Genomic DNA, 115,343 nt, shown 5'->3' with positions numbered 1-115,343 from the left:
CGGCACACGGGTCAGGCAACAACTCCTGAGGAGGACCACGATGAAAGCACTCCAGTACGTCGCCATCGGCCAGCCGCCCGAAGTCCGTGAAGTCCCCACACCAGAGCCCGGGCCTGGTGAGGTCAGGCTGCGGATCACCGCCGCCGGCGCCTGCCATTCCGACAGCTTCGTCATGGGGCTGAGCGAGGAGCAGTACGCGAACTTCGGTTACCCGTTGCCCATGACGCTGGGCCATGAGGGGGTCGGCGTCGTCGATGCGCTGGGGGAGGGGACCACCGGGGTGGAGCTCGGTGACGCCGTCGCCGTCTACGGTCCGCTGGGCTGCGGCCGCTGTCACTCCTGCGCCCAGGGCTTCGAGAACTATTGCCCCCATGCAGCCGGAATGGGGATCACCCCTCCCGGTCTCGGCCGCGACGGAGCCATGGCGGAGTACCTGATCGTGAGCGACCCGCGCCTGCTGATCCCGATCAAGGACCTGGACCCGGTCAAGAGCGTGGCCCTGACCGACGCCGGACTCACGCCCTACCACGCGATCAAGGGCTCTCTGGACCTGCTGGTGCCGGGAAGCGTGGCCGTGGTCATCGGTGTCGGCGGCCTCGGGCACATCGCTGTGCAGCTGCTGCGCAGCCTCACCTCAGCCACCTTGGTGGCGCTGGACATCAGCCAGGACAAGCTCGAGTTCGCCCGCGAAGTGGGGGCCCACCACGCCTTCCTCTCCGACGACGGCGCCGCGGCGAACATCGCCGAGGCAGTGGGCCCGGGTCCGGTCACCGCGATCTTCGACTTCGTCACCAATGAACCGGTCATGAAGATCGCCCGGTCGCTCAGCGGCCCACGCACCGACCTGGTGCTCGTCGGAGCAGGAGCGGTGGAGACCAGCGTCGGCCTGCTAGGGCAGCCCTACGGTTCGCGGATCCGCGCCCCGTATTGGGGTGCACGCCCGGAGCTGATGGAGGTCGTCGAACTCGCCCGGACCGGCCACCTCGAGGTGGAGACCAAGCAGTTCAACATGGAACAGGCGCCGGAGGCGTACCGCAAGCTGCACGACGGTGAACTGCGCGGACGCGCCGTCGTGGTGCCGTAAGGCGTCGTGCCAGAAACGGCGCTGCCGAGGACGTAGCGCGCGCGAGCGCAATGGGTAAAGTGGTAGCTGACGGGGATGGCCCTCATTGCGGGGGCGCCACCCCCGTCGGCTGCCACGAGGCCCCCGCGGGAGCGTCCTCATGAGCCACGACAGCCACCACACCACCAGGCCGATCCCCTTCGAGCCCGCCCGGCGGGAGCTCGGTGTCATCGTCGGTTTCGACGGCTCCAAACAGGCGTTCCTGGCACTGCACTATGCGGCCCGCGCCTCTCGGCGAAGCGGACGCGTGCTGACCGTGATCACTGCCTTCACCGTCCCGACACCGCTGTACACGACCCTGGCAGCCGTCCCCGAGCAGTCCGAGGCCGAGGCCCATCTCGCCGCTGCCAGGAAGGTGCTCGAAGAGGCTCGCAGCTACCTCCAGGACTACCCCGGAAAGGTCATCTACCGGGCCGAACGCGGAGATGCGGCCGGGGTGCTGGTGGATCTCTCGAGCATCGCCGAACTGGCAGTCGTGGGCGCGCGCGGTCGCGGTGGTTTCCTCGGACGGGTCCTGGGATCCGTGTCTTCGGCCCTGCCAGCCCACGCTGACTGTCCCACCGTGGTGGTGCCTCGACAGTATCCGGTGGGGGAGGCCGAGGGCGAGGCGCGGTTCGAGCCGAGCGCGGACCAGCGTCCGGTCGTCGTAGGGATCGACGGATCGGCCCAGAGCCGAGTGGCGACGCTCCAGGCGGCACAGGCCGCGCAGAACCGCGGGGTCCAGCTGCACCTGCTGCTCGCCCTTCCCTCCCTGGAGGGATGGCTTCAATGGTATCCGGAGCTGAACGCCCCCGAGGAGGCGGTCACCGATCGCCGGAAGACTCAGCTGGAGAAGTCGCTGGAGGCAGAGGTGGAGTGGTTGAAGAGGCACTACCCTTCCCTGGAGGTCACGGCTCTGGTCAGGCCAGGGGATCCCACGGCCCTGTTGGTGAGAGAGACTGATCACGCGCAGCTGACGGTCCTCGGCACGCGTGGCCGAGGCGAGATCGCGGGCACGATGCTCGGTTCCGTGTCGCGCGGAGTACTTCACAAGGCGACAGGTCCGGTGATGGTCGTGCCCTATCTCAAGGACGATCGCTTGGCGGACCAGCCGGAGTTCATCCGGTGAGCCGCGCGACGGCGCGCATCATTCTGGTCCGCGCCGTGAACGTCGGGGGCACCGCGAAGCTGCCGATGGCGCAGTGGCGGTCGCTGGCCGAATCACTGGGCGCGACAGGAGTGGAGACGTATATCGCCTCCGGCAACATGGTGTGTACCCCGGTCGGTGACCCCGAGGTCTTTGACCGTGCGCTGGAGAACGCCGTGCAGCAGCAGCTCGGATTCTTCCGCGAGGTGATCAGCCGCTCGGTCCAGGAGGTCACCGCTGCGTTGGCGGCCCATCCCTTCGAGGAACTCGACCCCCGGTTCTCCTACATCACGTTCTTGGCCGGAGAGCCGACCGCCGAGGCGGTGGCGAAGGCGCAGAGCTTCGCAACCGGCGCAGACGAATGGAGGGTCATCGGCCGGGAGATGCACATCCGCTACGCCGAAGGTGCAGGCAGGGCCCAGATGAAGGACGCCGCAATCGGCAGGGCGCTGGGGGTGCCCGGGACAGCGCGAAACCTCAACACGGTGCGCCGGCTCATCAGCCTCACCTCCGACTAGCCCGAACTGCCTCGGCGATCGAAGTGGTTCCTCGGTTGAGCTCCAGGACCTGCGGCGCGAGCGCTGGGTTGTGGAGCATCTCCTCGGCGGGGAGGCGGCCCACGCCTCCGTTGGTCCCGAACACGAATATCTCCATATCAGAGCCATTCTCTGGAGCGCGCGTACCGCGCTGCCTCGCGGCGATTACGAGTCTGGGTCTTGTGCATGGCGTTCGAGAGGTAGTTCCGCACGGTTCCTTCGGCCAGGTACAGGCGAGCGGAGATCTCACCGACGGAGTAGCCCTCCAGCGTCTCGCGCAACACATCGAGCTCCCGGTCGGTCAGCGGTGAATCATCGACCACCGCCAGCGCGGAGATGTCCGGATCGATCCAGCGTCTGCCCGCGTGCAGGGTCTCGATCACTTCAGCGATCAGGCTCGGATGGGCAGATTTGCTGACGAAACCGCGAACGCCGAGTTTGAGCGCGCGGCGCAGTACTCCTGGCCGGGCGTGACGGGTGAGCATGAGCACCACCTGCTCGGGCCGCTGCCGAAGGATCATCTCCACGGCCGAGAGACCGTCGGTGCCCGGCATCTCGAGGTCGATGACCAGTACGTCGGGATGGTGCGCCATGACGACGTCGACCGCGGCGGTCCCGTCGGCGGCCTCGCCCACGATCGTGATGTCAGCCTTGAGCGGCAGCAGCGAGGACAGTGCTGAGCGCAGCAGGGCTTCGTCATCGACGAGCACGACATTGATCATGACAGGCTCGGTTCCTCGGGTGCGGTGGTCACTTGTGGAAAGTGCACCGCGGTGCGGAATTCTCCCTCAGACTGCGAGACGGCGAGCGCCCCGCCATCATTGGCCACGCGAGCGCGCAGTGTCTCCAGTCCGTTCAGGGCCGGCAGCGGTCCCGGGTCGGCGCCGTCGTTGATGATCTCGATCCCGGTGTTGGAGATCGTGATCATCACATGGCTCGAGTCGGCGTGGCGCAGTATGTTCGTGGTCGTCTCCCGCAGGACCTGTCCCAGCAGTTCGCTGTGACCGTCCGCGGCCTCGCCGTGTCGGGTGATCCGCACCGCCACTCCCGCGGCCTCGAAGAGATTCCGTGCGTTCTCCAGCTCCGCGCGCAGATTGAGCGTGCGCCGGGCGTAGGCAAGGTTCTTTGTCTCTCGAATGGTCTCCTCCACCTGGGCGTAGACCTCACGCAGTTCTGTCATCGCTCGTTCGGGGTCCCGCGTCACCAGTTCCTCAGCGAGTGCGATCTTGAGGTTGACCACGTGCAGCGTATGGCCCTGGATGTCGTGGAGGTCGCTGGCGAAGCGCATGCGTTCGCGCATGATGCCCAGCTCAGCCTCTGCTTCCTGCGCGCGCTCCAGGTCCCGCAGAATCCGCCAGTAGCTCTGCATCATGAGAATCACGGCGGCGACGAAGACGCTCAGCCCGCCAGGAATCAGCACATAGCGCACGACATTGACCCAGGTGACGGGCTCGTTGAGGAAGTAGAGCCCACCGAGGGCGGCGATCAGCAGACCCAGGCCGATGATCCAGGGCAGCGGCCGCCGCAGCAGCTGGGGCATCAGCACCCCGCTGAGCATCGCGGCGCCGAAGAACGCCACCGGGTTCAGTGCGAGCACCGCACAGATGGCCCACACCACGAAGGAGAACCCCAGTGCGAGCGCGGTGGAGCGTGGATGAGCCGCCGGCTCGAACTCCAGCAGCACCAGGAAGGTCAGCAGGATGCCGGCGCTGAAGCCGAGGCCCTCGCGCCATGTCTGCGAGGTCATGGCCACAATCGCCAGCGCCACCGGGGCGATGGCGACCACCGTGGTCAGAACTGTGGCGCGGTGCATGCGCCGCTGGGCCGCAATCGAGGTCGAGGACATCAACGGGCGCCCCGGAGCGCGAATCTGTTCATGGTCCCCATCTTCTCGGCTCCATCTCCGCGGCAGAAGTGACAAAACGTCATGCGCGCTGCTGACACCCTGTGACTGCCGCGCCAGACCCCCTTGGCGTGAAATGGAGGCATGAACTCAGAAACAGTCATTGACGTCGAACGTCTCAATGTCAGCTACGACGACTTCCACGCAGTCAAAGATCTCACGTTCAACGTGAGACGGGGAGAGCTCTACGCCCTGCTCGGCACCAACGGCGCAGGCAAGACGTCCACCCTGGAGGTCATCGAAGGCCACCGCGCGTCCACTTCCGGCAAGGTGTCGATCCTGGGGGAGGACCCCCGCAACCGGAAGGCGGTTCGCCCACGGATGGGCATCATGCTCCAGGAGAGCGGCTTTTCCGCAGACCTGAGCGCCATGGAGACTCTGACGCTGATCGGCGGGCTCACCGGTCGCGAGGATCAGCCGAGCAGAGTGCTCGACGTCGTCGGGCTCACCACCAAGTCCGAGACCCGCGTCTCGGCACTCTCCGGCGGTGAGAAGCGCCGGCTGGACTTCGCGACCGCGATCTATGGGTCACCGGAGCTGATCTTCCTCGACGAGCCCACCACCGGACTCGATGTCGCCTCCCGCGATGATCTCTGGGAGGTGGTGGACCGGCTCCGGGAAGACGGCGCGACGATCGTGCTGACCACCCACTACCTGGAGGAGGCCCAGCAGCGCGCCGACCGTATCGGTCTGATGCACGAGGGCACCTTCCGGATGCAGGGCACCGTCACCGAGCTGACCCAGACTCTGCCCGGGCACATCAGCTTCACCCTCAGTGAGGATGCCCCGGTCCTGCCGCTGGAGAGCTCCACAAGCGGCGGCAAGCTCCTGATCGAGACCCATGGGCTGCAGCAGGACCTCTACACGCTGCTGTCCTGGGCCGAGGCCAACCGCACCGAGCTGCGTGACCTTGATGCGGGGCCCACCCGGCTCGACGACGTCTTCCGCTCGATCACCCGCAACTGACCCCCCGCACCTCACCACAGCGTTAGGACCACATCATGCTCACCATTGCTCGTAGCGAGCTTCAACAGATCGTTCGCAATCGGATGGTCTTCTTCAGCGCCACCGTCATCCCCGTGGGCCTGAGCCTGCTGTTCATCGCTCAGAGGGAGACCTTCAGCCAGGTCCCCACCGGCATGGGATTCCTCGCCGGTGCCTTCATGATGATCCTGATCAGCATGGGCCTGTACTCCACCGCGGTGACCACCCTGGCCGCCCGTCGGCAGACGCTCTTCCTGAAGCGGCTGCGCTCCACGGCGGTCAGCGACGTCGCCGCACTGGCGGGGATTCTCGGGCCACCTGCCCTGATCGGGATCATCCAGGTCACCGCCGTGCTCACCGTACTCGCAGTGCTCACCGAGGCTCCTGCGGCGATTCCGCTGCTGATCGTCTCCGGACTGTCCCTGGTACTGATGATGCTCGGCCTGGCGCTGGCCACCGCTGGGATCACCACCTCCCCCGAGCACGCGCAGGTGACCACGCTGCCGGTGACCATGGGAACATCCGCCGTGGCGTTCTGGATCGGGTTCACCGGCACCGAGGAGCTCGGCATGCTCAAGCGCGCCCTGCCCGGTGGGGCCGCGACCGAGCTGACCATCAACGCCTGGAACGGCGGCGTGGAGCTGGCCGATAACCTGCTGCTGCTGCCACCCACCCTGGCCTGGATCGTCATCGGAGTGCTCCTGGCCAAGCGCTTCTTCCGCTGGGAGCCCCGGCGCTAGCCTCGGCGCTTAACCAGGCGTAGGCACTGGAGCCAGCACGGCTGCGGTGCCTACACTCGCGTCATGTCGGTGCGCAGCGCGTTCGCCATCCTGACCACTGACGATCTCGAACGGCTCGTCGGGTTCTATCGAGCTGCCTTCGATGCGGAGCCGACGTACCGGTTCCCTGACGATGAGGGACGCGATGTCTATGTCACGCTCAGCATCGGGGAGGCTTCCCTGGGCATCGGCCGAGAGAGCGGGCCGACCCGCGTGACCTCCAGGATGACGCTTTGGTTCTATGTTGACGATCTCGATCTCGTCTACCGCCGCGCTCTCGATGCCGGCGGAATCGCAGTGCGCGAACCCGCCGAGATGCCCTGGGGCGAGCGAGTTGCGCAGATCCTGGATCCCGACGGGTTCTCGATCCATCTCGGTGCGGTGGACTGAACGCGGACCGGTTCCCGAGCTGAGTCAAGTGGGGGTGAGCGGAGGGACTGCGGGAGTCCCAGAGCACGGAGATCCCTGGGATCAGCGGCGCCTGGCGCGGCCGGCGGCCTTCTCGTAGAGGTTCTCCACCACGCGCTGGAAGTCACGCATGACCTCGGCTCGCTTGATCTTCAGCGAGGGCGTGAGGTGGCCGGAATCGATGGTGAAGTCGTCCTCCAGCACCGTGAAGCTGCGAATGGACTCGGCCTGGGAGACCGAGGCGTTGGCTGAGTCGATCACCTGCTGCAGATGAGCCAGGACCTGCGGATGTTCGGTGAGCTCCTTCATGGGCGTCTCCGGATCCAGTCCCTTCCCGCGCAGCCAGCTCGGCGCCACATCACTGTCCAAGGTGATCATGGCACTGATGAACGGCTTGCCGTCCCCGACCACGACCGCCTGGGAGACCAGAAGATCAGCTCGTATGGCGTCTTCGAGCTGGGCGGGGGAGACGTTCTTGCCCCCCGCGGTGACGATGATCTCCTTCTTGCGTCCGGTGATGATCAGTCGGCCCAGATCATCGAGCCGCCCTAGATCTCCGGTGTAGAACCAACCGTCGGCGCTGAAGGACTCTGCGTTGAGATCCGGACGGTTGCGGTAGCCGCGGAAGAGCGAGCTGCCCCGCACCAGGACCTCGCCGTCCTCAGCAATGCGCACCGCGTTGCCGGGAAGGGGGCGACCGATCGTCCCGATCCGGTAGTGCGCCGGCAGATTTCCTGAGACAGGCGCGGTGGTCTCGGTGAGCCCATACCCCTCGATGATCTGGATCCCGACACCGTTGAAGAAGTGCGCGAGGCGATCACCCAGCGGAGAACCGCCGGAGAAGGCATGGGTGACGTGCCCACCCATGCGGGCACGAAGCTTGGAGTAGACCAGTCGGCTGAACAGTCGGTGCTTCAGGCGCAAAGTCCACGGAGTCTTGCCCTCGGCGCTGGTCTGGGACCAGCGCACTGCCGTGTCCACGGCCGCGTCGAATATCCGCTTTCTGCCGTCGCCGTCGGCCTTCAGCGCCGCGGAGTTGTAGATCTTCTCGAAGACCCGGGGCACGCCGAGCAGGAATGTCGGCTGGATGTCGCCGAGGTCGTCGATGAGCTGTTTGATGTCGGGCGTGTGCGCGACCCGCCCGCCGGCGGCGATGAAGATCACTGAGACGAAACGGGCGAAGACGTGGGCCATGGGCAGGAACAGGACGGTGGAGGAATGCTTGCCCACGACCCCTTCCAGCGCGGCGATGGTCTGCAGGCTGTGTTCAACGAAGTTTCCGTGGGTCAGCTCGCAGCCCTTGGGCCGTCCTGTGACTCCGGAGGTGTAGATGACCGTTGCGAGGTCGTTGGTGGTCGCGGAGGAGCGGCGAGACTCCACCTCCTGCGTGGGGACTTCGCGACCGGATTCCCGGAGCGCGGCGAGGTCTCCGCCCTCGATCTGCAGCACCGAGGGCCGGGACTTCAGTGCGGAGGCATCAAGTCCTTCCCGGATGGTCTGCGCGTGGCGGGGCGTCTCGGCGAACACCAGGCTGAGTTCGGCGTCTTCGGCGATCCAGGCGATCTGCGCGGCGGATGAAGTCTCGTAGATCGGTACCGAGACCGCACCTGCGTACCAGAGGGCGAAGTCCAGCAGACTCCACTCGAAGCGGGTGGCCGACATGATGCCCACTCGGTCGCCAGGCTGCGTGCCGCGGCGGATCAAGCCCTTCGCCAGCGACGTCACTTCGGCGTGGAACTGTGCCGCGGTGACATCCACCCACGCTCCGGTCGAATCCCTGCGGGTGAAGAGGACGTTGTCGGGGTCTTCGCTGCGCTGCTGCTCTAGGAAGTCGGTGGTGTTCATCTGTGCTGGCACATCGATCAGCGCCGGTGTCGCGGTGTCCTGCAAGGATGGCCTCCGTCTCGGTGACGCCCTCGTGGCGGGTGCTGCCGCTGAGGTCTCATGGCGACTGCTGCAGAGTAAAGAATATCCTGCCTGTCAGGGCGGGTGGGCGCGGACGTCATGTGCCGGATCGAGCTTAGACTGCTGTCATGGCGGATGAAGAAGAGAGCTCCACGAATTATCTGGCGCTCGGGATCGCCCTCGGACCGGCGTTCGGGGTGGTGTTCGGGCTGGTGTTCTTCGACAACGTCGGACTGGGCATCGCGATAGGCATGGGCCTTGGGGTCGCGCTCGGCGCGGGGCTGGAGTCTCAGCAGTCGAAGAAGGAAGACGACGACGGCGCCGCCTCACCCTAGGGGCGGGCGGGGCTCTCGGGAGCTCCGAGCGGGGGCAGCTCGACCTCTCTGACCTTGTCGCCGCGCAGCAGCAGGCGCACCTTCTGAGGGTGCGCGGCGCCGTGGATCTCGCGGTACTCAAGTGTGAATGGCTCGGCGGGCTCCAGGAAGAACGGGAGGCTGAGCGGTTCCCGCTTCAGGGTCTCGCCCAGGGCGTCGTCCTCGTTGGTCACGGAGAGGACCTCGATCCGTTCACCAGCGATGAGTGTGATCTGTCCCGGTCGGTGCTCTCCGGTGATGGAGACATCGGCGTGCACGTGTCCGCGCACGATCGCGGCGATCACAGCGGCCACCGCCACAACGCCGATAGCGAGGTAGGCGAGCGTGTCAGCAGTGATGGCGTCCATAGGAGCAAGACTACTCATCAATGTCTCTCGGGAGCGCCTCAGAGAGAAGAGTCATGCGGGCCGTTCGTCGCGAGATCATGACGCTGGTCTCGTCGATTCAGTGCTGCGGCGATGATGCTCTTTCGGTGGAAGAACCCGTGCCCCGTGGCCGCTGCCGCCAGCGCCACGGCGAGGTAGCCGATGACAATGCCCACAATGTCATCTATGACGTAGTGCCATCCGAAGTACAGCGTCGAGAGCACCGTCAGTCCGAAGAACGCCCAGGCGAAGATTCGCACGCCCAGATGCTGTCCAGTGCGATGCATGAAGTAGGCCGCGGCGAACGTGATCGAAGTGTGCAGCGAGGCGAAGGCCGCGACCCCGTGGATCGCCTCGCTCGCTTCAGGATTCGAGAGGAACTGCAGGCGGTTGTTCAGCAGAGACTCTTGAAGTTCGGCAACCCTCGTCTCGGGGAGGGTGTCGTAGAGGTCTGGCCGGGCGTAGATCGGACCTAGGGCCGGAAGCAGGTAGTAGCTGAGCGTGCCGATCACCCAGTTCAGACTCAGTGTGGTGGCGTACCAGGCACCGACCGCGAGGTTGCGGTTGAGCACCAGAAAGATGCCGAGCGTGAGCGGTATCAGTGGCAGGTAGGCCATGTAGATGAACGACAGCACCTGGGCGGTCAGCTCCACGCCCAAGATGTCGTGAAGAACGAGGGCGGGGTCAACGCCGCCGAACATCCATCGGTCCAGCTGCAGGAGTTCTCGATCAAAGAGGACCCCGTCGCGGTACACAGGCAGGACGTTCTTCAGGTTCCGGTACCCCACATAGCACACGTAGAAGGTTCCCAGCCCAGTGGCGATGTACAGCACGCGGCGCATGCTCCACTCATGCTGCAGCACTTCTTTGACCCCTACGCCGAGGTTCTTCCAGCCGGAGCGTCGCACGGCGGCGGGCAAGAGCCCGACGGCGAAGAGAAGCAGGGCCAGAAGCGGCAGGCGGATCCAAGCGGGACCGAGGAAACCCTCGGGGTCCTTCAGCGGCACTCCGACAGATATCGAAGCCACCACGGCGATGGTTCCCACCAAGAGAGAGACACACACCGCAAGGGTGTAAGGCCACCGAAGGGCAGTGTTCTGGCGCTGTGCAACCTGCGTTTGCGTACTGGACATGACATTACACCTGGAGTCTTGTGGACCGGCATGGTTGCGAACTGTCAGATTTACCGATCATTGTGATGCCTTGACGGAGCGCAGCCTTGAAAAAGGCCAAAATATCACGCGGACCACACCTTCGCCGTAGGCGCGCAGTCCAGCGTTGAACGGTTGGAGTGAGAACAACCAGGTAGTCATCATCGCCAGGAGCACACATGCCACAAGCATCGCGAGGGAGTGGGCATGCTCCAAGCTGTCATCCAAGGGTATATCGAGAAGTCTGATCACGAAGCCGTGGAGAAGATAGACCGCCAGAGAATTCCGGCCCACCTTGCACAGGTAGCCGTCCCTGTTCGACATGAAAGTGCAGAAGGCGACGGTGCTCAGCGCGGCACTGAGACCCACGATCAATCGAGTGGTTGCCCCTTCAGGGATGCCGACATCGTGCCAGTCGAAGTTTCTGACGCCGTAGAACCAGATTTTGCTGGGGTCGTAGAGATAGAACAGCAGCATCGGTGTTGCCGCTGCGAGGGCCAGCCCACTTTTCTGAAGGGGAGTCCGACCGCCGGCCCAACTCAGAATCTGTTGACCATAAAGCTTCCCGACCACGAAGAACGGCCAGAACACCAGTGTCCGGGAGAGCGAGAGCTCGTAGTCATAGGTCGGAATGATGCCCCCGAAGAGGGCTGCGAGCACCGAGACGGCCAGCAGGGTGCGAGGGAATCGCTCGATCAGCGGCGTGCTCAGGGTCCACCACACCATGGCGAGCAGGAACCAGGTGATCCAGTACGGCACCAGGGAGTCAAACTCCGGATTGAGCCCGATGAGGCTCATCCAGCCGTAATAGAGCGGCATGGCGGTGGCCAGCAGAACGAGGAAGAACGCGACGCGCTGGGGCAGCCTGTCGGATTTGGCGGTGATGCCTGCCAGGAACACGAAGGCGGGAATGTGGAAGGAGTAGATGGCTGTCTGCGGCACCCGCAGGACATCCGAATCCCAGGGGGAGACGGCCGCCAACATGTGTCCGAGCACGACGAGAAACACCAGCGCACCCTTCGCGCGATCAAGTCGATGGTTTCTCTGAGCCACAGTCTCACGCTATTCAGTGTTCTTCAGCACAGTCTTGACGCACGCTGTACGGAGACTGGGGGCAAGCCTCGCCATATGAGCGGAATCGGTTGCCTCGCCCATTCTTCTCAGCGAAGTGAACGGGGCACAAAAGAAGCACCCCGAACCAGACGGTTCGGGGTGCTTGCTGTCTCTTGAGACAGAACATGGGGTGAGCGACGGGGCTTGAACCCGCGACCCTCGCGACCACAACGCGATGCTCTACCAGCTGAGCTACGCCCACCATGTGAGCCGTCACCGGCTCGCTGACTTGCTGCCTATCAGTCCGAAACGGCCGAAAAGCAACGCATATCAGTCTACACAGAATCCCGTGCTTTCCTGAAATCCGCCCAACGGCGGATCAGTCCTGCTTGAACACCGTGCGCCGGTAGTGCCGCAGCTCCTCGATCGAATCCCGAATGTCGCCCAGTGCCCGGTGGTTTCCGGTCTTGGCAGGCGCTGTCTTCTTCGCCTCCGGGTACCAGCGGGAAGAGAGTTCCTTGATGGTGGAGACGTCGACGATCCGGTAGTGCAGATGCTTCATGAGCTCTGGCATGCCGATCCTCAGGAACGCCTTGTCGGCGTGCACAGAGTTCCCGGCAAGCGGCGCCACCCCGGCCTCAGGGATCCACGCCTTCACGTACTCGAGCACGCGCTGCTCGGCCACCTGCACCGAGACGCCATCCTTGAGGTCCTCGAGCAGGCCCGATGCCGTATGCATCTTCTGCACGATCGGCGCCATCGTCTCCAGCCGCTCGGCAGGGTCCGGAGCGATCACCACCTGAACACCCTCGCCGAGGATGTTCAACTCAGCGTCGGTGACGAGGGCGGCGATCTCCACGAGCACGTCATGGTCGGGATTCAGCCCCGTCATCTCGCAGTCGATCCAGACCATGCGCCCCGCCCAGGAGCCCCCCGGGCGCGCAGGCGTCTCTGGGGCGGATGCGTCATTGGTCTCAGTCATATGGGAACTCACGCTGACTACTCTACCGACGGGCGTCAGTGCGCGGGGGAGGCCGGGAACGGTGGTGATAAATTCAAAGGCAATGAGCGCTGAGGCCGGAGCCGCCGAGAACAGCCCCGCACCCCGAGGTGCCGAGGGCTTCACTGGGCTCGCCAACACCAGCTCCACACCCGAGGATGCACCCGGCCCACCCGGTGCCCGGCGTCGCGACCTCTGGTTGCACATCCTGCGCTCCTCCACTAGCCCCAAGCACCTCTGGTCGCCCCTGATCGAGGGGGTGCTCGGGTCGTTGCTGGTGCTGTTCGGCTCGCTGGGAGTGGGCTGGCTCGTCAGCTCATCCCCGCTGTCCCGGCACCCCTGGCTCATCGTGCTGCGCACCGAGCCAGCCGGCGTCGTCGCCTCCACGATCGCGCTGACGCTGGGCTGCTGGATCATGCTGCGTGCCTGGCTGCGGCTGAGCCGGGTGCTGGAGGACCCTGACCCGCGCCAGCATTGGCCGGCCCGCTCACTGCGAATGGTCAACTGGGCGGTGGTGCTCTGGTCCATTCCACAGCTGATCACCGTCCCGATCTTCTCTCGAGACGTCTTCGCCTACCTGAACCAGGGAAGGCTCGTGCTGGCAGGGCAGGATCCCTACACCACGGGAGTCTCGAGCCTGAACAACTGGTTCCATCTGGGCACCGACATCCTCTGGGCGGAGTCCGAGACTCCCTATGGTCCGCTCTTCCTCTGGATCGAGGCCGCGGTCATGCGCACCGCCGCTGAGAGCCCGGACCTGGCGCTGTTCCTGTTCCGCCTCGCCTGCGTGGGCGGGGTGGTCATGATGATGATCTTCGTCCCGAAGCTCGCCCGCCTGCACGGGATCGACCCGGCCCGCGCACAGTGGATCACGCTGGCCAACCCGCTGTTGATCATCAGCTTCATCTCCAGCGCGCACAACGACGCCATCATGGTCGGTTTCGCGCTGGCAGGGATCTACGCAGCGGCGCGGGGCAGGGGAGTGCTCGCCACGCTGCTCGTGGTGGTCTCCATCGGCATCAAGCCGATCACCATCGTGCTGCTGCCCTTCATCGGGCTGCTCTGGGCCGGCCAGGGGGCGTCCTGGGCGCGAAAGTTCCGCTACTGGTTCTTCACCGCCGGACTGGCCGCCGCCGCTATGATCACCATCGGTCTGGTGCAGGGCTACGGCTTCGGCTGGCTCGCCGTTCTGGCGGGAACCGGCACCGGCAGCGTCTACTGGTCCCCGATCGGCATCGCCGACGGCTGGCTGGGCACGCTGCTGCGCTCGGTCGGTCTGGACAGCGGATGGACGCTGGAGGTGTTCAAGGCAGCCGGCCGGATCGTCTCCGTCGCCGTGGTGCTGTGGCTGATGTTCCGCGGCAGCGACAGATTCATCGTCCAGCGCATGGTCTGGGCATTCACCGCCCTGGTGGTGCTCTCACCGATCATCCAGCCCTGGTACCTGCTCTGGCTGCTTCCGCTGTTCGCGATCACCGGGATCCGCAAGGACTGGCAGTTCAAGTGGGTCGTGTTCACCATCGTGTTCTTCCTCGCCTTCGGCGCCTCGGATCAGCTCTCGATCTACCAGTTCCTGCAGCTGGACCAACAGATGCTGGCGCTGTCCATCACCGTGTCCTGGTTCGCCATCGTCTGGCTGGCCCTGGTGGACCGACAGACACGCTGGGTGGTCTGGGACGACTGGGGTCTGCCCCCGATGCGCTGGGAATGGCCCCGACGACGACGGCGCGAGCCCCTCACATCCGTCGAGTCCGGCGCCCGTGCAGACCCCAGAGACCCCGCGGACCCCACCGGAGAGGAGCGCCCCTCCGGTGCACGCTAATCCCGTCTCGCGCAACGCCGAACGTGTGCGCACAGCCCTGGGCCAGTGGCCTCCGACAGCCTGGCTGATCGGTGGCGAGGAGGCCGCCGCCTCACACACCGCCCGGCAGGGCCTGCTCGCTGCGCTCATGATCATGGTGGGCTCCTGGGGGGTCGGGTGGTTGGCGATGACCCCGCAGTCGCTGCTGGCGCTGAACCCGCTGCTGCTGCCCCTGCGCACGACGACGGCCGGCGTCGTCGTCTGCACGGTGCTGCTGGTGCTGGGGGCGCTGCTGCTGCTGCGGTCCTGGCTCCGGCTCTCCCAGCGGGTGGGGTCGTGGTCACCGCGGGCCACCCCGGTGATGCACAGGACGCTGTTCATGTGGGCCGCTCCACTGATGTTCTCGCTGCCGATCTTCTCCCGCGACGTCTACTCCTACCTGGCGCAGGGCCGCGTGCTGCACGCGGGGCTGAACCCCTACGAGGACGGCGTCTCCGAGCTTCCCGGCTGGTTCATGGAGGGCGCCGACGGGCTCTGGGCGGAGTCACCATCTCCCTACGGGCCGTTGTTCCTGGTGCTCGCGCAGATCATCTGGTTCGTCTCCGGCGGAGTGCCGGAGATCGCCATCCTGCTGTTCCGCTGCCTCTCGCTGATCGGTATGGCGCTGATGCTCTACTGCATCCCGCGGCTGGCCCGCGCCTTCGGTTCCGAGCCTTCCTGGGCGCTGTGGCTGTGCCTGTTGAACCCGATGACGCTGCTGGTCTTCGTCGCCGCCGCGCATAATGATTCGCTCATGATCGGGCTGATGCTGGCCGGCACGCTCGCCGCGCTGCGCCGACGCCGGCTGCTCGGAGTGCTGCTGCTGGTCGCCGCGATCGCGGTGAAGCCCATCGCGCTGGTGGTGCTGCCCTTCATCCTGCTGCTGCCGCTGAAAGACACCGCAAGTCTCTGGCGGCGCGCGCGGGAATGGGCGCTCGGCGGAGCGGTCGCCGTCGTCCTTCTGGTGGCCGGGGGCGCCGCGCTGGGGATCGGTCTGGGCTGGGTCTCCGCGGCACTTGGCGCGGGCGCCGCGGTGCTGCAGGCGGCACCGGTGGGACTGCTGGGCATCGGTATCGGCGCATTGGTCGAGGTTCTCTCCGGAGTGGACGCCGCCCTGGTGACCCAAGCCGTCTATACCTTGGCGCGGGTTGTGGCCGGGGTGGTGGTCGCGACCTTGCTGCTGCGCCGCAGCGTGGGCAACCCGGTGCTGTGGGCCGCCTATGGTCTGACCGTGGTGGTGCTGACCTCCTCCATCATCCAGCCCTGGTATCTGCTGTGGCTGCTGCCCTTCTTCGCAGTGGTCCACGTGTATCGCGGGCGCGCCCTGGTGCTGGTCACGACCATCATCACCGTGATGGTCCTGCTCTCCATGGTCGGTCAGCTTTCGGTGGCGCAATGGATCGATGCAGCGGTCATCAATGGGATCGCCATCTCGGTGGTCTCGGTGTACCTGATCTACGTGGTCTTTCTGGATCCCAACACCACCGAGTTCTTCGACATGAGGCGCCGCTCACAACGCTGGAATGCCGAGCTCGGCTGGAAGCGCCTGCGAGAATTGACTCCGCCGCGCCGCTCCTGGGCGGCCGAGGACATCTATGACAAGGACTCCAGGTGAAGATCCCCGGCTCACGACTGTTCTGGCTGCTGCTCGCGGCCACGGTGCTGGGCGCGGCACTCTCCGTGCTGGCGGTCCAATGGTGCCGCGTCAACGGCTGGACCGACCCGGACCAGCACATCCACATGTGCTACTCCGACTTCGCCCTGCTGTTCAGTCAGCGCGGGCTGGGCGAGGGGCTCTTCCCCTTCGTCGATGACGTCCCGGCGGAGAAGGTGATGGAGTACCCGGTGCTGCTGACCATGGTGGCCGGGGTGCTCGCGCAGCTGGTTCCCGGAGAAGGCATCAGCGAGGCTCGGATCCTGGCCTTCTATGACCTCAACCATGTGGCGGTGATCCTCTGCTGGATCGGCGTGGTGCTCGCCACCGCCTATTCCACTGCCGGGTGGCGCCGCCAGGATGCGCTGCTGGTGGCGCTGGCACCGGGGATCATCCTCTCCCTGTCCATCAACTGGGACATGTGGGCCGTCTTCCTGGGCGGGCTCGCGCTGCTGCTGTGGGGACGTTCGCATCCGGTCTGGGCGGGGGTGCTGATCGGCCTCGGCGCCGCGATGAAGCTCTATCCGCTCTTCTTCCTCGGCGCGATCCTGGTGCTGTGCGTGCGCAGCGGAAGGCTGCGCTCCTTCGTGCTCACCACCGCCGCCGCGGTCGTGGCCTGGCTGGCCGTCAACGTTCCCTTCATGCTGCTGCAGTTCGACCAATGGGCGACCTTCTACCGGTTCTCCTCCGACCGCGATGTCAGCTTCTCTTCGGTCTGGCTCTTCTTCGGCTGGCTGCCGCTGGACGGGGCCGGATTCTCGCTGCTCTCCAACGGACTGTTCCTGGTGTGCTGCCTGGGCATCGCCTATTTGACCTGGGCCGCACCCACGCGGCCCCGGCTGGCGCAGATCTGCTTTCTGATCGTGGCGAGCTTCCTGCTGCTGGGCAAGGTCTACTCGCCGCAGTTCGTGATGTGGCTGATTCCGCTGCTGGTCCTGGCGCGCCCCCGCGTGCGCGGCTATCTGGTGTGGCAGGCGGCGGAGGTCTTCCACTGGGTCGCCGTCTGGATGATGAGCGCCAAGATCACCTCCGGAGGGGAGTTCGCCGGCGGCACCGAGCTGATCGACTGGGCCTACCACCTGGGAATCCTGGCGCATATGGCCACCCTGATCTACCTGATGGTGCAGGTGATCCGCGAGATCCTGGATCCCTCGCGGGACATCCTGCGCAGCGAGCAGGGCGCGCCCCCGCAGGACCTGGGTGCCACCGACCCGCAGGACCTGGGTGTCACCGACCCGCAGGACCTGGGTGCCACCGACCCGCTGGCGGGAGTCACGCAGGGCCGCGAGGACGTGTTCGCTCTGCCGGGGCTGGGCCGAAGAACATCCGTGAAGCTGCGCTGGTGATTCTCGACCGCCGGGCCGCGCCACGTCTCTTCGCCCGCCGGGCCTGGCCGCAGAGGCGACCGGCGCCGGGGACTGTCTCCGATGCTTGAGATGCTCGGGGTCGTCGGCCCGATGTTCCTGGTGATCGCCGTCGGCTTCGCCGCTGGCTTCATCCCGAGGTTCCGTGCCGGTCAGGACCACCTCAACGGCTTCCTCTTCTACTTCGCGCTGCCGACCTTCATCTATACCGCCATGGTCACCGCGCCGCCGACTGCAGGTTTCCCGGTCCTGGCGGTGGTGATCGTCGCTGTCATCACGCCGCTGGTGTCGGTGGGCCTGTACTACGCCACCTACCTGCTGGGCCCGCTCGCGCGGGACGGCGCAGCGGCGACCTCGCTGGCCGGCAGCTTCGGCAATGTCGGGTACTTCGGGATACCGGTGGCCATCAGCGTGCTGGGCCCGGAGGCCGGACTCGCCGCGGGCATCATCCACATGCTGCACAATCTGATCTACCTCAACGGCTACCCGCTGGTGCGCACGGTGGTGGCCGCCCGCGCAGCACCAGACCATGAGCGCGGGGGCGGTGTGGGGAGGCTGCTGCGGCGGCAGGTCGCGCCGATCATCAAGCGTGCGCTGCTGATGAACCCGGTGTTCATCTCGATGGCTCTGGCCCTGCTGGTGGTCTTCAGCCCGCTGCGGCTGCCCGCCGCCCTCGACGAGTCAGTGGGACTGCTGGGCCAGACGGCCGTCCCGCTGGCGCTGTTCTGCGTGGGTCTGGCGCTGCATCCGGCGATCGAGGGAATCCGCAGCGGGGGAGTTCCCAAACGGTCCATCGCGCTGGGCACCCTGGGCAAGATCCTGCTGCTGCCGGTGCTGACCTGGTTGGCGGTGCTGCCCTTCTATGACCAGCTCGGGCCTGTCTGGGCGGGCACATTGATCATCATTGCGGCGATGCCCTCCTCGACCACCGTCTACGTCTTCACCCAGCAGTATGAGGGCGACGGTCGGTTGGCGGCATCGATCCTGGTGACCAGCACGTTGGCCTGTCTGCTCACGCTCCCGCTGCTGGCCGAGCTGCTGCTCTGAGCTGGCCCTGGTCGATCTCGTAGACGGTGTCCACGTGGCGCAGCACGGCGCTGCGATGGGCGATCATGATCACTGTGGCACTGGTGGCCTCGGGCATCCTTCGCAGGATCTCCGCCTGGGTCAGGGGATCCTGGGCGGAGGTGATCTCATCCAAGATCAGCACCGGGCTGCCTCGCAGATACCCTCTGGCCAGCGCCAGGCGCTGAGCCTGTCCGCCAGAGAGCCGCGCCCCCTCGGCTCCGAGCTCGGTGTCCAGGCCTTCGGCCATCGCGGTGATATCGCCCTCCAGGCAGGCGGCGCGGCAGGCGGCGAGGATCTGCTCCTCGGTCGCGGCAGGACTTCCGAGCAGCAGGTTCTCACGGATGGTGCCGCTGACCAGCACCGGGCGCTGTTCGACCACGGTGATGTTCTCCCGCAGCGAACGCAGGGAGACTTCGCGGATATCCGTTTCGGCGAGCTGCACCTGACCCTGCTGCGGGTCCCATACCCGGGTCAGCAGGGACGCCAGTGTGGACTTGCCCGAACCGCTGACGCCGACGACGGCGGCCACCTCGCCCGGTTCGATGCGCAGGTCCACCTCGCTGAGCACCTCTCGGTCGGTGCCCGGATAGCCGAAGCTCACCCCGCGGAAGCAGACGGAGGCCGCGCCCGCATGCTCGGGACGGACCACGACGGGTTCGGTGGGCTCGGCGACGGCGGGCTGGCTCTCCTCGAGCTCACGGAGATTCGCCGCTGAGGCCAACGCTGCCGGCAGCGAGATGCCCAGCGCCTCGACCGCCGAGAGCGCCGGGGCGGTGCCAGGAACCAGGGCGAGCGCCACGAGGAGCTCGGTCCAGCTGATCTCACCGCCGCGCACCTGTGGCAGGCCCAGGAGCAGGATCGTGAACAGCGCCACCACCTGCCAGCCCTGTCCGGCTGCGGCCCGCAGCCCTTGCATCACCGAGGCCCCTCGGGCGCTGTATGCCAGCTGTGTGCCGATCTGGTCCACGCGCTCGGCGCGCTGTTCCTGAGCGCCGAATATGGTGATCTCGCTGCGTCCCCGCAGGTCATCGCTGACCTCCTGGGACAGCGAGCCACGGGTGCGGACCTGAGCGGTGCTGGTGCTGCGGCTGCTGCGTCTGCCGATGCCGATCAGCGCAGCCGCGGCAGCAAGGTAGATGATCAGCAGCGCGATCCCGATGCCCGCACCGGCGAGCGTGGAAGCCAGCCCCACGGCAGCCAGCGGCAGCAGCACCGCCGTGATGACCGGGGCAAGCGTGTGCGCGAAGAACACCTCCACCCGGTCCACATCGCGCGTCGCGCTCGAGAGCAGCCGACCGCTGCCTCGCGCAGCCGTCACTGCCGGAGCCAGCGGGATGAGCTTCTCGTAGAGCCTGACACGCAGCTGCTCCAGCAGTGCGAAGGCCGCAGTGTGTCCCGAAAGCTGCTCTGCGTAGCGGGTGAGGCCTTTTGCGAGCGCCAGGCCGATCATCACCGCGATCACGGTGCCCAGTCCGGGGATGCTCATGCCCTCGGCGAGCCGGCCAACGAGCCAGGCGGGAAACACGAGCAGCGCCGCGGCACAGAGCAGAGTCAGTGTGCGCGCCGCAGTGGAGAGCGCCAGCAGGCCGGCGGATCCTCGGGCCATGGACAGGAGATGACCGATCATCGGTGTTCACCCTCTCCTGCGGTGGCCTCGGCGTAGTAGCCCCTTTGTTGGAGCAGATCATCAGGCCTGCCCAGCGCCGCCGGGCGCCCCGAGTCCAGGACCAGCACCTGATCGGCCCAGCGCGTGGTGGCGAGGCGGTGGGCGATGATGACCAGCGTGTGCTTGCCGGCGAGCGCCTGCAGCGATTCGTCCACCAGGCGCTCGGCACGTCGGTCGAGATCCGCCGTCGGCTCGTCGAAGATCAGCAGCTGCGCGTGGGAGAGCAGCGCCCGGGCGATGGCCAGGCGACGGATCTGGCCCCCGGAGAGGGCGCCGCCGTCTTCTCCGACCTGGGTGGCAAGACCCTGCTGCTTGGCGGCGATCTCGGCGGCGAGGCGTGCCTTCTCCAGGGCCTCCCACAGTTCCTCGTCGCTGGCTTCCGGACGCGCGAGGCGCAGGTTCTCAGCCACCGTCCCGGAGAAGATGAAGGGCTTCTGCGCCACCGTGACCGCAGCCCGCTGAAGATCCCGAGGATCCGCCTCACGCCCTTCAAGGAGCAGACGACCCGAAGTCGCAGGGAGCAGTCCCTGGAGCAGCGACGCCACCGTGGACTTTCCTGCTCCCGAGGGTCCTACCACCGCGAGGGTGCTGCCGCGCGGGATCTCCAGCGTGATCCCGCTCAACACGCTGGAGCCCCCGCGATCCACGGCCAGGGATTCCAGCCGCAGCAGTGGATGGCCCGTAGCCCTCGGTTCGTGTGTCGGGGCAGTCTCCGTGGAGTCCCGGTCTGAGTTCTGCGCAGCGGCGCCTGCGGTGTGGGTGTCGGCGGCGCCCGGTGTCGTCAGGGTCTGGGTGAACAGTCCCTGCTGTGTGCGTCCGGCCATCGCGACGTAGAAGGAGCGACCAAGCTTGTCGATGGGCTCGTAGAGCAGTGTGGCCAGCAGGACGACAGCGAGGAGGTCTCCCTCCGAGATCACCCCGGCCTGGAAGCGCCACAGGGCCAGGGCCACGGTGGCGGTGATCATCACCAGCGAGAAGAGCGCATCGTTGACCAGGATCATCAGCTGACTGCGCCTCAGCAGCGCCACGGCCTGCACGCGCAGCGCCGCAGCCGCCTCGGCCACGGTCCTGCGTCCGGTGTCCTCCGCGCCGAGCAGCACCAGGCCGCCCAGGGAGCGCAGGACCTCCTGGAACCGGCCCGTGGCTGCCCCGGCGAGGCGACGGTACTGCGCCGTGGGCCCGCGGAAGCGCGCCAGGAAGAACCGGACGAGGAGCGGGACCATCAGCACTAGCGCCAGCAGCACGACGGCGATCACCGGGTCCACGATCAAGCCCATCAGCAGCAGCACCAGCGCGGGGGCCGTGAAGGCCGCCAGCGCGGGGCCGAGGAACTCGGCGCGATACTCCGCGATCCGCTCCACCCCGCCGGTGAGCAGCTCCGCCTCGCCGCCGCCGTGACCGCCGCTGTGAGCACTGCCGCCACCATGACCGCCGCTCTGACCACCACGCGGGGCACCACTCTGATGGCCGCGCTGAGCTCCAGAGAGCGCGGCACCCCGGGCCCCGGTCGGCTTCGGTGCGCTGCTCGCCGCAGGATCGCGGTGCAGCGCCGCTCTGATCCCGCTTCCTCGCCACAGCTGCTCTTCGGCCGCCCGAAGTCTGGGCGGCAGGGCCGCGGCGATGCCGGAGCACACCACCGCCACAGCACCCGCGGCGGCCCCGAGGATCATCTCCGCGGAGCTGTCGCTGCCTGCGACCGCGTTGTCGAGCACCCGCCCCAGCGCGAGGAAAAGGGTCGCCATCGCAACTGTCCGGATCCATTGCAGCACCGTGGCGATCCAGGCGCGTGAGGGCATGTCTTGCAGAAGCACGTCCCTGATCATTGCAGGTTCAGTGGACCCCCGCGGGCCAGTGCAACATTTGCGAAGCGTTGCCCGATGCGAAGGTGGGCTTCGCTGCCCGGGTGCAGCTGATCGCGCAGCGGGAGATCCGCCTCGTCGGCAGCGCCGAAGAGCTCAAGTCCGTCCAGGAAGTGCAGATGCGGATCGGTGGCCATGCGTTGATTCGCTATCTGCCGCAATGCGGTCCGCACCACCTGCAGGGTGAGCCTGCCCTGGCTCACATCGTCGGGATCTCCCAGGGGCGAGTAGCGGGGTCCCGAGTCGAGCTCTTCGAAGAGCAGCGGCCCCGGCGTGGTCTCCTGGATCCTGCAGTGCAGCGGCGAGACCAGCAGCAGCGGAGTCTGGGCGTGGCCGCCCTCGCGGATGGTGTCGAGGAATCCATGCACTGCCGGCACGAAGGTGCGCAGTCGCATGGCGTCCTCGTTCACGATGTTGATCCCCAGCTTCACACTGATGACGTCCGCCTCCGCTGAGCGGATCGTGCGGGCGGTGAAGGGGTCCAGCATGGCCTGGCCCGAGAGCGCCAGGTTGGTCAGTTCCACCCGGGCGGCCGCCGCAGCCACGGCCGGCCAGGTCCCGGTCGGGTGAGCGGCGTCGAAGCCGTGACTGATGGAGCTTCCGTGGTGCAGCCAGTGCGTCCCCGACACCGTCGGGCCCGGGTCGACCTCCGCGTCGGAGAACAGGCTGATCAGTTCGGTGGTCTCGTTGTGCGGCAACCAGATCTGGACGTGGTGCTCTCCGGCGGGAAGGTCGGGCACTCTCAGTCGTGCATCCACGCCCTTGATCCTGGTGACCTTCCCGGTGAAGCGATCGGTGCGCAGGGTGGTCCCAGCGTCCTCGCCGGGGGAGGGGAGGCGGGCGAAGAGCGCGCCGTCGACGATCACGTCATAGAAGGCTTGGGGCGCAGCTGCGTCTGAAGAGACTCGGCGGGTCGGGTGTGTGCGAAGCACCAGTGAGGTCGCCGCGGTGCGGAGGTCGAGGCGGACTCCCGTTGGTTCTCCAGCCACGCGTCCCACGGCGGGGTCGTAGCTCTGTTCGCGCGCCCAGCTGGGGAGCCGCCACGGCACCAGCCCGCGTGCGGTGGACTCGTAGTCCAGCGCGCCGCGCAACAGCGGAATCAGGTCGACGTCGTTGATCTCCATGCTGTCCCTCCGCAGACGCGCCCCTGCGGCGCGGCTCGAATTCAACTGTTGTTCACTTTGTTGCTCCAGGGTATGCGGTGATGACGCACCCGCCGCAGACCCCCTTCGACGACGCCGATGACGTCGACCCCTCGGACAAGCGCCACCCGGGGACAGTCGTCGAAGTCTTCCTGGTGTTCCTGCGCCTGGGCCTCACATCTTTCGGAGGGCCGGTGGCTCACCTCGCGTATTTCCGCGAAGCGTTCGTCACGCGCCGTCGGTGGCTCACCGAGAAGGCCTATGCGGACCTGGTGGCGCTGTGCCAGTTTCTGCCAGGACCCGCCTCCAGCCAGGTGGGCATGGCACTTGGGCTGCAGCGCGCAGGATACGCCGGCATGGCTGCGGCATGGTTCGCCTTCACCCTGCCCTCGGTGCTGCTCCTGGTCGCGTTCGCGTTCTGGGTCCAGAATGCCGGTGACCTGGCCGAGGCCGGCTGGATCCAGGGTCTCAAAGCGGCCGCCGTCGCCGTGGTGGCCCATGCCGTGATCGGCATGGCCCGCGCCCTCACGCCCGATGCCCCGCGAGCCAGCATCGCGGCCGGGGCCATGGTCTTCGTGCTGCTCGTGCCGCACCCCTTCATTCAGGTGGCCGCGATCCTCGCCGCCGGCCTGGCAGGGGCGCTCTGGCTGCGCGCGCCGGAGTCCGGTCCCGGGCACCAGGACGCATTCACCGTCCGGGTCTCGCGCCGTGTCTCGGTCACCGCGCTGATCCTGTTCATCGGACTGCTGCTCGGACTGCCCCTGTTGGCAGGTCTCAGCGGCAGTGCCTGGGCGTCGGCGCTTGACTCGTTCTACCGTGCCGGGGCCCTGGTCTTCGGTGGAGGCCACGTGGTGCTGCCGCTGCTGCAGTCCGAGACGGTCCCGCAGCTGGTCGACGCCGAGGTGTTCTTGGCTGGCTACGGGGCTGCTCAAGCAGTGCCGGGACCACTGTTCACCTTCGCCGGGTTCCTCGGAGCCTCTGGAGGAGCGGGCGTGTCAGGACTGGCCGGGGCAGGACTCGCCGGGGCAGGACTCGCCGTCGCCGCGATCTTCCTCCCCGCCGCGCTGCTGGTCCTCGCTGCCGTGCCGTTCTGGGAGCGCCTGCGCAGCAACGCCCGCGCTCGCCGGGTTCTTCTCGGTGTCAACGCGGGGGTGGTCGGCATCTTGGCGGCAGCCCTCTACACCCCAGTGTTCACGGTGGGCGTGCTCGAGGTGGGAACCCCGGCGCTGGTGCTCGCGGTGCTCGCTTTCGTGGCGCTGAACAGCTGGCGAGCCCCGGCCTGGGCCGTGGTCATCGCGGCTGGCCTGCTGGGCTGGGCGGTGCTCTGAACGACGCACGCCGCGCCGTCCGTACCGGGAGGGGGTACAGTTTTGAGGTACCTGATCGCCCGGGCTAGGAGGACCCTCCCGCATGCTGAGCTCCCAAGCTCGCGGACTGAGTCGCCTCTACGCCCTTGATGTGGCGAGGGCGCTTGCGATCTTCGGCATGATCATCGTCAATGTCGGTCCGTACAACACCGACGGCTGGGCGTCCTGGATCGTGCGGGGGCTCAACGGGCGGGCGTCCATCCTCTTCGTGGTGCTCGCCGGCATCGGAGTCACCTTCCTGGCGCGCCGATCCCTGACCAAGGGCATCACCCGGCGCAGCACGCTGCTCTGGCGGGGCCTGCTGCTCCTCGCGCTGGGCCTGGCGCTGCAGACGCTCGACCATGGGGTCAACGTCATCCTTCCCACGTACGCCGCATTGTTCTTCCTCGCGGCGTTCATGGTGAAGATGTCCACCCGATGGCTTTTCTGGTCCGCCACTGCCTCCGCGCTGCTCGGTCCGGTCCTCTGGATCCTCGCGCGGCAGTCCACTGACTTCCATATCGAACCCGCGCAGCTGGGCGACTCGCCGTTCCAGATCATGGCGGCGATCCTCGTCTCCGGTCCTTATCCGCTGGTCGTGTGGATCGCCCCGTTCTTTCTGGGGGTCTGGATAGGGCGGCAGCCGCTGGGCAACATCAAGGTCCAGCGACGACTGCTCTATGTCGGGGCGATCGCCGGGTTCGGAGCCTTCGGACTGTCCCAGCTGCTGGTGCGGGTGCTCGGCCAGCCGGACACCAGTGATGTGGACTTCGACCGGCTGATCTCCGCCGTCGGACATTCCCAGATGCCGCTGTGGCTGATCAGCGCCAGCGGCACCGCGGTGATGCTGCTCGGGATTTTGCTGATCGTGGTGCCGTACTTCAGCCAGCGCATCCGACTCCTCGTGGCCGTGGGTCAGATGCCGCTCACCGCCTACACCGCCCACCTGGTGATCATTGCCGTGCTGATCTACCCGGGCCCGCAGGACCCGCTCGAGGGGCTGCTGATCAGCTGTGCGATCATGCTGGGACTGGTCCTCTTCGCCGTCGTCTGGATCGCCAACCTCCGCTATGGTCCGCTGGAGGCCCTGCTGCGCAAGGCCCCGACCTTTTTACGAGTGCACTATCGACTGCCCGAACGCCACCGCCGACGGCAGCACGCCCGCGCCTACCCCCGGCGGGCCAAGCCCGGAACATCCATGGAGCAGAAGCCGACGCCTTCCTGAGGGAGACGAATCATGCAGCCACAGACCAGCAACCCCCGCATTCCAGAGAGCCTTCATGCTCCAGCCGGCAGAGGCCGTCTGGGACGCAGCCGCGCCGGACGCAGCGCCGCCCTGCTCGCCACCCTGGGACTTCTCGTCTCCTGCGCGGCAGAGGAGGAACCGCCACCGCCACCACCGACCGCCGAGCCCGAAGAGCCCAGCGTGGAACCGCCGGAGCCGAGCAGCTCCGCTCAGCCGGAGGAGGAAGCGGTGCTCTCGCAGCAAGGCGTCAGCGCCGGCAATGAGCTCGCGGTGCAGGCCGGCGAGGAGGTCCTGGCCGAGGGTGGGAACTCCGTGGACGCTGCGATCGCCACCGCCTTCGCCGTCTCCGTGGTGGAGCCCTACGCCTCCGGGCTCGGCGGCGGCGGCTCCGTGGTGATCGCCGGACAGGACGGCGACCCGCTGTTCTATGACTACCGCGAAGAGGTGGGGGTCGACGGAGAGATCCCGGAATCCGGTATCGGCGTCCCCGGATTCGTCGCCGGCATGGGGCGGCTCCACGAGGAGCACGGCAGCCTGGAGTGGGACCGGCTGGTCCAGCCGGCCCAGCAGCTGGCCTCCGAAGGCTTCGAGGTCTACGACTTCCTGGCCACTCGGATGACCGAAGATCTCGGACCTGAGGCGATCGACGGGGTGGAGCCCTTCGAAGTCGATGGTGAACCGCTTCAGACCGGCGAGCAGCTGGTCCAGACTGAGCTCGCTGAGACCCTGGGAACGGTCGCCGAAGAGGGCTGGGAAGCGTTCTACACCGGCAGTCTGGCCTCCGATCTCACCGCGGTCGAGGGCCTCGACGAACAGACCCTGGCCGACTACGAGCCCACCCTCTCGGCCCCGGTCTCCGGCGAGTTCGGAGACTATGGCGTGCTGGCTGCCGCACCCGCGCTCCCGGGTGTAGCCCTGGTGCAGATGCTCCAGGTCGCCGAGGCCGCGGGCATCGCCGAGATGGAGCCCGACTCGGCCGAGTACATCGAGACGCTCTCCGAAGCCTGGCTGGTCGCGGAGGAGACCGTGCTCACCGAGCTGGGCGACCCCGCCTTCGTGCAGGTCCCGGTGGAGGAGATCACCGACCAGCAGGCCAATGCGCAGATTGATCTCTCCGCCAACACCGCGCCCGATTCCGAGTCAGGACAGAACGCCGATCCAGGACAGACCGCCGAGCCAGGACAGAACGCAGCAGCTGGCCGTGCGCCCATCGACGCCAACACCACCCATATCTCTGTGGTGGACGAGGATGGTGTGATGGTCTCTATGACCAATACGCTCACCAACTTCTGGGGAGCGGGGGAGGTCACGAACGGCTTCTTCCTGAACAACCAGCTCAGCCGCTTCGACGCCGTGGACTCCCCGGCGAACCGCCCCGAACCCGGCCGCCGTTCGGTGACCTGGTCCATGCCGACCATCATCCTCGACCAGGAACAGCGTCCGGTGCTGGGCATCGGAACCCCCGGCGGCAACCAGATCCTCAACATCATGGGCACAGTGCTGACACAGTGGGGCCTGCAGGAAGCTTCGCTGCAGGACTCGTTCGACGGGCTGCGCTTCCGCTTCGACGACGAGTCCAGCACGCTGTTCCTCGATGACCAGCCCGGGGCACAGACCGTGAGCGGGCTCGAGGACCTGGGCTGGGAGCTGCAGGTCTGGCCCGATGAGTGGGGTGGCTTCGGCTCGGTGCAGGCGCTTGAGGTGGACTACGAGACGGGCGAGGTCACCGGCGCCACCGATGACCGCAGGGTCGGCACCTATTCGGTGCTGGAGTGACGATTAGCATGGGTCTATGAGCTCCACGTCCGCGCGCACGATCCCGAACATCCTCTCGATCGCTGGAACCGACCCCACGGGGGGAGCGGGCGTCCAGGCAGATCTCAAGAGCTTCGCCGCACATCGCGGGTACGGGATGTGCGTGGTCACAGCTCTGGTCGCGCAGAACACCCGGGGGGTCCGGGAGATCCACCTGCCCCCGGCCAGCTTCCTTCGTGCCCAGCTCGACGCCGTCTCCGAGGACGTAGCCATCGACGCGATCAAGATCGGCATGCTCGGAACAGCGGAGATCATCACCACCGTGGCTGACTGGCTCGACGCCACCTGGGCCGACGACGACTCGCGCCCACGGCTGGTCCTGGACCCCGTCATGGTCGCCACCTCGGGCGACCGGCTGCTCGACGCCGCTGCGGAGACTGCGCTGATCGCGTTTCTCCACCGTGCCGAGCTGATCACCCCGAACGTGCCCGAGCTCGCGCTGCTCGCCGGAGCCGCACAGGCGCAGGACCCCCAGGCGATGGTGCTCCAGGCGCGCACCGTGGCGGACGCTCACCAGGTGGTGGTCCTGGCCAAGGGCGGTCATCTGGAGGATGACACAGCGCAGCAGCAGGTGGTCGACACCCTGGTCTACCCGCTCCAGCACGGTGTGCGCCCGCGCGAGGAACAGTTCACCTCCCCGCGCATCCACACCCAGAACACTCACGGCACGGGATGCTCCGTCTCCGCGGCCCTGGCCACACTCACCGCCCGCGGCTACAGCTGGACCGAGGCCCTGCCGGTGGTCAAACAATGGATGACCCACGCGCTCGAGGCCTCCGAGACCCTCGAAGTGGGAACCGGCCACGGGCCCATCCAGCACTTCGCGGAGCTCTGGGACTGAGCAGAACCTGACCTACAGCAGAGCCGTTGGCCTGAGCGGAGCATCTCGACCCCGACTAGTCCTGGGGGCCCTCGTGGGGTCCGCCGGCATGCTTGGCGATGTCCTCCCACTGCCACGTCGTGCCCATGGAGTCGTCGGAGGGGAACCATGCGCCCGTCGTCCGATCGCTGGGAGTCGGTCCGGTGGCGCCCTGACCGGAGACCGGAGCCTGATCCTTCAACGCGGTCACCCGGTCCCGGATCGAGGCCATCTGCTTGTCCAGCGCCGCCGCCTGCACAGCCGCGTCGCGAAGCTCATCGAGGATGTCCCCGGGGACCTCGCCGTCGTAGGTGTAGTAGATCTTGTGCTCGAGCGAGGCCCAGAAGTCCATGGCCACGGTGCGGATCTGGACCTCCACATAGACGAACTCGGTGCGGTTGGACAAGAAGACCGGCACCTGGACGATCACATGAAGGCTCTGGTAGCCGTTGAGCTTGGGCCGCCGGATGTAGTCCTTGACCTCCACCACGCGCAGGTCGGGCTGGCTGCACAGCATCTCCGCCACCCAGTAGGCATCGGAGACGAAGGAACAGGTGATCCGAATCCCGGCGATGTCGCGAATGGAATGCTTGATGCTCTCCAGCGTGGGTTCACAGCCGTAGCGCTGGACCTTGTCCAGGATCCGATCCAGGGACTTGAGCCGGTAGTTCACGTGCTCGATCGGAGAGTAGTCGCGGGTGTGCTCGAACTCCTCACGCAGCACATTGATCTTGGTCAGCACCTCATCCATGCCGAACTTATAGTGCAGCTGAAATTCGGTGAGCTGGCGGCGGATATCGGCCATCCGGACGGCGACGTCCTCGCCCTGCGTCCCGGATGTCGTGTGCAGCTGAGACAGCAGCTGCTGATACACGTTGCTCTCGCTGCCCGAGACTCTTCCGCTGGCGCTGGCCGTCGGGGCCCCGGTCGAGCCGCTGCGACGCGCAGTGTTCTGCCGTGTCCGCGTCGTGGCCCGGTGGCGGTCCAGATCTCGGTTTCCCAGCCGTCGCCCGTCGGTGCCGATAGAGGCCAGATCGGGCGCCTCGGGGGGAAGAAACTGACTGTCAGTGTCAGGAGGGCGTCCAGCGGACATGGGGAAGATCTCCTCGGAGTTCAGGTACCCGCAACGTGGAGCTGCGAGGCGCCGGCCACAGGACCGGTGATTCGATTCTCGACCCTAGGTGCCCAGTCTGTGAAGTCCCTCGACGGTGTCTGTCCAAGCTCTCAGACCTCCCCAATCCGGAGACTCAGAACACCACATCTAGTGTCCTCTCGGCTGCGCGGACTCAACATCTTCTGCTGGAGCACCAGGACACGCCGAGACACGCCGTCTCCTCAGAAACTTCTTCTTGGGAGTTTCGTCCTCCCCAGCTGTGGAGGAAGGGGAAGCTCTCCCGTTGGTTCCGCGTCATTGCAGCGAAGTGATGATCCACAGGTCCTGTGGACTCGCGGTGGAGAACTACATGGGTGTGAGTACAGCATCTAGTGGCTAGTGATATCCCAGAACCCAAGATGTAGTATTGAAGCATCGTAAGAACACCACGGAGAAAATCGGGGAGCCACATGTCTGTCACTGTCTACACCAAGCCTGCCTGCGTCCAGTGCAACGCTACGTATCGCGCTCTGGACAAGAACGGCGTGACCTACGAGACCGTCGACATCACCCAGGATGCCGAGGCCCTCGAGCGGCTGCGCGCACTGGGATATATGCAGGCTCCCGTCGTGATCACCGACGCTGACCACTGGTCCGGATTCCGTCCCGACAAGATCTCCGAGCTGGCTGTCCAGCACGCTGCGGTCAGCTCGGTCGCCTGATGCAGCCGTGAACACCACGGCACGTCTGATCTACTTCTCCTCGGTGTCGAACAACACACACCGGTTCGTGGAGAAGCTGAAGCACGGGGCGGGGGAGATCGCCAGACTTCCGCTTCGGACCAAGGATGAGACCCTCGCGGCGGAGCAGCCCTTCGTCCTGGTCCTGCCCTCCTATGGCGCCGATGCCGGCGAAGGCTCGGTGCCGAAGCAGGTCATCAAGTTCCTCAATGTTGAATCCAACAGGAACCTCCTGCGCGGAGTGATCGGCGCGGGCAACACAAACTTTTATGAGAGTTATTGCATCGCAGGGGATATCGTCGCCGCCAAATGCGGAGTCCCTCATCTATACAGATTTGAACTGATGGGCACACCCGAAGACGTGGCCACAGTCGAAAAGGGATTGGAAGAGTTTTGGAAACAGCAACCAAGCCGCTGAATGCGGCGAGCACCGCCCCGACCCAGCACGGCCGGGACTCCATGGACGCACCGCTGGCCAAAGCGATGCCCGCCCAGTGGCAGGGCCTGAGCTATCACGAGCTCAACGCCATGCTCAACCTCTATGGACCCGAGGGTGAGATCCAGTTCGAGGCGGATCAGCTCGCAGCCCGCCAGTACTTCCTGGACCACGTGAACACCAACACGGTCTTCTTCCACAACCTCCAGGAGAAGCTTGGCTACCTGGTTGAAAACGACTACTACGAGTTCGAGACGCTCGAGCAGTACTCCGACGAGTTCATCACCGCCATCTTCGATCGTGCCTATGCTGCGAAGTTCCGCTTCCCAACCTTCTTGGGCGCCTTCAAGTTCTACACTTCCTACGCGCTGAAGACCTTCGACGGCGACCGTTACCTGGAGCGCTACGAGGACCGTGTCACCATGGTCGCCCTGCATCTGGCCCGCGGTGACGAGCAGCTGGCTTACCGGATGGTCGATGAGATGATCTCCGGCCGTTTCCAGCCTGCCACCCCGACCTTCCTGAACTCAGGCAAGAAGCAGCGCGGCGAACTCGTCTCGTGCTTCCTGCTGCGCATCGAAGACAACATGGAGTCCATCGCCCGCGCGATCAACTCCTCCCTGCAGCTTTCCAAGCGCGGGGGAGGCGTGGCGCTCTCGCTGACCAACATCCGCGAGAACGGCGCCCCGATCAAGCACATCCAGAACCAGTCCTCCGGTGTGATCCCGGTGATGAAGCTTCTGGAAGACTCCTTCTCCTATGCGAACCAGCTGGGCGCACGCCAGGGTGCCGGCGCGGTCTATCTCAACGCTCACCACCCGGACATCTTCCGCTTCCTGGACACCAAGCGTGAGAACGCCGACGAGAAGATCCGGATCAAGACCCTCTCGCTCGGCGTCGTGGTCCCGGACATCACATTCGAGCTCGCCAAGAAGAACGAGCCGATGTACCTGTTCAGCCCCTATGACGTGGAACGCGTCTACGGGAAGGCATTCAGCGAGATCTCGGTCACTGAGAAGTATCACGAGATGGTCGACGACGCGCGGATCCGCAAGACCAAGATCAACGCACGTGAGTTCTTCCAGACCCTGGCCGAGATCCAGTTCGAGTCCGGTTACCCGTATGTGATGTTCGAAGACACGGTGAACCGGGCCAACCCGATCGCCGGACGGATCTCCATGTCCAACCTGTGCTCGGAGATCCTTCAGGTCTCGGAGCCCAGCGAGTTCGCCGATGACCTGAGCTACTCCGAGATCGGCAAGGACATCTCCTGCAACCTGGGCTCGATGAACATCGCCAAGGCGATGGACTCCCCGGACTTCGGCCAGACCATCGAGACCGCGATCCGCACGCTGACCGCTGTCTCGGACATGTCCTACATCAACTCGGTGCCCTCGATCGCTGAGGGCAACCGCCGCTCGCACGCGATCGGCCTGGGCCAGATGAACCTGCACGGCTACCTGGCGCGGGAACGCGTGCACTATGGGTCCGAAGAGGGCATCGATTTCACCAACATCTACTTCTACACGGTGCTCTACCACGCGCTTCGCTCCTCGAACAAGCTCTCGATCGAGACGGGTCAGCGCTTCGACGGCTTCGAGAACTCGAAGTATGCCACCGGCGAGTTCTTCGACAAGTACACCGAGCAGCCCTGGGAGCCTGCCACCGAGAAGGTCCGCACCCTGTTCGGCCACGTGAACATCCCCACCCAGGCTGACTGGCTGGAGCTCAAGGCCTCGGTCATGGCCCACGGCATCTACAACCAGAACCTGCAGGCGGTGCCGCCGACCGGCTCCATCTCCTACATCAACAACTCGACCTCCTCGATCCACCCAGTGGCCTCGAAGATCGAGATCCGCAAAGAAGGCAAGCTCGGCCGCGTCTACTACCCCGCGCCCTACCTCACCAACGACAACCTGGAGTACTACCAGGATGCCTATGAGATCGGGTACGAGAAGATCATCGACACCTACGCCGCGGCGACTCAGCACGTGGACCAGGGCCTGTCACTGACATTGTTCTTCAAGGACACCGCCAGCACCCGCGACATCAACAAGGCCCAGATCTATGCATGGCGCAAGGGCATCAAGACGCTCTACTACATCCGTCTTCGCCAGCTCGCGCTTGAAGGCACCGAAGTCGACGGCTGCGTCTCCTGCATGTTGTGACCCCAGCAGCTGTCATGAACCGCGGTGCCCACCAGGCGTGATCACCGAGGCCACACCCGGAACCGCACGCTTTTCTGAGAAAGAGACCCCTGACGTTGACACCATCTAAAGCGCTCCTCGAGCACGTCGAGGCGATCAACTGGAACCGCCTCCAGGACGAGAAGGACAGCGAAGTCTGGAACAGGCTGGTCAACAACTTCTGGTTGCCCGAGAAGATCCCGCTCTCCAACGACGTCCAGTCCTGGGCGACGCTGACCCAGGAGGAGAAGACCCTCACCATGCGGGTCTTCACCGGGCTGACGCTGCTGGACACCATCCAGGGCACCGTGGGCGCCGTCGCGCTGATCCCGCACGCGCTGACCCAGCACGAAGAGGCGGTGCTGACCAACATCTCCTTCATGGAGTCGGTCCACGCCAAGTCCTACTCGCAGATCTTCTCCACGCTGTGCTCCACCAAGGAGATCGACGAGGCCTTCCGCTGGTCCAAGGAGAACGCGAACCTGCAGCGCAAGGCGCAGATCGTCATGGACTATTACCACGGCGATGACGGACTCAAGAAGCGGGTGGCCTCCACGATCCTGGAGTCCTTCCTCTTCTACTCCGGGTTCTACCTGCCGATGCACTGGTCCTCCCGCGCCAAGCTGACCAACACCGCCGACATCATCCGGCTGATCATCCGCGACGAAGCCGTGCACGGCTACTACATCGGCTATAAGTACCAGCGGGCGCTGGAGCGCGAGAGCCCGGAACGTCAGCAGGAGCTCAAGGACTATACCTACGAGCTGATGTACGAGCTCTACGAGAACGAGCTGCAGTACACCCACGATCTCTATGACGGGGTGGGCCTCAGCGAGGACGTCAAGAAGTTCCTGCATTACAACGCCAACAAGGCGCTGATGAACCTGGGCTACGAAGCGATGTTCCCCAAGGAGATCAGCGACGTGAACCCGGCCATCCTCTCCGCGCTGAGCCCCAATGCCGATGAGAATCACGACTTTTTCTCCGGCTCAGGCTCTTCCTACGTGATCGGCAAGGCCGAGGAGACCGAAGACGACGACTGGGACTTCTAGACCGAGCAGAGACGAAGAGATGACGCACGCGGGCCGGCTTGAGGTCTACCGACAGCAGACCAGCGATGGTGCTCACGGGGACCTCGAGCTGGCCCTCGCGCTGTTGCAGCGCACCAGGAACCAGGGCCGACGTTCCGCTGACCAGCCGGCCCCGCTGCTCAGGCTGTATCGACCGGAGCCCACAGTCGCCTTCGGACAGCGGGATCAGCGACTTCCAGGGTTCGACGACGCCGCGGCAGCCTGCCGGGACCAAGGCTTCACGCCGCTGGTGCGCCGGGCCGGCGGACGCGCTGCCGCCTACCACCAGGGCTCGCTGGTGATCGACCACATCGAACCGGACAGTGATCCGATCCGCGAGACCCAGGCGCGCTTCACCGCCTTCGGGGAGCTGCTCCAGGAGGCGCTTGGCCAGCTCGGCGTGGATGCCCGGCTCGGTCCGATCCCGGGTGAGTACTGCCTCGGGGATCATTCTGTCCACGGAATCTCCCTGGTGGACCCGGACCGGCGCATCAAGCTCGTCGGCACAGCTCAGCGGGTCATCAGCTCGGGGTGGCTGTTCTCCTCCTCCATCATTGTGGAGGGCGGCGCGGTCATTCGCCGGGTGCTCTCGGAGGCCTATGCGGCGCTGGAGATTCCATGGGATCCGCTGACAGCGGGTTCAGTCACCGAGCTCGGCCTGGATCTCACCGTGGATGAGGTGGAGCAGTCGGTGCTCGATGCCTACGCGCGGCACTGGGCGCTGGAGGAGATCGCGGAGAATCCGGCGACCTCCTCCAGCACTTCAGCGCTGCGCAGGTGATCACTCGCCGCGATCGATCCACTCCTGCAGATGCGGAGACTCCGCGCCGATCGAGGTCGAGGGGCCGTGCCCGGTGTTGACCAGCGTCTCCGTGGGAAGCTCCTGGAACAGCCGCGTCCTGATCGACTCGATGATCGTCTCAAAGCTGGAGAAGGATCGCCCCGTCGCTCCTGGGCCACCGGCGAAGAGCGTGTCCCCGGAGAAGAGCACGGGCTGGACCGTGCCGTCGGGCCCGGCGAGGGACGACGCGTAGAAGCACGTGGAGCCGGGGGAGTGCCCGGGAGTGTGGATCGCGACCAGCTGGGCGTCTCCCACTGTGAAGAGATCTCCGTCGGTGATGTCCACATCGGGCACAGTGCCCTCGTGGACGGCGTCCCAGAGCATCTGGTCCTCGGGGTTGAGATGGATCCGACCGCCCACGCGCTTCTGGACCTGAAGGGCCTGGCTGATGTGATCATCATGCCCGTGAGTGAGCAGGATGTCGGTGACCGCACGCGCGCCCACGGCTTCCACCACGGCGTCCGCGTCGTGAGCGGGGTCGATCAGGATGACCTCGTGCTCGTCACCGATGATCCAGACGTTGTTGTCCACCTCCCAGGTGCCGCCGTCGAGCGAAAAGGTGCCGGAGGTGACAAGGTTCTCAAAACTGGTGCTCATGGGGGTCCTCAATTCTTCGGGGCGGACTGCAGCTCCACGACAGAGCGCAGCACCTCACCGCGGTTCATCGTGTCAAAGGCTTCCTGGACCTGATCCAGCGCCACGCGTTCGGTGACGAAGGCATCCAGGTCGAGGTTTCCGTTGCGATAGTGACTGACCAGCATCGGGAAGTCCCGGGAGGGCAGGCAGTCGCCGTACCAGGAGGACTTCAATGAGCCGCCGCGACCGAAGACGTCGGCCAGCGGCAGTTCCAGGGTGTGGGAGGGATCGGGGACACCGACCAGCACGACGCGGCCGGCGAGGTCGCGGGCGTAGAAGGCCTGCTTATAGGTCTCAGGACGCCCGACCGCATCGATGACCAGGTCTGCACCGAATCCGCCGGTCAGTTCACGGATACGCTCCACGACGTCGGTCTCGCTGGGATTGACCATATGGGTGGCGCCGAGCTCGGCCGCCGTGGCCAGCTTTCGCTCGTCGAGGTCCACCGCGATGATGGTGGTCGCGCCGGCAAGCTTCGCGCCGAGCACTGCGGCGGTGCCGACACCGCCGACGCCGATCACTGCGACGGACTCGCCGCGCTTGACCTCACCGGTGTTGATGGCAGCGCCGATGCCCGCCATGATGCCGCAGCCGAGCAGACCGACGGCGGCGTTGGACTCTGCCGGAAGGTCTTCGACCACGGTGCACTGACCGGCTGCCACGAGGGTCTTCTCGGCGAAGGCGCCGATGCCCAGGGCAGCCTCGAGCTCGGTGCCATCGGTCAGCGTCATCTTCTGTTCTGCGTTATGCGTGTCGAAGCAGTACTGAGGCTCGCCTTTGCGGCACGCCCTGCATTCACCACAGACGGCGCGCCAGTTCAGGATGACGGTGTCACCGACCTTGACGTTGGTGACGCCCTCACCGATCTGTGAGACCCGGCCGGTGGCCTCATGGCCGAGCAGATAAGGGAAGTTATCGCCCACCTCACCCTGCTGGTAGTGCTGGTCGGTCTGGCACACGCCACAGGTCAGGACGTCGACGACGACCTCACCGGCGATCGGATCAGGAACCACGATCTGCTCGAGAACAGCCGGTCCGTTCTTCTCTTTGACGACGACGGCATTTACGGTCTGGGACATAGCCAGCCCTCCATATCAGCAGGTCTCAGGTGAAGCGGGAATTGCTTGCCCGATTCCACGATATCCCAGCGGCAGGAGGGGACTTCTCAGCCCGTGAAGGCGTTGGGGAACGCCACGATGATGCTGGCCACCACCACCAGATAGATCAGCACGATGGCGACCCACCACCAGTCGGCGGAGATTCGGCGCAGCCGCGGACCGGCCGGGATGACCCCGCTGCCGATGTTGCCCGCCGTCACGACGATGAACATCGGCACGACGGCGGCCCAGACGATCATGCAGTACGGGCACAGTGCGCCGATGGAATAGACCGCCTGTGACCAGAGCCAGATGCAGAACCCGAATGCGAAGGTGACTCCCGCCTGAAGTCCGAGCCAGTACCAGCGGGGAAGCTGCACCCGGCCCAAGATCGTGACGGCCACCAGGATCGCCAGCGGGAAGCCCACGACGCCCAGGAAGATGTTCGGGAATCCGAAGGTCGATGCCTGCCAGGAGTCCATCACCAGGCCGCAGGAGACCCACGGATTGATGTCGCAGGCGGTGGTGTAATCCGCGTCCTGCCACAGTGCGATGCGCTCACGCATCAGCGCAAGACTGGCCGCGGCGCCGATGATCGCCGTCACCAGCAGCCAGAGCCCGAGGGCCGGCGAGGACACGATGCGGGGCTGAGTGCGCTGGTCTGTGGGGTGAAGGGCCATGCGGGGATTCTACGCAGGATAGCTGGAGGGGTATGCGATACTGAGTGGCATCGGCGAGCGGACCACACCCGCAGACCGAGAAGGCTTACACGCCATCGCTTCAGCATTGGATGAATGACGCTGTGGATGAACACCCCGCAGCAGATGCTCAGGAGTGGTGAGTAGCCACTGGAAGGCCGCGCAGAGCGCGCTCCGCGAGAACGGGAGCAGCGCCCGGAAGGCCAGTGGAGCTTGAATATAGGTTTGAGACAACATCAATACGTGGAATGAGCAGGTCGCACCCGTCGTGAGAGCCAGGGGAAACGCGACCGGCTGAATCCACCCAAGCAGAGCCGCGGACGCGGTGAGTGTGGCACCGTGGGAGCGGTCAGGAGCAATTCCATAATGTCCCACAACGAGACACCCGCGGACGACACGGCGGGCAATAACGACATCTTCAATCCCTTCAGTGCCCCTCCGGCTCCGAAGAGCGGATCAGAGACCGACTCCAGCCAGTCCTCTGAGCCGGCCGAGTCGGCTCCCGTGGCGGACCCGGTCAATGTCCTGTTCCAGGCCCCAGACCTGACCACCGCCAAGCCGAAGACGAGCCGTCGCTCCAGCAAGGACGCTGATCCGCAGCCCGATTCGCAGGATCGCGACTACGAGGACGACCGCGGCAGCGGCCGCCAGACGCAGCAAGACTCCGCCGCGCAGGAGAACTCCCAGCGCAGCGATTCCGAGTACTCGCAGGATCGAGACTCCGAGGACGAGGACGGCTCGGGTCGCCGCTCACGGCGCAAGCGCCGCCGCGGAGGCCGGAACAAGAACCGCGGCTCCGATTCTGAATCGGGCGAGTCCACGAACGATTCAGAATCCCAGAACGCCGGCAAGAACTCCGGTCAGAACGCCGAACAGGGTTCCGAAGCCAGCGATTCGCGGGACAGCTCGGGATCACGGAACTTGAAGGGATCCTCGGCGTCGGACGCCGACACCGATTCCGCCAGCGACTCCGGTGACGAGTTCACCTCGCCGCGAAACGACTCGCAGGGCAAGGACGACGAAGGCCCGGTCATCCGCAAGCGCCGCCGTCGTCGTCGTGGCACCTCGGACCTCGAGGTGGAGTCCAACGAAGATGACGCCCACACCGTCACCCGCGTGCGGGCTCCCCGCGAGAGCGCCGAAGCACCCGCCTCGGACAAGGTGACCGGCCTGAAGGGCTCCACCAGGCTCGAGGCGAAGCGGCAGCGTCGTCGTTCATCCCGCGAAGGCGGTCGCCGACGCCAGGTCATCACCGAGGCGGAGTTCCTCGCGCGCCGTGAGTCAGTGGACCGCAAGATGATCGTGCGCCAGCGCGGAGAGCGCATCCAGATCGGCGTCCTGGAAGACGGCGTCCTGGCGGAGCACTACGTGTCCCACACCACCCAGGACTCGCTCATCGGCAACGTCTACCTCGGCAAGGTGCAGAACGTGCTGCCCTCCATGGAAGCGGCGTTCGTCGACATCGGCCGCGGACGCAATGCCGTGCTCTACGCCGGTGAGGTCGACTGGGCCGCATCACGGCTCAACGGCGGCCCCCGCAAGATCGAGAACGCACTGAAGTCCGGTGACTCGGTCCTGGTGCAGGTGACCAAGGACCCCGTGGGACATAAGGGAGCCCGGCTGACCAGTCAGATCTCCCTGCCAGGCCGGTATCTGGTCTTCGTCCCGGGCGGCTCCATGACCGGCATCTCCCGCAAGCTCCCCGACACCGAGCGGGCGAGGCTGAAGAAGGTCCTGAAGGACCATATGCCGGACAATGCCGGAGTCATCGTACGCACCGCGGCGGAAGGCGCCTCCGAGGAGGAGCTGACCAACGACATCAACCGGCTGCGAGCACTCTGGGAGCAGATCCAGAGCCAGACCGGGGAGAAGAAGGTGCTGGCCCCGGAGCTGTTCTACGCGGAGCCGGACCTGACCATCAAGGTGGTGCGCGATGTCTTCAACGAGGACTTCTCCTCCATGGAGGTCCAGGGCGAGCAGACCTGGGACAACATCGAGGCCTACGTCACCTATGTCGCGCCGCACCTGCTCGATCGACTGAAGCAGTGGATCCCCGAAGAGCAGAAGGCTGACGACATCTTCGCCCATCATCGGATCGATGAGCAGCTCAACAAGGCTCTGGAGCGCAAGGTCAACCTGCCCTCCGGCGGTTCGCTGGTCTTCGACCGCACCGAAGCGATGACCGTGGTCGACGTCAACACCGGCAAATTCACCGGGTCCGGCGGCAACCTCGAGGAGACCGTCACGAAGAACAACCTTGAGGCAGCCGAAGAGCTGGTGCGCCAGCTGCGCCTGCGCGACATCGGCGGCATCATCGTGATCGACTTCATCGATATGGTCCTCGAGGCCAACCGCGATCTGGTGCTGCGCCGCATGGTGGAGTGCCTGGGCCGCGATCGGACCAAGCACCAGGTCGCCGAGGTCACCTCGCTGGGTCTGGTCCAGATGACCCGCAAGCGGATGGGCACCGGGCTGCTGGAGGTCTTCTCCGAGGATTGCCAGCACTGCGCCGGACGCGGAGTCGTCACGCAGGCGGAGCCCATCGAGCACCGCGCCGCCTACACCTCACAGGGCGAGCAGCAGAACTCCAAGCCCGCCAAGAAGCGCCGCAAGGGCCGCAGCCGTCGTGATGACGAGCCCGAGACTCAGCAGTCGACTCCCGAGGTGGACCCGCAGGAGAAGGAGCGGCAGGAGAAGGCCCGTCAGGCTCTCGCCCAGGTGGCCGCCGCCACGGCGAGCAAGCACGCCGAGGAGGAGGAGCAGAGCGCCTCTGCAGAGAGCCAGGCGCAGCAGCCGCGCGGCTCGCGTCGCAGCGGACGCCGCAGTGCCAGTCAGCCGGCAGGCAGCACGAGCTCCACAGCCTCGGCAGCCAGCACCGGATCCGACGACGGCCAGGATGATTCCAGCTCAGCAGACTCCGCGCCCCAGCCCTCCAGCGCCGAGGTGCTGCGGATCGGTGGGGAAGAGGTGCCGCTGCCGCGCGCCGAGAAGGGCGAGGCAGCAGGTTCTGGAGCAAAGCCCACGGCGGCCGAGGAGAAGCAGGTCTCCCTGGACACCCTCGGGCAGGCGCTGGATTCGCGTGAACCGCGCACCCCGGCGCGGCCAGCGCGCCGTCGTCGCCGTGCTGCCGGTTCGGTCCAGGGCGCATCCGGGGAGGTGCAGCAGATCGCTGCCGCCGAGAAGCCCGCGAGCACCTCGTTCTCCTCAGCTGCCACGGAGCAGCCGGCTGCGCAGGCCCCCAAGAAGGCTGCAGCCGCTGAGCCGGTGATGCTCGGAGTGGGCGTCAAGGCCGAAGAGATCGCACGCCCCGAATAGGCAGCGGGCCGGGCCCGCTCGACGGGTCCGGCCAACTTGCTGTCACCGAGCACGTCGCGTAGGGTTGACCCTTGGTGTTATAGGCACCAACATGTCTTCCGCACAGCTCAGCGGTGAACTTCTCAGCAGAGGATTTCCCGCAGAGATGTGTGATTGGTTTAGTCCGAAATGATCATCGAGAGAAGTGAGTCCCAAGTGGTGTACGCGATTGTCCGCGCTGGCGGCCGCCAGGAAAAGGTTTCCGTTGGAGACCTCGTGACCGTTGACCGAGTTCCGGGCGCGGCAGGCAGCACCATTAAGCTGCCGGCAGTGATGCTGGTGGACGGGGACAAGGTCACTACCGCAGCAGATGAGCTCGCCAAGGTCTCAGTCGAGGCCGAGGTTCTGGAGAACATCCGCGGTAAGAAGATCGTCATTGAGAAGTTCAAGAACAAGACCGGCTACCGCAAGCGCCAGGGTCACCGTTCAGAACTCACCCGTATCAAGGTGACCTCGATCGCCTGAGGCGTTCAAGGTTCGCATATTCCCCGTTCTCCCCGAGAGGTAGGCAGACCCAATGGCACATAAAAAAGGTGCGAGCTCGACTCGCAACGGCCGCGATTCCAACGCACAGTACCTGGGCGTGAAGCGCTTCGGCGGTCAGACCGTCAACGCTGGTGAGATCCTCATCCGCCAGCGCGGCACCAAGTTCCACCCCGGCCTCAATGTCGGACGCGGTGGCGACGACACGCTTTTCGCGCTCTCGAACGGAGCTGTCGAGTTCGGCAGCCGCCGCGGGCGTAAGGTCGTGAACATCGTCCCAGCAGCCTGATCCAGGCCTGCACAGACGTTTCGTACGTACAGTCGAGGGTGGGCCCACTTGATGGGCCCACCCTCGACTTGTCTTAAGTCAGCATCTTCTTCAAGGAGTCTCCAGCCATGGCACATTTCGTCGACCGAGTGGTCCTCCACACCACAGGCGGTAACGGTGGCCACGGCTGCGTCTCCGTGCACCGCGAGAAGTTCAAGCCCCTCGGCGGCCCCGACGGCGGCAACGGCGGCGACGGCGGCTCAGTGGTGCTGGTGGTCGATCCGCAGACCACCACGCTGCTGGAGTACCACCACCGCCCCCACCGCCACGGACAGGACGGCGGCGTCGGCCAGGGCGACCTCAGGCACGGAACGCGTGGGCCGGTGCTGGAGCTTCCGGTGCCCGAGGGGACCGTGGTCAAGGACCGCGAGGGTCGCGTGCTCGCGGACCTCGTCGAGCCAGGTGCCCGGTTCACGATCGCTGAAGGCGGTCAGGGCGGTCTCGGCAATGCCGCCCTGTCCTCCAAGAAGCGCAAAGCTCCCGGTTTCGCTCTGCTGGGCACTCCCGGCGACGCTCAGGACGTGGTCCTGGAGCTGAAGTCCGTGGCTGACATCGCCCTGGTCGGCTTCCCTTCCGCCGGTAAATCCAGCTTGATCGCTGCGATGAGCGCAGCCCGCCCCAAGATTGCCGACTACCCGTTCACCACGCTGGTGCCGAACCTGGGCGTGGTCGAGGCCGGAGAGACCCGCTTCACCGTGGCGGACGTTCCGGGACTCATCCCCGGTGCCGCCGAGGGCAAGGGTCTGGGACATGAGTTCCTGCGCCATGTGGAGCGCTGCGCCGCTCTGGTCCACGTCCTCGACTGTGCCTCACTGGAGACTGACCGCGACCCGCTCGGCGACCTCGACGCCATCGAGGCCGAACTGGCGGCCTATGCTCCTGACGCAGTGGAGGGAGCCGGTGGCACGGCGGACAACTCCTCGAATGCCGTGCCGCTCAACGACCGGCCCCGGCTGGTGGCGCTGAACAAGACTGATCTTCCCGACGGTGCGGCCATGGCCGAGCTGGTCCGCGAGGAGCTGACTTCGCGCGGCTACCGCGTCTTCGACGTCTCCGCACTGAACCGCGACGGACTCCGAGACCTGGGCTTCGCCATGGCGGAACTGGTGCTCGAGGCTCGCGCCCAGCGGGAGATCGAACCCGCTCCCGTTCCGGTGACCGTGCGCCCCCGGGCGGTGAACCGCAAGCAGTTCACCGTCACTGCTGAGTCCAAGGGCGGGGAGCCGCTCTGGCGCGTCCGCGGCGACAAGCCCGAGCGCTGGATCGTGCAGACAGACTTCGGCAACGACGAAGCCGTCGGCTACCTCGCCGACCGGCTCGTCGCTGTGGGCATCGAAGATGAACTCTTCAAACAGGGCGCCAAGCCCGGCGATGCCGTGGTGATCGGCTCTGAGCTCGACGGCGTGGTCTTCGACTGGGAGCCCACGATGGCAGCCGGTGCCGAGCATCTGGGTGGCCCGCGTGGCACCGACCTGCGCTTCGACGATCATTCCCGGCCCACCCGTGCCGAGAAGAAGCAGGATCAGGCTGATCGTCGGGCCGCCAAGGCATCCACGCGTGCCGAGATGGAGGCCGACTATCGCGCTCAGGACGGCGCTCCGACCAAGCGCCGCGCCGAGGCGGCGACCGCCGAGCGTCGCGATGACGGTGCACCCACCAGCACCAAGGACGCCGACGGCGTGGAGATCCACTATCCGCACGGCAACCCGGACGACCTGCAGGACGAGGGCTTCGGCGCTGATGAGGTGGAGGCGGACACACGATGAGCACCCCGCGCCTGACCGAGTCCCTGGTCGCCTCCCGGGCAGACCTGCGCCAGGCGAGGCGCCTGGTGGTGAAGATCGGCTCCTCCTCGCTCACCACCATCGACGGAGGCATCTCCGTGGACGCGTTGAACCGGCTGGTCGCTGACCTGCAGGTGCTGCGCGATCGGGGGACCGAGGTCGTGCTGGTCTCCTCCGGCGCCATCGCGGCAGGACTGGCCCCGCTGGGTCTGGGGAGTCGTCCGCAGGATCTCGCCACCCAGCAGGCCGCCGCCGCCGTCGGCCAGGGTCTGCTCCTGGCGCATTACACGCGTGCCTTCACCCAGTACCAGACCACCGTCTCGCAGGTGCTGCTGACCGTAGAAGATCTCATGCGACGCACGCAGTACACCAACGCACTGCGCACCTTGGAGAAGCTGCTGAGCCTGGGGGCTGTGCCGGTGGTCAATGAGAACGATGCCGTGGCCACCCACGAGATTCGATTCGGCGACAACGATCGGCTTGCGGCGCTGACGGCGAACCTGCTCCGCGCCGATGCGCTGATCCTGCTCTCCGATGTCGATGCGCTCTACGACGGGCCCCCCGACGAGGGGGGCCATCAGGTGCCCTATGTCGCCGGTCCCGAAGACCTGCGCGGCGTCACCCTCGGACGACGCGGCAAGGCCGGCGTCGGCACCGGGGGAATGGTCACCAAGGTCGAGGCCGCGCAGATCGCCGCCTCCAACGGCATCCCCGCACTGCTGACCTCGGCACCCAACGCACGGCGCCTCTTCCAGGGCGAGGAGGTGGGAACCTTTTTCGGTGCTCGCGGCCGCAGGCGCGGGGCACGATCGGCCTGGATCGCTCACCTGGCCCATCCCAAGGGCCGGCTCACCATCGACGACGGCGCCATCGCCGCCGTCGTCGAAGGCCGCCGCTCGCTGCTGTGTGCGGGGATCATCGCCCTCAGCGGTGACTTCGAGGCTTCTGACCCGGTGGAGATCACCGACCGGGAAGGGACGGTGCGCGCCAGGGGACTGGTGGGGTATTCCTCCGCCGAACTTCCGCAGATGCTGGGCCGTTCCACCGCCGATCTGGGCGCGGACCTTGGCGCTGAATATGAACGGGCAGTGATTCACGCAGATGACATCGTCCGCATCGAGACTAGGCTGTGAACATGGCAGAGGAACAGCAGACCCAGCACACCGACGACGACACGGCCCGCGACGAAGAGCAGAACAGCGCTCAGAGCACTGCCGGTGACACCGACCAGGACGCTGGTCAGGCCACTGATCAGGACATCGAGTCAGGCATCCGCGAAGTCACCTCGCGGGCACGGGCCGCCTCGCGCGGCCTGGGCGCCATGGATCGTGAGCACAAGGACCGGACCCTGGCCGCCGTCGCCTCCGGACTGCGCGAATCGGCAGCCTCGCTGACCCAGGCCAACGACGAGGACCTGGAGCGCGGCCGTGAAGCCGGGCTCAGCCGCTCTCTCCTGGACAGGCTGGCCCTGAGCCCGGAGAGGATCGAGGCTCTCGCCGCCTCCGTGGAAGAGGTCATGGGACTCAGCGACCCTGTCGGGCGTGTGCTGCAGGGCCGCACCCTGCCGAACGGGCTTCGACTGACCCAGGTCAGCGTCCCGCTGGGTGTCATGGGCGTCATCTACGAGGCCAGGCCCAACGTGACCGTGGACATCGCGGCGCTGGGCCTGAAGTCAGGAAACGCCGTCATCCTGCGCGGCGGCTCCGCAGCCAAGAACACCAATGAGATGCTGCTCGCCATCATCCGCGAGGCGCTGCGCACCACCTCCGTGCCCGTGGACTCCGTACAGTCCATCGACGCCTACGGCAGAGCCGGCGCCACCGCCCTGATGACCCAGCGCGGCTCCGTGGACGTGCTCATCCCGCGCGGCGGCCACGAGCTCATCCAACACGTGGTGCAGAACTCCCGGGTTCCGGTCATCGAGACCGGCGAGGGCAACGTGCACATCTATGTGGACGCCAATGCGAATCCGGAGACCGCTCGGAACATCGTGGTGAACTCCAAGACTTCTCGTCCCAGCGTCTGCAATGCCGCTGAGACCCTCTTGCTGCACGCCCAGGCAGAGGACGCAGGCCGGGAGGTGCTTCGCGGACTGCTGCGCTCAGGAGTGAACCTGCGTGTGGACCCGCGAGTGCGTGAATGGCTCCCCGCCGAGGAGCCGGCGGACCTCTCGCAGGACCGTGCGCCCTTCGGCACCGTCAGCGAGGCCACCGAGGAAGACTTCGCCACGGAGTTCCATGACCTGGAGATGGCAGTGGGCGTGGTCGACTCCCTGGAGGAGGCGATCACCCACATCGGCCGGTGGACGACCGGGCACACCGAGGCCATCGTCACCGACTCTGTGGCCAACGCCGATCGTTTCGTCGCTGAGGTTGATGCGGCCGCGGTCATCGTCAACGCCTCCACGCGTTTCACCGATGGCGGGCAGTTCGGCCTGGGAGCCGAAGTGGGCATCTCCACTCAGAAGATGCACGCCCGAGGCCCGATGGGCATGGCCGAGCTGACCACCACCAAGTGGGTCGTGCGCGGCGAGGGTCAGGTCCGTCAATAGTTCCCGTACACTGGGGACCGATAAATCCGCGTTCACATCGTCGTTCATCCCATATGAGGGAGAAGCATGCTCAACCTGCACGTGCTCGCCACCGTCCTCGGCGCCGAGACTGAAGAACACCACGCGCTGCCTATCGAGGCCCACTGGTACGGCATCATCATGTTCGCCCTGCTGCTCCTGCTGCTGCTGGTGACGCTCGGCTTCGCCAACAAGGGCCGCGAGCTGCCGGCCCAGACCCACGGCGACCACTGACGCCGTTGGCTCAACGACACCCGCGGGCAGCCGCCACCTCTGAGCGGGCGCCCGGTCCGCTTCGGCTGGGGATCATGGGCGGAACCTTCGATCCGATCCACCACGGACACCTGGTGGCCGCCAGCGAGGTGGCGACGGAGTTCGAGCTCGACGAGGTCATCTTCGTCCCCACCGGCCAGCCCTGGCAGAAGGCCGGCCGGGAGGTCGCAGAAGCTGAACATCGCTATCTGCTCACCGTGGTCGCCACCGCTGCCAACCCGCGATTCACCGTCTCCCGTGTGGACATCGACCGGGGCGGGGCCACCTACACCATCGACACGCTCCGAGACTTCCGTGAGATGTACCCGGATGCCGAGCTGTTCTTCATCACCGGGGCAGACGCCATGGCACAGATCATGTCCTGGAAGAACGTAGATGAGCTGTGGGAGCTCGCGCACTTCGTCTCAGTGACGCGCCCCGGCTACGCCTCCGAGGATTTCGGACGCACCAAGGAGATCTCGCTGATGGAGATCCCAGCGATGGCCATCTCCTCGACGGACTGTCGAGAGCGTGTGCGGGCGGAGAAGCCTGTCTGGTACCTCGTCCCCGATGGGGTCGTGCAGTACATCGCCAAGCATCGGCTCTATCAGCCGGATTCCACCTCCTCCGCGCGTTGAGCGTGCCGCACCGCCGTGGCGCGGCATACGATGGACACTGGTGCTCCTTTGATGAGACCGATCAATTCGCAGGCAATGTTCTGGCTCGGGCAGCACAGCCTGACCAGGGCCTTCAGGAGGCTGGACGATGACCGCAGAGAACACCGAGTCGACTGGCGCCTCGGGCGGAGACGACCTGCGCGCCAGGTATCTCCCGGTCTCACGCAAAGAACTGCGCCGCCGCCGCGAGGCTGAACTGGCTGCCGAACGCGCCGCCACGAGCTCCAGCGAGGACAACGCGGACATCCCGACTCCGGGCGTGGCCGATCCGGATGATACGCAGGACGCGGATCAGCCGCTTCCGCCGGCGGTCTCAGCCGAGACTCCCGGGGAGGCCCTCGAGTCGGACGACCCCGAAGACCCGTCCGAAGCCCCCGCCGCAGACGGTGCTCCCGAGCCCGAGCCCGAGCCCGAGCCCGAGCCCGAGCCCGAGCCTTGGGGCTTCACCTCACCCATCCCGACAGCCCCCGCGGCATCCGCGTCGCCGACGCCGGAAGATCAGGACCTCCTGGACGACGCGCATGATGTCGACGAGGAGCACGAGGGTGACCACGGCGAAGTCGACGCCGAGCAGGATGAGCCGGGGAACAGCGCCGCCGTGGATGAGGCATCGGGCGTCCATGGGGTCGACCTGGCGGATGTCGCAACCGACGCTGACATTGAAGACGAAGACACTGAAGACGAAGACACTGAAGACGAAGACATCGCTGACGATGACGCGGGTGATGACGGTGCGGACGCCGAGGAAGCCCAGCTAGACGAGGATGAGGTCTCCGGCGCCGAAGATGCCGGTCTGCCCGAGGATCGTGCAGAAGCCGAGCCCGAAGAGTTCGACGACGTCGAGGCGAGTCACGATGTCGATGCGACTGACTCTGAGCTGGACCCGGGTGCAGAGACCGACGAGGACCCGCTGAGCCTGCCTGAGCCCCCGCGAACCGACACCTCATCCGGGCGTCCCCAGGACCTGCCCGGCACGGAGATCGAGGACGAGGACGACGCTCCGGTTCCCGCCTCCAGGAAATCCCGTCGCAGCCTGCGCCTGACCGGCAGCATGTCCGTGCTCTCGGAGGACAAGCTGGCGGAGCTCCATGAGATCCACCAGGCAGTGATCGCCTCCGATGACCCGAACCGCGTCGACCCCGAGCTGCTGAAGAAGCAGCAGGCACTGGCCGCCCGCGCCATGCAGGCGAACCAGGAACGGCGCCGCGCGGAACAGGTCGAGGCCGAGCGTGACGAGCGCATGCGCCGTCGTCGGCTTCTTCCGGAATCCGAAGTGATCACGCGCAAGGCGCTGCGCGCGCATATGGAGTCGGACGAGGCCGCGGAGCACACCGACTACGCCACGGGGTCCATCGAACCGATCCAGGCTCGAGGGGCTCATGGTCTCGAGATCGACGCCATGGTTGAGCACAGCACCCGCCAAGGTGCACGTCAGTCCATGATGGGCTGGCTTGTGATCATTCTCGCCGTGCTGTTGGTGATCGCTGTCGGCGTCGTTCTCTCATTCATCCTCTAAGCTTGGACGTCTATGGCTATCACCGAACTTGTGCTCACCGAACTCCGCACCGCCGCAGCAGCGGCCGCGGACAAACTCGCCACGAACATCGTTGGGCTGGACGTGGGGGAGCGGCTGGGTATCACCGACGCCTTCCTGGTCTGCTCCGCACCGTCTGAACGGCAGATCGGCGCCATCGTCGACGAAGTCGAGCGTCAGCTCAAAGAGACCCACGGCTCATCCCCGCTGCGCCGCGAGGGACGCGGAACCGGCACCTGGGTCCTGTTGGACTATGGGCACATGGTCATCCATGTTCAGCACGAGGAAGAGCGTGCTGTCTACGGTCTGGATCGGCTCTACGCCGACGTCGACAAAGTGGATCTGCAGCTCCCCGAGACCGCCTAGGTTCACGGTTAAGCCCCAGGTCAGCGCCGGGGCCACGGTGACTTCCGGACACTGAGCGTCGATTTGCACAGCACTTCGGATTCACAGTAGAGTAGGGGAGTTGCCGCGGCCCGGACGCTGATCCGGGAGGGCAGATGTTCAATATCATGGGGGTATGGCGCAGCTGGTAGCGCGTCCGCATGGCATGCGGAAGGTCAGGGGTTCGAATCCCCTTACCTCCACCACGACGATCAGGCCCGAAGTCCGCCCGGACTTCGGGCCTGATGTGTATCCGGACACTCTTCGAGTCGAATCAGCTCAGGATTCTACAACCCTGTGACACCTGACTCGGGCGATGACTGCTGATCCAGGAGTAGGGTGGGAAGCAACGTCGCAGTCTACCCAGGAGGTTCTCCTATGCAGCATCGTGTCCTCGGCCGCACCGGTCGCGAAGTGTCCACCATCGGTCTTGGAACCTGGCAGTTCGGCGGCGACTTCGGCCGCGTCGAAGAGTCCGATGCCTATGCCGTCATGGACGCCGCAGCCGAGCATGACGTCACCCTGTTCGACACCGCCGATGTCTACGGCGATGGACTCAGCGAACAGCTGATCGGCAAGTGGCTGGCCAAGAACCCCTCCTGGACGGGAATGGTCGCCACGAAGATGATCCGCCGCGCTGAGGAGCCCAGCCTCGCCTACGCCACGGCGGAGAACTTCCAGGCCTGGATTGATCGCTCCCGGAAGAACCTCGGGATGGACACACTGGACCTGGTGCAGCTGCACTGCCCCACAGATGATGTCTACAGCTCCGACGCCGTGTTCGATCGTCTCGACGCCTTGGTGGAATCCGGCGCCATCGCCCACTACGGGGTGAGCGTAGAGACCGTGGACCAGGCACTCGCCGCCATCGCCCGGCCCAACGTCGCCTCGGTGCAGATCATCCTCAATGCCTTCCGGCAGAAGCCTCTCGAGGCTGTGCTGCCGGCGGCCCGTGAGGCAGGCGTTGGCATCATCGCCCGTGTGCCCCTGGCCAGCGGTCTGCTCAGTGGACGCTATACCAAGGACACCACCTTTGAAGAGACCGATCACCGAAGCTACAACCGCTCCGGTGACGCCTTCGACATCGGGGAGACCTTCTCCGGAGTCGACTTCGCGACCGGTGTCGACGCCGCCGCCGAGTTCTCCGAACTTGCGCAGCAGGAGGGCCTGAAACCGACGACGGCGGCACTTGCCTGGATCACCCAGTCCTCCGGCGTCAGCACCGTCATCCCGGGAGCGCGCAATCCCGAGCAGGCACGTCAGAACGCGGAGGCCGGGTCCACCCCGCAGCTCTCCGATTCCTTCCAGCAGGGCGTCAAGGCCCTCTACGACGAGCGGATCGCGCCAGCAGTGCACGGCCGCTGGTGACACCGTCCGAGAATCTCCAGGAGTTCACATGCGCATCGCCGTCATAGGAGCCACCGGCAACGTCGGGACAGCCGTGCTCGATAACCTGAGCAGCCGCCCCGAGGTGGATTCCATCCTGGGAGTCGCCCGTCGACTTCCGGACACGGATGCCGCGCCGTATGCCGCAGCACAGTGGCACCAGGCGGATATCCAGTACAGCGAGGTCGTCCCGGAGCTTGCCCAGGCGCTGCAGGGCTGCGACGCGGTCATTCATCTGGCCTGGCTCATCCAGCCCAACAGCGAGCGCAGCCTGCTGCGCCGGGTGAACGTGGACGGCACCCGCCACGTCCTGCAGGCGGCCGCCCTCGCTGGCATCCGTCAGGCCGTGGTGGCCTCCTCGGTCGGGGTCTATTCTCCGGCCGAGGACGCTGCGCCGCGAGATGAGAACTGGCCCACCGAGGGGATCCCTGGTTCGCACTACAGCGTGGACAAGGTCGCTCAAGAACGTGTCATGGACGAGTTCCTCCAGGAGCATCCCGACTTCTCGTTGGCACGGCTGCGGCCGGGTCTCGTCTTCCAACGCGGCGCCGGATCGGAGATCCAGCGCTACTTCGCTGGGGAGCTCGCCCCGGTTCAGCTGCTGCAGCTCCTGAGGCCGCCGGTGGTTCCGCTGCCTGCCGGGGTCCGGACACAGGCAGTGCACGCCGAGGACCTGGCTGCCGCCTACGCGCAGGCTGCCCTGCTGGGTGCGCACGGTGCGTTCAACATCTGCGCAGACGATCTGCTCGATGGCAAGGCCATTGCCCGGGTCACCTCAGGAGCAAGCCCCGTGGCCCTTCAGCTTCCGCTCCCGGCGAAGGCGGTGCGGGCGCTGATCAAGGCGGCGCATCGCGCACGGGTGCTGCCTATGGATGAGGGATGGCTGGACCTGGCCCGACATGTCCCGGTGATGGACGTGACCAAGGCCCGCGACCAGCTCGACTGGACTCCCCGATACACCGCGGCCGAAGCCCTGGAAGAACTGATCCAGGGCATGGCGGCGGGGGAGGGGAGACCCTCGGTGCCGCTTCGTCCGCGCGAACTGAACGCTCAGGACCGGTCTGAGCTCCCCGCGAAGAGCCACCACCTGGACGATCAGGTGGACCCCGTGCTGCTCCGCCACTACATGGCGGATCACCTGGCCGGTGCCACCGTGGGGGTCAATCGCATCAAACGGATGGCCGCCGACTACGTGGACACCCCCGTCTTCCCGGAGATCTCCGAGGCCGCCGAAGCGATCCGGCGGGAACGGGCCTTCCTCCTCGAGCTGATGAGGCGACAGGGCTTTCCCCGCGCCATGGGCTCCGCCGCCGTGGCGTGGGCAGGGGAGCGGGTCGGACGACTCAAGCCCAACGGACGGCTCCCACTGGACCGTTCACCCTCGACCCTCGTGCTGGAGGCTGAGATGATGCTCTCCGCCGTGACCGGCAAGCTGCACGGCTGGTCCACGATGAAGGAACACGCCGATGCCCTCGGCGTCGATCCGGAGGTCTTCCAGTCCCTGATCGACGACGCCGAAGTCCAGCGTGGCCAGCTGGAGACCGTGCATCGCTATGCCCGGCGCCGAGCGTTCCGGACCGAGCGTGAGACCTTCGAGAAGACACGATGACGGCGTTGTTCTGAACTACTCGTAATAAGAGGGTGAGCTTGCTAAGCTCGGGAGAGTCCACCCCATCAGCCTGCCCATCGTGTGGCGGGCCGGTCCGATCCCCGTGAGTCGTTGAGATTCCGGCACCGGACTGCAGCGAAAGGAGACCGAATTGGCACAGACCGATCCGATCCTGACCACTCGACAGGGCCACCCTGTCACCAACAACCAGAACCAGCGCACCGTGGGCAACCGCGGACCTGCCACGCTGGAGAACTACCAGTTCCTCGAGAAGATCAGCCACTTCGACCGTGAGCGGATCCCCGAGCGCGTCGTCCACGCGCGCGGCTTCGTCGCCTACGGCGAGTTCGAAGCCACCGGCATGATCGGCGACGAGCCGGCGTCGAAGTACACCCGCGCCAAGCTCTTTCAGGAGGCGGGCAAGAAGACCGACCTGGCCATCCGCTTCTCCACCGTCATCGGCGGCCGGGATTCCTCGGAGTCGGCCCGGGACCCCCGCGGCTTCGCCGTGAAGTTCTACACCGAGGACGGCAACTGGGACCTCGTGGGCAACAACCTCTCGGTCTTCTTCATCCGTGACGCGATCAAGTTCCCTGACGTGATCCACTCGCTGAAGCCGGACCCGATCACCTTCCGCCAGGAGCCCAACCGCATCCTGGACTTCATGGGTCAGACTCCCGAGTCCATGCACATGCTGACCCACCTCTTCAGCCCTCGTGGAATCCCGGCGACCTACCGCCACATGGAGGGCTTCGGCGTCAACACCTACAAGATGGTCAATGCCGACGGCGAGACCGTCCTGGTGAAGTACCACTTCCACCCGCGCGCCGGCGTCGCCTCGATGACCGAGGCCGAAGCTGCCAAGGTGCAGGGGCAGGACCTGGGCCACGCCTCCAAGGACCTCTACGAGGCCATCGAACGCGGCGACTTCCCTCAGTGGGACGTCTATGTGCAGATCATGGAGGATCACGAGCACCCCGAGCTCGGTTGGGACCCCCTGGATGACACCAAGATCTGGCCCGAGGATCAGTTCCCGCTGCGCGAGATCGGTGTCATGACGCTGAACCGCAATGTCGAGGACTTCCACAACGAGAACGAGCAGATCGCAATGGGCACCGGTGTCCTGGTCGACGGACTGGACTTCTCGGATGACAAGATGCTGGTCGGCCGAACGTTCTCCTACTCCGATACCCAGCGCTATCGCGTGGGCCCGAACTACCTGCAGCTTCCGGTCAACCAGCCCAAGGGCCGCAACGGGAAGGTCTACACGAACCAGCGCGGGGGACTGATGTCCTTCGGCAACGATGTCCACCCGGAGCAGAACCCGCATGTGAACTACGAGCCCTCCATCCACAACGGTCTGAACGAGTCGCCGGAGCCACAGCCCAACAACGCTCCTGCCGTGGGTGGCCAGGTCGTGCAGGCGAATCTGGACCGGCGCAACGACTACCTCCACGCACGCGGTCGCTACAACACCATGATGGACTGGGAGCGCGACGAGCTGATCAACGTCCTCACCGGGATGCTGGAGCAGTCCGAGCGCGACGTCCAGGAGCGTATCGTCTGGCACTTCTTCATGATCCACGATGACTACGGTCAGCGGATCGCGAAGAACATCGGTCTGACGGTGGAGGACGTGTCGCACCTCAAGCCACTGGCTGTGCAGAACTTCACCGAGGAGGAAGAGCAGCGTCTCGCGAACCTCGGAAACAACGGGGACACCATTGATCCCGAGGCATGGGGGACCTGGACCTCCTCGGTGGTCAACCACCAGGTGACTGCCGAAGACGTCCTCTCCGGCAAGCTGGGAAGCCTCAGCTACAGCGAGTGAACTGTGCTCACTCGGTGACTCCTGAGTGGAGACGCCGAGCGCAGCTCAGCCACTGAGAATACAGAGATGGCCGGGCCCCAGCAGGGGTCCGGCCATCTCTGTATCTGAGCTGTCTGCTTCAGTGATTGCGAAGCATGTCGATCAACTCATCCTTCTTCTTGTCTGAGTATCCGCTGAGGCCAAGTTCCTTGGCCCGATCCTGCAGCTCAGCCACGGTCCGGTCCTCATAGTTCGAGGCTTCGCCGCCCTTCTCGCCTTCCGTGCTGCGGCCCTCGTTTGCGGCTGCATTGGCGATACGAGCGGACTTCTCCTTGGAGTTGCCCTCCTCACGAAGGCGTTCGTAGAGCTCTTCGTCCTTGATCGGGGACCCTGCCATGGGGACCTCCTTTCTGAGTTCGCGTGCTGATCTTCACTGGGACTGTCTCAGAAGCCCTTGCCACCAGTGACCGGAAGGACCGACCCGGAGACATAGGAGGCTTCCTCGCTGGCGAGATAGACGTAGGCACCCGCGAGTTCTGCGGGCTGTCCTGGTCGGCCCAGGGGAGTGTCCTGGCCGAACTCAGCGACGCCGTCGAACCCTGTCGCGGGAATCAGCGGGGTCCAGATCGGTCCGGGAGCCACGCCGTTGACGCGTATCCCCTTCTCCGCCAGTTCCGTCGCCATGGATTCGATGAACGCCACCTGGGCTGCCTTGGACATCGCATAGTCGAACAGCACCGGCTTCGGCTCTGCGGCCTGGATCGAGGTGGTCACGATGATGGAGGCCCCAGGGTTCATGTGTGGCACCGCTTCACGGGTGGTGACGATCTGCGCAATGAGGTTCGTCTCGAACACCTTGCGCACCTCTTCCGTGGGCACCGAGTCAATCCCCGTCCGAGCCCGCTGGTACGCGGCGTTGAGGATCAGGACATCGATGCCACCGAGATCCTCCACCGTGCGACGGACGATCTCCGTGGCTTCTGACTCGACCGTGATGTCCACCGGGTAGGTCACACAGGTCCGGCCGGCCTCGCGCACCAGGGCTGCCGTGTCTTGAGCGTCCTGCTCCTCTTCGGGCAGATGGGCGATCGCGACATCGGAACCTTCACGAGCGAAGGCGATCGCTGTCGCGCGACCAATCCCGGAGTCCCCACCGGTGATCAACGTCCGTCTGCCGTGCAGGCGGCCGCGTCCAACCCAGCTCTGTTCACCGTGATCGGGGGAGGGATCCGTGGCTCCGGTGAGGCCCGGCTGAGCTGACTGCTCCTGCTCCGGCAGAGCATCATTCCGGTACTTGGTGCGTGGATCCTGCATAGAAGTTGGATCAGTGGTCATATCTGTCTCCCTTCGGGAAACCTCAGGGCGGACTCTGCCGCACAGAAACTGGCTGGGAGGTTCAGGCTGACGCCAAAGTGGGGTCCAGCACGACCTTGATGCAGCCGTCTTCCTTCTTCTGGAACATGTCGTAGGCACCCGGGGCTCCGGTGAGCGGCAGAGTGTGCGTGATGAAGTCGTCGACACCCAGCGGGTCCTTCGGGTCTTCGACCAGAGGAAGAATCTTGTCGACCCAGTTCTTCACGTTGGCCTGGCCCATCTTCACGGTGATCTGCTTGTCGAACATCGTGATCAGCGGGAGCGGGCTGGCCGCTCCGCCGTATACGCCGCTCAGCGAGATGGTGCCTCCGCGACGTACGAGCTCGATGGCCGAGTACAGGGCTGCAAGCCGGTCGACCCCGACCGTCTGCATCATCGCCTTGCCGACGGCATCGGGCACGAACTGCGCCGAGATCTGCGCGGCCTTGGCGATGGGGGAGCCGTGGGCTTCCATTCCGACCGCGTCGACGACGCCGTCGGGTCCGCGACCGTCGGTGGCCTCACGGATCTGCTCAATGGACTCCTCGCCCGTGTCGAAGACCATCACGCCGTGGCGGGCAGCCATCTCGCGACGCTCGGCCACGGGATCGATCGCATAGACCTTCATGCCGTGGTGCTTGGCGATGCGGGCAGCGAACTGGCCGATCGGTCCGAGCCCGATGATCGCGATGCTGTCCCCGCTCTTCAAGCCGGTGTACGCGACACCCTGCCAGGCGGTGGGGATGACATCAGAGAGGAAGAGGTAACGGTGATCGGGGAGCTCGTTGCCCACCTTGATCGGGCTGTAGTCGGCATGGGGCACGCGCAGGTACTCGGCCTGACCGCCCGGCACGGCACCGTACATGGCGGAGAAGCCGTAGAGTGCGGCGCCCATGCCCTGATCGCGGACCTGGGTGACCTCACACTGGGTCTGCAGGCCGCGCTGACACATGAAGCAGCTGCCGCAGGAGATCTGGAAGGGGATGACGACGCGGTCCCCGGCGGTCAGGTTCGACTCCGGGCCTGCCTCGACCACGCGGCCCATGGGCTCGTGGCCGAGAATGTCACCAGGTGTCATGAACGGACCAAGCACCTCATAGAGATGAAGATCCGAGCCGCAGATGGCGGTGGAGGTGACTTCGATGATCGCGTCGTTGGCCTGCTGGATCTGCGGATCCGGGACCTCGTCAACGCTGACTTTGTGATGGCCCTGCCATGTCACTGCTTTCACGATGTGTCTCCTCTTGACGGCTTTCGAAGGCAGACCGGGGAGCGCTGTCATTCCTCACTCCGCCAGTTACCCTTACAGACACCACGGTATCGACTTCTACCTTGGCGTTGCCTGGATATCACCGCGCGTTTAGCCTCTAATGGGCTTGTTCCCTAAGGTCACGAGCCGTGAACTGACGATTCTCCTGACCAGCAGCAGCACGCCCAGCACGCCCGATGCCACCAGAACAAAGGTCCACTGGGCTCCGCCTGTGCCGCTGAGGACCCGAAGGGCCATACCCAGCGCGACAGTGCCGAGGATCACCACGGCGGCATCGGGCCACAGCCTCGAGGGACGGCGCCAGAAACGCACCGCGAGAGAACTGACCAGCAGACCGAGGAGAAACGGGGTCGCAGTCTGCAGCACATCGGTCACCGCCAGGCCCGTGGCGTGATTGCGGTTTCCCATCGCGGCGAAGCCGATCACCAGCAGACCGTCGATTGCCAGCAGCGCCCAGGGGAGGACCTCGCGAGGCGAGCCGAGGCGAACAGTGGATGGAGCAGCTGGTGAGGACATGGACGTAGTCTAGGCCGCATGAGCGTAAGTTGACATAATGTAGATTATCGGCGCTTTACAGTCAGCGTGAAAATGAGCTCGGGGTTGATCCGCGCGTACCGGCACCCGGCGTGAGGCATCGTCCGTGCTAACTGCACCAGCCGCTCGCCACACCGAGACCACTGGGCCGATAACGTAGACACGGTGAACACCTCCTGGCCGTTGAGCTGCCCCCACTGCGCCATGCCCTTGGAACTTTGTTCTAGGTCCTGGGATCCTCGATCCGCACGGCTGGACACTCAGTCTGCAGGATCTGAGGACTCTGAGTCGGCTCACGGGATTGCCCCTCGGCGGCAAGACCGAGCACTCGCGGGCCTCACCTGCGCCAACGGCCACAGCTTCGACGCGGCACGACAGGGTTATGTCAACCTTTTGGCAGGACGTGGGACCCGCTTCACCCCGGACACCGCACAGATGATCATGGCCCGAGAACGCGTGCAGTCCGCTGGCGTGTTCGCCGCACTCAGCGCCCTGCTGACCCATGTCGAGCTGCCGGAATCGGCCCCCTTGATCCTGGACTGCGGCGCCGGCACCGGGCACTATCTCCACCAGCTGCTCGACGCCCACCCGGACAGCCGCGGCATCGCACTGGACCTTTCTACGGCTGGCCTCAAACGAGCGGCCCGCCACCCGCGGGCCCTCGCGCTTGCCTGGGACCTCTGGGAACCCCTCCCCCTCCTCGAGGACAGTGTGGACCTGCTGATCGACGTCTTCGCACCGCGAAACGTCAGCGAGTATGCGCGGGTTCTCCGGCCGGGCGGGACGGCGGTGGTCGTCACGCCCCGGCAGGGCCACCTCGCCGAGCTGCGCGAGACCGGACTGTTGGGCATGCAGGGCGAGAAGCTGGATCAGCTTCTGTCCCAGATGGCGCCGGGGTTCGGTCTCCCGGAGTCAACCCAGCGCGTCGTCTCGGCGATCCCCGTGGAGACGGACCTGGTCGCTGACCTGGTCTTCATGGGGCCGGCGGGACATCATCGAGAGCATGCGGAGCTGCGCGCACATGCCGAAAGCGGTGGAGTGTCACACATCACCGTCGATCTCGACGTGAGCCTCTGGCGCGGATAGGCTGATGTCAGGGAATCAAGGGCTGACGAGGAGCTGAGATGATCGAGTGGTTCGGCGATAACCTCTGGGCGCCGTGGCTCGCACTTGCCCTGGGACTGCTGCTGCTCGAAGCCATCACGCTTGATCTGCTGTTCCTCATGCTCGCGGTCGGCGCAGGTGCCGCCACCACCGTCGCACTCGCCGGTGGTGAACCCTGGCTCCAGGTGATCGTGGGCTGCGCGACGGCGCTGCTGATGCTCGGCGCGGTTCGTCCGGTGGCGCTCAAACACTTGAAGAAGGGCCCAGAGGACCAGCTCACCAACATCGATCGGATGGCTGGGATGGAAGCTCGTCCGCTGGAGGCCATCACCGCAGACTCCGGCCTCGCCGAAGTCGACGGAGACACCTGGACTGCCCGCACCTCGGGCGACTCCAGAATTGAACCTGGCATGTCCGCCGTCGTCGAGTCCGTGGACGGGGCAACGCTGTACCTGCGAGCAACGCGGGAGATCGAATGGGATGAGAACCGGCCCGACACTCTGGGGCCTGACAGTCCCCGACCGGAAGGGGCCTGAGAGATCCTCAGGTGCCCACACGTATAGATCGGAACGCAATGGAATTCACCGCACTGATAGTTCTCGTGGTCCTGGTGGCGCTCGTGGTGATCATCATCGCCCGGAGCGTGCGCATCATTCCCCAGGCTCGCGCCGGCCTGATCGAGCGCCTCGGCAAGTACCAGCGCACCCAGGGACCGGGTCTGACCCTGCTCGTCCCCTTCATCGACCGGCTGCTGCCGATGCTCGACATGCGTGAGCAGGTCGTGTCCTTTCCGCCCCAGCCCGTGATCACCGAGGACAACCTCGTGGTCTCCATTGACACTGTGGTGTACTTCCAGATCACCGACCCCAAAGCCGCGACCTATGAGATCCAGAACTACATCATCGCGGTGGAGCAGCTGACCACCACCACGCTGCGCAACGTGGTGGGCGGATTGAACCTGGAAGAGGCGCTGACCTCACGTGACCGGATCAATGGCCAGCTCCGCGGCGAGCTGGACAAGGTGACCGGTCGCTGGGGCATCCGCGTCGCCCGAGTGGAGCTCAAGGCCATCGAGCCGCCACACTCCATCCAGGACTCCATGGAGAAGCAGATGCGCGCGGAGCGGGAACGCCGCGCCGCCATCCTCACGGCCGAGGGCACCAAGCAGGCAGCGATCCTCACCGCCGAAGGTGAGCGACAGGCCTCGATCCTGGCGGCCGAAGGTGATGCGCAGGCTCGAATCCTGGGCGCCAACGCCGAGGCGCAGGCCATCGAGACCGTGTTCAACGCCGTTCACGATTCTGAGCCAGGACCGGAGCTGCTCTCCTACCAGTACCTGCAGATCCTTCCCGAGATCGCCAAGTCGGAGTCCAACACCATGTGGATGATTCCCGGCGAGTTCGGCGACGCACTGAAGAACCTCGCCGGCGCTTTCGGCGGACCTGAGTCGACCCAGCCGGGCGTGAGCCTGGAAGACCGCGAAGCCGAACGTGCGGCCCGCACCGAGCGGCTGAAGCAGCGCCGCCTGGAGAAGGAGCAGGACGCCAAGCAGAACCGAGGCAAGCCTGCCATCTCATCGGCCATCGCTGACCTCGCGGAATCGGCCCGGAGCACCTCCGTGACCGACGAGAACCCGCACTACACCAGTCGTGAGGAGATCGAAGACGAGGCCAAAAAGGCGCAGGTGGGCAACGCTGCCGTGGCAGAGCAGCGCACCGCTTCCCCCGCCCAGACGGGTTCAGACATCGAATCGCAGCCGACGTTCACGCAGCCGGAGCCCGAACCGATGGGTGAAGAGCAGCGCTGAGCCGAGCACGCTCTCCCGGCGAGGCGTTCAGCCGCCGTGCCGAACGGCTTCTTCCCCGCTAGGGGAATAACTCGGCCGTGCTCTAGAGTTGTACACCGAGAATGAGTCTGCCCATCACACTGGAGGAATATCGATGAGCGATCGCAGCCTGCGTGGCATGCGCCTCGGCGCACAGTCCATGGAAACCGAGCAGGGTGTCGAGCCGGCACCCCGCCAGGAGATCGAGTACCGCACCGAAGACGGTGAGATCATGCGGGTGATGTTCTCCGCCGAGGCAGAGGTGCCCGCCACCTGGGTCTCCCCCACGGGTAAGGAAGGTCTGCGCGTCGATGTGGACCGTCCCGATGCCGAGCCGGAGAAGGCCGTACGAACTCACTGGGACATGCTGCTGGAACGGCGTTCCACTGAGGACCTTGAAGTGATTCTGGAGGATCGGCTCAAGCTGCTCCGGGAGCGCCGCGGCGAGGCCGCCTGACCCACCGACGTCCAGAGGTACAGACAGCGACGGCGTCCACCCCGAACGTGCGGGTGGACGCCGTCGCTGTCTGCGTCAGTGCCGACTCAGCTGCCGCTCAGCCGGGACTTCAAGGTCCTGGCCCGCGCGGCGAGCCCCCATCGGGTCACATTGACCATGGCCTCGGCGATGATGTCTGAGCTCATCTTGGAGACTCCCTGAGTGCGCTCGACGAACGTGATCGGCACCTCGGTGATGGTCTTGCCCATGCTGGCCACGCGAAAGGTCATGTCCACCTGGAAGCCATAGCCGACCGATTCGATGCTGGTGAGATCGATCTCCTCGAGCACTGAGCGTCGGAAGACTCGGAACCCTGCTGTGATGTCGCGGACCTTCAGGCCCAGCAGGGTGCGCGAGTAGAGGCTGCCTGCACGCGAGATGGCTACGCGATGCAGCGGCCAGTTCACCACGGACCCGCCGGGGACCCAGCGCGAACCGATCACGAGGTCGGCCTCATCGATCTTTGCCAGCAGGCTCGGCAGCTGCTCGGGCTGATGAGACCCATCCGCATCGAGCTCGACGAGCACGTCGTACCCCGCCTCGAGCCCCCAGCCGAACCCCGCGATATAGGCCCCGCCCAGTCCGTTCTTGGAGGTGCGGTGCAAAACGTTGATCTGGTCATCCTGCCGGCTCAGCTCGTCTGCGAAATCACCGGTTCCATCGGGGCTGTTGTCGTCGACGATGAGCACATCCGACTCCGGCACCGCAGCGCGAAGCCGCTGCACCGTGCCGGGCAGTGCGTCGATCTCGTTGTAGGTGGGGATGATCGTCAGGATCTTCACGTGGGCCTCAAGTCCTTTTCGAGGTAGATGGGACCGGTCCGTTCCAGTCTATGGGAGGTGCGGCGGAGCCTTCAGCTGGTGCGCGGGTGCACCTGGTCACCATCGATCACCGTTGCGCGGAGCGCAGGCAGCGTCTCGCCATCGAGGTATGGCAGCAGAGGCGTGCGCGCGCGCACATCGGTGCTCCATGCCGCGGTCCGGGAGTCAGGCGTCTGCACGGCCAGGGAATCCACTTCCCAGACTCCGTAGGTCGCCCGGGCCCCGGGGTCCAGCTGGGCGGCGGTGGCGGCAGTGCCGCTGGCCTCCGGCAGGGACCTGTACGCCCCGCGGGTCTGGGCGTTGAAGCCAGCCCGCACCGAGACGGGATCCTGCTCATGGTGGACGTGACGCGTCACCACCGCCCATGGGTTCTCGTCCGGCGAACCGACCGCACTGACCGGCACCCCTACGCTCAGCGCCGTGGCCAGGTGGCCACGGCCGCGGATCAGCACCTGCACCCCGGTGTTGAGCAGCGCCTCCCAGTCCTGACGCTCTGCGGAGTCGAAGCCCACGAGGACGGTGGGCAGTCCGCCCGGAGTGCTTCGACGCTGGGCGCGCATCGCCGAGGTGGAGTCCACCAGCGCCGCCACCAGCTCAGCAGGAGCTGGGGCCTGGTTGCTCGTAGCGCTCTCACCTTCGTCGGCCACGCGCAGGAGAAGCTGACGCTTGGCCTGGGCTGCGACCAACCGGACCTCCAGGAGCTGATCCACGACCTCACCGACGAGGAGCTGGACGGCCGCGGGCCGGTCCAGCAGCAGATCCACCGGCCCCAGCATGGAGACGGCCCTCTCCAGGGCTTCCATCCGATCGCCGGTGTCGAGCAGACTCAGCCCGGTGAGTGTGACCACCGGGTAGGCGCGCACCGCGTGCGCTGCCGCAGCGGAGAAGACCGCCTCCAGCGTCTCTGACGCAGACGGCTCACTCAGGCCTGTGGCGCTGAGCTCCACGTTGAGCCGGACGGCCCCACAGCCCTGGGCCGCCGCAGCGTCGAGTGCCTGCACCGCGGCAGCGGCGAGTCCCTGGACTCCCGCGCTGTCCGGCCCGGACGAGCCGCCCCCGGCGACATCCGCCCAACCGACGAAGGCCGGCGCGACCAGGGCCCGGTCAAGGTCCTCCACCTCCAGAGTGGAGGCATCGAAGGTCTCCGCCGTCTCCGCGGAACCGACCCAGGCGATCAACCCATCTTCGACGAGCATGGCGTCCGCATAGGGCTCGGTAGGCGAATGGATCGTGCCGTTGGTCAGCACGCGCGCGCGGCGTGCGGCACCATTGTCAGTCATCTGTGGGCTCCTCCAGGTTCTGATAGGCCACGGAGGAGTATGCCACCACTCCCCGGCCGATGAGCTCCACTGCTTCGTGGCAGCGGGCGGCGAGCTTCGCCGGGGTATGCGGGATCTTTGCGAGCTGATCCAAGGTGTCGATGCACTGCTTGGTCCACCGCACGAAGTCCCCGGCGGCCAGCGGTGAATCGTTCAGCGCATTGCGCAGACTCTGACCGCCGGCCCAGGCGTACATGGGCAGGACCAGTCCGAGTTCCGGAGCAGCGGTGGGCTCGAGATGGTGGCGCTTCTCCAGGGTCTCAAGTTCAGCATGAACCTCAAGGCCGGTCTGGGCGGCCTGCCCGAGACGTTTGGTGGGCATGACGGGCATCGAACCCTCGTCCTCACGCTTGGCCTGATAGACCAGAACGGTGGCGAACGCTGCAAGCTCCTGGGCGGAGAGGGCTGAGAGCACGCCACGCTCCATGAGCAGTCCGGTGAAGAGGTCGCGCTCCCCGTAGATCCGTCGCAGCTGCTGCCCCCGGTCGGTCACCGCGAATTCTGCCGCGTACCATTCGTCGTCGGAGGATCCGGCGCTCTGCGGACCCGGCGCTGCGCTGGCGTCCTGGAGCAGCTCGGGTGGGCCGACTTGTGGCATGAGTTCGGGGTCCACCACTTCCATATGACCGAGCTCATGCAGGACCCCGCAGACGCGGTCAAAGATCTTCGCGATGGAGCCGGTGCGCCGATCGATCTTGACCTTCAACTGATCTATCTCTCGCTGGAGCTTCCATCCGCGCTCGGCCCAGCGCGCATGATCCTCCCGCTCGCTGCACCCGTGGCAGGGGTGGCGCCTCAGCTGCGCCAGCAGGTCTTCGAGCGACTCAGAGTCGGGCTCCTCCTCGACGAAGCCGAAACCGGCACTCGGGGCGCTGCTGCGGGCCGGAACCCGTTCATGCAGCGCAGCTCTCATTGAGGCGGCAAGATCACGACGAATCTTCGGAACCTTCACCTGCGGTTTGCGCGGGAGCCGGATGCTGGAGATGACCTCGGGGGGCTGTCCGAAGTCCTCCGCCGTGACATTGCGGAACTTGCCATCGGTGGTGATGACTCCAGGTCTGGGGTCATGTTCGGGGGCGCTGTGCACCACGAGGGACTCCCCGAAGCCACGCTTGCCGGCCACCTCGATGATGTCCCCGGGCTGCAGCGCGGCCAATACTCGGATGATCTCTCGTCGCCGCTGCCGGTGACGCGACTTGGCCTGGTCCTTCTCCGCCTCGTTGAGGCGACGGCGCAGCGCGGCATACTCCCGGAAATCGCCGAGGTGACACGTCATCGCCTCCTCGTATCCGGCGAGGGAGGACTCGCGCTTGGCCACGTCCCGGGCGATGCCGACCACGGACCGGTCGGCCTGGAACTGGGCGAAGGAGGACTCGAGGATCGTACGGGCTCGACGTCGGCCGAACTGGGCGGTCAGGTTCACCGCCATGTTGTAGGAGGGCTTGAAGCTCGAATTCAGCGGGTAGGTCCGCTTCGACGCCAATCCTGCGACCTGGCGCGGGTCCATGCCCGGCTGCCAGACGACGACGGCGTGGCCCTCCACATCGATTCCGCGCCGACCGGCGCGACCGGTCAGCTGGGTGTACTCCCCCGGGGTGATGTCCACATGGGACTCGCCGTTGAATTTGTCCAGCTTCTCCAGCACCACGGTGCGCGCCGGCATGTTGATTCCCAGGGCGAGCGTCTCGGTGGCGAAGACGACCTTGAGCAGGCCCTCGGCGTACATGTCCTCGACGAGTTCCTTGAACGGAGGAAGCATGCCGGCATGGTGGGCGGCTACGCCGTTGATCAGGGCTTCGCGAAAGCTGTCAAACCCGAGGACCGAGAGATCCTCGGCCGGCAGCTCCCAGCCCATCTGCTCCACCCGGGAGGTGATCTCGGCAGCTTCTTCACGCGTGGTCAGCACGATCCCGGCATTGAGGCACTGTTCGACCGCCGCCTCACATCCCACGCGGGAGAAGATGAACCCGATGCATGGCAGCAGACCCTCGCGGTCCAGCGCGCGGATCATCTTGGGACGGTTCAGCCGGGGGCGGCCCGCGGCCGAACCGGAGATGCCCGAGACCTCCCCTCCCCCACGCTTGCCGGCCGGGCTGCTGCTCGTCTGGCGACGCGGGTCTCCATCACGGGAGCGGTCTCCGGCTCCGCGGCCCGGCCCTCGGTTCGGCCCCCGGTTCGGACCCCGGTGGGGTCCGCGGCCACGACCATTGCCCCGGGAGCGGTTTCCGCCGCTGCGCCGAGACATCGGTGCCTGGGAGTGATGGGCCAGCCGCTGAAGCTCGGGGTTGACCAGAGTGCCGGGGGCGCCGTCGTCCTCCGAGATGAAGAGATCATGGAGCTGATGGTCCACCAGCATGTGCTGGGTCAGCGGAACGGGGCGGTGCTCGGAGACGACCACCGAGGTCTCCCCACGCACCGTGTCCAACCACGCACCGAACTCCTCGGCGTTGGAGACGGTCGCCGAGAGGGCCGCCACCTGCACATGTTCGGGAAGATGGATGATGACCTCCTCCCAAACGGCGCCGCGGAATCGATCCGCCAGATAGTGCACCTCATCCATCACCACGTACCCGAGATCACGGAGGGTGGCAGAGTCCTGGTAGAGCATGTTGCGCAGCACCTCGGTGGTCATCACCACGATCTGCGCCTCGGAGTTGATGGATGTGTCACCGGTCAGCAGCCCCACACGCTCAGAGCCGTGGTCCTCCACCAGCTCCTGATATTTCTGGTTCGACAGCGCCTTGATCGGCGTGGTGTAGAAGGTCTTGGTGCCGTGGGCGAGGCCCAGGTGGACCGCGAACTCACCCACGATGGTCTTGCCTGCCCCGGTGGGAGCCGCGACGAGCACGGCTCGACCCGCCTCGAGATGGCGGCACGCCTGAAGCTGGAAGTCATCCAGGTCGAATGCCTGGGACGCGCGGAAGACGCCGAGCTGAGACTTGGCCTCTGCTGCTCGTCGACGTGACTCTGCATAGCGCTCGGCCGGTGAACTCATGCGTCCAGCCTATGACATCGTCACCGGGTGCAGATCCCGTCCACACAGGGCGGCCTGCTCCATTCGGGCTCGCCCCCGAGCTGGTTAGACTGCAGCGATGACCACTGGCGGCTCCACGCGACGACAGATCCTTCTGGGGGCTCTGCTCCCCGCGTTCATCTTCAGCATCGGCGTGGGGGCCATGATTCCGGTGCTGGCGCCTTTCGCGGTTCAGCGTGGCGCCACCCTGGCTGTGGCAGGGATCATCGCCGCCATGCTTCCGGTGGGACAGATCCTCGCGGATCTGCCGGCAGGAGCACTGGCGGCGCGAGTGGGCGATCGGCGCGCCATGCTGCTCGCCTCCTGCGCGGCCGCACTCGGGTTCCTGGCAGCGGGCCTCGCGCCCTCGCTGCTCACGCTGGGAATCGCCATTCTGCTGGTCGGGGCGGCCAATGCGGTGTTCCAGCTGGCCCGGCACTCCTACCTGACGCAGGTCACACCGGTCCACCAGCGCGCCAGGGTCCTCTCCACCCTCGGCGGCGTGCACCGGATCGGACAGTTCATCGGTCCCTTCCTCGGGGCGGGCGTGATCGCTCTCGGCGACCTGCGCGCAGTGTTCCTCCTGGCCCTGCTCACCGCTCTCGCGGCGGGAGTCACCGTCGTGCTGGCCCCGGAGATGGATACCCGGCCGGTCCGCGCGCCAGGCCAGGCGCGCAAGGGATTCAGCGCCGTCATCACCGCACACCGGGAGCTGCTGCTCACCCTGGGCACCGCTTCAATGCTGGTCGGAGCCGTCCGCGGCGCCCGGCAGCAGGTCATCCCGCTGTGGGGAGAGCACATCGGACTGGATCCGACCACGATCTCGCTGATCTACGGGCTCGCCGGTGGTATCGACATGCTGCTGTTCTATCCTGCGGGCAAGATCATGGACCAGCTCGGCCGTCTCTGGATCGGGGTCCCCTCCATGGTCGGTCTCGGCCTGGCGATGGCCCTGGTGCCGCTCAGCGCCTCGGCGACCGGCCTCGCTCTGGTGGCGGTGCTGTTGGGCATCAGCAATGGCCTGGGCTCGGGCGTGATGATGACCATCGCCTCGGACATCGCCCCGCCCGAGGACCGGCCGCAGTTCCTCGGCGCCTGGAGGCTGCTTCAGGACCTGGGCATCGCAGCTGGTCCGCTCACACTGGCAGCCGGCGCGGCGCTCGGCACACTTGCCGGCGGCGTGTGGGTGGCGGCGGCCATGGGCCCGCTGGCCAGCGCGGGTCTGCTGCGTTGGCTGCCGCGATACTCCGTGCATGCCAGCAGGCGAACCCGGCGCGACGCAGGGCTGACCTAGCGCGGGAGTCCGGGGCGAGAGCCCGTGTGATCCGCCGAGATGGGTGAACTAGGGTGAAAAGCATGAGTCCCAGCACTGAACGCATAGAAGCCGTATACAACCAGGTCGTAGCCCGCAACCCAGGCGAGGTCGAATTCCATCAGGCAGTCAGCGAGGTCTTCGAATCTCTGCATCGGGTGCTGAACAAGTACCCAGAGTATGTGGAGGAGTCGATCCTCGAGCGCATCTGTGAACCAGAGCGCCAGATCATCTTCCGGGTCCCCTGGACCGACGACGGCGGCCGGGTGCGCATCAATCGAGGTTTCCGCGTGCAGTTCAACTCCGCACTGGGGCCGTATAAGGGCGGGCTGCGCTTCGATCCCCAGGTCATGCTGGGGACGGTGAAGTTTCTCGGCTTTGAGCAGATCTTCAAGAATGCACTGACCGGACTGCCGATCGGAGGAGGAAAAGGCGGAAGCGACTTCGATCCCAAGGGCCGCAGCGACGGCGAGATCATGCGCTTCTGCCAGTCCTTCATGACCGAGGCCTACCGGCATATCGGCTCCAAGGTCGATGTCCCTGCCGGAGACATGGGCGTGGGGCGGCGTGAGATCGGCTATCTGTTCGGTCAGTACAAGCGCATCGCCAACCGCTATGAGGCGGGAGTGATCACTGGAAAGGGCATCAGCTGGGGTGGATCTCTGGTGCGCACCGAGGCCACGGGGTACGGGGTCGCGTTCTTCACGGAGCACATGCTGGCCGCCACCGGTCGTTGCCTGGACGGCACGCGGGTCCTGGTGTCGGGTTCGGGAAATGTCGCGTTCTACGCGATCGAGAAGGTCCACGCCCTCGGAGGGCTCGTCGTGGGGGCCTCGGACTCCTCCGGCGCTGTCCACGATCCACAGGGCATCGACCTGGACCTGCTGCGCGAGGTCAAGCAGGTCCAGCGCGGGCGCATCAGTGACTACGCCGAGAAGCGCGGCAGCGCGGAGTTCATCGAAGGCCTCCCCGTGTGGGCCATCGCCGAGAAGCACCCGATCGACGTGGCGATTCCCTGTGCCACGCAGAACGAGCTCGCCGAGTCAGACGCGGGGACGCTGATCAAGGCAGGCGTCACAGCGGTGGTGGAAGGAGCCAATATGCCCACCACCCCCGCCGCGATCGACCGGCTCCGTGAGGCCGAGGTGCTCTTCGGCCCCGGCAAGGCCGCCAACGCCGGCGGTGTGGCGACCTCGGCCCTGGAGATGCAGCAGAACGCGATCCGGGATTCCTGGGGGTTCGAGTACACAGAGGACCGGCTGGCGGAGATCATGGAGGGGATCCACACGCGGTGCGCCCAGACCGCAGAGGAGTTCGGAGTCCCCGGCGACTACGCCTCGGGAGCGAACATCGCCGGTTTCACCCGCGTGGCCGACGCCATGATCGCCCAAGGCGTGATCTGAGCCGACCGCGCGGACCGCTAGCCTGCAGAGACCGGCTCCAGGTCCTGGGACTCTTCGTCCGTGAATATCCTGGACCGAATGATGAAGCGCATCCCGGTTGGACCCTCGATGCTGAAGCCTGCCCCTCGTCCCGGGGTCACATCGATGGTGATATGCGTATGGGACCAGTACTGGAACTGGGCCTGTGAGATCCAGACCGGGACGGGTTCTGGGGTCCCAGGCTCCAGCCGGCCCAGCAGCACATCTGCTGGGCCGGTGAGGAACGTGCCTTGAGTGAAGCACATCGGCGCCGACCCGTCGCAACACCCTCCAGACTGGTGAAACATCAGTGGCTTGCCGTGGCTCTCCCGCAGCTTCCGCAGCAGCTCAGCCGCGGCGTCGGTGACGGCGATGCGTGCAACACTCATGGTCCCTCCTAGAAGAAGCCCAGCTTGTCTTCGCTGTAGCTGACCAGCATGTTCTTGGTCTGCTGGTAGTGCGAGAGCATCATCAGGTGATTCTCCCGACCGATCCCGGAGTTCTTGTAGCCGCCGAAGGCTGCGTGGGCCGGATATTGGTGATAGCAGTTGGTCCAGACGCGCCCGGCCTGGATGTCCCGCCCGGCCCGGTAGGCGATGTTGGCCTCCCGGGACCAGACACCCGCGCCGAGTCCGTAGAGGGTGTCGTTGGCGATCTGGATGCCTTCGGCGTAGTCCTTGAATTCGGTCACCGAGACCACGGGGCCGAAGATCTCCTCCTGGAAGATCCGCATGGAGTTCGAACCCTTGAAGATCGTGGGCTCCACATAGTAGCCCTCCGCGAGGTCCCCGCCCAGATCGGCGCGACTGCCGCCGGTGAGGACCTCCGCACCCTCCTGCTGACCGATGTCGATGTAGCTGAGGATCTTCTCCAGCTGATCATTGCTGGCCTGGGCGCCGACCTGCGTCTCGGTGTCCAGAGGGTTCCCCTGCTTGACCAGCTTGGTGCGCTCGACGGCGTCTCCCAGGAACTGCTCGTAGATGCTGGACTGGATCAGCGCCCTGGAGGGACAGGTGCAGACCTCTCCCTGGTTCAGCGCGAACATGGTGAACCCCTCCAGCGCCTTGTCGTAGAAGGCGTCGTCTTCGCGTGCGACGTCGGCGAAGAAGAGGTTCGGGCTCTTGCCACCGAGCTCCAGCGTCATCGGAATCAGGTTCTGCGAGGCGTACTGCATGATCAGGCGGCCGGTGGTGGTCTCCCCCGTGAACGCGATCTTGCGGATCCTGGGGCTCGAGGCCAGAGGAGCGCCGGCCTCAGCGCCGAAGCCGTTGACCACGTTCAGCACACCCGCCGGCAGCAGGTCACCGATCAGCTCCATGAGCACGAGGATCGACGCCGGGGTCTGTTCCGCAGGCTTGAGGACGACGGCGTTGCCCGCCGAGATGGCCGGGGCAAGCTTCCAGGTCGCCATCAGGATGGGGAAGTTCCACGGAATGATCTGGCCGACCACGCCGAGGGGCTCATGGAAGTGATACGCCACCGTGTCGCCGTCGATCTCGCTGATGCCACCCTCCTGCGCTCTGATGGCCCCGGCGAAGTAGCGGAAATGGTCCACTGCAAGCGGAAGGTCTGCAGCGAGAGTCTCCCGCACGGGCTTGCCGTTCTCCCAGGTCTCGGCCACCGCAAGCATCTCGAGGTTGGATTCGATCCGATCCGCGATCTTGTTCAGCACCACCGCACGCTCGGCCACCGAGGTCTTTCCCCAGGCAGGAGCTGCGCGGTGGGCTGCGTCTAGCGCAAGCTCGATGTCCTCTGCTGTGGAGCGCGGCACTTCGGTGAAGGTCTTCCCCGTGACCGGCGATGGATTCTCGAAGTACTCACCCTTCACCGGTGGGACCCACTCACCCCCGATGTAGTTCTCGTAGCGCGGTTTGTAGCTCAGCAGACCACCCTCGGTCCCGGGCTGTGCATAGATGCTCATGAGTCTTCCCTTCCTCTCGACACTGCTCGCGGGACCCGCATGAGAATGTGATGTGGGTCACCTGATGGTCAGCGTAGACCCAGGGAGGTTGCATGAAGGTTGCAGGATTAGACTGTGATCCTTACCACAATCCACGATCATCAGGAGCTGCGATGCAGGCTCTCCCTACGGAGCCGAACACCTGGTCCAGCCTGCCCCCTGCACTGCGGGAGTCTTGGCGCCGGTCGGCGCAGAAGGTGGATGACCCGATCCGTGCGCTGCCGCCGATCGAACTCGACGGCGCAGAGCTGGCAAGCCACCGCCGGGCTCACCCATTGAGCCTCGTGCTGCCGGTGCTGCGTCGACTGCTGGTGCAGCCGGCCACCGAAGCCGGCCTGATCGTAGCGATCGGGGATGCAAGAGGCACTCTGCTCTGGGTCGATGGGGCCCGGGAGACGCTGCGTCAGGGGGAGCTCTCCGGCTTCCAGCCTGGAGCCAACTGGTCCGAGCGGGCGATCGGTACCTCAGCGCCCGGACTCGCACTTGCCACCGGGCGCGGCGCACAGGTGCATCGCGAACAGCACTTCGCCTACACCGCCCACCGCTTCTCCTGCTCGGCGGCCCCCGTGCACCACCCCGGCACCGGTGAGCTCCTCGGGGTGGTCGATCTGACCGGAGGCGACCACGCCGTGGCGGTGCACTCGCTGCCGTTGCTCTGGGCGGCGATCTCTGCGGCAGAGGCACAACTCCGACTGCTTCCGATGGAGCGCTCCCCCACCCGCTTGGACACCTTGGGCCGACGCGCTGCGACGCTGAGCACCTCCGGCTCGGAGCAGCGGTTGGGCCTGCGCCACGCCGAGATCCTGTTCCTGCTCAGTTGGCACGGACAGCAACGCACAGGACACGGGCTCTCAGCGGAGGAGCTGGCAGAGCTGCTCTATGGCGAACCTGCTCATGAGGTCGCCGTGCGGGCCGAGCTCGTGAGGCTGCGTCGGCTGCTGCTGAGTCGAGGTCCGGGCCCGTTCGAGCTGCTCTCGCGTCCCTATCGGCTCAGCCCGCCGCTGCAGCTGGATGCCCAGGAGGTCAAGGCTGCGCTCACCGCGGGCGATCGGCAGCACGCGCTGGAGATCTACTCGGGAGAGCTGCTGCCCGGAAGTGAGGCTCCCGGGGTCCTCCGCGTGCGCCGCGAGCTCTCCACCCAGCTGCGCGAGAGCATCCTCTCCGACGGAACCACCGAGGAACTTTGGCGGTACCTCCAGCTGCCTGAGGCATCGGAGGACCAGGAGGCGATCAGGCTGGCCCTTCGGCTGCTTCCTGCTTCGGCACCCGAGCGCGCCGCACTCATTGCTGGGGTGGAGAGCGGTGCGGCATCGTAGACTTCCCGCTATGCCCGAGCACGCTGAGTCCTACACCGTCCTGAGACGCGGCGCGCAGGTCCATCAAGAGATCGTGCGGAGGCGCTCCCGATTCGAGACGGTGCTCCGCCGCGTCGAGACGCCCGAGGAGGCGCAGCGCGTGCTGTCCGGGCTGCGCCAGGCCAATCCCACGGCCAGGCACCACTGCAGCGCGTGGGTCATGGGCCCCGAACGCTCGATCCATCGCGGACAGGACGACGGCGAACCCTCCGGCACCGCGGGCGCCCCGATGCTGGCAGCACTGCTGAAGTCCGACATGCCCAGCGGGGCAGCTGACCTCAGTGACATCCTTGCCGTGGTGACCCGCTGGTTCGGGGGCACCCTGCTCGGCGCCGGCGGGCTGGTGAGCGCCTATTCTGACTCTGTACTCGACGCACTTCACAGAAGTGCTGATCAGGGCGACCTCATCACACGGGTGAGGATGCGGCGCTTCGAGGTTGCCTCCCCCATCGTCGAGTCGGGACGGTGGGAGAATGAACTCCGAGCATTCGGCGTGGACGTGATGGGCACCGACTACAGTCTGGACGGCTCCGCAGCACAGCTGCTGCTTGCGGTGCGGGACAGCACGTCGCAGATCGCCGAGCTGCACAGGCACGTGGCAAGACTCAGCTCAGGAGCAGTCGTCCCGGAGCCGGCGGGGCATCACTGGGTGGACCTGAGCGGCGACTGAGCACGGTCTAGGTGTCGAAACTCGTGGTGGGGGTCGCACGTCCCACAGAGGACACCAGTTCCTCAGCGAGCACCCGCAGCTTCACATTGCGGTGGCTGGAGGCCTGGCGAAGAATCCCGAAGGCCTCGTCCTGGCTGCAGCGGTTCTGCGCCATGACGACCCCTACAGCGATGTCAATCGCGGTGCGCGACTGCATCGCCGCCTGAAGGTGCTCCACGTTCTCGGAGTACGCGGCCAGACGCAGGGCGATGACGCCGACCTTGGACGCGAGGTCCGCGTAGCGGCGGGCAGCCGCGATCTCCGCCGGTCCGAAGGCCTCTGGTGTGCTCGTGTAGAGGTTCATGGCTGCGTGGGCCTCTGACTGCAGTGTGAGCGGCATGGCGAGGACGCTGCGCATGCCGAACTTCCGCACCGCTGCCATATATCCCGGCCACCGCTGCTCCGAGCGCACGTCTGCCACGCTGATCACCGTGTTCGTGCGCTGAGCCTCCAGGCAGGGTCCCTCGTCGAAGCCGGCCTGGACCTCGTCCAGCCGTTCCGCCTCTGGGCTGCTCGCGGCCACCACCACATTGCGCTTGGATCGATCGAGGATGATGCCGCAGAGCACCGGCTGAGTCCCGCTGAATCGCTCCGCGGTGGCTTCGGCCAGACCGCGGAGGAAACTCGAGATGTCACTGTCACCCTGAATGAGCACCTGCAGGTCGGCTGAGACGTTGAGTTCTGCAGCTTCGGTGTTGATGGCATCCAAGACAGCATCATCGACGGTATCGGTGTTCAGAGCAGCCTCGCTCAGCTTCGGCTCTGTGCTCATCGCGACTCCGATCCGCTAGGGCCGCGGTCATGGAGACCGCTTCGTCCGGTCCAAGTTTACTCGACGATCAGGTCCGCGCACTGCGCTCGAAGAGTGAGGCCTCACCACTTCTCCCGCGGAGAAGCACTGGCTAGACTGACGATGGAGTTCAGCAGTGGGCTCGGATCATCACTCTCAGGAGCAGCTATGACACGACCACTGCAGGGCGAACCACGCGGCGTCGCAGCCTCACTTCGCAAGGACCTCAGATCACCGGGCGGAGCCGCTGCGAAGGCGGCACGCCACTACCCATCGAGGAGAGTGGACATGTTCGAGATGGACGAGATCATGGCCCCGCTGGGCGCCACCATCTTGGGGACCCGCTCACTGGCGGATGCGGCCCGGGTGCTGGAACACTCCGAGACCGCCGTCGTGCTGAATCTCTCCTACCGTGCGATCGGTCTGATCACCCGCGCGGATCTCTCTCGGCTGCAGGAGCAGGACCCTGACGGCTGGTCGAGGAGACGCTGCGCGGGGGTCATTCGCTCCGGCGATCAGCCCATTCAGCGGAGCACCTCGATCCGGGAGCTTCTGCTGAACTCTACGCTGGACTCCACGCGGCCGTTGCTGGTCCTTGACCATGAGGAGCCTGCTGGGATCGTCCATCCCGAGGCCATCGGCGCCTGGCGGGCGAAGGCTCAACCCATCAGCGGCGAGCCGATGAAGGGGTCCACCCACAGTCCGATGAACAGCAGGGTGAGATAGAGGATCGACAGGTGGAAGACCTTCATGGCCTTCTTGTCGGTGAGGCTGCCGTCTCCTGCCTGACGATGCAGGGCGTGGGCCTCGAAGATGAACCAGGCGCCGGCCACCAGGGCGAAGGCGGAGTAGGTGATGCCGGCCCAGCCCATGGGGATCAGCAGCAACGAGCACATCACGGTGGCCCACGCGTAGAGCACCACCTGCACCGAGACTGTCTGCGCGGTCGCGATGGCGCCCAGCATGGGCACATGGGCGGTCTGGTAGTCCGTGCGGTACTTCATCGACAGTGGCCAGTAGTGCGGGGGCGTCCACAGGAAGATGACCACGAACAGCACCACTGCGGGCCATTCCAACGTCTCCCTGACAGCGGCCCAGGCGATCACCACCGGGAAGCATCCAGCGATGCCGCCCCAGATGATGTTCTGCTCGGTCCGTCGCTTCAGAATCATGGTGTAGACGACCACGTAGAAGAAGATCGCGGCGGCGCCGAGACCTGCGGCCAGCGGGTTGGTGCCGAACCACAGCACCGCGATCGCAGCCAGGCCCAGCGCTGAAGCGAAGATGAGTGCCTCGCGAGGACTCAGCTCCCCGGTCACCAGTGGGCGCTTCTTGGTGCGGTTCATCAACTTGTCCATATCGCGGTCGATATAGCAGTTGAATGCTCCCGCCGATCCGGCAGCCATCGCACCGCCCACCAATGTGGCCAGGGCCAGCCAGAAGCTCGGAACGCCCTGCTCGGCGAAGAACATCGTGGGCAGGGTGGTGACCAGAAGCAGCTCGATGACGCGCGGTTTGGTCAGCGACCAGTAGGCAGCCACCTTGCGTCGCCATCGAGGCTGCTCGACCACCGCGCCGTCGGCTGCGGAGGCGGCATCGCCGGTCGGGGCGACAGAAGTCTGTTGGGTCACGTCTCAGCTCACATTGGGGTCAAGGTGCACTCGTCGTCGTCGTTCAGTGTACCGGTCGCGGAGGTGGTCATCAGGGCCAACCAGCCTATTGCACGAATTATTTCTACACGCGGTAGAACTATACGCGTCGGAGGGTCCTCCTGGGACAGAGAGCCGAAGCCGGCGCAGCCTCAGGCGTCGATCCGCTCGCGATCCAAGGCCTGCGACCCTTCAATGATGAAGTCCTTTCGAGGTGCGACCACGGAACCCATGAGCAGGTCGAAGACCCGTTCTGCGGCTTCGGCGTCCTGGACCCTGATACGACGCAGCGCCCGATGCTCCGGGTCCATCGTGGTCTCGGAGAGCTGATCGGCGTCCATCTCCCCCAGCCCTTTATAGCGCTGGATCGGCTCCTTGTAGTTCAGCTTCTGCTCTTCCAGCTCCGCCAGCAGACGGTTCAGCTCCGCCTCGGAGTAGGTGTACTTGACCTCGTTCGCGCGGCGGCCGGGATGGATGACCTCCACCCGATGCAGCGGCGGGACTGCGGCGAAGACCCGCCCGGCCTCGATCATGGGTCGCATGTAGCGGAAGAAGAGGGTCAGGAGCAGCGTGCGGATGTGGGCACCATCGACATCGGCATCGGTCATCAGCACCACCTTGCCGTAGCGTGCAGCCTCGATATCGAAGCTGCGTCCCGAGCCCGCGCCGATGACCTGCAGCAGCGCCGCGCATTCGGTGTTCGAGAGCATGTCCGCCACGGAGGCCTTCTGGACATTGAGGATCTTGCCGCGGATGGGCAGCAGCGCCTGGAAGTCTGAGGATCGCGCCAGCTTCGCGGTGCCCAGAGCGGAGTCGCCCTCGACGATGAACAGCTCGGTCTCCGCGACACCCTTGGAGCGGCACTCGACGAGCTTCGCCGGCATCGAGGAGGTCTCCAGCGCGTTCTTCCGGCGCTGGGTCTCCTTGTGCATCCTGGCCGAGATGCGGGACTTCATCTCGGCGACGACCTTCTCCAGCACGGCAGAGGCCTGCTGCTTGTCTCCGCGCTTCGTGGAGGCGAGCCGCGATTCCAGCTCCTTGCTGACCACCCGGGAGACGATCTGGCGGGCGGCCGGCGTGCCAAGAATCTCCTTGGTCTGGCCCTCGAACTGAGGCTCGGCGATCCGCACGGTCACCACGGCAGTGAGACCGGCGAGGACGTCGTCCTTCTCCAGCTTGTCGGTGCCGGCCTTGAGCCGACGCGCGTTCGCGTCCACGGTCTTGCGCAGGCTCTTCAGCAGGGCCTGTTCGAAACCGGTCAGGTGGGTGCCGCCCTTGGGCGTGGCGATGATGTTGACGAAGCTGCGCACGGTGGTCTCGTAACCGATGCCCCAGCGCAGGGCGATGTCCACCTCGCAGTCGCGCTCCACGTCCTCCATGTGGCTCCGGCCGTCGGCGGCGAGCACCGGGATCCGTTCGTGGAACTTGCCGTGACCCTGGATCCGCCAGATATCGGTCACCGAGGCATCACTGGCGAGGTGTTCAGCAAACTCGCTGATCCCACCGTCGTACTGGAAGACCTCCTCCAGCGGCTCGGCACCACGCTCATCGCGGACGGTGATGCGCAGTCCCGGCACCAGGAAGGCGGTCTGGCGCGCCCGGTTGGCGATCTCGGTATCGTCGAAACCGGCGTCCGAGGTGAAGATCTGTCGGTCCGACCAGTAGCGGATGGTGGTGCCGGTGACGCCACGCTTGGCCTTGCCGACCACGTCCAGCGGGGAACCCTCCGCGGCAGGCGTGAACTCCGCCTCCGGATCTGGTTTCGCGCCAGCAAAGACACCGGGCTCGCCCCGGCGGAACGAGAGCTGGTGGATCTTCCCGCCGCGGGTGACCTGGGCGTCCAGTCGGGCCGAGAGGGCGTTGACCACCGAGGCGCCCACACCGTGCAGGCCTCCGACGGCGTTGTACGAGCCCCCGCCGAACTTTCCTCCGGCGTGGAGCTTGGTGAAGACCACTTCCAGTCCGGAGAGCCCCGTGCGCGGTTCGATGTCCACGGGGATGCCGCGGCCGTCGTCGCTGACCTCGACGGAGTCGTCCGGGTGCAGGGTGATCGATATCGTGGAGGCGTGGCCGGCCAGCGCTTCATCCACTGAGTTGTCGATGATCTCCCAGAGGCAGTGCATCAGGCCGCGCGAGTCCGTGGAGCCGATGTACATGCCGGGACGCTTGCGGACGGCCTCTAGGCCTTCCAGCACCGATAGGTGCCGGGCGTCATACTCGGAGCGCTTGGCCACGCAGTGTCCTCCTGTGGTGGGGGTGAATCTCTCATATCGTAGTGGCGTGCCGAGGCCTGGCGGCGCAGGAGCGCCGCAGCCGCTACGCGCACAGCGAAAGCTCGCCGCATCTGGGGTCTTCCTGCGAATGAAACGTCGCTCTTCGTGGTTCTATGGAACACCAAGAGATCCTGAAGCGGGACATCCCGCTCAGCGGACCTCTGGAGTATTCACCCTGAGGAGGCGAAGAGCATGACCGGAACAACTGGCACCCTGGAAAATCAGCCGACAACCCTGACTGCCCTTGACCGTTGCGATCGCTGCGGGGCACAGGCCTATGTGCGAGCGGCCCTGCCGTCCGGCGTTCTGCTCTTCTGCAACCACCATGCACGGCAGGTCGAGGATTCGCTGCGGCCGAAGACCGTCGAGTGGATCGACGAGTCGGATCGACTGGTGACCGCCAAGTAGGTCGAGACACACCCCGGGCGGCGCTGTGACGCAGCGCCGCCCGGGGGTCTTCAGAGACAGAGGGGGGGGCGGCCCGGAGATTCTCCGGGCCGCCCCCCCTCTGTCATCTGGACGTGCTGCTCAGTCCAGGTAGTCCCGCAGCACCTGGGACCGGCTGGGGTGGCGCAGCTTGGACATGGTCTTGGACTCTATCTGCCTTATACGTTCGCGGGTCACACCGTAGACCTTGCCGATTTCGTCCAAGGTCTTGGGCTGCCCGTCGGTGAGTCCGAATCGCATGGCGACGACGCCGGCCTCACGCTCGGCCAGAGTGTCCAGCACCGAGTGGAGCTGCTCCTGGAGCAGCGTGAAGCTCACCGCATCCGAGGGGACCACGGCTTCCGAGTCCTCGATCAGATCACCGAACTCCGAGTCGCCATCCTCACCGAGCGGGGTGTGCAGCGAGATCGGCTCGCGACCGTACTTCTGCACCTCCACGACCTTCTCCGGGGTCATGTCCAGCTCCTGAGCCAACTCCTCGGGAGTCGGCTCACGGCCCAGATCTTGAAGCATCTGCCGCTGCACACGGGCAAGCTTGTTGATGACCTCGACCATGTGCACCGGGATGCGGATCGTGCGTGCCTGATCAGCCATGGCGCGGGTGATCGCCTGGCGGATCCACCAGGTGGCGTAGGTGGAGAACTTGAAGCCCTTGGTGTAGTCGAACTTCTCCACCGCGCGGATCAGGCCGAGGTTTCCCTCCTGGATCAGGTCGAGGAAGAGCATTCCTCGACCGGTGTAGCGCTTGGCCAGCGAGACCACCAGGCGGAGGTTCGCCTCGAGCAGGTGGTTCTTGGCCCGTTTGCCGTCCGCGACGACGAGCTCAAGGTCACGGCGCAGCCGTTTGTCCTTGATGTCTTCACGGGCCAGCTTGTGATCTGCAAAGAGACCGGCCTCGATGCGCAGAGCGAGATCGACCTCCTGCTCCGCGTTGAGCAGCGCGACTTTACCGATCTGCTTGAGATAGTCCTTGACCGGATCAGCCGTGGCACCGGCAGAGACGACCTGGATCGCGGGGGCATCATCTTCATCCGCATTCGAGATGACGAATCCGCGGCCTTTGGACTCTTCCTCGTCATTGTCTTTGGGCTTCTGGCCATCTTCGGCAATCGCCTCCGGGTCCTCCCCGTCAGCGACCGCCTTCGCGACTGCCTTCTCCAGGGCTGCGGTCGGTGCCGCCTGCTCCTCGGCGTCTACTTCGGCCAGCACCTCATCGACCGGGTCTGCGGCCTTCTTTCGTCCGCCGGTCTTCTTCGCCGGAGGCTTGGTCGCCGCGGCAGTCGGCGCCTTCTTGGCGGCGCCACCTTTGGCGGGGGCGGCCTTTGCCGGAGCCGTCTTGGCGGCAGCGGTCTTCTTCGTTGCAGCACCGGCGGTGCTCTTCTTCGCCGCAGTGGACGTGGCGCTGCCGGCACCGCGTGCAGCGGTGCCCTTCTTGGCAGGCGCCTTCTTCTCCGCTTCGGCAGCGGCCGCGTTCTCTTCAGTGGACTTGGACGCAGTAGTGGGCACGGTGACCTTCCGACTTAGACATATGAAGCAGATGCGCTGGACTTGATGGTCAACACACCTATGACCCTGTCAAGGCCATTATTGAAGTCACAACCTCTGGGGAGCTGTCAACAGCCCCCACACTCGGCGTGATCCCAACAATGGTTGCAGGGTCTCAGCAGTTGACAACATAGCGTGTTCGGCTCGCATTCCCAATCTGAGAAAAAATCTCAGCTGCGCGATTGAGCTTGGTTCTGCGCCCACGACCAGCTGTGCCTCTTCACTCGGGCCCAGAGACAGACGCCCTTCAGCTGCATGAGCTGATCGATCAGCCGGCTGAACTGATTGTCTGGAAATTCAGCGAGACATTGGTCGATGAAGGAACCTGCGGCGGTGCCCCGGCCGCGGGCCCATTCGATCCATGCCATCACGCAGAGGAGGTTCTCTCGCTCAGACCCCGCCGCATAGGGCACCAGCTCACCGAGAACCTGCTCCAGAGCGTCGACACGCTCCCAGTCCGGGCGTCGACCAGTTTCGCCGAGGAAGGAAGACGCGTAGTCGGCCAACAGCCGCTCCTGGGCCGGGCCCTGCGGTGCTCGTCCATCGCCGTGCTCTGCCTGCAGCCCTATCAGCGTGGCTGGCAGCCCGACTGTGGCCAGCGGAATGAGCAGGTCCCTGGAGGAGGCGCTCTGCAGCTGCTTCAACAGCTCTGGAGCGTGTTCAACAGCCCCGGTCCCGATGCCTCGGGTGAGCGCCTCCAGCACGACGTCCCAACGGTGGAGCAGTCGCTGAGCCGCTGCCGGATCCAACCCCTGTTCTGGGCTGCGACGATTTCGCTGGACGCGATCCAGCACGGTCGGATCCGGAGCCTGGGCCTGACGCAGAAAGAGCTCTGCGGCGTCACGCAGGGGGCGGGGCCTGCGCACTGCGGGCTCAGACTGCTCAGTCGAAGGACCGAGCAGCTCATCGACCGGCTGCCCCGGAAGCTCACAGCAGCTGTGTTCCGTGCAGGCCGGGTCGCGGATATGCCCCGCGGCCAGGAACCAGCACTGCACGATGCGCACACAGTATTCAGCTTCCAGAATCAGCCCCAGGGCCTCGAGGCAGCTGCTCCACGCGGCATCCTGTTCGATCGACGCGGGCCCCTCGCCGATGAGCATGACCATCGCCGCCTCGGGTGCGGGTTCAGCGCCGGGACCCGCGAGGCAGTCAGCGATCATCCGGGCCGACGCGAACGGGTCGGCCAGGGCGGGGCTGAGGTCGATCCGCATATGTCCGCCAGTGAAGCCGTCCAGCAGCCCGATGACGATGAGCGAGTCGCGCGGGAGACCGCCGAAGGTGTGCTCCACGAGTCGCGCTGAATCCCCGGGTCGCTGGATGTCCAGCCGTGAGGTGCTGTCTCGCTCGGTCGGCGCGGCGGCCGGAGCATGGGGCCCGTCGAAGGGGTGTGCCGCAGGTGTCGCTGAGTCCATGGACCAAGACTGCAGGCAGCGGGACCGGGGCGACCTTGAACCTGCCCGATCTGTGGAGGAGCTGGGCGCCTGCGGAGCCGGGGCCGCCGCTGGGGAAAACCTGCTCGCGGGTCAGCGGTCCTGCTGGGGATCCTCGTCCGTCTCCGGATCCGCGGGGTCCGCACCTGGTTCCTGCGGTGTCCCAGAACCCTCCGGTGTCCCAGAATCTTCCAATGACTCGGGGGAGCCGAGGCCCGCAGGACTGTCCGGCGCCTCATCCTCGGCGGCGGCGGCCGCGTCCTCGGCCGGGTCATGGTGACGCAGGTAGGCCTCCACGGCCGCGCCGAGCTCTTCGGCGTCCGGGACGGCGTCGTCGTCCTTGACCAGAAGAGACCGCTGCTGCGGCGTCGCATACTCGTCGAAGTTGCGCTCCAGGCGTTCGACCATGCCCTCGATCTCGGAGTTCTGCCGGACTTGGCGCGAGATGTCGTGCTCCACCAGCCGGGAGGCCTCACGGAGCTCCTCTGTGGGGAGCATGAGCTCCAGCGCTGCGCCTGCGTACTCCATCGCCGCCACGGCGACATGGGGGAACTTTCCGCCGGCGAGATAGTGCGGCACGTGCAGGGTGTAGCCGACGACGTCGCGCTCCGCCTCGGTCATGCGCAGCTCCAGGAACTGGCTCAGGCCCGCCTCGATCTGGGCACTCGGTCCCCAGGTGGAGATCCCCTCGATGAGGTCTTGCCGGTTGCCGTGGGCGGTCACGCCGATGGGACGGGTGTGCGGAGTGGGCAGCCCCAGGGCGTCCACCAGCACGACCAGCTTCACGTCGAGACGGTCCACGAGCTGCAGCACCGCGGTGGAGACGCGTTCCCACTGGTAGTCCGGTTCGTCTCCGGTGAGGAAGAGGAATGGGTGGCCCAGTGCATCGCGCACCTCGTAGAGCTCCAGTGCAGGACTCTTATAGTCGCTGAACTGATTGTCGGTGAACGTGATCTGCGGACGTCGTGATCGGTAGTCGAAGAGTTCGTCCACGTCGAAGCTGGCGAGCAGGTGGTGCGGAAGCGAGCTGAGCAGCGACTCGGAGAGCTGTTCGCTCAGGCTGCCCGCATCGGTGTGCCCGGACCAGGAGACCAGCATGCTCAGGCTCCGAGCGGGCACCTGGTCTTCGCGCAACACCAGCGCACCCCCCTCGGCACTGACCGTGGACTCGGGTGTCGCCAGGCTGCCGAGGTTCACGGAGGAGTCGGGCTCGTCGTTCGCATCGGCTGCGGGGTGGACATGCAGCAGATCCAGGGGGTCCTTCACCTGACGGCTCCTCTTCAATGTCGGGGCTGGGTGGGCACGACCGGAGAGTGTCCAGCCGCCGACCCAGAGAGTCATAGGTACAACAGGATGCCAGCTGCAGGCATTCCCGCGCGGATTGTGGTTAGGATCGATGGTCGAGAACCACCATGACGACTTTGCAGATTCCGTCACCCTCGGAATCAGATGGGATAGATGTGATCAACGATTTTCAGCCCAGCCTCTCCACCGTATCGACCTCGGTCGAGAAGACCGCGACCGACGCCCTCGTGCTCGGCGTCGCGAAGAGCCCCCAGGGCCCGATCCTGCTTCCCAACCCGCTGGCCGATGAGGCCGCCAAGGGAGTGGCCGACTCGCTGAAGGCGCTGGGAGCCACCGGCGCTCCGGATCAGCTGCTTCGGCTGCCCGGCATGGACGGTTTCAGCTCCGAGACCCTGGTTCTGATCGGCGTGGGATCGCTGACCGGCGAAGCCTCCGGCGGCATCACCCTGGAGGCCCTGCGCCGCGCCGCCGGCTCCGCGGTGCGCCAGCTGGGCAGCGTCGAATCCGTGGCCATCGCCCTGCCCGCCTCCACGGTCGAGCAGGTCGGAGCCATCGCCGAAGGTGCCGCGATCGGCGCCTACTCCTTCAACCACTTCCGCAGCTCCGAGGAGGCCCGCACCTCGACCCCGGTGCGCGACATCCAGATCCTGACCGAGCTCAAGGACAAGCAGACCCGTGCGGCGCTTGACCGCGCGGCCGTCGTCGGATCCGCCGTCCGGGCGACCCGCGACCTGGTCAACACTCCCCCCAGCCACCTGTTCCCAGAGAGCTTCGCGGATATCGTCACTGAGCTCGCCGATCGCACGAAGGCCCCGGCACATGCCGGCGGCTCAGCGCGTGCTGCCAAGGTCAAGACCAAGGTCTGGGGCGAGAAGGAACTGGCCCGCGACGGCTTCGGCGGAATCCTCGGCGTGGGCAGCGGCTCCTCCCGCAAGCCCCGACTGGTCCGCATGGAGCACTCCCCCGCGAAGCCGGTCGCGCACATCGCGCTGGTCGGCAAGGGCATCACCTTCGACTCCGGCGGGCTCTCGCTGAAGCCTGCAGCCGCAATGACCACGATGAAGCTGGACATGGGAGGCGCGGCCACGGTGGCCGCCGTCGTGCGCGCCGTCGCCGACCTCAACCTGCCGGTCAAGGTCACCGGCTGGCTCTGCCTGGCTGAGAACATGCCCTCAGACACCGCGCAGCGCCCAGAAGATGTGATCACCATCCACGGCGGCAAGACCGTCGAGGTGCTGAACACCGACGCCGAGGGCCGTCTGGTTCTCGCCGACGGTCTGGTGGCCGCGTCGGCGGAACAGCCCGACGCGATCATCGACGTCGCGACGCTCACCGGCGCTCAGATGATCGCTCTGGGCGTCCGGACCTCCGGCGTCATGGGCAACGAGGATCTGCGCGAGGCCCTCGTGATGGCGGCCGAGGATGCAGGCGAGAGCCTGTGGCCCATGCCGATCCCCGAGGAGGCGCGCTCCGGCTTCGACTCCGAGGTCGCTGACCTGACCAACCTGGGTGACCGCTTCGGCGGCATGATGAATGCCGCGGCCTTCCTGCGCGAGTTCGTGGGCAATCGTGCCGGAGCCTCGGCCGAGGCTCTGGACCCGGAATCCAGCCGGATCCCGTGGGCGCATGTGGACATCGCCGGCCCCGCGTTCAATGAGAAGGGCGCCTACGGATACACCCACAAGTCAGGCACCGGCGTGATGGTGCGCACATTGATCAGCTACCTCGAGGGCCTGAGCCGCTGATCCAGTGGCTGATGCCTCCGCACAAGCGATAGGCTGAATGCAGTGAACACCTGTGACGCGCCGAGGGCGGGTCGAACGTCCCGCCCTCGGCGCTTCACAGGCGAAATCAAGAAACTTCACGTCTCACTCGATGCAAGGGAGCAATGACAGTGGCCGACCAGCCTCAGGAATTCGACGTACTCGTTCTCGGCGGAGGCAGCGCAGGCTATGCTGCGGCGCTGCGCTCGGTCCAGCACGGCCTCACCGTGGGCCTCATCGAGAAGGACAAGCTCGGCGGAACGTGTCTGCACTGGGGCTGCATCCCCACCAAGGCCTACCTGCATGCCGCTGAGCTCGCCGACGAGGCCCGCTCCTCCGAGAAGTACGGCGTCAAGACCACATTCGAGGGCGTGGACATGGCCAAGGTCCGCGAGTACAAGGACGGCATCGTCGCCGGAAAGTACAAGGGCCTCACGGGCCTGCTGAAGATGCGCAAGGTCACCGTCATCTCCGGCGAAGGAAAGCTCGTGTCGCAGAACGAGATCGAAGTGGACGGCACCCGGTACACCGGCAAGAACATCGTGCTCGCCACCGGCTCCACCTCCAAGACGTTCGGCCTTCCGCTGAGCAAGAAGATCATCACCTCCACCGAGGCGCTGGAGATGGACTCCACCCCGAAGTCCGCCATCGTGCTCGGCGGCGGCGTCATCGGCTGCGAATTCGCCTCCGCGTGGACCTCCTACGGCACCGAAGTCACCATCATCGAGGGCCTGCCCTCGCTGGTGCCCAATGAAGATCCCTCCATCGTCAAGCAGCTTGAGCGCACCTTCAAGAAGCGTGGCATCACCTTCAACACCGGCACCTTCTTCAACGAGGTCAAAGAGACCGACGACGGCGTCAAGGTCACCCTCGAAGACGGCAAGACCTTCGAGGCCGAGATCTGCCTGGTCGCGGTCGGCCGCGGCCCCGTCACCGAGGGCTTCGGCTTCGAAGATGTCGGCATCACTCTGGATCGCGGCTTCGTGATCACCGACGATCGGCTGCACACCGGCGTCGGCAACATCTATGCGATCGGGGACATCGTCCCGGGTCTGCAGCTTGCCCATCGCGGGTACCAGCAGGGGATCTTCGTCGCCGAAGAGATCGCCGGGAACAACCCGATGATCGTCGAGGACATCAACATCCCCAAGGTCACCTACTGTGACCCCGAGATCATGTCGGTGGGCTACACCCAGCCCGCGGCTGAAGAGAAGTACGGCAAGGATCAGATCGAGATCACCGAGTACAACCTCGCAGGCAACGGCAAGTCCTCCATCCTGGGCACCGGCGGTCTGATCAAGATGGTCGGCGTCAAGGGCGGTCCGATCGTCGGAGTCCACGGCATCGGCACCCGCATCAGCGAGCAGGTCGGCGAGGCTCAGCTGATCGTGAACTGGGAAGCGTACCCCGAAGACGTCGCCTCCCTGGTCCACGCCCACCCCACGCAGAACGAAGCCATGGGCGAGGCTGCGATGGCGCTCTTCGGTCACCCGCTCCACGGCTGATCCACACCTCCCGGACCGCCGGGGCCCTTCCAGTACCGCCCGTTGAGACAACGCTCCAGCCGTGAGGCTGCGTCGAACTTTGAGAGTAGGAGTCGGACACCATGTCTGAAACCGTGAACCTTCCAGCCCTTGGTGAATCAGTCACCGAAGGCACCGTGACCCGCTGGCTCGTAGAGGTCGGTGACACCGTCGAGGTCGACCAGCCGCTGCTGGAGGTCTCCACCGACAAGGTGGACACCGAGGTGCCCTCCCCCGCCGCCGGCACCATCGAAGAGCTCCTCGTGGCCGAGGACGAGACCGTGGAAGTGGGTGCTCCGCTGGTCAAGATCGGTGACGGCTCCGGCTCCGGCGATGACTCCTCCGACGAGGCCGAGGCATCCGCGGAGAGCGACTCCGGTGAGGGTCAGGACCAGGATGACGACGCTTCCGAGGCTGATGCTGAAGAGGCCGAGGACGCCGCCACCGAGGCTGAGCAGCCAGAGGCCACCGAGCAGGCCGCCGAGGAGAAGGCGCCCCAGCAGGACGCGGGCGGCTCCGACGCCGGCGACTCGGACGGTGAATCTCAAGAGGTGACGCTCCCCCAGCTGGGTGAATCCGTGACTGAGGGCACGGTGACCCGCTGGCTCGTCGAGGTCGGTGACACGGTCGAGGTCGACCAGCCCCTGCTGGAGGTCTCCACCGACAAGGTCGACACCGAGGTTCCCTCCCCCGTGGCAGGAACCATCCAGGAGATCAAGGTCTCCGAGGACGAGACCGTCGAGGTCGGGGCGGTCCTCGCACTCGTCGGCTCCGGCAGTGGCGGATCCTCCTCGCCTGCGCAGAGCGAACCGGATCAGGAGTCCGAATCCTCCAGCGATGAAGGTTCCTCCGAGGACGAGTCCGCTGAGTCGGAGCAGGCCGGCAAGGAGAAGTCGGAACCTGCCGAGGAACCCGCTCCCGAGGAGCGCACCGAAGATTCCTCGTCGAAGTCCGAGAAGACCGAGGCCCCTGCGAAGTCTGAGAAGCCCAGTGATTCCGGTTCTTCGGAAGCGAAGTCCGATTCTTCCGACTCTTCGGCGGAGGGCTATGTGACTCCCCTGGTGCGTCGACTCGCCAAGAAAGAAGGCGTCGACCTCTCAGACGTCAAGGGGACCGGTGTTGGTGGTCGCATCCGTAAGCAGGACGTCGTCGATGCCGCTGAGGCGAAGAAGTCTCAGTCCACATCCTCCGGCGAGGCTCCGACGGCGGGCGCAGCAGAGAAGTCCGCCCCCAAGGTCGAGGCAGACACCACCAAGCGTGGGTCCACCGAGAAGGCTCCCCGCATCCGACAGGTCATTGCCCAGCGGATGAACGAGTCGCTGGACATCTCAGCTCAGCTGACCCAGGTCCACGAGATCGACATGACACGCATCGTGAACCTGCGGGCCAAGGCCAAGGCTTCCTTCCGCGAGCAGAACGGCGTGAACCTCACCTACCTGCCCTTCATCGGGACCGCAGTCACCGAGGCGCTCAAGCAGCACCCCAAGCTGAACGCCGAGTATGACGAGACGAACCAGCAGATCACCTACCACGACAGCGAGCACCTCGGCCTGGCGGTGGACACCGAAAAGGGCCTGCTGGTCCCTGTCATCAACGACGCCGGAGACCTGAGCATGGCCGGGCTGGCCAAGAAGATCGTCGATGTGGCCGACCGGACGCGCAAGTCCAAGATCGGTCCCGGGGAGCTCTCCGGCGGCACCTTCACCATCACCAACTTCGGTTCCGTGGGGGCGCTGTTCGACACCCCGATCATCAACCAGCCGCAGGTCGCGATCCTGGGCACCGGAGCGATCGTGAAGCGTCCCATGATCGTCGAGGACGGGGATGGCAATGAGACCATCGGCATCCGGCACATGATGTACCTGTCCCTGACCTACGATCACCGTCTGGTGGACGGGGCCGACGCCGGACGGTTCATGCAGACGCTGAAGGCGCGGTTGGAAGGCGGAAACTTCGAGGCTCAGCTGGGTCTCGAGAGCTGACCGTCAACACTGTGTGATTCCACGAAAAGAGGGCTCGTCCACCACGGCGGGCCCTCTTTTCGCGTCCGGCCCCCGGGATCAATCGGGTTCATCCACGCTGTTCAGCAGCCACACGCCGCCGTGCCGCTTCAGTCCCAGCTCCACCTGTTGGGTCTGGGCTGGGCCGCCCTGCAGCCCCGCGGCAGTGACCCTGACCCGCAGTCGACGTTCGCCGGGAGCATGTCCCGAGGCCTCCCGGGCGGACTGCACCGCGATCTCCAGTGCCCGACCCTCGTAGCTCAGTCCCCGAGCACGGAGACTCCGGATCAATTCCTCATCGGCAAGCCTCGCCGGCGATGATTCCACGGTATATCGCTGCACCAGGCCAGGGTCGGCGCGCCGCAGCGCCTGTGTTCTGAGCAAGGCGATCCCTTCCAGAGCCGCCGCCGGGTCCTCGCGTCGCAGCATGTTCTCCGCGTCAGGGGTCTCCTGCAGCTCGGCCCGGGCTCCGGGGCCGAGCCGATCCTCAGCGCGCGTCCCTCTCGCCGTCTCGGGGCGTTCCACAGCCTCTGTTCTCTCCGCTGCCTCTGTGCTCCCCGGTGACTCTGTACCTTCGGGTGACTCTGCACCCTCCGGTGCCTCTGTGCTCCCCGGTGCGACTGGCATCTGAGCCGCCGAGGCTGCGCCAGGATCGCCGCCGTCGTTCTGTGGGGCGAGCACTATGGCCCCGATGCCCGATCCCAGCAGCGTCAGGGTGACGGCGAGGGCGGCGCCACGTCGAAGGTGAGGCGACCTGTGATTCACCGAGGGAAGCTCCGGCACCACTTCCTCATTCACGTAGGGAGTCAGGTCCAGCGGCGTGGGCACCGCCGCTCGAAAGAGCGCCACCGCGAAGTCCCCGGCACCGGGCCGCAGCCGCGGATTCTCCTGCAGCGCGGACTCCAGCAGCACGACCAGGCCATCGGGAACCTCGGGGCGCAGGGCCTGCAGCGGCGCCCGGTACTGGGTCCGCGCGGGCACCGCGCCACACAGCGCGAACCAGGCCACAGCGGCGAGTGAAAACACATCGGACTCGACTCGCAGCAACGGTGCTCGGTGTCGCGTCCCGACTGCGCCGGGACTGCGCCACCGGTTCGCCAGCGCCTCCGGGGCGATGAACCCTTCGGTCCCGGTGTGGGCCCCCGGCAGGCCGAGCGCCTGGGCATCGGCGAGATCGCCCAGGGCTGGCTTCCCGTCCGGAGCCAGCAGTATGTTCCCCGGAGAAACATCACCATGGACCACACCTTGCTGATGGAGACTCTCCAGCGCGGTGGCGATGGGGGTGAGCACGGTGACGAGTTCGCCTGTGCTGAGTCGCCCCGCCCGGCGGAGCACCGATCCCAGAGAACCGGCGCAGTATGGTTCCAGCATGAGTCCGAGACCGTGAGAGGTCTCGACCGCCCCGTACGCTCGCACGAGATGCTCGTGGCGCAGCCAGTCCAGCGCCCGGAGCTCCTTGGCCGCCGTCGCCGCGGCGGGGCGTCGCAGACCCTCCAAGTGAGGCAGCTTCAGGGCGAACCGCGACGGAGGCACCGCATCGACCAGGTGCCAGGGAGGCACTGCTGAGCCATCCCAGCTTGCCAGCCACACGGTGCAGGAGCCTCCCGCGCCGAGCATCCGCTCCACCGTGATCCCCGCGGCTCGTGGACCTTCGGAGCGCCGCCCGGCGGCGGGTGACGACGTGTCTCCGCTCGCGGGAACCGCATCATCTCTGACCAGCTGCATAGACATCATTGTGAACCCGGCACCTGCCTGGCACCCGAGTTATCCACAGGACTGGTCCGACACGTTCCCGTTCGAAGACCCATGTGGGTCTAGGCTGGTGTCATGGAGCTCGCATTCACGCGGCTGGGTTTCGACCCCCAGCTTCTCGACTACTCCGAGACGCATGCCGTCCAGCAGCGGCTGCACGCTGCTGTACAGGAGGGCACAGCCCCCTCGACGGTGCTGCTGCTCGAGCATGCAGACGTCTACACCGCCGGACGACGCACCGAGCCACAGGATCGCCCCAAAGACGGGACGCCGGTCCTCGACGTCGACCGAGGGGGGAAGATCACCTGGCACGGCCGCGGCCAACTCGTGGGGTACCCGATCCTGCATCTCCGTGACCCCTCCCTGGTGAGGGATTATGTCTGCGTTCTGGAAAAGATGCTGATCAGCCTGCTCTCCGAGGACTTCGGAATCCACGGGACCCAGGTCGAGGGTCGCTCCGGGGTATGGCTGATCGATGGCGAGGGCCAGCGCAAGATCGCGGCGATCGGTCTGCGTGTCCATCATTCCGTGACCATGCATGGATTCGCGCTGAACTGCTCGAATGATCTCGCTCCCTTTGCGAACATCATTCCCTGTGGAATCAGCGACGCCGGCACCACGAGCATCAGCGCAGAGCTGGGGCGCCGGGTCACACCCGAAGAGGTCGCCGGCAGCGTGACCGCCCGACTCCAGTCCGTCCTGCCTCAGCTGCTCAGGAGCACACCCTCGCCCGCTCTCCAGGCTGCTCCTCAAGGTGCAGCAGGCTCTGCCGGCTCCCACAACCCACGTGTCAGCCAGCGCGGCTGCGACATCTCTCGAACAACAGAAGGAGTCCCACAGTGACTGTGGCACCTGAAGGTCGACGCATGCTGCGCGTCGAAGCACGAAACGCCTCGATTCCAGTGGAGCGCAAACCTGAATGGATGCGCACCAAGGTCAAGATGGGCGATGAATTCGCCGCGATGAAGAAGCGGGTCGGCGAGAAGGGGCTGCACACGGTCTGCGAAGAGGCCGGCTGCCCCAACATCTTCGAGTGCTGGGAGGACCGCGAGGCCACCTTCCTCATCGGCGGCTCCGCCTGCACCCGACGCTGTGACTTCTGTGAGATCGACACCGGTCGGCCGGGTGCCATCGACGAGTCCGAGCCGCTGCAGGTGGCCCAGTCCGTGCAGGAGATGCAGCTGCGCTATGCCACCGTCACCGGGGTCGCGCGCGATGACCTCCCGGATGAGGGCGTGTGGCTCTACGCCGAGACGATCCGCAAGATCCACGAGCTGAATCCCGGCACCGGCGTCGAGATCCTCATCCCGGACTTCTCGGGTCGCGAGGAGAACATCGCTGGGATCTGTGAGGCAGCTCCCGAGGTCTTCGCCCACAACGTCGAGACGGTCCCGCGCATCTTCCGCCGCATCCGTCCGGCGTTCCGCTACGAGCGGTCCCTGGACGTGCTCACCCAGGGCCGGGCGCACGGCATGATCACCAAGTCCAACCTCATCCTGGGCATGGGCGAGACCCGCGAAGAGGTCTCCGAGGCCCTGCAGGACCTGCACGACGCCGGATGTGATCTGCTGACCATCACCCAGTACCTGCGTCCCACGCCACGGCACCTTCCGGTGGATCGCTGGGTCAAGCCCCAGGAGTTCCTGGACATCTCCCAAGAGGCCGAAGAGATCGGTTTCCTCGGTGTCATGTCGGGACCGCTGGTCCGTTCCTCTTACCGGGCTGGCTCGCTCTGGGCCAAGGCGATGCAGAAGAAGGGCTGGGAGATCCCGGCCGCCCTGGCCCACATCGAACCCTCGGGAGCCACCAAGCAGGAGGCCTCCACTCTGGTCGCGGCGGGCTTCTGAGCCTGCGGTAGACTGGGGTCACTATGGCACCAGCTGACACCACTCCCCCGGTCTCCTCCAAGGCGGAGGCGAAGACCGCGCTCAAGAACCTCCGGGCCCAGCAGAAGGCAGAGAAGCGGGACCGCAAAGCCCGTAAGAAGGCCAATAAGCAGGACGGCTTCTTCGCCCGGATCAAACAGGTCTTCTCGATGACCCGCTCCTATGACCCGAACATCGGGTGGTGGATGGCGCTGGCGTTCTTCGCCACGTTCGCGGTGATCTTCCTGATCGTCACCCTGCTGCTGAACTGGGTCACCGGGCTTCTGATCGCTCTGCCCCTGGCCCTGCTTGCCGCGATGATTCTGATGAATCGACGCGCCGAGAAAGCGGCCTTCTCCCGGATCGAGGGCCGTCCAGGTGCGGCAGCCGCAGCGCTGAGCACGCTCAAGCGCGGTTGGATCGTCACTGAAGAGCCTGTGGCCATGGACCCCAAGACCCAGGACGCGATCTTCCGAGTCGTGGGCAAGCCCGGGCTGATCCTGGTCACCGAGGGCCCCTCGCACCGGGTGAGCAAGCTGGTGCAGAAGACGCGCAAGCGCTTCAGCCCCATCCTGCGCGACACCGGAGTTCCGATCCACATCATCCAGGCCGGCCGCGGAGACCAGCAGGTCCCGCTGCAGAAGCTGAACCGGGCGATCAAGAAGCTGGACAAGAAGCTCACGAAGCACGAGGTCAACGCCGTCGAGCGTCGCCTTGCGGCGCTGCCGATCTCCCGGCCCCCGATCCCCAAGGGCGTCGATCCCTATCGCACCCGCCCTGACCGCAAGGCGTTGCGCGGCTAGCCTCCCCAGCATCTCAGCCGGCAATTCACAGCTGCCAGAACCCCGATCATCCTGGTGATGATTGGGGTTCTGTCGTCCCCGATGCTAGGCTGTTGTGCTGTCTGGCAGGCCTCGCATGTCAAGAGATGATCCTGCATTCGGACATCCCCCTCAGAACGTGGATGGGTTTCCGTGTGCCGATGCGAGGTCGCAGTGAAGTGAGCTTTCGGCAGCTCACGCTCTCCGGTTCTGGGATCCCGGAGGCCAGGTACCTGATCGTTTGTCGCGATCAGGGCTAAACATCAATCGCCGACACGACAGAAAGGCAGTCAATGCCCACATCACCATTGCGCAGTCGTCGGACTGTGAAGGCATCGCGTGCCCTTGGCATCGCGCTGACCCCCAAGGCTCAGAAGTACCTGGACCGCCGCCCCTACGGCCCCGGCCAGCATGGACGTACGCGTCGTCGTCAGGATTCCGACTACGCCGTGCGTCTGAAGGAGAAGCAGCGTCTGCGCGCGCAGTACGGCATCCGTGAGGCGCAGATGACGCGCTACTACGAAGAGGCCAAGCGCATGCACGAGGGCCTGACCGGTGAGAACCTCATCGAGCTGCTCGAGTCACGGCTTGATGCCTTGGTTCTGCGTTCGGGCTTCGCCCGCACCATCGCCCAGGCTCGCCAGTTCGTGGTTCATCGCCACATCACGGTCAACGGCAAGCGCGTGGACCGTCCGTCCTTCCGCGTGAAGCCGGGCCAGATGATCGCCGTGCACGAGCGCTCCGAGAGCTTCGAGCCCTTCCAGGTGGCTGCCGCTGGCACCCACCAGGACGCGCTCCCGGCAGTTCCCGGATACCTCACCGTGGAGATCGAGAAGCTGCAGGCGACTCTGTCCCGCAAGCCCAAGCGCGAAGAGGTCCCCGTCACCTGTGAAGAGCAGCTCGTGGTCGAGTACTACGCACGCTGATCTTCCACAGATCGCTCAGAACAAACACGTTCTGAAATCCACAGAGCCCGCTGCGCTCCCCAACAGGGAGACCGCAGCGGGCTCTGTGTTTGAACTAAGCTGGTCCCGGCGCAGATCCACCCAGGTCACAACACCAGGGCGGCCGACTCGCAGCGACCATCAGCAGGAGGATCCCAGAATCTCATGAAGACCGAGGACATCGCCCGGACGTGGTACGACTACTTCGCCGCCCAGGGGCATGAGCGCGTACCCAGCGCATCGCTGATCTCACCGGACCCCTCGGTGCTGTTCACCATCGCCGGGATGGTGCCGTTCATCCCGTACTTCATGGGAACCGAGACTCCGCCGTATTCACGCGCGGTGTCCGTGCAGAAGTGCATCCGCACCGCGGACATCGAGGAGGTCGGCAAGACCGCCCGCCACGGCACGTTCTTCCAGATGTGCGGCAACTTCTCCTTCGGCGACTACTTCAAGGAGAAGGCCATCCCGATGGCTTGGGAGTTGCTGACGAACCCGACCGCGGGCGACCCCGAGACGGGCCTGCGCGGCTACGGACTGGACCCTGAGCGGCTCTGGGTCACGGTCTACCAGGACGACGACGAGGCGTACGCCATCTGGCGCGATGATGTGGGTGTGCCCGAGGCGCGGATCCAGCGTTTCGGCCCCGAGGACAACTATTGGAACACCGGTCAGGCCGGCCCGGGTGGGCCCTGCTCCGAGATCTACTACGACCGGGGCCCCGCCTACGGCATCGAGGGCGGCCCGGCGGTCGATGAGACCCGGTATGTCGAGATCTGGAACCTGGTCTTCATGCAGTATCGGCTCTCCGCCGTGCATTCCAAGACCGAGTTCGAGGTCGCCGGCCCGCTGCAGAACAAGAACATCGACACCGGTCTCGGCCTCGAACGCCTGGCCATGGTGCTCCAGGGCGTGGAGAACATGTACGAGACCGACCAGGTCCGTCCCGTGCTGGACCGAGCATCCGCCCTCGCCGGAATCAGCTACACCTCCACCGAGGACCCGGCCGATCCCGCCCACGCCAATGACGTGCGCCTGCGCATGATCGCCGACCATGTGCGCAGTTCGCTCATGCTGATCTCCGACGGCGTGCGCCCCTCCAATGAGGGCGGCGGCTTCGTGCTGCGGCGCCTCATTCGACGGGTCATTCTGGCGATGCGGCTCATGGGCGTGGAGGAGCCGGTCTTCGGTGACCTGATCTCCGTGTCCAAGGAGGCCATGAAGGGCGTCTACCCGGAGGTGGAGACCGGCTTCGAGAAGATCCACGCCACCGCGGTGAAGGAGGAACAGGCCTTTCTGCGGACCATCTCCGCGGGGACTGCCAAGCTGCAGTCAGCCGTGTCCTCGGCGCAGACCGCCGGGTCTGCCGTCACTGGTGCGGACGCCTTCGCCCTGCACGACACCTACGGCTTCCCCATCGACCTCACTCTGGAGATGGCAGCAGAGGCGGGAGTCAGCGTGGACGAGACGAGCTTCCGCGCCCTGATGACCGAACAGCGTGAACGCGCTCGGGCCGACGCCAAGGGCAAGAAGTCCGGCCACGCGGACACCGGACTGTATCAGCAGCTGCGTGCGGACTCCCCGACCCGCTTCACCGGGTACACCGAGCACACCACGGAGTCCACGGTGCGTGGGCTCCTCGTAGACGGCGAGTCCCGGCGCAGCGCATCCGCCGGTGAGGACATCGAGCTGGTCCTCGACGCCACACCCTTCTACGCCGAATCCGGAGGGCAGGCACCGGACACCGGACGGGTCACCGGCGACGGTTTCGAACTCGAAGTCCTCGATGTGCAGTCCCCCATCAAGGGACTCTCGGTGCACCGAGCACGAGTCATCGCCGGTGAGGTACCGGTGGGCGCTGCGGCTCTGGGCGCGATCGACGTACGGCGCCGATTGGACGCCCAGAAGGCACACACCGGCACCCACCTGATCCACGCCGCACTGCATGACGTGCTGGGTCCCGAAGCCGTGCAGGCAGGATCCTTCAACAAGGAGGGCTACCTCCGCTTCGACTTCACCGCTGAGGAGGCGATGAGCTCCGGTGCACGCCAGGAGCTCGAGGAAGCCGCGAACGTCGCCATTCGGGACAACTACGAGGTGATGACCCGTGTGACCTCATTGGAAGAGGCCCAGGCCATGGGCGCGATGATGCTCTTCGGAGAGAAGTACGGTGAGGAGGTCCGCATGGTGGAGATCAACGGCGCCTGGTCGCGCGAACTCTGCGGCGGCACCCACGTCGATGCCACGGCTGAGATCGGGACGCTGGCACTGATGTCGGAGGCCTCGGTCGGTTCAGGCAACCGTCGTGTCGAAGCCCTTGTCGGTCTCGACGCCTTCAGCCACTTCGCAGCAGAGCGCACGCTGGTGAACCAGCTCACGGAGATGCTCAAGGTCCCGGCAGACCAGGTGCAGGACCGGATCGCCTCGACGCTGACCAAGCTCAAGGAGGTCGAGCGTGAGCTGGAGAAGCTGCGCAGCGCCCAGCTGCGGGCCAAGGCTTCAGAGCTGCTCTCCCAGACCGTGGATGCTGGCGGGATCGACGTGCTGGCCCACGACGCCGGAGCGGTGGCCAGTGCCGATGATCTGCGCGGCCTCGCGCTGGACCTGAGGGGCCGACTGGGCTCCCGCGCGGCAGTGGCGGCAGTCGCCGGCGTGGCCAAAGGACGTCCAGTGATCGTGGTCGCCACCACCGAGGCGGCTCGGCAGCAGAACGTCTCCGCCGGAGACCTGGTCAAGCTCGCCTGCGGCGTGCTTGGCGGCGGCGGCGGCGGCAAGGCCGACCTCGCCCAGGGTGGCGGGCAGGACACCACCAAGATCGCCGAAGCGCTCAATGTCGTCCTCGCTGCGGTCGGACAGCGTGGCTGAGCCGACTCCCGAGTCCCCTGCAGCGCCTCGGGCAGGTGTCCGCCTCGGCGTCGACGTCGGCGAGGCGAGGGTGGGGCTGGCAGCCTCGGACCCAGACGCGCTGGTCGCCACGCCGGTGATGACGCTTCGCCGGGACCACAATCGGGGCTCCGATCTGAAGATGCTGCTCAAGATCATCCGTGAGCGGAAGGTCAGCGCGATCTACGTGGGCCTTCCGCTCTCACTCTCCGGGGCCGAGACGCTGTCCACGCAGAAGGCTCGCGATTACGCCCAGCAGCTGGTCCAGCTTCTGAAGGAGGCCGAGATCGCGGCCGGGGTCTACCTCGTGGATGAACGGCTCTCCACCGTCTCGGCCGCTGAGAAGATGCGGGCCTCCGGGGTGACCTCACGGGATCAGCGCGACCGCATCGATCAGGCGGCCGCCGTCGAGATCCTCACGCACGCGATGGACCTGCGACAGGCCTGGGGCCGCGAACCCGGCGCCGCCGTCTCCGCAGACTGAGCCACCGCCCGCTGGCCGGGTCTCGTGCTGCAGCAGCGCCCGCAACGGGGGCTGTTGAGCTTCTCCACAGCCGACCGCGTCGGCATCGGACCCTGCCGAATCTCCACAGCCGGTGTCCGCCTCGGCGCGGTGAGATCGCGACTGCCTCATGCTTGGCTCATGACACCACGAACCGCGGCTCCCCTGCCCCAGGGGCTCTACCGAGCGGGTCCGCAGTTCAGCGCTGCCGAGCTGCAGGTCCTCGTCCACGAGGGAGCGCTCCGCCCCCTGGTCGCAGATGTCTATGCGTCGGCGCGGCTGCCGGACTCACCCGGCCTCCGTGCCCTGGGCTGCCATGAGCTGCTTGCTCCGGGGCTGCGTGCGGGCTCCGTGCTCTGTGGCGAGACGGCAGCCTGGGTCCACCTGGGAGGCACGCGCCGGCCCGAGAAGGTCTCGGTGATCACCGATGGTGTCTTCCGCCGCACGACCGCGGCGGTGACCGGTTGGCAGGTTCACCAGATGCCGCTGGAGCCGGGGCACGTGGTGCATCTGCAGGGGATCCCCGTGACCTCGCCGGTGCGCACCGCTGCCGACGTCTTTCTCGGCATCGGCACCTCAGCCAGCAGAAGCGCCCTGGACCAGCCGGCTCCCCAGGCGTACGCCACGGACCAGCAGGATGCCCGAGCCTCCACTCGTCGGTGGGAGCTGATCCGGCGCCTGGCAGACGCAGATCCCGAGGCGGTCTCAGTTCAAGGTCTCACCGCTCAGATCCGCCACCAGCTGCGCGGCAGAACCGAGCTGCAGCGCCGGCAGGAGCAGATCTCCGCCTTGCTGAAGGCACGGGTCTTCGGCGTCCGTCAATGAGCCGGCGGTGCTCAATGTTCGCGGCGTTTGCCCACGGTTCGGTAGACGTCGTAGACCCCGTCGATGCGCCGGACCGAGTTCAAGACGTGGTTCAGGTAGCGGGGGTCGCCCATTTCGAAGGAGAAGCGTGACAGCGCCACCCGGTCTCGGGAGGTCTGCACACTCGCAGAGAGAATGTTCACCTGGGACTCGGCGAGGATCCGTGTGACGTCCGAGAGCAGCGACTTGCGGTCCAGCGCCTCGACCTGAATCTCGACCAGAAACACCGAGGACTTCGTCGGCGCCCATTCCACCTCGACGAGCCGACCAGGCTGGTCCCGCAGCTGCTCGACGTTGCGGCAGTCTGCACGGTGGACCGAGACACCCTGTCCGCGGGTCACGAACCCTTCGATCTCATCGGGGGGAACCGGCGTGCAGCAGCGCGCCAGCTTCACCAGGACATTGCCGGCGCCTTTGACGATGACTCCGGCGTCGGAGTACTGGTTCGCAGGCGTCACCGGGGAGGTGATCGGAGTGGTGTCGTGCTCCTCGGACTCCTCCTCCTCGGGCTCGAAGAGCGCGATCAGGTGCTCAATGACGTTCTGGGTGGAGACATGGTCCTCCCCCACCCCGGCATAGAGTCCAGCCGCCTCGGTGTAGTGCAGCTGTTTGGCGACGGTGTCGAGGACCTCGGGGTTCATCACCTTCTGCAGCGGAAGCTGAGACTTTCGGATCGCCTTGGTCAGGCTTTCCTTGCCGCGCTCGATGGACTCCTCGCGACGCTCCTTGGAGAACCAGTGTCGGATCTTGTTCCGGGCGCGGGCGCTGTTGACGAACTGCAGCCAGTCGTTGCTGGGGCCGGCCGTCTCGGACTTGGAGGTGAAGATCTCCACCCAGTCTCCGTGCTGGAGCTCGGAGTTCAGCGGCACCAGCTTGCCGTTGACGCGCGCGCCGATCGTCTTGTGTCCGACGTCGGTGTGTATCGCGTAGGCGAAGTCGACCGGGGTGGACCCGGCGGGCAGAGACATGACTTCGCCTTTGGGCGTGTAGACGAAGACCTCTTTGGCGTTGATCTCGTAGCGCAGCGAGTCCAGGAACTCGTCGGGGTCCTTGGTCTCGGACTGCCAGTCCACCAGGGACCGCAGCCAGCCGATGTCCTCGGTGGCTTGGGACTGCTGGGTCGCCGTCCCGGCCAGGGAACCGCCTGCCGGCGGCGCGGAGGGAGCCTGCGGGGCGGAGAAGTCCTGCTTGTACTTCCAATGTGCGGCCACGCCGTACTCGGCGCGTCGATGCATCTCGTGGGTGCGGATCTGGATCTCCACCGGCTTGCCGGCCGGTCCCAGGACCGTGGTGTGCAGCGACTGGTACATGTTGTACTTCGGCATCGCGATGTAGTCCTTGAAGCGCCCGGGCAGGGGATTCCACCGGGCATGCAGAGCTCCGAGCACCGCGTAGCAGTCGCGGATCGTGTCCACCAGGACGCGGACACCCATCAGGTCATGGATGTCGTCGAACTCTTTGCCGCGCACGATCATCTTCTGATAGATCGAGTAGTAGTGCTTGGGGCGTCCCGTGATGGTCGCCGAGATGCTGGCCTCGTTGAGGTCGTCAGCGATGGTCTCGCGCACCTCTGAGAGGAACTTCTCCCGCTGCGGGGTCCGGTCCCCCACCAGGCGCACGATCTCCTCGTAGACCTTGGGGTAGAGCGCAGCGAAGGACAGGTCCTCGAGTTCCCACTTGATGGTGTTCATCCCGAGCCGGTGGGCCAGCGGGGAGAAGATCTCCAGGGTCTCCTTGGCCTTGCGTGCGCTGGACTCGGCGGCGACGTAGCGCCAGGTCCGGGCATTGTGCAGCCGGTCCGCAAGCTTGATCATCAGCACGCGGATGTCCTTGGCCATGGCGAGGACCATCTTGCGCACGGTCTCGGCCTGCGCGGCGTCTCCGAACTTCAGCTTGTCGAGCTTGGTGACACCATCGACGAGCAGGGCGATCTCTGCGCCGAACTCCTCGGTGAGCTGTTCCAGGGAGTAGGAGGTGTCCTCCACGGTGTCATGCAGCAGCGCCGCCGCCAGAGTGGATCCGGTGAGTCCCAGCTCAGCGAGGATGGTCGCGACCGCCACCGGATGGGTGATGTAAGGGTCGCCGCTCTTGCGCTTCTGGTCCCGGTGATGGTGATCGGCGGCCGCGAAAGCACGCTCGACCAGCGGAAAGTCCTGCTGGGAGTCATTGGCCCGCATGGCGCGCAGAAGTGGTTCGAGCAGCGGGGAGGATGATGCCTCCTCGCTGACCACACCCACCGCGCGCGCTCTCCTGACCACGGGCGGTGAGGCTGCACTCGCTGCCGCGAGCTGCGTGGTGCCCTCTGGAGCCGGGCGATCCTCGTTCACCAGTGCGGACCTGCTTTCCCTTGAGCGGAAACGGGATGCCGAAGACGGCGTGTCGGCAATTCTAGCCCCATTCCAGGTCACACCGTGACTCAGTGCTCGTGCGGGGCCTGAATGATGACCTGGTACTCGTCGTCGTCTTCCAGCTCGCCCTCCGGCTCGGGCTCTGGAAGCGGCGGGAACACGGTCGGTTGGCCGGCCGCGTCCAGCGCCATACCGGAGGAGGTCACCGCATGCACGCCGCGCTGCTCGCGGAGTGCGAGCACCTCGGCGGTGTGGGACCTGATGGCTGTATCGTTGCGGCGCATCCGGGCATACAGCGGCGCCTGGATGAAGATCGTGGCCAAGGTGCCCACGATGATGCCCACGAACAGAGACAGCGAGATGTCGCGTAGGGTGCCGGCGCCGAGCAGCAGGGAGCCGATGAACAGGATCGAGCCGACCGGAAGGATGCCCACCACGGAGGTGTTGATCGACCGCACCAGGGTCTGGTTCACGGCAAGGTTGACTCGCTCGGTGAAGGTCTGGTCCAGCTGGGAGCGCAGCCCGTCGACATTCTCGCGAATCTTGTCGAAGACGACCATGGTGTCGTAGAGCGCATAGGAGAGGATGGTCAGGAAGCCGATGATGGCACTGGGCGTGACCTCGAACCCGGTCGCGGCGTAGATCCCCACGGTCACGATGACCACGAACGCCAGGCCCAGCATCGCCGCTATCGACATGGTCCACGTGCGGAAGTAGAAGGCCATGTAGAGCGCGACCAGGACCACGAAGACGATCAGCCCCAGCAGCATCTGTTCTGAGATCTGCTCTCCCCAGACGGGGCCGATGAAGGTGGAGCTGACCTGCTCGGCCGAGACGCCATAGCCCTGTTGAAGGGCATCGGCGACTTCTAGCGTCTCGGTGTCGCTGAGCTCTTCGGTCTGCACACGCACCGTCCCAGGTGCCACGTTGGTGACGATGGCCTCCTGGCCGGAGACTTCCTCCACGGCGTCCTGGCCCACGGCGATGTCCGTGTTCTCGGTCTGCGAGACCGTGAACTCGGACCCGCCGGTGAACTCGATGCCCAGATTGAAGCCGCCCCGGAAGAACGGCACGGCGATGGACGCCAGGATCAGCACCGCGGCGAGGATGAACCACAGGTTAGACCGCTGGATGAACGGGTAGGCCCGCTCGCCCGTGTAGAGCTGGTTGCCTGCCTTGGCAAAGTTGGCAGCCATCAGCGCCCCTCCTCGGTCTCGTCGGTGTCCTGCTGACGTGACGCGGCGGCTCGCGCCCGACGCCGTTCGGCAATGGTCATCTGGGACCACTCACTTTCGGAGATCTCCGGAACCTCCTGGACCCGATCCTCGCGGGCGTCCCCGGCGGCGCCTGCGGAAGGCCGCAGCGGGGAGCTCGGCAGGCTGCCCGCCGAAGTGCCTGCGAGGGCGGCGGCAGGAGCGCTCTGCGAGAGGGTCTCGGCGCTGCCGCTCTGCTGGCGACGCCCGAATCGCCCGGAGCCGCGGTAGAGCACGTCGACTCCGAGTTCCTTCTCGGAGAGCCCAGAGAACTTCTTCCCTGCGGCGAAGAACTTCCTGCGAGCCACCAGCTGCATCAGCGGGTGGGTGAAGAGGAAGACCAGGATGACGTCGATGATCGCGGTGAGGCCCAGAGTGAAGGCGAATCCGCGCACATTGCCGACGGCCACCAGATAGAGGACGACGGCGGCGATCACGTTGACCGCCTTGGAGGCGAGGATCGTCCGTCGGGCACGCGACCAGCCGGCCTCGACGGCGCCGGGAAGGGATCTGCCTTCTCGCAGCTCGTCCTTGATGCGCTCGAAGTAGACGATGAAGGAATCGGCGGTCAGACCGATGGCGACGATCAGGCCCGCGATGCCGGCCAGGGAGAGGCGGTAGCCGTCGCTCCAGCCCAGCAGCGCGATGGCCCACCAGGTCATGACACCGGCGACGACCAGCGAGACGATCGTGACCAGGCCGAGCGTGCGGTACTGGAAGAGGGCGTAGCCCGCGACGAGCACCAGGCCGATGATGCCGGCGAGCAGGCCGAGTCGCAGCTGTTCCTCACCGAGGGTGGCGGAGATCTGCTGTTCCGACTCGATCTCGAAGCTGATCGGCAGCGAACCGTAGCGCAGCTGTTCGGAGAGGCCTCGCGCCTCGTCTTCGGTGAAGTCGCCCGTGATCTGCGGACGCCCGTCGACGATGGCGGCCTGCGTGGTGGGTGCCGAGATGACCTGCCCGTCGAGCATGATGGCGAACTGGTTCCTCGGAGCCTCCAGGCCGAGGAGCCGGGTCGTCGTGTCGCTGAAGGCTTCGGTGCCCTCGGCGTCGAAGTTGATCGTCACGGCCCATCGCCCGGTGGACTGACCGGCCCCGGACTGCTCCATGCCGAAGCTGGAGTCTTCGATGTTGGTGCCGGGTACCGCCACCGGTCCCAGCAGATACTTCATGCCGCTCTCGGGGTCGCAGGAGACCAGTGGTTCATCCGGCGAGGATTCTGCTCGATCTTCAAGGCTGATCTCGCTGCTGCATTCGAAGTTGGCGAAGTCCGCTGCGACCTGGGGAGTGATCCAGTTAGGATCCGAGCCGTTTTCGGGCTCAGCGGTGGGCTCCTCGAAGTCCTCAGGCTGCGCCTGCTCCTCTTCCTCGGTGCCGTCGAGCTGCTCCTCGAGAGCTTCGGCGTCCTCCTCGGAGAGATCTTCCTCCTCTGCGAGGAGCTCCTCCAGGAATGCCATGTCCTGTTCGGCCCGGAGAACGGGACGGAACTCCATGTCCGCCGAGGCTTGAATGAGCTCTCGGGTCTCCGCGTCAGGAGTACCGGGAAGACCCACGACGACGTTCTCACCGCCCTGAGTGGTGATCTCAGCCTCCGTCACACCGGAACCGTCAACACGTTGACGGATGACCTCCACCGCCTGCTGGAGCTGCTCCTCGTCGATCTCTTCACCCCCGTCGACCTGCGGAGAGAGGACCATCTGGGTGCCGCCCTCGAGGTCCAGGGCCAACAGCGGAGCCCACTGGGCGCGGCCGTCCTGCACTGCGAAGGCCAAGAGTCCGCCCATGCCGAGAAGCAGCACGAGCAGGCCGATCAGAACGCCGCGGGCATGAGCGGCCGGAGTACGTGTCGCCATAGAGCGCGAATCAGTCCTCTGTGGTGGCGGCGGGTTCAACCACCTGCTGAATGGCGCCGATGAGGAAGTCCACCCGGTCTCCGGAGCTGAACTCGAGGGTCACTCGCTGGGCCTCCTCATCACGGGAGACCACTGTGCCGACCATTCCTCCGGCGGTGACGACCTGGGCACCGACCACGGCGCCGCCTCGCGCCTTGGACTGCTCGTCGCGCAGCTTCTTTCCGCGGCGGAAGGTCAGCACCATGAAGATCACCAGGATGGCGATCATGATCAGCAGCACCGGATCGAAACCGGGGGCTGAGCCGGTGCCTTCAGATGCGAGGACCTGGGCGTAAGGGAGCAGAGCGTTCACAGATCGGGCCAATCTCTCGTCGCGGGAGGTGCCTGCCAGGACTGCGGCTCAACCGCTGCTGGACCTGGCCGGGCATTCAACCCGACAGACTATCAGGGTGACGCTCCGGCGGAGTCAGCCCGAGATGCCGCCACGCGTCATCGGTGGCGACGCGTCCTCGAGGCGTGCGCGCAAGCAGCCCTTCGCGGACCAGATAGGGTTCCGCCACCGTCTCCACGGTCTCGGTCTCCTCCCCCACCAGCACCGCCAGAGTGGACAGGCCCACCGGACCGCCCTTGAACTTGAGGCATAGTGCCTCCAGGACCGAGCGGTCCAGGCGGTCGAGGCCGCGCTCGTCGACCTCATACATCTCCAGCGCGGCCGCGGCGGTGGCCTGATCGACCTCATGCACCCCGTGCACGAGGGCCCAGTCACGCACCCGACGAAGAAGCCGATTCGCGATGCGCGGGGTTCCGCGGGAGCGCGAGGCGATCTCGGCGAAGCCCGCCCCGGCGACGTTCATGTCAAGCATCACTGAGGACCTGCGCAGCACCAGCTCCAGCTCGTGCTCGCTGTAGAACTCCAGGTGCCCGGTGAACCCGAACCGGTCCCGCAGCGGACCCGGGAGCAGTCCGGCCCGCGTCGTCGCCCCGACCAGGGTGAACGGAGGAAGCTCCAACGGGATGGAGGTCGCTCCGGCCCCTTTGCCCACGATGACATCGACGCGAAAGTCCTCCATCGCCATATAGAGCAGCTCCTCGGCGGGCCGCGACATGCGGTGAATCTCGTCGACGAAGAGGACCTCCCCCTCGGTCAGCGAGGACAGGATCGCAGCGAGGTCGCCTGCGTGCTGGATCGCTGGACCGGAGCTGATCCGCAGGGCTGCGTTCATCTCCGCCGCGATGATCATCGCCAGCGTGGTCTTGCCGAGGCCAGGAGGGCCGGAGAGCAGCACGTGATCCGAGGCCGTGCCGCGCATGCGCGAAGATTCCAGCACGAGTGAGAGCTGACGGCGCACCGTCTGCTGCCCCACGAAGTCGCTGAGCGCCTTCGGGCGCAGGGCGGCCTCCATGGCTCGCTCCTCGGTCATCGACGAGCCGCCGAGCAGTTCGCGGGGTCCGTCGGTGCTCACCGGGCACCTCCCAGGCTGCGCAGCGCCTGCCGCAGCACGGTGCTCACATCGGCCTGCGCCAGCTCGGGCTCCGCGACGAGAAGCTTCTCCACTGCAGTCCTGGCGTCGCGCTCGATCCAGCCCAGCGAGACGAGCGCCTCACGGACCTGCGCGGCGACCTCAGGCTCGGCCGGGCCGGTGGAGGCTCCTTCCGGAGCTTCGGGCTGGTCGATCACCAGCTTCCCCGCCAGTTCCAGCAGGATCCGTTGCGCGGTCTTCTTGCCGATCCCGGGCACCTTGGTGAACGCCGCGGTGTCGGATTCGGCGATGGCACGGTGGACCTCCGCAGGAGTGTGCACGGCGAGCACCGCCAGGGCCATCCGTGGACCGATGCCGGAGATCGCGACCAGGGTGGTGAAGATGACGCGCTCGGCGAGCTCGGAGAAGCCGAAGAGCAGCGGGGCATCGTCCTGTCGGGGCACGAAGCTGGTATGCAGCTTGGCTTCGGTCCCGGGGCGCAGGTCGCCGAGAGTCTTGGGGGTCGCGGAGACGTGCAGCCCGAATCCGGAGACCTCGACCACTGCGTGGTCGGCGCCGATGTGGAGCACGTCGCCCCGGATGGAAGAGATCATTACTCACCTCACCGTCGCCCCTGGCGACTGGTCGCATGCCAGGAGCGGACCCCCGTCATGACTAGAACATGTATTCGAACACTCTAGCGCGCCCGTTTCTCGGCTGCCATCCAGGCGCGCTGGGCGGGGGTCAGCTGATCATAGCCCGACCGCCCGGGGCCTCTGGTCGCTGAACCCTTCGCGGCTGAGCTTTTCTCCGCGGCCGCGGCTTGTGCGCGCTGCAGGGCCGTGCTGGCACCCTGGTGGGTCTGGGTTCCGGCGGACATGTTGAAGCGCGCGCCGATGCCGGAGCGCCAGCCGTGGCAGATGGCGACCGCGTACGCGTCTGTCGCGTCCACCGGCTTGGGCAGCCCGGGGAGCTTGAGGATCCGCTGGACCATGCGCGCCACGGCCTGCTTATCTGCGTTTCCATCATCGGTGACGGCGGCCTTGACCTCAGACGGAGTGTGCCAGGCCACCGGGATGCCACGTGCCGCCGCAGCCGCGATGATGACCCCGGAGGCCTGCGCCGTGGCCACGACGGTCGGCGCGTTGTTCGAGGCGAATACACGTTCGATGGCCAGCACATCCGGGGCGAAGCGGTCCAGGAGCACTTCGGCCGCACGCTGGATGCTCAGGATCCGCTCGGCGAGATCCTGACTGGCCTGGGTGCCCGTGACCTCCACATGCAGCGAGGCGCCGGTCCGGTTGAGGTTCATCTCCACCACTGCGAAGCCGCAGCGCGTCAGCCCAGGATCCACTCCCAGGATCCGCTGTGCCGTCCGAGACGTCCCCGCGGTCCCAGAGACCGCAGCGGACTGACTCATGCCCGTCCTCCCTGCCTCACACGCTGCCTCATTCGCTCCTGTGACTCCGCCGCATCAGTCTTCATCCTCCAGCGCTGCAAGGGTCTCGGCACTGAGGTCAGCATTGCTGTGCACGTTCTGGACGTCCTCAAGGTCTTCGAGCGCGTCGGCGAGCTTGAAGAACTTCTTCGCCGCGTCGACGTCGAGGTCGACGGTGACCTCGGAGATGAACTCGACCTCATCGGACTCGTACTCGATGCCGGCCTCTTCAAGTCCCTTCACGACAGCTTGGAGGTCCTGCGGCTCGCAGCGCACCTCGAAGCTGGAGACGTGTTCGATGACATCTTCGACCCCGGCCTCCAGCACGGCGGCGAGCACGTCATCCTCGGCGAGCTCCTGCTTGGGAAGCGCGACCACGCCCTTGCGCTGGAACATGTAGGCCACCGAACCGGGATCGGCGACCGTGCCGCCGGAACGCGTCACCGCGGTCCGCACCTCGGCCGCCGCGCGGTTGCGATTGTCGGTGAGGCATTCCACCAGCAGCGCGGAGCCCTGAGGCCCGCGCACCTCGTAGGTGATCTCCTCGTATTCCACGCTGTCACCGGTGAGACCCGCTCCGCGCTTGATGGCCCGGTCGATGTTGTCGTTGGGCACGGAGTTCTTCTTCGCCTTGGACACCGCGAGATCAAGACCCGGGTTGCCGGCCATATCGGGGCCCCCGTTGCGTGCGGCCACCTCAATCTGCTTGATATAGCGGGCATTGAGCTTGGCGCGCTTGGCATCGACGGCGGCCTTGCGGTGCTTCGTGTTGGCCCATTTGGAATGGCCGGCCATAGTTCTCCTTGGGGATGAGATCGCAACGTTCACGGAAAACAGTTGCACGCGGCAACCGTCATATAGTCTTGCCACCAGCCTATCGGAGAGGACGTGGTGACACGTGGAGCGCACCGAGCCATCGGCGCACGCGCAGGTGCCCAGGATCACGTCATCAGGGGGAGGCAATCCCCTGCTCCGGGAGGGGACGCTCGACTACGGACTCACCGACCTCGACCAGATCCGGGACGAGCACTGGCTGCCCGCGCTTGAGGCCGGAATCGACGCTCAGCGCGCGGCCGTGGAGGAAATCGCGGGGGACCCCGCCCCCGCTGAGGTGTCCACCGTGCTGCACCCGCTGGGCCGCTCACATGAACTCCTCTCTCGGGTCGAACGTGCCTTCTCCTGCATGTTCTCGGTCCATGCGACGCCGGCGCGGCAGGAGGTGCAGCGGGAGATCACTGCGCGCACGGCGGCGCACCGCGACTGGCTGGCCATGCACGAGGGTCTCTATGGGCGTCTTCACGCACTGCAGTCGGCGGTGGCTCGGGGTGAGACGAGTGCCACGGGGGAACAGCGAAGGATGCTGCACCATGTCCTCGACGAGGCGCGCGCAGCGGGAGCGGGACTCGGCGAGGCCGCCCAGGAGCAGCTCCGGGCGCTGAACCTCGAGCTCGGCGCCGCCGAGACTGCCTATGAGCAGCTTCAGCGCCGCGAGGCCGAAGCCGCAGCCGTCTTCTTCTCCGATCCCGCGGAGCTCGACGGACTGGACGCTGCGGAGTCAGTAGCCGCGCAGGCCGCGGCCCGGGACGCCGGTCACGCCCACGGAGCTCTGCTGAGTCTGACACTGCCGGTGCAGCAGAGCCCGCTGGAGCGGATGACCAGGCGCTCTGCACGCCGTCGGCTGCACGAGGCCTCCGTGTCACGGGGCACCTTGACCGACGACGAGGGACGCACGACGAGCCAGATCGGGGCGCACATCGCCGTGCTGCGGGCCCGCCGCTCCCGACTCCTGGGCTTCGAGCATCACCTCGACAGCGTCCTGCCCGCACGCACGGCACCCGACCGCGCCAGCATCGAGAGGATGCTCACGACCATCGTGACGGGTGCCCTGGCTCGCCTGGACACCGAGATCCAGGCTCTGCGCGATTCCGGGGTCGTCGAGGCCTCCGATCCGGACGAGCCGGCAGGTCTCCGACCCTGGGACATCAGCTTCGGCATCGCAGCGCTGGCGAAGCGCGAGCGGACCGCGGCCGGGGCCACCGGAGTAGGCCCCGGACCCGACGCAGAGCAGAGGCGGGATGTCCCTCTGGAGCAGGCACTGCATCAGGTCTTCGACGCCGCCTCCCAGCTCTATGGGATCACGGTGGTCGAACGCGAGGACCTGCCCGACTTTGCCCCCGAAGCGCGCAGCTTCGAGGTCTTCGAAAGCTCTGCAGAGCAGCGCCCCGGTTCAGGGATCGGGCTGTTCCTGCTCGACCTCTACGCCCGGCCGAGCAAGTCAGGAGGAGCCTGGATGAACTCCTTCTCCGTGGCGTCCACGTTGACGGGGTCCGCACCGGTGGTGATCAACGCGCTGAACATCACCGCCCCTGCCGTGGGAGAGCGGACTGCCCTGGGGCCCTCAGCCATGCGCACCCTCTTCCACGAGTTCGGCCACGCCCTGCACGGACTGCTTGCGGAGTCAGAGTTCGAGGAGCTCTCCGGGACCGCCGTGCCCCGAGACAATGTCGAGTTCCCCTCCCAGGTGAACGAGATCTTCCAAGAGCTCAGCGCTGGTCTTGCCGGGCCCGGTCAGCAGCCCACGGCACAGGAGCTCTGGGGCAAGGGGTTCAGCACGGTGGAGCACGCAGCGGCCGTGGTGCTGGACCTCGCGTGGCACACACTCTCGGTAGAGGAGGCGGAGACCGCCGCTTCGGACCCCGAGGCATTCTCCGCGTCGGCACTGGGAGCCTGGGGACTCGATCACCCGCTGGTGCCACCGCGCTACGGAATCGGATTCTTCAAGCACATCTTCGCGGGTTCCAGCTATGCGGCTGGATACTATTCGTATCTGTGGGCGCAGGTGCTCGCCGCCGATGCCTCCGAGTGGTATCGCGAACAGCTGGCCCGAAGGCAGGGACAGCAGCGCAGCGAGGCCGTGGCCGCGGCCGGCTCCCACGTGCGCCGGGAGCTCCTGGCGCGAGGCAATACGCGCGATCCGCTGGAGTCCTACCGGATCACCTTCGGCAGGGACCCTTCTATGGACGCCCTGCTGCGTCAGTTGGGCCTTGCGGAGGCCTGACCCGGGCCGCGCCGCGATCGACCCTGCTGAGGAACGCGTCTACCGCGCGGTCCTCGTCTCTCGGGCCGGTGGCGCGCTGGAAGGCCAGGAGAGCAGCTCCCCCAGCGGGCAGGAGGGCAGGATGATCCAGCCCTCTCGCTCAGCCCGCTCCTGGTGCTCTGCGGGTGGGGGTTCGTACCGTCCGGTCGCCGCGGCCCGCGCCGCCAGGGCAGCCACGACGGCGTCGAAGGCGTCGGTGGACTCCACCATCAGCTCCGCGCGCTCGCCCAGCTCGAACCAGGGTGCCTCCCGGCGCATCCGGTGGACCAACGACCGACGCACCTCGGGGTCTGTCCGATACCCGCGCATCGCCCACTGCCACACCCTCAGGGTTGCGCCGGGGTAGACCTCCACGACGGCGCCGTCGCGTCCGGACCGGTCGACGAGGAGTCCGCTCTCGGCGAGTCGTCCCAGCAGACCGGCGCAGCGCATCGCGGTCAGGCCGATCCGGTCGGTGGACACGCTCAGCGGCCACCGTCCGCTCCGCGCGCGCACGTGCCGGTCGGTCTCTCGGTACGCCAGCGTGCGCCTGAATGCCATGCCGCCGTCGGGTCTCTGAGGCTGAGCGAGGTTGGCGTGGTCCGCGACGAACCCGACGAATTCATCGGGCCAGCCGAAGGCGCAATCGATGCCGATCGTGGCGACATCTGCTGCGGCCTCTGTGATCTCCGCGTCGTCGACATCGAGCCTCAGCTGCTCCAGGCGGGCACGGTCTGGGGTCCATTCGATGACGGCGAGGGCCGTTCCCTTGTTCTCCGCCGCCAGATCAACTCCAGCCGTCCGCATGGTTTCATCGCTCACGATGACGACGCTACCTAATCCCGGCGATCGAGGAGCGGCTTCGCACCACGGTGCTTGTCACACTCCCCCGTCGCCTGAGCCAGCCGCTGCGGTCTGGGCGATCACGGTGCGGAATCGCTGGACGATGGTGACCACGGAGGCGACGGCCAGCAGCGTCAGCACCACCAGAAGCACTCCTGGATGCAGACCGAGCCCGGTGAATCCGGTGAAGACCAGGGTCAGCACCATGCGTTCCGAGCGTTCAGCGATTCCGACGTCGGCGGTGTAGCCCAGCGACTCGGCCTTGGCCCGCACATAGGACACGAGGTTGCCGGTGAGCAGGCACAGTCCCGCGGCGATGCCCAACCAGATGCTCTCACCGCCGGTGAAGAACCAGATGAGCAGACCGAGAAACACCGCCCCGTCCTGCACACGGTCAAGACTGGAATCCAGGAAGCCGCCCAGCACGGAGCCTCGGCCGCTCAATCGAGCCATCAGACCATCGATCAGGTCGGAGAACACGAAGACCGTGATGAACACGGTTCCCCAGAACAGCTCCCCCATCGGGTAGAAGACCAGCGCACCGAGACTGACGCCGATGGTGCCGATGACGGTGACCATATTAGGAGTCATACCGATGCCCAGCAGCGCCTTCGCGATGGGAGTGAACAAGCCGCTGAAGAATGCGCGGGCATGACGGTTCAGCATCAGCGGATCGAGTCCCAGGTCGAGGCCACGAGGTCGCGGGTCTCCCCCAGGGTCTGCGAGAGGTTCTTGGTCTGCGCGATGATCGGCATGAAGTTCGTATCCCCGTTCCATCGTGGGATCACGTGCTGGTGCAGATGAGCCGCGATCCCTGCTCCGCCCGCCTTGCCCTGGTTGATGCCCAGGTTGAAGCCCGCGGGGTTCGCAGCTTCACGCAGCACCACCATCGCACGCTGGGTCAGTGCGGTGAACTCCTGGGCCTCCGCATCATAGAGATCCGTGAGATCGGGCACGTGCCGGTAGGGACACACCAGCAGGTGTCCCGGGTTATACGGATAGAGGTTCAGCAGCACGAAGCAGCTCTCCCCCCGGTGCACGATCAGCGAGTCTTCATCGCTGCGCCCCGGGCCCTGACAGAAGGGGCAGTCTGCAGCGCCGCTGACCTGGTCCTGGCCGCGCTGCTGGTAGGCCGCCCGGTGTGGAGTCCACAGTCGTTGGAAGGCGTCAGGGACACCTGCCAGCTCGAACTCGTCTGCAGTCCCCACGGCGGCTCAGGCCTCCTTGGACTCGATGGCGGCGAGGATCCGCGCAACGGCCTCGTCCACCGGAACCTGATTGTCCTGGCTGCCGTCGCGGAACCGGAAGGAGACTGCGCCGGCGTCGACGTCGTCACCCCCGGCGATCAGCACAAAGGGAATCTTGTCCTTCGAGGCGGTGCGGATCTTCTTCGGGAACCGGTCGCTGCTGTCCTCCAGCTCGGCGCGCACTCCCGCAGCTTTGAGCTTGTCCACGACCTCCGCGAGGTAGTCGTTGAAGGGCTCCGCCACCGGCACAGCGCGGACCTGGACCGGTGAGAGCCAGACCGGGAACGCCCCCGCGTAGTGTTCGGTGAGCACTCCCAGGAAACGTTCGATGGAACCGAACTTCGCCGCGTGGATCATCACCGGCTCCTGCCGGGAGCCGTCTGCCGCCTGGTATTCGAGGCCGAAGCGGGCAGGCTGGTTGAAGTCATACTGCACAGTCGACATCTGCCAGGTGCGTCCGATCGCATCACGGGCCTGTACGGAGATCTTGGGCCCATAGTAGGCCGCGCCACCCGGATCGGGAACGAGCTCGAGCCCGGTCTCGGCCGCAGCCTCCTCGAGCACTGCCGTGGCCTCGGCCCACTGCTCCGCGCTGCCGATGAACTTCTCCGAATCCTCATCTCGGGTGGAGAGCTCCAGGTAGAAGTCATCGAGCCCGAAGTCGCGCAGCAGTGAAAGCACGAAGCTCAGCAGATGCCGGACCTCCTCGGGGGCCTGTTCCTTGGCGACGTAGGAATGCGAGTCATCTTGGGCGAAGCCACGGACTCGGGTGAGGCCGTGGATGACGCCTGACTTCTCGTAGCGGTAGACCGAGCCGAACTCGAAGAGCCGCATCGGCAGTTCTCGGTAGGACCGTCCGCGGGAACGGAAGATCAGGTTGTGCATGGGGCAGTTCATCGCCTTGAGCCGGTAGTCCTGGCCCTGTTTGGTGATGTTGCCCTCGGCGTCGCGCTCCTCATCCACGTGCAGCGGCGGGAACATGGTGTCGGCGTAGTAGGGCAGGTGTCCGGAGGTGTGGAACAGTCCGTCCTTGGAGATGTGCGGGGTGCCGACGTACTGGAAGCCCGCCTCGATATGGCGGTTCCGCACGTAGTCCTCCATCTCCCGCTTGATGATGCCGCCCTTGGGGTGGAACACCGGGAGTCCGGAGCCCAGCTCGTCGGGGAAGCTGAAGAGGTCAAGCTCGGAGCCCAGACGCCGGTGATCGCGCCGTTCGGCTTCTGCCAGCCGCTCCTTATATGCCTTGAGATCGTCCTTGGTCGGCCAGGCGGTGCCATAGAGCCGCTGCAGCTGAGGGTTGGACTCCTTGCCGCGCCAGTATGCGGCGGCCGAGCGCATCACGGCGTAGGCGTTGGCGATCAGCTTGGTGTTGGGCAGGTGCGGGCCGCGGCACAGGTCGGACCAGACGCGCTCCCCGTGGCGATCGACGTTGTGGTAGACGGTGATCTCGCCACCGCCGACCTCGACGCTGGCTCCCTCGGCCGCCTCGCCCTCAGTGCTGGAGACGCCGAGCAGCTCGAGCTTATAGGGCTCATCCGCCATCGCGACCTTCGCCTGCTCTTCCGAGACGACCTCGCGTTCGAACAGCTGACTCTGGTTGATCAGCTTCTGCATCGCCTTCTCGATCTTCTTCAGATCTTCCGGGGTGAAGGGGTCCGCGACGTCGAAGTCGAAGTAGAACCCATCGGTGATGTAGGGGCCGATGCCCAGCTTGGCGGTGGGAAACAGCTCCTGGACGGCCTGCGCCATCACATGCGCGGTGGAGTGGCGCAGCACGTTGAGCCCGTCCTCGCTGCTGATGTCGACAGCCTCGACGACGGCCCCCGCCGGGATCTCCCGGGCGAGGTCCCACAGCTGGCCGTCGACCCGCATCACCACCGTGGTCTTGTCCGAGGCGAAGAGCGTAGTGCCGGTGGTGCAGTGCTCGATGCTCGTCGTCTCACCGTCTACGGTGATGCTGATGGACTCAGCCGGCTGGGCTGCCTGGGGCGGGGCTTCCGACGCTGCGTTCTCGGACACTGGGGGTGTACTCCTCACGGATGTTCTACGGACCTGGTGATTCTACGGGAACCCCGGCGCGGCGTCCCGATCCGACTCAGCCGCGCTGACAGCCGGGACACCAGTACAGCCGACGTCCCTGCAGCTCGCGGACCGAGATCTGCGCCCCGCAGCGCAGGCAGGCCGAACCCTGATGCTGGTAGACCCAGTGCCGACGCTCACCCTCGGCGCGCAGCGTCCGGATCAGACCCTCCCGGACGCCGGTGCGCAGCTGCTCGGTGAGCCGGTCCCACAGCGCCTCACCCTGGACCCGGCTGAGTGCATTGCTGGGCGTGGCCGGGTCGATCCCTTCAAGGAAGAGCGACTCGGCACGAAAGATGTTTCCCACCCCCGCAATGACGGACTGATCCATCAGGGCCGCGCCGATGCTGATCCGGCGACGTGACAGGTTGTGCAGAAAGCGCCCGGAGCCAGTCTCTTCGGAACCAGCGAGAGCAGGCCCGGGAGCTTCGGAGCCAGGGGCCTGCGCCAGATGCCGCAACGGGTCTGGGCCGAGCCGCCCGATCACGGTGCGGTACTCGATCGGTTTCAGCACGGTGCAGGTGGTGGGCCCGCGGAGGTCCGCCCATCCCGATCTGGACTGGACCCGGGCCCGTACCGCTCCGCGCGGCGGCTCCGGGATCAGCCAGCCCACTTCGTCGTAGTCGGGCGTCAGCTCTTCGACCCAGGCGCGCGGCGCACCGATGGAGGGCGGAGCGGAGAATTCACTGTCGCCGCGGAAGCTGAAGGCGCCGTAGAGGCCCAGATGGACATGCCAGATCTCAGACTCCAGGTGGACGAAGAGATGCTTGCCCCAGGCTTCAGCTCGCTGCGGGACGCCTCCATCGAGGCGCTTCGCCCCCGCGGAGAATCTGCCCTGCGGAGAACTGACCTTCCACTCCCGGCCGACGAAGACGGCGTTGATCTGGGCAGCGAGCCGGTGGAGTGTGTGACCTTCAGGCATCGATCAATCGAGGATATCGCCGGTCAGCTCATAGTGGGCGATCTTCGAGATCCGTCGGGCATGGCGCTCGTCTCCGCTGAACCCGGTCTTCAGGAATGCCTCGACGATGCTGGTCGCCTCCTCGAGACTGTGCTGGCGGCCACCCAGGGCGACCACATTGGCGTCGTTGTGTTCACGGGCCAGGACTGCGGTGTCGAGGTTCCAGGCCAGGGCCGCGCGCGCCCCGGACACCTTGTTGGCGGCGATCTGCTCGCCGTTGCCCGAGCCGCCCAGCACGATGCCCAACGCGTTCTTGCCCGCAGCTCGAGCCGCGACCACTGCCTGAGCCGCGCGGATGCAGAACGCCGGGTAGTCATCCGCGGCGTCGTACTCCCGTGGACCGTGATCAATGAGCTGATAGCCGAGCCCACGCAGGTGCCTGACCAGGTGGGCAGAGAGCTCCATGCCCGCGTGGTCAGTGGCGATATGGACTTCCATGATGTCTTCCATGTGGTCTCCGGAATCTCTCTTCAGCGGTGCGCGGGACGGTGCGCCGCGACAATCCTACGTTCTCCAGGAGGGAACATGCCCGCAGCAAGTATCGTTGCACCCTGCACAGCGTCAAGGACGAACTGCGTCCAGGAGGAACATGTCTGCCGAAGATCCACAGCCCGCTCGCGAGCTCCCAAAATTCTCGAACCGCCTCGGTGCGCCGATCGCCACGGTGAAACCAGTCGGTCGTCCTCCGTCGCAGGTCTCCGGCCTGCCCTCGGCCCAGCCGAGTCCTGGTCAGCCCGGCCAACAGCAGCCCGACGCGGGACAGGCATCAACGGAACAGGGAGCTGAGCAGCAGAGCTTCTACGATGCGGTCGGCGGACGGGAGACCTTCCAGAGGATCGTCGACGTCTTCTACGCCCACGTCGCCGAGGACGACGACTTCAAAGCCATGTACCCAGAGGAGGATCTGGGTCCGGCCAAAGAGCGCCTGCTCACCTTCCTCGAGCAGTACTGGGGCGGCCCGCGGACCTACCAGGAACAGCGCGGCCACCCCCGGCTGCGCATGCGTCACATGCCCTTCACCGTGGACGCCGAGGCACGGGACAAGTGGCTGCGCTTCATGCGCGCAGGGGTCGACGCCGCGGAGCTCTCCCCGCTGCATGACCAGATCCTCTGGGACTACCTCGAGCGCGCAGCCCATTCGATGGTCAACAGCTGACCGCTCTGCACGCTCAGGCCGCTCAGGCCGCTCAGGCCGCTCACGAGCGGGCGGACCAGACTGCGTCGAGATCAGCTCAGGGCTGCCGCGTCTGAGCCCGCGTTCTCACTGCTCCTTGGTGCTGCGACACAGGATGAAGCCGCCCTGAGAGCTCAGCCGGATCCAGCGCCCGCGACGGTGAACCGTCGTCGCACCGCCTGCTCCGTCGCGCGCGAGGAAGTTCAGCGCATGGGCCCCGAAGGCTGCACCGGCCGGGATGTGCTGCGCGGCCGAATCAGCTTCCTCCCCCAGACTCCTCCCCCAGACGCGTTCACGCACCTGTTCGACGACGGCGGCGCCCGCCGAGGTGGGCACTGCCTGCGCAATCTCCGCGATGCCGGCCTCTGCCTGTCGCCTGAGCTCGTCGTCGCCCAGATTCCCCAGCGGCTCCCAGCCTGCACGCGGCGGGGTCACCGCGGCCCAGGGCACGGTGAGCCGACTCGGCGGCAGTGCCAGAGTCGTCTCTGCCGGGTTCATCCTCGCGATCCGTTCGCTGATGGAGCTGAGTTCCGCGGTGACATCGGTCTGCGAAGCCTCGGCCAGCGCAAGGGTGCGCAGCCCCAGCACTGCGGGCAGCTGACCCGTCAGCGAGCTGGGCGTCATCACCGGGACCCAGGCTGCCAGCACCTGACCCACTGACTGGAGGCGGATGCCCTGTTCCTGGATGCGGCGGGCGCGCTTGATGTAGGTGGAGAGATCCTGCAGGGAGACGGCCTCTGCGAATCGCAGCGATTCAGTCATGGCACTCATTGTTCCAGAGCCGAACGCACCTCATCGACGAGGATCTCCATCTGCCGTCGTGCGGCCTCGGGATCCTGGTCTGCGATCGCCCGGGCGACGCCCTCATGGGCGTCGAGCGCCTCTGGCATGGGACGAGTCGGCATGAGGCCGTGCTGCGCGCGCCCGGTGAGCACCTCTGTCACCACCTCGGCCAGGGCGGCGAACATCGAGTTCGCCCCGGCCGCGAGCAGGAGTCGGTGGAACGCCACATCAGCACGCATGAACTCTTCGACTTCTTCGGTCTCACCGAGGCGCCGCATGCTCGCGGCGAGGTCCAACAGCCGGCGCGCCTGATCCTCGGTGCGCCGCAGTGCCGCCATCGCCACCGCTTCGGTCTCCACCGCGATGCGCAGCTGGGTCAGTTCGATGAACGCCGTGCGGGCATGGCGGGAAGCCAGGCGCCAGGCGATCACCGCCGGAGCGAAGACG

101 protein-coding genes, 2 tRNA genes and 1 pseudogene (1 of these 104 only partly in view) are annotated in these 115,343 nt (G+C 66.1%); 57 read left to right on the top strand and 47 right to left on the bottom strand.

Annotation, left to right across the window (positions count from 1 at the left end):
• Positions 1-40 precede the first annotated feature (40 nt).
• The 3 genes from IY716_RS01805 to IY716_RS01795 all read left to right on the top strand — a co-directional run bounded on the left by IY716_RS01805 (position 41) and on the right by IY716_RS01795 (position 2,767).
• A complete protein-coding gene (locus tag IY716_RS01805) occupies positions 41-1,084 on the top strand; it encodes an NAD(P)-dependent alcohol dehydrogenase (RefSeq protein WP_218219936.1) in 1,044 nt (347 codons plus the stop codon).
• 139 nt (positions 1,085-1,223) lie between these two features.
• Complete coding sequence (locus IY716_RS01800) at positions 1,224-2,231, top strand: universal stress protein (RefSeq protein ID WP_218219935.1); 1,008 nt, start codon at positions 1,224-1,226, stop codon at positions 2,229-2,231.
• A complete protein-coding gene (locus IY716_RS01795) occupies positions 2,228-2,767 on the top strand; it encodes a DUF1697 domain-containing protein (RefSeq protein WP_218219934.1) in 540 nt (179 codons plus the stop codon). The genes IY716_RS01800 and IY716_RS01795 overlap by 4 nt, the downstream gene beginning before the upstream one ends.
• 137 nt (positions 2,768-2,904) lie before the next feature.
• On the opposite strand, the gene IY716_RS01790 is transcribed toward IY716_RS01795, so the two are convergent.
• Together IY716_RS01790 and IY716_RS01785 are read right to left on the bottom strand one after the other, a co-directional pair.
• Positions 2,905-3,507, bottom strand: a complete 603-nt coding sequence (locus tag IY716_RS01790) for a response regulator transcription factor (protein ID WP_218219933.1) — start codon at positions 3,505-3,507, stop codon at positions 2,905-2,907.
• A complete protein-coding gene (locus IY716_RS01785; protein WP_218219932.1) occupies positions 3,504-4,631 on the bottom strand; it encodes a sensor histidine kinase in 1,128 nt (375 codons plus the stop codon). Before IY716_RS01785 ends, IY716_RS01790 begins: the two co-directional genes overlap by 4 nt.
• Before the next feature lie 141 nt (positions 4,632-4,772).
• Here IY716_RS01785 and IY716_RS01780 point away from each other — a divergent pair, with 141 nt between their 5' ends.
• From IY716_RS01780 to IY716_RS01770, 3 genes are all read left to right on the top strand, one after another.
• On the top strand, positions 4,773-5,654 hold the full coding sequence (locus tag IY716_RS01780) for an ABC transporter ATP-binding protein (RefSeq protein WP_218219931.1): 882 nt from the start codon (positions 4,773-4,775) through the stop codon (positions 5,652-5,654).
• 35 nt (positions 5,655-5,689) lie between these two features.
• Positions 5,690-6,412 carry an ABC transporter permease gene (locus IY716_RS01775; protein ID WP_218219930.1) on the top strand — a complete coding sequence of 241 codons (723 nt, stop codon included), beginning with the start codon at positions 5,690-5,692 and terminating at the stop codon, positions 6,410-6,412.
• A 63-nt stretch (positions 6,413-6,475) separates the two neighbouring features.
• Positions 6,476-6,841: a glyoxalase/bleomycin resistance/extradiol dioxygenase family protein gene (locus IY716_RS01770; RefSeq protein ID WP_218219929.1), complete on the top strand. Its 366-nt coding sequence runs from the start codon at positions 6,476-6,478 to the stop codon at positions 6,839-6,841.
• Between the two features lie 81 nt (positions 6,842-6,922).
• On the opposite strand, the gene IY716_RS01765 is transcribed toward IY716_RS01770, so the two are convergent.
• Positions 6,923-8,749 carry a long-chain fatty acid--CoA ligase gene (locus IY716_RS01765; protein ID WP_218219928.1) on the bottom strand — a complete coding sequence of 609 codons (1,827 nt, stop codon included), beginning with the start codon at positions 8,747-8,749 and terminating at the stop codon, positions 6,923-6,925.
• A gap of 143 nt (positions 8,750-8,892) precedes the next feature.
• Here IY716_RS01765 and IY716_RS01760 point away from each other — a divergent pair, with 143 nt between their 5' ends.
• A complete protein-coding gene (locus IY716_RS01760; protein ID WP_218219927.1) occupies positions 8,893-9,099 on the top strand; it encodes a hypothetical protein in 207 nt (68 codons plus the stop codon).
• Here IY716_RS01760 and IY716_RS01755 read toward each other — a convergent pair.
• The 5 genes from IY716_RS01755 to orn form a co-directional block, all read right to left on the bottom strand.
• Complete coding sequence (locus IY716_RS01755) at positions 9,096-9,485, bottom strand: hypothetical protein (RefSeq protein WP_218219926.1); 390 nt, start codon at positions 9,483-9,485, stop codon at positions 9,096-9,098. The two genes, IY716_RS01760 and IY716_RS01755, sit on opposite strands and share 4 nt — an antisense overlap.
• 38 nt (positions 9,486-9,523) lie before the next feature.
• The gene (locus IY716_RS01750) at positions 9,524-10,531 is read right to left on the bottom strand and encodes a phosphatase PAP2 family protein (RefSeq protein ID WP_369699552.1); all 1,008 of its coding nucleotides are present in this window, start codon (positions 10,529-10,531) and stop codon (positions 9,524-9,526) included.
• Positions 10,532-10,693: 162 nt separating this feature from the next.
• Complete coding sequence (locus IY716_RS01745; protein WP_218219924.1) at positions 10,694-11,707, bottom strand: acyltransferase family protein; 1,014 nt, start codon at positions 11,705-11,707, stop codon at positions 10,694-10,696.
• Between the two features lie 186 nt (positions 11,708-11,893).
• Positions 11,894-11,969, bottom strand: a tRNA-His gene (locus tag IY716_RS01740).
• A gap of 117 nt (positions 11,970-12,086) precedes the next feature.
• Complete coding sequence (orn, locus tag IY716_RS01735; protein ID WP_255316392.1) at positions 12,087-12,689, bottom strand: oligoribonuclease; 603 nt, start codon at positions 12,687-12,689, stop codon at positions 12,087-12,089.
• Between the two features lie 82 nt (positions 12,690-12,771).
• Between orn and mptB (IY716_RS01730) the strand changes: the two genes are divergently transcribed.
• The 4 genes from mptB (IY716_RS01730) to IY716_RS01715 all read left to right on the top strand — a co-directional run bounded on the left by mptB (IY716_RS01730) (position 12,772) and on the right by IY716_RS01715 (position 18,612).
• Positions 12,772-14,529 carry a polyprenol phosphomannose-dependent alpha 1,6 mannosyltransferase MptB gene (gene mptB, locus IY716_RS01730; RefSeq protein ID WP_218219923.1) on the top strand — a complete coding sequence of 586 codons (1,758 nt, stop codon included), beginning with the start codon at positions 12,772-12,774 and terminating at the stop codon, positions 14,527-14,529.
• Positions 14,519-16,162 (top strand): polyprenol phosphomannose-dependent alpha 1,6 mannosyltransferase MptB, encoded by a 1,644-nt coding sequence (gene mptB, locus IY716_RS01725; protein WP_218219922.1) that lies wholly within the window; start codon positions 14,519-14,521, stop codon positions 16,160-16,162. The genes mptB (IY716_RS01730) and mptB (IY716_RS01725) overlap by 11 nt, the downstream gene beginning before the upstream one ends.
• Positions 16,159-17,547 (top strand): glycosyltransferase 87 family protein, encoded by a 1,389-nt coding sequence (locus IY716_RS01720; RefSeq protein WP_218219921.1) that lies wholly within the window; start codon positions 16,159-16,161, stop codon positions 17,545-17,547. The genes mptB (IY716_RS01725) and IY716_RS01720 overlap by 4 nt, the downstream gene beginning before the upstream one ends.
• An 81-nt stretch (positions 17,548-17,628) precedes the next feature.
• Entirely contained in the window at positions 17,629-18,612 is a 984-nt protein-coding gene (locus IY716_RS01715) for an AEC family transporter (RefSeq protein ID WP_218219920.1), read from the top strand.
• Here the strand turns inward: IY716_RS01715 and IY716_RS01710 are convergent.
• Genes IY716_RS01710 through IY716_RS01700 form a run of 3 tightly spaced genes read right to left on the bottom strand, consistent with a single transcriptional unit; the run spans position 18,578 to position 23,282 of the window.
• The gene (locus tag IY716_RS01710) at positions 18,578-20,260 is read right to left on the bottom strand and encodes an amino acid ABC transporter ATP-binding/permease protein (RefSeq protein WP_218219919.1); all 1,683 of its coding nucleotides are present in this window, start codon (positions 20,258-20,260) and stop codon (positions 18,578-18,580) included. The genes IY716_RS01715 and IY716_RS01710 overlap by 35 nt on opposite strands.
• Complete coding sequence (locus tag IY716_RS01705; RefSeq protein WP_218219918.1) at positions 20,257-22,110, bottom strand: ABC transporter ATP-binding protein; 1,854 nt, start codon at positions 22,108-22,110, stop codon at positions 20,257-20,259. Before IY716_RS01705 ends, IY716_RS01710 begins: the two co-directional genes overlap by 4 nt.
• A gap of 8 nt (positions 22,111-22,118) precedes the next feature.
• Positions 22,119-23,282 carry an SGNH/GDSL hydrolase family protein gene (locus IY716_RS01700; protein WP_218219917.1) on the bottom strand — a complete coding sequence of 388 codons (1,164 nt, stop codon included), beginning with the start codon at positions 23,280-23,282 and terminating at the stop codon, positions 22,119-22,121.
• Positions 23,283-23,362: 80 nt separating this feature from the next.
• Between IY716_RS01700 and chrA the strand changes: the two genes are divergently transcribed.
• The 4 genes from chrA (at position 23,363) to thiD (ending at position 28,548) form a co-directional block, all read left to right on the top strand.
• The gene (gene chrA / locus IY716_RS01695) at positions 23,363-24,628 is read left to right on the top strand and encodes a chromate efflux transporter (protein WP_218219916.1); all 1,266 of its coding nucleotides are present in this window, start codon (positions 23,363-23,365) and stop codon (positions 24,626-24,628) included.
• Between the two features lie 82 nt (positions 24,629-24,710).
• On the top strand, positions 24,711-25,871 hold the full coding sequence (locus IY716_RS01690) for a DUF418 domain-containing protein (protein WP_218219915.1): 1,161 nt from the start codon (positions 24,711-24,713) through the stop codon (positions 25,869-25,871).
• Between the two features lie 12 nt (positions 25,872-25,883).
• A complete protein-coding gene (locus tag IY716_RS01685) occupies positions 25,884-27,668 on the top strand; it encodes a gamma-glutamyltransferase family protein (protein WP_218219914.1) in 1,785 nt (594 codons plus the stop codon).
• A 16-nt stretch (positions 27,669-27,684) separates the two neighbouring features.
• Positions 27,685-28,548 (top strand): bifunctional hydroxymethylpyrimidine kinase/phosphomethylpyrimidine kinase, encoded by an 864-nt coding sequence (gene thiD, locus IY716_RS01680; RefSeq protein WP_218219913.1) that lies wholly within the window; start codon positions 27,685-27,687, stop codon positions 28,546-28,548.
• A 55-nt stretch (positions 28,549-28,603) separates the two neighbouring features.
• Here thiD and IY716_RS01675 read toward each other — a convergent pair whose 3' ends face one another.
• On the bottom strand, positions 28,604-29,659 hold the full coding sequence (locus tag IY716_RS01675) for a GTP pyrophosphokinase family protein (RefSeq protein ID WP_255316391.1): 1,056 nt from the start codon (positions 29,657-29,659) through the stop codon (positions 28,604-28,606).
• 470 nt (positions 29,660-30,129) lie between these two features.
• Here IY716_RS01675 and nrdH point away from each other — a divergent pair, with 470 nt between their 5' ends.
• The 5 genes from nrdH (at position 30,130) to IY716_RS01650 (ending at position 34,872) form a co-directional block, all read left to right on the top strand.
• A complete protein-coding gene (nrdH, locus tag IY716_RS01670) occupies positions 30,130-30,381 on the top strand; it encodes a glutaredoxin-like protein NrdH (RefSeq protein WP_192590458.1) in 252 nt (83 codons plus the stop codon).
• Positions 30,382-30,388: 7 nt separating this feature from the next.
• Positions 30,389-30,817 (top strand): class Ib ribonucleoside-diphosphate reductase assembly flavoprotein NrdI, encoded by a 429-nt coding sequence (gene nrdI, locus IY716_RS01665; protein ID WP_369699551.1) that lies wholly within the window; start codon positions 30,389-30,391, stop codon positions 30,815-30,817.
• A 41-nt stretch (positions 30,818-30,858) separates the two neighbouring features.
• Positions 30,859-33,003 (top strand): class 1b ribonucleoside-diphosphate reductase subunit alpha, encoded by a 2,145-nt coding sequence (nrdE, locus tag IY716_RS01660; protein WP_218221343.1) that lies wholly within the window; start codon positions 30,859-30,861, stop codon positions 33,001-33,003.
• 95 nt (positions 33,004-33,098) lie between these two features.
• Positions 33,099-34,073 (top strand): class 1b ribonucleoside-diphosphate reductase subunit beta, encoded by a 975-nt coding sequence (gene nrdF / locus IY716_RS01655; protein WP_218219912.1) that lies wholly within the window; start codon positions 33,099-33,101, stop codon positions 34,071-34,073.
• 19 nt (positions 34,074-34,092) lie between these two features.
• The gene (locus IY716_RS01650; protein ID WP_218219911.1) at positions 34,093-34,872 is read left to right on the top strand and encodes a lipoate--protein ligase family protein; all 780 of its coding nucleotides are present in this window, start codon (positions 34,093-34,095) and stop codon (positions 34,870-34,872) included.
• On the opposite strand, the gene IY716_RS01645 is transcribed toward IY716_RS01650, so the two are convergent.
• The 3 genes from IY716_RS01645 to IY716_RS01635 form a co-directional block, all read right to left on the bottom strand.
• Complete coding sequence (locus IY716_RS01645) at positions 34,873-35,529, bottom strand: MBL fold metallo-hydrolase (RefSeq protein WP_218219910.1); 657 nt, start codon at positions 35,527-35,529, stop codon at positions 34,873-34,875. It lies immediately after the preceding gene.
• 8 nt (positions 35,530-35,537) lie between these two features.
• Positions 35,538-36,647, bottom strand: coding sequence for an S-(hydroxymethyl)mycothiol dehydrogenase (locus tag IY716_RS01640; RefSeq protein WP_218219909.1), 1,110 nt, complete (start codon positions 36,645-36,647; stop codon positions 35,538-35,540).
• An 86-nt stretch (positions 36,648-36,733) separates the two neighbouring features.
• Positions 36,734-37,345 carry a vitamin K epoxide reductase family protein gene (locus IY716_RS01635; protein ID WP_218219908.1) on the bottom strand — a complete coding sequence of 204 codons (612 nt, stop codon included), beginning with the start codon at positions 37,343-37,345 and terminating at the stop codon, positions 36,734-36,736.
• 384 nt (positions 37,346-37,729) lie between these two features.
• On the opposite strand from IY716_RS01635, the gene IY716_RS01630 reads away from it, so the two are divergent.
• The 14 genes from IY716_RS01630 to IY716_RS01565 all read left to right on the top strand — a co-directional run bounded on the left by IY716_RS01630 (position 37,730) and on the right by IY716_RS01565 (position 53,554).
• Positions 37,730-40,678: an Rne/Rng family ribonuclease gene (locus tag IY716_RS01630; RefSeq protein ID WP_218219907.1), complete on the top strand. Its 2,949-nt coding sequence runs from the start codon at positions 37,730-37,732 to the stop codon at positions 40,676-40,678.
• A gap of 195 nt (positions 40,679-40,873) precedes the next feature.
• A complete protein-coding gene (rplU, locus tag IY716_RS01625; RefSeq protein WP_058889479.1) occupies positions 40,874-41,182 on the top strand; it encodes a 50S ribosomal protein L21 in 309 nt (102 codons plus the stop codon).
• 52 nt (positions 41,183-41,234) lie between these two features.
• Entirely contained in the window at positions 41,235-41,489 is a 255-nt protein-coding gene (rpmA, locus tag IY716_RS01620) for a 50S ribosomal protein L27 (protein WP_218219906.1), read from the top strand.
• A gap of 107 nt (positions 41,490-41,596) precedes the next feature.
• A complete protein-coding gene (obgE, locus tag IY716_RS01615) occupies positions 41,597-43,294 on the top strand; it encodes a GTPase ObgE (protein ID WP_218219905.1) in 1,698 nt (565 codons plus the stop codon).
• Positions 43,291-44,445 (top strand): glutamate 5-kinase, encoded by a 1,155-nt coding sequence (gene proB / locus IY716_RS01610; RefSeq protein ID WP_218219904.1) that lies wholly within the window; start codon positions 43,291-43,293, stop codon positions 44,443-44,445. The genes obgE and proB overlap by 4 nt, the downstream gene beginning before the upstream one ends.
• A 2-nt stretch (positions 44,446-44,447) precedes the next feature.
• A complete protein-coding gene (locus IY716_RS01605) occupies positions 44,448-45,863 on the top strand; it encodes a glutamate-5-semialdehyde dehydrogenase (RefSeq protein ID WP_218219903.1) in 1,416 nt (471 codons plus the stop codon).
• A 66-nt stretch (positions 45,864-45,929) separates the two neighbouring features.
• Positions 45,930-46,115, top strand: coding sequence for a hypothetical protein (locus IY716_RS01600; RefSeq protein WP_192590446.1), 186 nt, complete (start codon positions 45,930-45,932; stop codon positions 46,113-46,115).
• Between the two features lie 65 nt (positions 46,116-46,180).
• Complete coding sequence (gene nadD, locus IY716_RS01595) at positions 46,181-46,771, top strand: nicotinate-nucleotide adenylyltransferase (RefSeq protein ID WP_369699664.1); 591 nt, start codon at positions 46,181-46,183, stop codon at positions 46,769-46,771.
• Between the two features lie 127 nt (positions 46,772-46,898).
• A complete protein-coding gene (locus IY716_RS01590; protein WP_218219902.1) occupies positions 46,899-48,326 on the top strand; it encodes a hypothetical protein in 1,428 nt (475 codons plus the stop codon).
• 12 nt (positions 48,327-48,338) lie between these two features.
• Entirely contained in the window at positions 48,339-48,710 is a 372-nt protein-coding gene (gene rsfS / locus IY716_RS01585) for a ribosome silencing factor (RefSeq protein ID WP_218219901.1), read from the top strand.
• A gap of 148 nt (positions 48,711-48,858) precedes the next feature.
• Positions 48,859-48,934, top strand: a tRNA-Ala gene (locus IY716_RS01580).
• A 172-nt stretch (positions 48,935-49,106) separates the two neighbouring features.
• Positions 49,107-50,096: an aldo/keto reductase gene (locus IY716_RS01575; protein WP_218219900.1), complete on the top strand. Its 990-nt coding sequence runs from the start codon at positions 49,107-49,109 to the stop codon at positions 50,094-50,096.
• Positions 50,097-50,124: 28 nt separating this feature from the next.
• Positions 50,125-51,723, top strand: a complete 1,599-nt coding sequence (locus tag IY716_RS01570; RefSeq protein ID WP_218219899.1) for an NAD-dependent epimerase/dehydratase family protein — start codon at positions 50,125-50,127, stop codon at positions 51,721-51,723.
• A 151-nt stretch (positions 51,724-51,874) separates the two neighbouring features.
• Complete coding sequence (locus tag IY716_RS01565) at positions 51,875-53,554, top strand: catalase (RefSeq protein ID WP_304413971.1); 1,680 nt, start codon at positions 51,875-51,877, stop codon at positions 53,552-53,554.
• Positions 53,555-53,672: 118 nt separating this feature from the next.
• On the opposite strand, the gene IY716_RS01560 is transcribed toward IY716_RS01565, so the two are convergent.
• From IY716_RS01560 to IY716_RS01545, 4 genes are all read right to left on the bottom strand, one after another.
• Positions 53,673-53,930, bottom strand: coding sequence for a Rho termination factor N-terminal domain-containing protein (locus IY716_RS01560; RefSeq protein ID WP_218219898.1), 258 nt, complete (start codon positions 53,928-53,930; stop codon positions 53,673-53,675).
• Between the two features lie 47 nt (positions 53,931-53,977).
• Entirely contained in the window at positions 53,978-54,868 is an 891-nt protein-coding gene (locus IY716_RS01555; RefSeq protein WP_218219897.1) for an SDR family oxidoreductase, read from the bottom strand.
• 61 nt (positions 54,869-54,929) lie between these two features.
• Entirely contained in the window at positions 54,930-56,117 is a 1,188-nt protein-coding gene (locus tag IY716_RS01550) for an alcohol dehydrogenase catalytic domain-containing protein (RefSeq protein ID WP_218219896.1), read from the bottom strand.
• Between the two features lie 129 nt (positions 56,118-56,246).
• Complete coding sequence (locus IY716_RS01545) at positions 56,247-56,672, bottom strand: DUF3054 domain-containing protein (RefSeq protein ID WP_218219895.1); 426 nt, start codon at positions 56,670-56,672, stop codon at positions 56,247-56,249.
• Positions 56,673-56,894: 222 nt separating this feature from the next.
• Here IY716_RS01545 and IY716_RS13935 point away from each other — a divergent pair.
• From IY716_RS13935 to IY716_RS01525, 5 genes and pseudogenes are all read left to right on the top strand, one after another.
• Positions 56,895-57,083: pseudogene (locus IY716_RS13935) on the top strand (putative RNA methyltransferase); the annotation flags it as partial.
• A gap of 42 nt (positions 57,084-57,125) precedes the next feature.
• The gene (locus IY716_RS01540; protein ID WP_218219894.1) at positions 57,126-57,776 is read left to right on the top strand and encodes a methyltransferase domain-containing protein; all 651 of its coding nucleotides are present in this window, start codon (positions 57,126-57,128) and stop codon (positions 57,774-57,776) included.
• A 38-nt stretch (positions 57,777-57,814) separates the two neighbouring features.
• Complete coding sequence (locus tag IY716_RS01535; protein ID WP_218219893.1) at positions 57,815-58,330, top strand: NfeD family protein; 516 nt, start codon at positions 57,815-57,817, stop codon at positions 58,328-58,330.
• Between the two features lie 38 nt (positions 58,331-58,368).
• A complete protein-coding gene (locus IY716_RS01530; RefSeq protein WP_218219892.1) occupies positions 58,369-59,601 on the top strand; it encodes an SPFH domain-containing protein in 1,233 nt (410 codons plus the stop codon).
• A 133-nt stretch (positions 59,602-59,734) separates the two neighbouring features.
• Positions 59,735-60,076, top strand: a complete 342-nt coding sequence (locus IY716_RS01525) for an RNA polymerase-binding protein RbpA (RefSeq protein WP_218219891.1) — start codon at positions 59,735-59,737, stop codon at positions 60,074-60,076.
• 86 nt (positions 60,077-60,162) lie between these two features.
• Here IY716_RS01525 and IY716_RS01520 read toward each other — a convergent pair whose 3' ends face one another.
• The 3 genes from IY716_RS01520 to IY716_RS01510 all read right to left on the bottom strand — a co-directional run bounded on the left by IY716_RS01520 (position 60,163) and on the right by IY716_RS01510 (position 65,250).
• On the bottom strand, positions 60,163-60,897 hold the full coding sequence (locus IY716_RS01520; RefSeq protein ID WP_218219890.1) for a polyprenol monophosphomannose synthase: 735 nt from the start codon (positions 60,895-60,897) through the stop codon (positions 60,163-60,165).
• A 71-nt stretch (positions 60,898-60,968) separates the two neighbouring features.
• Complete coding sequence (locus tag IY716_RS01515; protein WP_218219889.1) at positions 60,969-62,216, bottom strand: hypothetical protein; 1,248 nt, start codon at positions 62,214-62,216, stop codon at positions 60,969-60,971.
• A complete protein-coding gene (locus IY716_RS01510) occupies positions 62,209-65,250 on the bottom strand; it encodes an RNA helicase (protein WP_218219888.1) in 3,042 nt (1,013 codons plus the stop codon). Before IY716_RS01510 ends, IY716_RS01515 begins: the two co-directional genes overlap by 8 nt.
• A gap of 97 nt (positions 65,251-65,347) precedes the next feature.
• Between IY716_RS01510 and IY716_RS01505 the strand changes: the two genes are divergently transcribed.
• Positions 65,348-66,562, top strand: a complete 1,215-nt coding sequence (locus IY716_RS01505; RefSeq protein ID WP_218219887.1) for an MFS transporter — start codon at positions 65,348-65,350, stop codon at positions 66,560-66,562.
• 62 nt (positions 66,563-66,624) lie between these two features.
• Positions 66,625-67,983 (top strand): NADP-specific glutamate dehydrogenase, encoded by a 1,359-nt coding sequence (gdhA, locus tag IY716_RS01500; protein ID WP_218219886.1) that lies wholly within the window; start codon positions 66,625-66,627, stop codon positions 67,981-67,983.
• 17 nt (positions 67,984-68,000) lie between these two features.
• Here gdhA and IY716_RS01495 read toward each other — a convergent pair whose 3' ends face one another.
• Both IY716_RS01495 and adh read right to left on the bottom strand, forming a co-directional pair.
• Complete coding sequence (locus IY716_RS01495; protein WP_218219885.1) at positions 68,001-68,390, bottom strand: DUF779 domain-containing protein; 390 nt, start codon at positions 68,388-68,390, stop codon at positions 68,001-68,003.
• Positions 68,391-68,398: 8 nt separating this feature from the next.
• Positions 68,399-69,922 (bottom strand): aldehyde dehydrogenase, encoded by a 1,524-nt coding sequence (gene adh, locus IY716_RS01490; RefSeq protein WP_218219884.1) that lies wholly within the window; start codon positions 69,920-69,922, stop codon positions 68,399-68,401.
• Positions 69,923-70,074: 152 nt separating this feature from the next.
• Between adh and IY716_RS01485 the strand changes: the two genes are divergently transcribed.
• Positions 70,075-71,277 (top strand): transcriptional regulator, encoded by a 1,203-nt coding sequence (locus IY716_RS01485; protein ID WP_218219883.1) that lies wholly within the window; start codon positions 70,075-70,077, stop codon positions 71,275-71,277.
• Between the two features lie 10 nt (positions 71,278-71,287).
• The gene (locus tag IY716_RS01480; protein ID WP_218219882.1) at positions 71,288-71,986 is read left to right on the top strand and encodes a YigZ family protein; all 699 of its coding nucleotides are present in this window, start codon (positions 71,288-71,290) and stop codon (positions 71,984-71,986) included.
• A gap of 7 nt (positions 71,987-71,993) precedes the next feature.
• Here IY716_RS01480 and IY716_RS01475 read toward each other — a convergent pair whose 3' ends face one another.
• The gene (locus tag IY716_RS01475) at positions 71,994-72,797 is read right to left on the bottom strand and encodes a GAF and ANTAR domain-containing protein (protein ID WP_218219881.1); all 804 of its coding nucleotides are present in this window, start codon (positions 72,795-72,797) and stop codon (positions 71,994-71,996) included.
• A gap of 186 nt (positions 72,798-72,983) precedes the next feature.
• On the opposite strand from IY716_RS01475, the gene IY716_RS01470 reads away from it, so the two are divergent.
• Positions 72,984-73,541, top strand: a complete 558-nt coding sequence (locus tag IY716_RS01470; protein WP_218219880.1) for a hypothetical protein — start codon at positions 72,984-72,986, stop codon at positions 73,539-73,541.
• Here the strand turns inward: IY716_RS01470 and IY716_RS01465 are convergent.
• Together IY716_RS01465 and IY716_RS01460 are read right to left on the bottom strand one after the other, a co-directional pair.
• A complete protein-coding gene (locus tag IY716_RS01465; RefSeq protein WP_218221340.1) occupies positions 73,475-74,386 on the bottom strand; it encodes a heme o synthase in 912 nt (303 codons plus the stop codon). The two genes, IY716_RS01470 and IY716_RS01465, sit on opposite strands and share 67 nt — an antisense overlap.
• A gap of 230 nt (positions 74,387-74,616) precedes the next feature.
• Complete coding sequence (locus IY716_RS01460; protein ID WP_218219879.1) at positions 74,617-76,698, bottom strand: DNA topoisomerase IV subunit B; 2,082 nt, start codon at positions 76,696-76,698, stop codon at positions 74,617-74,619.
• A 231-nt stretch (positions 76,699-76,929) separates the two neighbouring features.
• Here IY716_RS01460 and IY716_RS01455 point away from each other — a divergent pair, with 231 nt between their 5' ends.
• A complete protein-coding gene (locus tag IY716_RS01455) occupies positions 76,930-77,145 on the top strand; it encodes a hypothetical protein (RefSeq protein ID WP_218219878.1) in 216 nt (71 codons plus the stop codon).
• Between the two features lie 120 nt (positions 77,146-77,265).
• Here the strand turns inward: IY716_RS01455 and IY716_RS01450 are convergent, their stop codons facing one another.
• From IY716_RS01450 to IY716_RS01440, 3 genes are all read right to left on the bottom strand, one after another.
• Entirely contained in the window at positions 77,266-78,723 is a 1,458-nt protein-coding gene (locus IY716_RS01450; protein ID WP_369699663.1) for an RNA polymerase sigma factor, read from the bottom strand.
• A 176-nt stretch (positions 78,724-78,899) separates the two neighbouring features.
• On the bottom strand, positions 78,900-80,141 hold the full coding sequence (locus IY716_RS01445; RefSeq protein WP_218219876.1) for a DUF4192 family protein: 1,242 nt from the start codon (positions 80,139-80,141) through the stop codon (positions 78,900-78,902).
• Between the two features lie 111 nt (positions 80,142-80,252).
• The gene (locus tag IY716_RS01440) at positions 80,253-81,425 is read right to left on the bottom strand and encodes a PAC2 family protein (RefSeq protein ID WP_369699550.1); all 1,173 of its coding nucleotides are present in this window, start codon (positions 81,423-81,425) and stop codon (positions 80,253-80,255) included.
• 194 nt (positions 81,426-81,619) lie between these two features.
• Between IY716_RS01440 and IY716_RS01435 the strand changes: the two genes are divergently transcribed.
• The 3 genes from IY716_RS01435 to sucB all read left to right on the top strand — a co-directional run bounded on the left by IY716_RS01435 (position 81,620) and on the right by sucB (position 86,732).
• Entirely contained in the window at positions 81,620-83,209 is a 1,590-nt protein-coding gene (locus IY716_RS01435) for a leucyl aminopeptidase (protein ID WP_218219875.1), read from the top strand.
• A 143-nt stretch (positions 83,210-83,352) separates the two neighbouring features.
• Positions 83,353-84,732: a dihydrolipoyl dehydrogenase gene (gene lpdA, locus IY716_RS01430; protein WP_255316388.1), complete on the top strand. Its 1,380-nt coding sequence runs from the start codon at positions 83,353-83,355 to the stop codon at positions 84,730-84,732.
• A gap of 101 nt (positions 84,733-84,833) precedes the next feature.
• A complete protein-coding gene (gene sucB, locus IY716_RS01425) occupies positions 84,834-86,732 on the top strand; it encodes a 2-oxoglutarate dehydrogenase, E2 component, dihydrolipoamide succinyltransferase (protein WP_218219874.1) in 1,899 nt (632 codons plus the stop codon).
• Positions 86,733-86,810: 78 nt separating this feature from the next.
• Here the strand turns inward: sucB and IY716_RS01420 are convergent, their stop codons facing one another.
• Positions 86,811-88,475: a protein kinase gene (locus tag IY716_RS01420; RefSeq protein ID WP_218219873.1), complete on the bottom strand. Its 1,665-nt coding sequence runs from the start codon at positions 88,473-88,475 to the stop codon at positions 86,811-86,813.
• Positions 88,476-88,577: 102 nt separating this feature from the next.
• Between IY716_RS01420 and lipB the strand changes: the two genes are divergently transcribed.
• The 7 genes from lipB (at position 88,578) to IY716_RS01385 (ending at position 96,342) form a co-directional block, all read left to right on the top strand.
• On the top strand, positions 88,578-89,345 hold the full coding sequence (gene lipB, locus IY716_RS01415) for a lipoyl(octanoyl) transferase LipB (RefSeq protein ID WP_218219872.1): 768 nt from the start codon (positions 88,578-88,580) through the stop codon (positions 89,343-89,345).
• Positions 89,342-90,349 carry a lipoyl synthase gene (gene lipA / locus IY716_RS01410; RefSeq protein ID WP_218219871.1) on the top strand — a complete coding sequence of 336 codons (1,008 nt, stop codon included), beginning with the start codon at positions 89,342-89,344 and terminating at the stop codon, positions 90,347-90,349. Before lipB ends, lipA begins: the two co-directional genes overlap by 4 nt.
• Positions 90,350-90,372: 23 nt before the next feature.
• Positions 90,373-91,170, top strand: coding sequence for a DUF4191 domain-containing protein (locus IY716_RS01405; protein WP_218219870.1), 798 nt, complete (start codon positions 90,373-90,375; stop codon positions 91,168-91,170).
• 311 nt (positions 91,171-91,481) lie between these two features.
• Entirely contained in the window at positions 91,482-92,114 is a 633-nt protein-coding gene (gene rpsD, locus IY716_RS01400; protein ID WP_218219869.1) for a 30S ribosomal protein S4, read from the top strand.
• A gap of 183 nt (positions 92,115-92,297) precedes the next feature.
• Positions 92,298-94,997, top strand: coding sequence for an alanine--tRNA ligase (gene alaS / locus IY716_RS01395; protein ID WP_218219868.1), 2,700 nt, complete (start codon positions 92,298-92,300; stop codon positions 94,995-94,997).
• Positions 94,990-95,499, top strand: a complete 510-nt coding sequence (ruvX, locus tag IY716_RS01390; RefSeq protein ID WP_369699549.1) for a Holliday junction resolvase RuvX — start codon at positions 94,990-94,992, stop codon at positions 95,497-95,499. Before alaS ends, ruvX begins: the two co-directional genes overlap by 8 nt.
• A 159-nt stretch (positions 95,500-95,658) precedes the next feature.
• Positions 95,659-96,342 carry a hypothetical protein gene (locus IY716_RS01385; RefSeq protein WP_218219866.1) on the top strand — a complete coding sequence of 228 codons (684 nt, stop codon included), beginning with the start codon at positions 95,659-95,661 and terminating at the stop codon, positions 96,340-96,342.
• Positions 96,343-96,353: 11 nt separating this feature from the next.
• Here the strand turns inward: IY716_RS01385 and IY716_RS01380 are convergent, their stop codons facing one another.
• The 8 genes from IY716_RS01380 to IY716_RS01345 all read right to left on the bottom strand — a co-directional run bounded on the left by IY716_RS01380 (position 96,354) and on the right by IY716_RS01345 (position 105,528).
• Positions 96,354-98,639: a bifunctional (p)ppGpp synthetase/guanosine-3',5'-bis(diphosphate) 3'-pyrophosphohydrolase gene (locus tag IY716_RS01380; protein ID WP_369699662.1), complete on the bottom strand. Its 2,286-nt coding sequence runs from the start codon at positions 98,637-98,639 to the stop codon at positions 96,354-96,356.
• 158 nt (positions 98,640-98,797) lie between these two features.
• On the bottom strand, positions 98,798-99,925 hold the full coding sequence (secF, locus tag IY716_RS01375) for a protein translocase subunit SecF (RefSeq protein ID WP_218219864.1): 1,128 nt from the start codon (positions 99,923-99,925) through the stop codon (positions 98,798-98,800).
• Positions 99,925-101,835: a protein translocase subunit SecD gene (gene secD / locus IY716_RS01370; protein WP_218219863.1), complete on the bottom strand. Its 1,911-nt coding sequence runs from the start codon at positions 101,833-101,835 to the stop codon at positions 99,925-99,927. Before secD ends, secF begins: the two co-directional genes overlap by 1 nt.
• A gap of 10 nt (positions 101,836-101,845) precedes the next feature.
• Positions 101,846-102,187: a preprotein translocase subunit YajC gene (yajC, locus tag IY716_RS01365; protein ID WP_218219862.1), complete on the bottom strand. Its 342-nt coding sequence runs from the start codon at positions 102,185-102,187 to the stop codon at positions 101,846-101,848.
• Between the two features lie 76 nt (positions 102,188-102,263).
• Positions 102,264-103,256 (bottom strand): Holliday junction branch migration DNA helicase RuvB, encoded by a 993-nt coding sequence (gene ruvB, locus IY716_RS01360; protein WP_218221337.1) that lies wholly within the window; start codon positions 103,254-103,256, stop codon positions 102,264-102,266.
• Positions 103,257-103,294: 38 nt separating this feature from the next.
• Positions 103,295-103,909 (bottom strand): Holliday junction branch migration protein RuvA, encoded by a 615-nt coding sequence (gene ruvA / locus IY716_RS01355; RefSeq protein ID WP_218219861.1) that lies wholly within the window; start codon positions 103,907-103,909, stop codon positions 103,295-103,297.
• 83 nt (positions 103,910-103,992) lie between these two features.
• Positions 103,993-104,715, bottom strand: a complete 723-nt coding sequence (gene ruvC, locus IY716_RS01350) for a crossover junction endodeoxyribonuclease RuvC (protein ID WP_218219860.1) — start codon at positions 104,713-104,715, stop codon at positions 103,993-103,995.
• 54 nt (positions 104,716-104,769) lie between these two features.
• On the bottom strand, positions 104,770-105,528 hold the full coding sequence (locus IY716_RS01345; RefSeq protein ID WP_218219859.1) for a YebC/PmpR family DNA-binding transcriptional regulator: 759 nt from the start codon (positions 105,526-105,528) through the stop codon (positions 104,770-104,772).
• Between the two features lie 103 nt (positions 105,529-105,631).
• Here IY716_RS01345 and IY716_RS01340 point away from each other — a divergent pair, with 103 nt between their 5' ends.
• Positions 105,632-107,791, top strand: coding sequence for a M3 family metallopeptidase (locus IY716_RS01340; protein ID WP_218219858.1), 2,160 nt, complete (start codon positions 105,632-105,634; stop codon positions 107,789-107,791).
• A gap of 39 nt (positions 107,792-107,830) precedes the next feature.
• Here the strand turns inward: IY716_RS01340 and IY716_RS01335 are convergent, their stop codons facing one another.
• The 6 genes from IY716_RS01335 to IY716_RS01310 form a co-directional block, all read right to left on the bottom strand.
• Positions 107,831-108,631 carry a DUF429 domain-containing protein gene (locus IY716_RS01335; RefSeq protein WP_369699548.1) on the bottom strand — a complete coding sequence of 267 codons (801 nt, stop codon included), beginning with the start codon at positions 108,629-108,631 and terminating at the stop codon, positions 107,831-107,833.
• A gap of 57 nt (positions 108,632-108,688) precedes the next feature.
• Positions 108,689-109,318, bottom strand: a complete 630-nt coding sequence (gene pgsA, locus IY716_RS01330) for a phosphatidylinositol phosphate synthase (RefSeq protein ID WP_218219857.1) — start codon at positions 109,316-109,318, stop codon at positions 108,689-108,691.
• Positions 109,318-109,860, bottom strand: a complete 543-nt coding sequence (locus IY716_RS01325; protein WP_218219856.1) for an HIT domain-containing protein — start codon at positions 109,858-109,860, stop codon at positions 109,318-109,320. The genes pgsA and IY716_RS01325 overlap by 1 nt, the downstream gene beginning before the upstream one ends.
• A gap of 6 nt (positions 109,861-109,866) precedes the next feature.
• Complete coding sequence (gene thrS, locus IY716_RS01320) at positions 109,867-111,918, bottom strand: threonine--tRNA ligase (RefSeq protein WP_218219855.1); 2,052 nt, start codon at positions 111,916-111,918, stop codon at positions 109,867-109,869.
• A gap of 76 nt (positions 111,919-111,994) precedes the next feature.
• A complete protein-coding gene (locus IY716_RS01315; RefSeq protein ID WP_218219854.1) occupies positions 111,995-112,900 on the bottom strand; it encodes an Fpg/Nei family DNA glycosylase in 906 nt (301 codons plus the stop codon).
• 3 nt (positions 112,901-112,903) lie between these two features.
• Positions 112,904-113,377 (bottom strand): ribose-5-phosphate isomerase, encoded by a 474-nt coding sequence (locus IY716_RS01310; RefSeq protein WP_218219853.1) that lies wholly within the window; start codon positions 113,375-113,377, stop codon positions 112,904-112,906.
• A 265-nt stretch (positions 113,378-113,642) separates the two neighbouring features.
• Here IY716_RS01310 and IY716_RS01305 point away from each other — a divergent pair, with 265 nt between their 5' ends.
• Positions 113,643-114,095, top strand: a complete 453-nt coding sequence (locus tag IY716_RS01305; RefSeq protein WP_255316529.1) for a globin — start codon at positions 113,643-113,645, stop codon at positions 114,093-114,095.
• Between the two features lie 105 nt (positions 114,096-114,200).
• Here the strand turns inward: IY716_RS01305 and IY716_RS01300 are convergent, their stop codons facing one another.
• Both IY716_RS01300 and IY716_RS13930 read right to left on the bottom strand, forming a co-directional pair.
• A complete protein-coding gene (locus IY716_RS01300; protein WP_218219851.1) occupies positions 114,201-114,875 on the bottom strand; it encodes a hypothetical protein in 675 nt (224 codons plus the stop codon).
• A 5-nt stretch (positions 114,876-114,880) separates the two neighbouring features.
• Positions 114,881-115,343 carry the 3' portion of a FadR/GntR family transcriptional regulator gene (locus IY716_RS13930; protein ID WP_369699547.1) on the bottom strand. 239 nt of this gene lie beyond the right edge of the window, so the window shows 463 of its 702 coding nt (coding positions 240-702); the start codon falls outside the window, past its right edge — the gene reads right to left on this strand; its stop codon occupies positions 114,881-114,883.

The sequence above is a fragment of the Nesterenkonia sp. Act20 genome, assembly GCF_019173455.1.
Taxonomy (GTDB): Bacteria; Actinomycetota; Actinomycetes; order Actinomycetales; family Micrococcaceae; genus Nesterenkonia.
This window is presented reverse-complemented; position numbering and strand designations above follow the sequence as displayed.

Bases quoted from the DNA above. Each gene is read 5' to 3' on its own strand.
- IY716_RS01345 (WP_218219859.1), bottom strand. From the start codon at position 105,528: ATGGCCGGCCATTCCAAATGGGCCAACACGAAGCACCGCAAGGCCGCC.
- IY716_RS01455 (WP_218219878.1), top strand. From the start codon at position 76,930: ATGACCGGAACAACTGGCACCCTGGAAAATCAGCCGACAACCCTGACT.
- IY716_RS01600 (WP_192590446.1), top strand. From the start codon at position 45,930: ATGCTCAACCTGCACGTGCTCGCCACCGTCCTCGGCGCCGAGACTGAA.
- IY716_RS01575 (WP_218219900.1), top strand. From the start codon at position 49,107: ATGCAGCATCGTGTCCTCGGCCGCACCGGTCGCGAAGTGTCCACCATC.
- IY716_RS01300 (WP_218219851.1), bottom strand. From the start codon at position 114,875: ATGACTGAATCGCTGCGATTCGCAGAGGCCGTCTCCCTGCAGGATCTC.
- IY716_RS01570 (WP_218219899.1), top strand. From the start codon at position 50,125: ATGCGCATCGCCGTCATAGGAGCCACCGGCAACGTCGGGACAGCCGTG.
- IY716_RS01645 (WP_218219910.1), bottom strand. From the start codon at position 35,529: ATGAGCACCAGTTTTGAGAACCTTGTCACCTCCGGCACCTTTTCGCTC.
- nrdH (WP_192590458.1), top strand. From the start codon at position 30,130: ATGTCTGTCACTGTCTACACCAAGCCTGCCTGCGTCCAGTGCAACGCT.
- adh (WP_218219884.1), bottom strand. From the start codon at position 69,922: ATGAGCATCTATGCACAGCCCGGGACCGAGGGTGGTCTGCTGAGCTAC.
- IY716_RS01690 (WP_218219915.1), top strand. From the start codon at position 24,711: ATGCTGAGCTCCCAAGCTCGCGGACTGAGTCGCCTCTACGCCCTTGAT.
- IY716_RS01715 (WP_218219920.1), top strand. From the start codon at position 17,629: ATGCTTGAGATGCTCGGGGTCGTCGGCCCGATGTTCCTGGTGATCGCC.
- IY716_RS01535 (WP_218219893.1), top strand. From the start codon at position 57,815: ATGATCGAGTGGTTCGGCGATAACCTCTGGGCGCCGTGGCTCGCACTT.
- IY716_RS01540 (WP_218219894.1), top strand. From the start codon at position 57,126: ATGATCATGGCCCGAGAACGCGTGCAGTCCGCTGGCGTGTTCGCCGCA.
- orn (WP_255316392.1), bottom strand. From the start codon at position 12,689: ATGACTGAGACCAATGACGCATCCGCCCCAGAGACGCCTGCGCGCCCG.
- IY716_RS01775 (WP_218219930.1), top strand. From the start codon at position 5,690: ATGCTCACCATTGCTCGTAGCGAGCTTCAACAGATCGTTCGCAATCGG.
- IY716_RS01790 (WP_218219933.1), bottom strand. From the start codon at position 3,507: ATGATCAATGTCGTGCTCGTCGATGACGAAGCCCTGCTGCGCTCAGCA.
- alaS (WP_218219868.1), top strand. From the start codon at position 92,298: ATGAAGACCGAGGACATCGCCCGGACGTGGTACGACTACTTCGCCGCC.
- IY716_RS01780 (WP_218219931.1), top strand. From the start codon at position 4,773: ATGAACTCAGAAACAGTCATTGACGTCGAACGTCTCAATGTCAGCTAC.
- IY716_RS01505 (WP_218219887.1), top strand. From the start codon at position 65,348: ATGACCACTGGCGGCTCCACGCGACGACAGATCCTTCTGGGGGCTCTG.
- IY716_RS01635 (WP_218219908.1), bottom strand. From the start codon at position 37,345: ATGGCCCTTCACCCCACAGACCAGCGCACTCAGCCCCGCATCGTGTCC.
- mptB (WP_218219923.1), top strand. From the start codon at position 12,772: ATGAGCGCTGAGGCCGGAGCCGCCGAGAACAGCCCCGCACCCCGAGGT.
- rsfS (WP_218219901.1), top strand. From the start codon at position 48,339: ATGGCTATCACCGAACTTGTGCTCACCGAACTCCGCACCGCCGCAGCA.
- IY716_RS01445 (WP_218219876.1), bottom strand. From the start codon at position 80,141: ATGGACTCAGCGACACCTGCGGCACACCCCTTCGACGGGCCCCATGCT.
- IY716_RS01420 (WP_218219873.1), bottom strand. From the start codon at position 88,475: ATGCAGCTGGTCAGAGATGATGCGGTTCCCGCGAGCGGAGACACGTCG.
- lipB (WP_218219872.1), top strand. From the start codon at position 88,578: ATGGAGCTCGCATTCACGCGGCTGGGTTTCGACCCCCAGCTTCTCGAC.
- rpmA (WP_218219906.1), top strand. From the start codon at position 41,235: ATGGCACATAAAAAAGGTGCGAGCTCGACTCGCAACGGCCGCGATTCC.
- IY716_RS01785 (WP_218219932.1), bottom strand. From the start codon at position 4,631: ATGTCCTCGACCTCGATTGCGGCCCAGCGGCGCATGCACCGCGCCACA.
- IY716_RS01685 (WP_218219914.1), top strand. From the start codon at position 25,884: ATGCAGCCACAGACCAGCAACCCCCGCATTCCAGAGAGCCTTCATGCT.
- IY716_RS01650 (WP_218219911.1), top strand. From the start codon at position 34,093: ATGACGCACGCGGGCCGGCTTGAGGTCTACCGACAGCAGACCAGCGAT.
- IY716_RS01605 (WP_218219903.1), top strand. From the start codon at position 44,448: ATGGCAGAGGAACAGCAGACCCAGCACACCGACGACGACACGGCCCGC.
- IY716_RS01560 (WP_218219898.1), bottom strand. From the start codon at position 53,930: ATGGCAGGGTCCCCGATCAAGGACGAAGAGCTCTACGAACGCCTTCGT.
- pgsA (WP_218219857.1), bottom strand. From the start codon at position 109,318: ATGCTGAACCGTCATGCCCGCGCATTCTTCAGCGGCTTGTTCACTCCC.
- chrA (WP_218219916.1), top strand. From the start codon at position 23,363: ATGACGCACCCGCCGCAGACCCCCTTCGACGACGCCGATGACGTCGAC.
- lpdA (WP_255316388.1), top strand. From the start codon at position 83,353: ATGACAGTGGCCGACCAGCCTCAGGAATTCGACGTACTCGTTCTCGGC.
- IY716_RS01510 (WP_218219888.1), bottom strand. From the start codon at position 65,250: ATGAGTTCACCGGCCGAGCGCTATGCAGAGTCACGTCGACGAGCAGCA.
- IY716_RS01405 (WP_218219870.1), top strand. From the start codon at position 90,373: ATGGCACCAGCTGACACCACTCCCCCGGTCTCCTCCAAGGCGGAGGCG.
- IY716_RS01475 (WP_218219881.1), bottom strand. From the start codon at position 72,797: ATGAGCACAGAGCCGAAGCTGAGCGAGGCTGCTCTGAACACCGATACC.
- IY716_RS01515 (WP_218219889.1), bottom strand. From the start codon at position 62,216: ATGACTGACAATGGTGCCGCACGCCGCGCGCGCGTGCTGACCAACGGC.
- IY716_RS01545 (WP_218219895.1), bottom strand. From the start codon at position 56,672: ATGTCCTCACCAGCTGCTCCATCCACTGTTCGCCTCGGCTCGCCTCGC.
- IY716_RS01495 (WP_218219885.1), bottom strand. From the start codon at position 68,390: ATGAGTGTTGCACGCATCGCCGTCACCGACGCCGCGGCTGAGCTGCTG.
- IY716_RS01480 (WP_218219882.1), top strand. From the start codon at position 71,288: ATGCCCGAGCACGCTGAGTCCTACACCGTCCTGAGACGCGGCGCGCAG.
- IY716_RS01470 (WP_218219880.1), top strand. From the start codon at position 72,984: ATGACACGACCACTGCAGGGCGAACCACGCGGCGTCGCAGCCTCACTT.
- secD (WP_218219863.1), bottom strand. From the start codon at position 101,835: ATGGCGACACGTACTCCGGCCGCTCATGCCCGCGGCGTTCTGATCGGC.
- IY716_RS01755 (WP_218219926.1), bottom strand. From the start codon at position 9,485: ATGGACGCCATCACTGCTGACACGCTCGCCTACCTCGCTATCGGCGTT.
- IY716_RS01525 (WP_218219891.1), top strand. From the start codon at position 59,735: ATGAGCGATCGCAGCCTGCGTGGCATGCGCCTCGGCGCACAGTCCATG.
- thiD (WP_218219913.1), top strand. From the start codon at position 27,685: ATGAGCTCCACGTCCGCGCGCACGATCCCGAACATCCTCTCGATCGCT.
- IY716_RS01760 (WP_218219927.1), top strand. From the start codon at position 8,893: ATGGCGGATGAAGAAGAGAGCTCCACGAATTATCTGGCGCTCGGGATC.
- IY716_RS01640 (WP_218219909.1), bottom strand. From the start codon at position 36,647: ATGTCCCAGACCGTAAATGCCGTCGTCGTCAAAGAGAAGAACGGACCG.
- nrdE (WP_218221343.1), top strand. From the start codon at position 30,859: ATGGACGCACCGCTGGCCAAAGCGATGCCCGCCCAGTGGCAGGGCCTG.
- proB (WP_218219904.1), top strand. From the start codon at position 43,291: ATGAGCACCCCGCGCCTGACCGAGTCCCTGGTCGCCTCCCGGGCAGAC.
- IY716_RS01315 (WP_218219854.1), bottom strand. From the start codon at position 112,900: ATGCCTGAAGGTCACACACTCCACCGGCTCGCTGCCCAGATCAACGCC.
- IY716_RS01710 (WP_218219919.1), bottom strand. From the start codon at position 20,260: ATGATCGGTCATCTCCTGTCCATGGCCCGAGGATCCGCCGGCCTGCTG.
- IY716_RS01675 (WP_255316391.1), bottom strand. From the start codon at position 29,659: ATGTCCGCTGGACGCCCTCCTGACACTGACAGTCAGTTTCTTCCCCCC.
- sucB (WP_218219874.1), top strand. From the start codon at position 84,834: ATGTCTGAAACCGTGAACCTTCCAGCCCTTGGTGAATCAGTCACCGAA.
- IY716_RS01630 (WP_218219907.1), top strand. From the start codon at position 37,730: ATGTCCCACAACGAGACACCCGCGGACGACACGGCGGGCAATAACGAC.
- IY716_RS01485 (WP_218219883.1), top strand. From the start codon at position 70,075: ATGCAGGCTCTCCCTACGGAGCCGAACACCTGGTCCAGCCTGCCCCCT.
- obgE (WP_218219905.1), top strand. From the start codon at position 41,597: ATGGCACATTTCGTCGACCGAGTGGTCCTCCACACCACAGGCGGTAAC.
- IY716_RS01530 (WP_218219892.1), top strand. From the start codon at position 58,369: ATGGAATTCACCGCACTGATAGTTCTCGTGGTCCTGGTGGCGCTCGTG.
- IY716_RS01700 (WP_218219917.1), bottom strand. From the start codon at position 23,282: ATGGAGATCAACGACGTCGACCTGATTCCGCTGTTGCGCGGCGCGCTG.
- ruvB (WP_218221337.1), bottom strand. From the start codon at position 103,256: ATGACCGAGGAGCGAGCCATGGAGGCCGCCCTGCGCCCGAAGGCGCTC.
- IY716_RS01555 (WP_218219897.1), bottom strand. From the start codon at position 54,868: ATGACCACTGATCCAACTTCTATGCAGGATCCACGCACCAAGTACCGG.
- rpsD (WP_218219869.1), top strand. From the start codon at position 91,482: ATGCCCACATCACCATTGCGCAGTCGTCGGACTGTGAAGGCATCGCGT.
- ruvC (WP_218219860.1), bottom strand. From the start codon at position 104,715: ATGAGTCAGTCCGCTGCGGTCTCTGGGACCGCGGGGACGTCTCGGACG.
- IY716_RS01770 (WP_218219929.1), top strand. From the start codon at position 6,476: ATGTCGGTGCGCAGCGCGTTCGCCATCCTGACCACTGACGATCTCGAA.
- IY716_RS01385 (WP_218219866.1), top strand. From the start codon at position 95,659: ATGACACCACGAACCGCGGCTCCCCTGCCCCAGGGGCTCTACCGAGCG.
- IY716_RS01590 (WP_218219902.1), top strand. From the start codon at position 46,899: ATGACCGCAGAGAACACCGAGTCGACTGGCGCCTCGGGCGGAGACGAC.
- IY716_RS01310 (WP_218219853.1), bottom strand. From the start codon at position 113,377: ATGGAAGTCCATATCGCCACTGACCACGCGGGCATGGAGCTCTCTGCC.
- gdhA (WP_218219886.1), top strand. From the start codon at position 66,625: ATGAGTCCCAGCACTGAACGCATAGAAGCCGTATACAACCAGGTCGTA.
- IY716_RS01800 (WP_218219935.1), top strand. From the start codon at position 1,224: ATGAGCCACGACAGCCACCACACCACCAGGCCGATCCCCTTCGAGCCC.
- secF (WP_218219864.1), bottom strand. From the start codon at position 99,925: ATGGCTGCCAACTTTGCCAAGGCAGGCAACCAGCTCTACACGGGCGAG.
- ruvA (WP_218219861.1), bottom strand. From the start codon at position 103,909: ATGATCTCTTCCATCCGGGGCGACGTGCTCCACATCGGCGCCGACCAC.
- IY716_RS01805 (WP_218219936.1), top strand. From the start codon at position 41: ATGAAAGCACTCCAGTACGTCGCCATCGGCCAGCCGCCCGAAGTCCGT.